The 112726-nt window shown below is 71.8% G+C and carries 98 protein-coding genes, 14 tRNA genes, 1 other RNA gene and 1 riboswitch (2 of these 114 only partly in view); of the genes, 50 read left to right on the forward strand and 63 right to left on the reverse strand.

Annotated elements, in window-relative coordinates:
• The 3 genes from ACIGA3_RS18145 to ACIGA3_RS18155 form a co-directional block, all read right to left on the reverse strand.
• Nucleotides 1-367, reverse strand: the 5' portion of a protein-coding gene (locus ACIGA3_RS18145) for an SCO family protein (RefSeq protein ID WP_399716384.1). It extends 296 nt beyond the left edge of the window; 367 of the gene's 663 nt are visible here — the first part of the coding sequence; its start codon is at nucleotides 365-367; the stop codon falls past the left edge of the window.
• A 90-nt stretch (nucleotides 368-457) separates the two neighbouring features.
• The gene (locus tag ACIGA3_RS18150; RefSeq protein ID WP_399716387.1) at nucleotides 458-1213 is read right to left on the reverse strand and encodes a YcnI family protein; all 756 of its coding nucleotides are present in this window, start codon (nucleotides 1211-1213) and stop codon (nucleotides 458-460) included.
• A gap of 130 nt (nucleotides 1214-1343) precedes the next feature.
• The gene (locus ACIGA3_RS18155) at nucleotides 1344-2213 is read right to left on the reverse strand and encodes a hypothetical protein (protein ID WP_399716390.1); all 870 of its coding nucleotides are present in this window, start codon (nucleotides 2211-2213) and stop codon (nucleotides 1344-1346) included.
• Between the two features lie 222 nt (nucleotides 2214-2435).
• On the opposite strand from ACIGA3_RS18155, the gene ACIGA3_RS18160 reads away from it, so the two are divergent.
• Nucleotides 2436-2885, forward strand: coding sequence for an ATP-binding protein (locus tag ACIGA3_RS18160; RefSeq protein ID WP_399716392.1), 450 nt, complete (start codon nucleotides 2436-2438; stop codon nucleotides 2883-2885).
• 57 nt (nucleotides 2886-2942) lie between these two features.
• Here the strand turns inward: ACIGA3_RS18160 and ACIGA3_RS18165 are convergent, their stop codons facing one another.
• Together ACIGA3_RS18165 and ACIGA3_RS18170 are read right to left on the reverse strand one after the other, a co-directional pair.
• Nucleotides 2943-4415, reverse strand: coding sequence for an aminopeptidase P family protein (locus tag ACIGA3_RS18165; protein WP_399716395.1), 1473 nt, complete (start codon nucleotides 4413-4415; stop codon nucleotides 2943-2945).
• A 133-nt stretch (nucleotides 4416-4548) separates the two neighbouring features.
• Nucleotides 4549-5925 (reverse strand): PP2C family protein-serine/threonine phosphatase, encoded by a 1377-nt coding sequence (locus tag ACIGA3_RS18170; protein ID WP_399716398.1) that lies wholly within the window; start codon nucleotides 5923-5925, stop codon nucleotides 4549-4551.
• Between the two features lie 605 nt (nucleotides 5926-6530).
• On the opposite strand from ACIGA3_RS18170, the gene ACIGA3_RS18175 reads away from it, so the two are divergent.
• Nucleotides 6531-7196 carry a bifunctional DNA primase/polymerase gene (locus ACIGA3_RS18175; RefSeq protein ID WP_399716401.1) on the forward strand — a complete coding sequence of 222 codons (666 nt, stop codon included), beginning with the start codon at nucleotides 6531-6533 and terminating at the stop codon, nucleotides 7194-7196.
• A 55-nt stretch (nucleotides 7197-7251) separates the two neighbouring features.
• Nucleotides 7252-7830, forward strand: coding sequence for a hypothetical protein (locus ACIGA3_RS18180; RefSeq protein ID WP_399716403.1), 579 nt, complete (start codon nucleotides 7252-7254; stop codon nucleotides 7828-7830).
• Between the two features lie 206 nt (nucleotides 7831-8036).
• On the opposite strand, the gene ACIGA3_RS18185 is transcribed toward ACIGA3_RS18180, so the two are convergent.
• From ACIGA3_RS18185 to ACIGA3_RS18195, 3 genes are all read right to left on the reverse strand, one after another.
• Complete coding sequence (locus ACIGA3_RS18185; protein ID WP_399716405.1) at nucleotides 8037-9008, reverse strand: DUF5926 family protein; 972 nt, start codon at nucleotides 9006-9008, stop codon at nucleotides 8037-8039.
• Nucleotides 9009-9146: 138 nt separating this feature from the next.
• Nucleotides 9147-9788, reverse strand: a complete 642-nt coding sequence (locus tag ACIGA3_RS18190; RefSeq protein WP_399716408.1) for an ATP-binding protein — start codon at nucleotides 9786-9788, stop codon at nucleotides 9147-9149.
• Between the two features lie 57 nt (nucleotides 9789-9845).
• Nucleotides 9846-10664 (reverse strand): glycerophosphodiester phosphodiesterase, encoded by an 819-nt coding sequence (locus tag ACIGA3_RS18195; RefSeq protein WP_399716409.1) that lies wholly within the window; start codon nucleotides 10662-10664, stop codon nucleotides 9846-9848.
• A gap of 403 nt (nucleotides 10665-11067) precedes the next feature.
• Between ACIGA3_RS18195 and ACIGA3_RS18200 the strand changes: the two genes are divergently transcribed.
• Nucleotides 11068-12501 carry a S1C family serine protease gene (locus ACIGA3_RS18200; RefSeq protein ID WP_399716412.1) on the forward strand — a complete coding sequence of 478 codons (1434 nt, stop codon included), beginning with the start codon at nucleotides 11068-11070 and terminating at the stop codon, nucleotides 12499-12501.
• Between the two features lie 70 nt (nucleotides 12502-12571).
• Nucleotides 12572-12658 (forward strand) — tRNA-Ser (locus ACIGA3_RS18205).
• A 60-nt stretch (nucleotides 12659-12718) separates the two neighbouring features.
• Here the strand turns inward: ACIGA3_RS18205 and ACIGA3_RS18210 are convergent.
• Nucleotides 12719-13105, reverse strand: coding sequence for a VOC family protein (locus ACIGA3_RS18210; protein WP_399716678.1), 387 nt, complete (start codon nucleotides 13103-13105; stop codon nucleotides 12719-12721).
• A gap of 124 nt (nucleotides 13106-13229) precedes the next feature.
• Between ACIGA3_RS18210 and ACIGA3_RS18215 the strand changes: the two genes are divergently transcribed.
• Nucleotides 13230-14126, forward strand: a complete 897-nt coding sequence (locus ACIGA3_RS18215; RefSeq protein WP_399716414.1) for a LysR family transcriptional regulator — start codon at nucleotides 13230-13232, stop codon at nucleotides 14124-14126.
• Nucleotides 14127-14216: 90 nt separating this feature from the next.
• Here the strand turns inward: ACIGA3_RS18215 and ACIGA3_RS18220 are convergent, their stop codons facing one another.
• Nucleotides 14217-15077 (reverse strand): bifunctional DNA primase/polymerase, encoded by an 861-nt coding sequence (locus tag ACIGA3_RS18220; RefSeq protein ID WP_399716416.1) that lies wholly within the window; start codon nucleotides 15075-15077, stop codon nucleotides 14217-14219.
• 572 nt (nucleotides 15078-15649) lie between these two features.
• Between ACIGA3_RS18220 and ACIGA3_RS18225 the strand changes: the two genes are divergently transcribed.
• Both ACIGA3_RS18225 and ACIGA3_RS18230 read left to right on the forward strand, forming a co-directional pair.
• Nucleotides 15650-16240 (forward strand): SigE family RNA polymerase sigma factor, encoded by a 591-nt coding sequence (locus tag ACIGA3_RS18225; protein ID WP_399716419.1) that lies wholly within the window; start codon nucleotides 15650-15652, stop codon nucleotides 16238-16240.
• A 129-nt stretch (nucleotides 16241-16369) separates the two neighbouring features.
• On the forward strand, nucleotides 16370-18025 hold the full coding sequence (locus ACIGA3_RS18230; RefSeq protein ID WP_399716421.1) for a long-chain fatty acid--CoA ligase: 1656 nt from the start codon (nucleotides 16370-16372) through the stop codon (nucleotides 18023-18025).
• 41 nt (nucleotides 18026-18066) lie between these two features.
• On the opposite strand, the gene ACIGA3_RS18235 is transcribed toward ACIGA3_RS18230, so the two are convergent.
• Both ACIGA3_RS18235 and ACIGA3_RS18240 read right to left on the reverse strand, forming a co-directional pair.
• The gene (locus ACIGA3_RS18235; RefSeq protein ID WP_399716424.1) at nucleotides 18067-22398 is read right to left on the reverse strand and encodes a PAS domain-containing protein; all 4332 of its coding nucleotides are present in this window, start codon (nucleotides 22396-22398) and stop codon (nucleotides 18067-18069) included.
• Between the two features lie 324 nt (nucleotides 22399-22722).
• Entirely contained in the window at nucleotides 22723-23199 is a 477-nt protein-coding gene (locus ACIGA3_RS18240) for an SSI family serine proteinase inhibitor (protein WP_399716426.1), read from the reverse strand.
• Between the two features lie 199 nt (nucleotides 23200-23398).
• On the opposite strand from ACIGA3_RS18240, the gene ACIGA3_RS18245 reads away from it, so the two are divergent.
• Together ACIGA3_RS18245 and ACIGA3_RS18250 are read left to right on the forward strand one after the other, a co-directional pair.
• A tRNA-Ser gene (locus ACIGA3_RS18245) sits at nucleotides 23399-23489 on the forward strand.
• Nucleotides 23490-23704: 215 nt separating this feature from the next.
• A tRNA-Arg gene (locus tag ACIGA3_RS18250) sits at nucleotides 23705-23777 on the forward strand.
• 57 nt (nucleotides 23778-23834) lie between these two features.
• Here ACIGA3_RS18250 and ACIGA3_RS18255 read toward each other — a convergent pair.
• A complete protein-coding gene (locus ACIGA3_RS18255) occupies nucleotides 23835-25085 on the reverse strand; it encodes a helix-turn-helix domain-containing protein (protein WP_399716429.1) in 1251 nt (416 codons plus the stop codon).
• Between the two features lie 150 nt (nucleotides 25086-25235).
• Between ACIGA3_RS18255 and ACIGA3_RS18260 the strand changes: the two genes are divergently transcribed.
• Nucleotides 25236-25637, forward strand: coding sequence for an ATP-binding protein (locus ACIGA3_RS18260; protein ID WP_399716431.1), 402 nt, complete (start codon nucleotides 25236-25238; stop codon nucleotides 25635-25637).
• A gap of 200 nt (nucleotides 25638-25837) precedes the next feature.
• On the opposite strand, the gene ACIGA3_RS18265 is transcribed toward ACIGA3_RS18260, so the two are convergent.
• Together ACIGA3_RS18265 and ACIGA3_RS18270 are read right to left on the reverse strand one after the other, a co-directional pair.
• Entirely contained in the window at nucleotides 25838-26134 is a 297-nt protein-coding gene (locus ACIGA3_RS18265) for a hypothetical protein (RefSeq protein ID WP_399716434.1), read from the reverse strand.
• Between the two features lie 690 nt (nucleotides 26135-26824).
• On the reverse strand, nucleotides 26825-27307 hold the full coding sequence (locus ACIGA3_RS18270; protein ID WP_399716437.1) for a MarR family transcriptional regulator: 483 nt from the start codon (nucleotides 27305-27307) through the stop codon (nucleotides 26825-26827).
• 78 nt (nucleotides 27308-27385) lie between these two features.
• Between ACIGA3_RS18270 and ACIGA3_RS18275 the strand changes: the two genes are divergently transcribed.
• The 9 genes from ACIGA3_RS18275 to ACIGA3_RS18315 all read left to right on the forward strand — a co-directional run bounded on the left by ACIGA3_RS18275 (nucleotide 27386) and on the right by ACIGA3_RS18315 (nucleotide 38120).
• Complete coding sequence (locus tag ACIGA3_RS18275; RefSeq protein ID WP_399716440.1) at nucleotides 27386-27736, forward strand: HGxxPAAW family protein; 351 nt, start codon at nucleotides 27386-27388, stop codon at nucleotides 27734-27736.
• A gap of 66 nt (nucleotides 27737-27802) precedes the next feature.
• Complete coding sequence (locus ACIGA3_RS18280; RefSeq protein ID WP_399716443.1) at nucleotides 27803-28801, forward strand: Bro-N domain-containing protein; 999 nt, start codon at nucleotides 27803-27805, stop codon at nucleotides 28799-28801.
• A 123-nt stretch (nucleotides 28802-28924) separates the two neighbouring features.
• Nucleotides 28925-29797, forward strand: a complete 873-nt coding sequence (locus ACIGA3_RS18285; RefSeq protein ID WP_399716446.1) for a DUF2797 domain-containing protein — start codon at nucleotides 28925-28927, stop codon at nucleotides 29795-29797.
• A gap of 72 nt (nucleotides 29798-29869) precedes the next feature.
• Nucleotides 29870-30610 carry a response regulator transcription factor gene (locus ACIGA3_RS18290; RefSeq protein WP_389003445.1) on the forward strand — a complete coding sequence of 247 codons (741 nt, stop codon included), beginning with the start codon at nucleotides 29870-29872 and terminating at the stop codon, nucleotides 30608-30610.
• Nucleotides 30607-32217, forward strand: coding sequence for an ATP-binding protein (locus ACIGA3_RS18295; RefSeq protein ID WP_399716449.1), 1611 nt, complete (start codon nucleotides 30607-30609; stop codon nucleotides 32215-32217). Before ACIGA3_RS18290 ends, ACIGA3_RS18295 begins: the two co-directional genes overlap by 4 nt.
• Nucleotides 32218-32231: 14 nt before the next feature.
• Complete coding sequence (locus tag ACIGA3_RS18300; protein ID WP_399716452.1) at nucleotides 32232-33548, forward strand: glycosyltransferase; 1317 nt, start codon at nucleotides 32232-32234, stop codon at nucleotides 33546-33548.
• On the forward strand, nucleotides 33545-35746 hold the full coding sequence (locus ACIGA3_RS18305) for an ArnT family glycosyltransferase (RefSeq protein ID WP_399716455.1): 2202 nt from the start codon (nucleotides 33545-33547) through the stop codon (nucleotides 35744-35746). The genes ACIGA3_RS18300 and ACIGA3_RS18305 overlap by 4 nt, the downstream gene beginning before the upstream one ends.
• A gap of 55 nt (nucleotides 35747-35801) precedes the next feature.
• Nucleotides 35802-37250, forward strand: coding sequence for an MFS transporter (locus tag ACIGA3_RS18310; protein WP_399716458.1), 1449 nt, complete (start codon nucleotides 35802-35804; stop codon nucleotides 37248-37250).
• Between the two features lie 90 nt (nucleotides 37251-37340).
• Complete coding sequence (locus tag ACIGA3_RS18315; protein ID WP_399716680.1) at nucleotides 37341-38120, forward strand: TetR/AcrR family transcriptional regulator; 780 nt, start codon at nucleotides 37341-37343, stop codon at nucleotides 38118-38120.
• A 35-nt stretch (nucleotides 38121-38155) separates the two neighbouring features.
• On the opposite strand, the gene ACIGA3_RS18320 is transcribed toward ACIGA3_RS18315, so the two are convergent.
• From ACIGA3_RS18320 to ACIGA3_RS18335, 4 genes are all read right to left on the reverse strand, one after another.
• Nucleotides 38156-38626, reverse strand: coding sequence for a PPOX class F420-dependent oxidoreductase (locus ACIGA3_RS18320; RefSeq protein ID WP_399716461.1), 471 nt, complete (start codon nucleotides 38624-38626; stop codon nucleotides 38156-38158).
• A 43-nt stretch (nucleotides 38627-38669) separates the two neighbouring features.
• Complete coding sequence (locus ACIGA3_RS18325; protein WP_399716464.1) at nucleotides 38670-39491, reverse strand: YceI family protein; 822 nt, start codon at nucleotides 39489-39491, stop codon at nucleotides 38670-38672.
• Between the two features lie 91 nt (nucleotides 39492-39582).
• Complete coding sequence (locus tag ACIGA3_RS18330) at nucleotides 39583-42105, reverse strand: MFS transporter (RefSeq protein WP_399716467.1); 2523 nt, start codon at nucleotides 42103-42105, stop codon at nucleotides 39583-39585.
• A 13-nt stretch (nucleotides 42106-42118) separates the two neighbouring features.
• Nucleotides 42119-42610, reverse strand: a complete 492-nt coding sequence (locus ACIGA3_RS18335; RefSeq protein WP_399716470.1) for a MarR family winged helix-turn-helix transcriptional regulator — start codon at nucleotides 42608-42610, stop codon at nucleotides 42119-42121.
• A 205-nt stretch (nucleotides 42611-42815) separates the two neighbouring features.
• Here ACIGA3_RS18335 and ACIGA3_RS18340 point away from each other — a divergent pair, with 205 nt between their 5' ends.
• Entirely contained in the window at nucleotides 42816-43010 is a 195-nt protein-coding gene (locus ACIGA3_RS18340; RefSeq protein WP_161150299.1) for a hypothetical protein, read from the forward strand.
• A 155-nt stretch (nucleotides 43011-43165) separates the two neighbouring features.
• Here ACIGA3_RS18340 and ACIGA3_RS18345 read toward each other — a convergent pair whose 3' ends face one another.
• From ACIGA3_RS18345 to ACIGA3_RS18380, 8 genes are all read right to left on the reverse strand, one after another.
• Nucleotides 43166-44125 carry an RNA polymerase sigma factor SigF gene (locus ACIGA3_RS18345; RefSeq protein WP_399716473.1) on the reverse strand — a complete coding sequence of 320 codons (960 nt, stop codon included), beginning with the start codon at nucleotides 44123-44125 and terminating at the stop codon, nucleotides 43166-43168.
• Nucleotides 44126-44436: 311 nt separating this feature from the next.
• Complete coding sequence (locus ACIGA3_RS18350) at nucleotides 44437-45288, reverse strand: RNA polymerase sigma factor SigF (RefSeq protein WP_202494712.1); 852 nt, start codon at nucleotides 45286-45288, stop codon at nucleotides 44437-44439.
• Between the two features lie 184 nt (nucleotides 45289-45472).
• The gene (locus ACIGA3_RS18355) at nucleotides 45473-45766 is read right to left on the reverse strand and encodes a Dabb family protein (protein ID WP_399716476.1); all 294 of its coding nucleotides are present in this window, start codon (nucleotides 45764-45766) and stop codon (nucleotides 45473-45475) included.
• Nucleotides 45767-45795: 29 nt separating this feature from the next.
• Nucleotides 45796-45975 carry a hypothetical protein gene (locus tag ACIGA3_RS18360; RefSeq protein ID WP_399716479.1) on the reverse strand — a complete coding sequence of 60 codons (180 nt, stop codon included), beginning with the start codon at nucleotides 45973-45975 and terminating at the stop codon, nucleotides 45796-45798.
• Between the two features lie 160 nt (nucleotides 45976-46135).
• Nucleotides 46136-46223, reverse strand: a tRNA-Ser gene (locus ACIGA3_RS18365).
• A 69-nt stretch (nucleotides 46224-46292) separates the two neighbouring features.
• Nucleotides 46293-46724: a tRNA adenosine(34) deaminase TadA gene (gene tadA / locus ACIGA3_RS18370; RefSeq protein WP_399716683.1), complete on the reverse strand. Its 432-nt coding sequence runs from the start codon at nucleotides 46722-46724 to the stop codon at nucleotides 46293-46295.
• A gap of 59 nt (nucleotides 46725-46783) precedes the next feature.
• Nucleotides 46784-47320 carry a hypothetical protein gene (locus tag ACIGA3_RS18375; protein ID WP_399716685.1) on the reverse strand — a complete coding sequence of 179 codons (537 nt, stop codon included), beginning with the start codon at nucleotides 47318-47320 and terminating at the stop codon, nucleotides 46784-46786.
• A 353-nt stretch (nucleotides 47321-47673) separates the two neighbouring features.
• On the reverse strand, nucleotides 47674-47898 hold the full coding sequence (locus ACIGA3_RS18380) for a hypothetical protein (RefSeq protein ID WP_399716482.1): 225 nt from the start codon (nucleotides 47896-47898) through the stop codon (nucleotides 47674-47676).
• A gap of 96 nt (nucleotides 47899-47994) precedes the next feature.
• On the opposite strand from ACIGA3_RS18380, the gene upp reads away from it, so the two are divergent.
• Complete coding sequence (gene upp, locus ACIGA3_RS18385) at nucleotides 47995-48630, forward strand: uracil phosphoribosyltransferase (RefSeq protein ID WP_399716485.1); 636 nt, start codon at nucleotides 47995-47997, stop codon at nucleotides 48628-48630.
• A gap of 39 nt (nucleotides 48631-48669) precedes the next feature.
• Here the strand turns inward: upp and ACIGA3_RS18390 are convergent, their stop codons facing one another.
• Both ACIGA3_RS18390 and ACIGA3_RS18395 read right to left on the reverse strand, forming a co-directional pair.
• Nucleotides 48670-49311 carry a LytR C-terminal domain-containing protein gene (locus tag ACIGA3_RS18390; RefSeq protein WP_399716487.1) on the reverse strand — a complete coding sequence of 214 codons (642 nt, stop codon included), beginning with the start codon at nucleotides 49309-49311 and terminating at the stop codon, nucleotides 48670-48672.
• Nucleotides 49312-49443: 132 nt separating this feature from the next.
• Nucleotides 49444-49740, reverse strand: coding sequence for a type II toxin-antitoxin system VapB family antitoxin (locus tag ACIGA3_RS18395; protein ID WP_003986294.1), 297 nt, complete (start codon nucleotides 49738-49740; stop codon nucleotides 49444-49446).
• A 131-nt stretch (nucleotides 49741-49871) separates the two neighbouring features.
• Between ACIGA3_RS18395 and ACIGA3_RS18400 the strand changes: the two genes are divergently transcribed.
• Nucleotides 49872-51434 (forward strand): helicase HerA-like domain-containing protein, encoded by a 1563-nt coding sequence (locus ACIGA3_RS18400; RefSeq protein ID WP_399716491.1) that lies wholly within the window; start codon nucleotides 49872-49874, stop codon nucleotides 51432-51434.
• Nucleotides 51435-51452: 18 nt separating this feature from the next.
• On the opposite strand, the gene ACIGA3_RS18405 is transcribed toward ACIGA3_RS18400, so the two are convergent.
• The 5 genes from ACIGA3_RS18405 to ACIGA3_RS18425 form a co-directional block, all read right to left on the reverse strand.
• A complete protein-coding gene (locus tag ACIGA3_RS18405; RefSeq protein ID WP_399716495.1) occupies nucleotides 51453-51578 on the reverse strand; it encodes a hypothetical protein in 126 nt (41 codons plus the stop codon).
• A 54-nt stretch (nucleotides 51579-51632) separates the two neighbouring features.
• Nucleotides 51633-51956 (reverse strand): hypothetical protein, encoded by a 324-nt coding sequence (locus tag ACIGA3_RS18410; protein WP_399716498.1) that lies wholly within the window; start codon nucleotides 51954-51956, stop codon nucleotides 51633-51635.
• 120 nt (nucleotides 51957-52076) lie between these two features.
• Entirely contained in the window at nucleotides 52077-52817 is a 741-nt protein-coding gene (locus ACIGA3_RS18415; protein ID WP_399716501.1) for an HdeD family acid-resistance protein, read from the reverse strand.
• A 56-nt stretch (nucleotides 52818-52873) separates the two neighbouring features.
• Nucleotides 52874-53473 (reverse strand): HhH-GPD-type base excision DNA repair protein, encoded by a 600-nt coding sequence (locus ACIGA3_RS18420; RefSeq protein ID WP_399716504.1) that lies wholly within the window; start codon nucleotides 53471-53473, stop codon nucleotides 52874-52876.
• Nucleotides 53474-53497: 24 nt separating this feature from the next.
• Nucleotides 53498-54220 carry a siderophore-interacting protein gene (locus ACIGA3_RS18425; protein WP_399716507.1) on the reverse strand — a complete coding sequence of 241 codons (723 nt, stop codon included), beginning with the start codon at nucleotides 54218-54220 and terminating at the stop codon, nucleotides 53498-53500.
• 83 nt (nucleotides 54221-54303) lie between these two features.
• On the opposite strand from ACIGA3_RS18425, the gene ACIGA3_RS18430 reads away from it, so the two are divergent.
• From ACIGA3_RS18430 to ACIGA3_RS18445, 4 genes are all read left to right on the forward strand, one after another.
• Nucleotides 54304-56451: a penicillin acylase family protein gene (locus ACIGA3_RS18430; protein ID WP_399716510.1), complete on the forward strand. Its 2148-nt coding sequence runs from the start codon at nucleotides 54304-54306 to the stop codon at nucleotides 56449-56451.
• A complete protein-coding gene (locus tag ACIGA3_RS18435; protein WP_399716513.1) occupies nucleotides 56444-57064 on the forward strand; it encodes a GNAT family N-acetyltransferase in 621 nt (206 codons plus the stop codon). The genes ACIGA3_RS18430 and ACIGA3_RS18435 overlap by 8 nt, the downstream gene beginning before the upstream one ends.
• Nucleotides 57065-57182: 118 nt before the next feature.
• On the forward strand, nucleotides 57183-58862 hold the full coding sequence (locus ACIGA3_RS18440) for a copper resistance protein CopC (RefSeq protein WP_399716688.1): 1680 nt from the start codon (nucleotides 57183-57185) through the stop codon (nucleotides 58860-58862).
• A 5-nt stretch (nucleotides 58863-58867) separates the two neighbouring features.
• Complete coding sequence (locus ACIGA3_RS18445) at nucleotides 58868-59461, forward strand: poly-gamma-glutamate hydrolase family protein (RefSeq protein ID WP_399716516.1); 594 nt, start codon at nucleotides 58868-58870, stop codon at nucleotides 59459-59461.
• Nucleotides 59462-59561: 100 nt separating this feature from the next.
• Here ACIGA3_RS18445 and ACIGA3_RS18450 read toward each other — a convergent pair whose 3' ends face one another.
• The 5 genes from ACIGA3_RS18450 to ACIGA3_RS18470 form a co-directional block, all read right to left on the reverse strand.
• The gene (locus ACIGA3_RS18450; protein ID WP_399716519.1) at nucleotides 59562-60236 is read right to left on the reverse strand and encodes a hypothetical protein; all 675 of its coding nucleotides are present in this window, start codon (nucleotides 60234-60236) and stop codon (nucleotides 59562-59564) included.
• Between the two features lie 24 nt (nucleotides 60237-60260).
• On the reverse strand, nucleotides 60261-60437 hold the full coding sequence (locus ACIGA3_RS18455; RefSeq protein WP_399716522.1) for a hypothetical protein: 177 nt from the start codon (nucleotides 60435-60437) through the stop codon (nucleotides 60261-60263).
• A gap of 205 nt (nucleotides 60438-60642) precedes the next feature.
• Nucleotides 60643-61467: a hypothetical protein gene (locus ACIGA3_RS18460; RefSeq protein ID WP_399716525.1), complete on the reverse strand. Its 825-nt coding sequence runs from the start codon at nucleotides 61465-61467 to the stop codon at nucleotides 60643-60645.
• A gap of 285 nt (nucleotides 61468-61752) precedes the next feature.
• Nucleotides 61753-64338 (reverse strand): DUF262 domain-containing protein, encoded by a 2586-nt coding sequence (locus tag ACIGA3_RS18465; protein ID WP_399716528.1) that lies wholly within the window; start codon nucleotides 64336-64338, stop codon nucleotides 61753-61755.
• Nucleotides 64339-64627: 289 nt separating this feature from the next.
• Nucleotides 64628-64715, reverse strand: a tRNA-Ser gene (locus ACIGA3_RS18470).
• 118 nt (nucleotides 64716-64833) lie between these two features.
• On the opposite strand from ACIGA3_RS18470, the gene ffs reads away from it, so the two are divergent.
• The 6 genes from ffs (at nucleotide 64834) to ACIGA3_RS18500 (ending at nucleotide 73578) form a co-directional block, all read left to right on the forward strand.
• Nucleotides 64834-64930, forward strand: an RNA gene (gene ffs, locus ACIGA3_RS18475) — signal recognition particle sRNA small type.
• A gap of 102 nt (nucleotides 64931-65032) precedes the next feature.
• On the forward strand, nucleotides 65033-67261 hold the full coding sequence (locus ACIGA3_RS18480) for a DNA polymerase III subunit gamma and tau (protein ID WP_399716531.1): 2229 nt from the start codon (nucleotides 65033-65035) through the stop codon (nucleotides 67259-67261).
• Nucleotides 67262-67440: 179 nt separating this feature from the next.
• Nucleotides 67441-68718, forward strand: a complete 1278-nt coding sequence (gene purD / locus ACIGA3_RS18485; protein WP_399716534.1) for a phosphoribosylamine--glycine ligase — start codon at nucleotides 67441-67443, stop codon at nucleotides 68716-68718.
• Between the two features lie 276 nt (nucleotides 68719-68994).
• Nucleotides 68995-70779, forward strand: coding sequence for a hypothetical protein (locus tag ACIGA3_RS18490; protein WP_399716537.1), 1785 nt, complete (start codon nucleotides 68995-68997; stop codon nucleotides 70777-70779).
• A 323-nt stretch (nucleotides 70780-71102) separates the two neighbouring features.
• Nucleotides 71103-72608 (forward strand): N,N-dimethylformamidase beta subunit family domain-containing protein, encoded by a 1506-nt coding sequence (locus ACIGA3_RS18495; RefSeq protein WP_399716539.1) that lies wholly within the window; start codon nucleotides 71103-71105, stop codon nucleotides 72606-72608.
• A 70-nt stretch (nucleotides 72609-72678) separates the two neighbouring features.
• Nucleotides 72679-73578 carry a phosphoribosylaminoimidazolesuccinocarboxamide synthase gene (locus ACIGA3_RS18500; protein ID WP_399716541.1) on the forward strand — a complete coding sequence of 300 codons (900 nt, stop codon included), beginning with the start codon at nucleotides 72679-72681 and terminating at the stop codon, nucleotides 73576-73578.
• A 40-nt stretch (nucleotides 73579-73618) separates the two neighbouring features.
• Here ACIGA3_RS18500 and ACIGA3_RS18505 read toward each other — a convergent pair.
• The 8 genes from ACIGA3_RS18505 to ACIGA3_RS18540 form a co-directional block, all read right to left on the reverse strand.
• Nucleotides 73619-73694, reverse strand: a tRNA-Gly gene (locus ACIGA3_RS18505).
• Between the two features lie 23 nt (nucleotides 73695-73717).
• Entirely contained in the window at nucleotides 73718-74332 is a 615-nt protein-coding gene (locus ACIGA3_RS18510) for a response regulator (protein WP_399716544.1), read from the reverse strand.
• Nucleotides 74329-75561 carry a sensor histidine kinase gene (locus tag ACIGA3_RS18515; RefSeq protein ID WP_399716547.1) on the reverse strand — a complete coding sequence of 411 codons (1233 nt, stop codon included), beginning with the start codon at nucleotides 75559-75561 and terminating at the stop codon, nucleotides 74329-74331. Before ACIGA3_RS18515 ends, ACIGA3_RS18510 begins: the two co-directional genes overlap by 4 nt.
• A gap of 17 nt (nucleotides 75562-75578) precedes the next feature.
• On the reverse strand, nucleotides 75579-76367 hold the full coding sequence (locus tag ACIGA3_RS18520) for an ABC transporter permease (protein ID WP_399716550.1): 789 nt from the start codon (nucleotides 76365-76367) through the stop codon (nucleotides 75579-75581).
• The gene (locus ACIGA3_RS18525; protein ID WP_399716553.1) at nucleotides 76364-77302 is read right to left on the reverse strand and encodes an ABC transporter ATP-binding protein; all 939 of its coding nucleotides are present in this window, start codon (nucleotides 77300-77302) and stop codon (nucleotides 76364-76366) included. The genes ACIGA3_RS18520 and ACIGA3_RS18525 overlap by 4 nt, the downstream gene beginning before the upstream one ends.
• Before the next feature lie 124 nt (nucleotides 77303-77426).
• Nucleotides 77427-77499, reverse strand: a tRNA-Gly gene (locus ACIGA3_RS18530).
• Between the two features lie 79 nt (nucleotides 77500-77578).
• A tRNA-Gly gene (locus tag ACIGA3_RS18535) sits at nucleotides 77579-77650 on the reverse strand.
• Nucleotides 77651-77806: 156 nt separating this feature from the next.
• A complete protein-coding gene (locus ACIGA3_RS18540) occupies nucleotides 77807-78124 on the reverse strand; it encodes an Lsr2 family protein (RefSeq protein WP_161148899.1) in 318 nt (105 codons plus the stop codon).
• Between the two features lie 319 nt (nucleotides 78125-78443).
• Between ACIGA3_RS18540 and purS the strand changes: the two genes are divergently transcribed.
• The 7 genes from purS to purM all read left to right on the forward strand — a co-directional run bounded on the left by purS (nucleotide 78444) and on the right by purM (nucleotide 85810).
• Nucleotides 78444-78707 (forward strand): phosphoribosylformylglycinamidine synthase subunit PurS, encoded by a 264-nt coding sequence (purS, locus tag ACIGA3_RS18545; protein ID WP_389003334.1) that lies wholly within the window; start codon nucleotides 78444-78446, stop codon nucleotides 78705-78707.
• Entirely contained in the window at nucleotides 78704-79384 is a 681-nt protein-coding gene (gene purQ, locus ACIGA3_RS18550; RefSeq protein ID WP_399716557.1) for a phosphoribosylformylglycinamidine synthase subunit PurQ, read from the forward strand. The genes purS and purQ overlap by 4 nt, the downstream gene beginning before the upstream one ends.
• Nucleotides 79381-81639, forward strand: a complete 2259-nt coding sequence (gene purL / locus ACIGA3_RS18555; RefSeq protein WP_399716560.1) for a phosphoribosylformylglycinamidine synthase subunit PurL — start codon at nucleotides 79381-79383, stop codon at nucleotides 81637-81639. Before purQ ends, purL begins: the two co-directional genes overlap by 4 nt.
• 59 nt (nucleotides 81640-81698) lie before the next feature.
• On the forward strand, nucleotides 81699-82454 hold the full coding sequence (locus tag ACIGA3_RS18560) for a sterol carrier family protein (protein WP_399716563.1): 756 nt from the start codon (nucleotides 81699-81701) through the stop codon (nucleotides 82452-82454).
• Nucleotides 82455-82512: 58 nt separating this feature from the next.
• A complete protein-coding gene (locus ACIGA3_RS18565; protein ID WP_399716566.1) occupies nucleotides 82513-82953 on the forward strand; it encodes an META domain-containing protein in 441 nt (146 codons plus the stop codon).
• Between the two features lie 213 nt (nucleotides 82954-83166).
• Nucleotides 83167-84696 carry an amidophosphoribosyltransferase gene (gene purF / locus ACIGA3_RS18570; RefSeq protein WP_399716569.1) on the forward strand — a complete coding sequence of 510 codons (1530 nt, stop codon included), beginning with the start codon at nucleotides 83167-83169 and terminating at the stop codon, nucleotides 84694-84696.
• Between the two features lie 43 nt (nucleotides 84697-84739).
• Nucleotides 84740-85810, forward strand: a complete 1071-nt coding sequence (gene purM / locus ACIGA3_RS18575; protein ID WP_399716571.1) for a phosphoribosylformylglycinamidine cyclo-ligase — start codon at nucleotides 84740-84742, stop codon at nucleotides 85808-85810.
• An 84-nt stretch (nucleotides 85811-85894) separates the two neighbouring features.
• Here the strand turns inward: purM and ACIGA3_RS18580 are convergent, their stop codons facing one another.
• Both ACIGA3_RS18580 and ACIGA3_RS18585 read right to left on the reverse strand, forming a co-directional pair.
• Entirely contained in the window at nucleotides 85895-86143 is a 249-nt protein-coding gene (locus ACIGA3_RS18580; RefSeq protein ID WP_399716574.1) for a DUF3073 domain-containing protein, read from the reverse strand.
• A 356-nt stretch (nucleotides 86144-86499) separates the two neighbouring features.
• Nucleotides 86500-87594, reverse strand: coding sequence for a Leu/Phe/Val dehydrogenase (locus ACIGA3_RS18585; RefSeq protein ID WP_399716577.1), 1095 nt, complete (start codon nucleotides 87592-87594; stop codon nucleotides 86500-86502).
• Nucleotides 87595-87842: 248 nt separating this feature from the next.
• On the opposite strand from ACIGA3_RS18585, the gene ACIGA3_RS18590 reads away from it, so the two are divergent.
• Nucleotides 87843-88685 (forward strand): hypothetical protein, encoded by an 843-nt coding sequence (locus ACIGA3_RS18590; RefSeq protein ID WP_399716580.1) that lies wholly within the window; start codon nucleotides 87843-87845, stop codon nucleotides 88683-88685.
• Nucleotides 88686-89216: 531 nt separating this feature from the next.
• Nucleotides 89217-89423, forward strand: coding sequence for a developmental transcriptional regulator BldC (gene bldC / locus ACIGA3_RS18595; RefSeq protein WP_003949541.1), 207 nt, complete (start codon nucleotides 89217-89219; stop codon nucleotides 89421-89423).
• Nucleotides 89424-89868: 445 nt separating this feature from the next.
• On the opposite strand, the gene ACIGA3_RS18600 is transcribed toward bldC, so the two are convergent.
• From ACIGA3_RS18600 to ACIGA3_RS18640, 9 genes are all read right to left on the reverse strand, one after another.
• A complete protein-coding gene (locus ACIGA3_RS18600; RefSeq protein ID WP_399716583.1) occupies nucleotides 89869-90048 on the reverse strand; it encodes a DUF6274 family protein in 180 nt (59 codons plus the stop codon).
• A 139-nt stretch (nucleotides 90049-90187) separates the two neighbouring features.
• A tRNA-Asp gene (locus ACIGA3_RS18605) sits at nucleotides 90188-90262 on the reverse strand.
• 95 nt (nucleotides 90263-90357) lie between these two features.
• Nucleotides 90358-94302, reverse strand: coding sequence for an ATP-dependent RNA helicase HrpA (hrpA, locus tag ACIGA3_RS18610; RefSeq protein ID WP_399716586.1), 3945 nt, complete (start codon nucleotides 94300-94302; stop codon nucleotides 90358-90360).
• 78 nt (nucleotides 94303-94380) lie between these two features.
• Nucleotides 94381-94722, reverse strand: coding sequence for a hypothetical protein (locus ACIGA3_RS18615; RefSeq protein ID WP_399716589.1), 342 nt, complete (start codon nucleotides 94720-94722; stop codon nucleotides 94381-94383).
• A gap of 147 nt (nucleotides 94723-94869) precedes the next feature.
• Nucleotides 94870-94943 (reverse strand) — tRNA-Phe (locus ACIGA3_RS18620).
• Nucleotides 94944-94967: 24 nt separating this feature from the next.
• A tRNA-Asp gene (locus ACIGA3_RS18625) sits at nucleotides 94968-95042 on the reverse strand.
• Nucleotides 95043-95260: 218 nt separating this feature from the next.
• A tRNA-Glu gene (locus ACIGA3_RS18630) sits at nucleotides 95261-95336 on the reverse strand.
• A 121-nt stretch (nucleotides 95337-95457) separates the two neighbouring features.
• Nucleotides 95458-96960, reverse strand: a complete 1503-nt coding sequence (locus ACIGA3_RS18635) for a metallophosphoesterase (RefSeq protein ID WP_399716592.1) — start codon at nucleotides 96958-96960, stop codon at nucleotides 95458-95460.
• A gap of 13 nt (nucleotides 96961-96973) precedes the next feature.
• Nucleotides 96974-97324, reverse strand: a complete 351-nt coding sequence (locus ACIGA3_RS18640; protein WP_399716595.1) for a metallopeptidase family protein — start codon at nucleotides 97322-97324, stop codon at nucleotides 96974-96976.
• Between the two features lie 147 nt (nucleotides 97325-97471).
• On the opposite strand from ACIGA3_RS18640, the gene ACIGA3_RS18645 reads away from it, so the two are divergent.
• The 4 genes from ACIGA3_RS18645 to ACIGA3_RS18660 all read left to right on the forward strand — a co-directional run bounded on the left by ACIGA3_RS18645 (nucleotide 97472) and on the right by ACIGA3_RS18660 (nucleotide 102114).
• Nucleotides 97472-97984, forward strand: a complete 513-nt coding sequence (locus tag ACIGA3_RS18645; RefSeq protein ID WP_399716597.1) for a hypothetical protein — start codon at nucleotides 97472-97474, stop codon at nucleotides 97982-97984.
• Nucleotides 97985-98211: 227 nt separating this feature from the next.
• The gene (locus ACIGA3_RS18650) at nucleotides 98212-100362 is read left to right on the forward strand and encodes a DEAD/DEAH box helicase (RefSeq protein ID WP_399716600.1); all 2151 of its coding nucleotides are present in this window, start codon (nucleotides 98212-98214) and stop codon (nucleotides 100360-100362) included.
• 120 nt (nucleotides 100363-100482) lie between these two features.
• A complete protein-coding gene (locus ACIGA3_RS18655) occupies nucleotides 100483-101964 on the forward strand; it encodes an amino acid permease (protein WP_399716602.1) in 1482 nt (493 codons plus the stop codon).
• Between the two features lie 77 nt (nucleotides 101965-102041).
• A tRNA-Lys gene (locus tag ACIGA3_RS18660) sits at nucleotides 102042-102114 on the forward strand.
• Between the two features lie 55 nt (nucleotides 102115-102169).
• On the opposite strand, the gene ACIGA3_RS18665 is transcribed toward ACIGA3_RS18660, so the two are convergent.
• Both ACIGA3_RS18665 and ACIGA3_RS18670 read right to left on the reverse strand, forming a co-directional pair.
• Nucleotides 102170-104473, reverse strand: a complete 2304-nt coding sequence (locus ACIGA3_RS18665; RefSeq protein ID WP_399716605.1) for a peptidoglycan recognition protein — start codon at nucleotides 104471-104473, stop codon at nucleotides 102170-102172.
• Between the two features lie 172 nt (nucleotides 104474-104645).
• Complete coding sequence (locus tag ACIGA3_RS18670) at nucleotides 104646-105290, reverse strand: SCO4225 family membrane protein (protein ID WP_399716607.1); 645 nt, start codon at nucleotides 105288-105290, stop codon at nucleotides 104646-104648.
• Nucleotides 105291-105456: 166 nt separating this feature from the next.
• Between ACIGA3_RS18670 and ACIGA3_RS18675 the strand changes: the two genes are divergently transcribed.
• From ACIGA3_RS18675 to ACIGA3_RS18690, 4 genes are all read left to right on the forward strand, one after another.
• Entirely contained in the window at nucleotides 105457-106590 is a 1134-nt protein-coding gene (locus tag ACIGA3_RS18675) for a dihydrofolate reductase family protein (RefSeq protein WP_399716610.1), read from the forward strand.
• 65 nt (nucleotides 106591-106655) lie between these two features.
• Nucleotides 106656-106729: transfer RNA gene (locus ACIGA3_RS18680), tRNA-Met, on the forward strand.
• Nucleotides 106730-106989: 260 nt separating this feature from the next.
• Nucleotides 106990-107158, forward strand: a riboswitch (cyclic di-AMP (ydaO/yuaA leader).
• A gap of 7 nt (nucleotides 107159-107165) precedes the next feature.
• Nucleotides 107166-108203, forward strand: coding sequence for a M23 family metallopeptidase (locus ACIGA3_RS18685; protein WP_399716613.1), 1038 nt, complete (start codon nucleotides 107166-107168; stop codon nucleotides 108201-108203).
• A 77-nt stretch (nucleotides 108204-108280) separates the two neighbouring features.
• Nucleotides 108281-109228, forward strand: a complete 948-nt coding sequence (locus ACIGA3_RS18690) for an aldo/keto reductase (protein ID WP_399716616.1) — start codon at nucleotides 108281-108283, stop codon at nucleotides 109226-109228.
• Nucleotides 109229-109317: 89 nt separating this feature from the next.
• Here ACIGA3_RS18690 and ACIGA3_RS18695 read toward each other — a convergent pair whose 3' ends face one another.
• From ACIGA3_RS18695 to lhgO, 3 genes are all read right to left on the reverse strand, one after another.
• Entirely contained in the window at nucleotides 109318-110604 is a 1287-nt protein-coding gene (locus ACIGA3_RS18695) for a PrsW family intramembrane metalloprotease (RefSeq protein WP_399716619.1), read from the reverse strand.
• A gap of 57 nt (nucleotides 110605-110661) precedes the next feature.
• The gene (gene trmB / locus ACIGA3_RS18700; protein WP_399716622.1) at nucleotides 110662-111495 is read right to left on the reverse strand and encodes a tRNA (guanosine(46)-N7)-methyltransferase TrmB; all 834 of its coding nucleotides are present in this window, start codon (nucleotides 111493-111495) and stop codon (nucleotides 110662-110664) included.
• A gap of 74 nt (nucleotides 111496-111569) precedes the next feature.
• Nucleotides 111570-112726, reverse strand: partial view of an L-2-hydroxyglutarate oxidase gene (lhgO, locus tag ACIGA3_RS18705; RefSeq protein ID WP_399716691.1) — the 3' portion only. 61 nt of this gene lie beyond the right edge of the window; only the last 1157 of its 1218 coding nucleotides appear in the window; its start codon lies beyond the right edge, outside the window; it ends in the stop codon at nucleotides 111570-111572.

Below are 112726 nucleotides of genomic sequence, written 5' to 3' on the forward strand. Positions count from 1 at the left end.
TGGTGACGAACACGACGCGCAGGTCGTCCTGCTCGGCCTTGGGCAGCGCCTTCATGGCGACGGCGAGGTTGCTCATCGTCGTGGGGCACACGTCGGGGCAGTGGGTGTAGCCGAAGTAGACGAGCGTCGGGTGGCCCTTGGTCGCGGCCCGCAGGTCGTACTTCTTGCCGTGGGTGTCGGTGAGGACCAGGTCGGGCTTGACGAAGGGCTGGTCGAGGACGGTGGCGGCCTTGCCGGAGCCGGTCTCCTCGGAGACCACGGAGACGGGCGACTTGGCGTCCTCACCGCTGCCGCACGCGGACAGGGTGAAGGCGGCGGCGGCCAGCAGCGCGGCCGCGGCCAGGGTCTTCTTGCGCGGAGAAAGCATGGAGTGATGTCCCAGGGGTCGAGAACTCCCGCGCGCACCGGGGCCGTACCGGGCGGGCACGGCCCAGGTGCGCGCGGATCAGAAGAAGGGTCAGGCGGTGCGGCGGCGGCCCGCGAGGACGCCGTAGGCCACGCCCGCGACGCCGATCACGATGCCGACGATGCCCAGCACACGGGCGGTGGTGTCGGTGCCGTCGGAGTTGGCGGCGGCGGCCGTCTCCTCGTGGGCGTCGTCCTTGTCGCCGCCCTTGGCATCGTCGTCGTCACCGGCGGCGGCCGCCGTGCCGTGGTGGTCGTCGGTCGCGGCGGACAGCGCCAGCGTCGGGGCCGGGTTCTCCGGCTCCTCCTGGCCCTTCTGCGGCACCTCGATCCAGCGGACGACCTCCTTGTCGGAGTACGTCTGGATCGCCTTGAAGACGAGCTGGTCGGTGTCCTCGGGCAGCGCGCCGAGCGAGAGCGGGAACTTCTGGAAGTAGCCGGGCTGGATGCCCTTGCCGTCCGCGGTCCAGGTGACCTTGGTGACGGCCTCGCCGATCTTCTCGCCGTGCATGGTCAGCGGCTTGTCCAGCTTGGACTTGGTCACCTTCACGCTCCAGCCCGGCACCGGCTGCGGCATGACGGAGGCCAGCGGGTGGTCGGCGGGGAGGTTGACCTCGACCTTGGTGGTGGAGGCGTCGTCGCGCTCGTTGGGCACCTTGAAGTCCACGACGGCGTAGCCGCCCTTGGCCGCGACACCCTCGGGCTGCACGCCGACGTGCGCGAAGGCGGGGACCGAGACGGCGAGGACGGTGGCGCCCGCGACGGCGACGGCGGCGGTGACACGGGAGGCGGTACGGGAGATCTGCATGCTGGGGAAACTCCGCTCTTGAGCGAGATCCGGTGCTGAGCCCGGTGACGATGAGGAGTGCGCGCACACGCGCGCGTGCCGCACGACAGCGGCCTCTCCCCTCCTCGTACGTACGGGAGCGGTGGTCGCGTCAGGCGGCGAGACGGAACGCGTCGGCGGGCGGGCCGCGCCGGATCACCGAGTGCTGGAGTGCCGCGGCCTGCGGGGCCGGTGCCTCGTCCCGGCCGGTACGGCGCACACGCGGGACGGGCCCGGTAGCGGGCAGCAGCCCGGCGTACAGGGCGCGGGTCAGCGCGAGCGCGGCGCGCAGGGAGCGGACGAGCGCGCCCTCCGCGACCCCGTGCGTCGACAGCTCGATCAGCCGCAGCACGGCCAGGTCGCCCCGGCGCAGCAGCCAGCCCACGGCGAGGGCCGCGAGGAGGTGGCCGAGAAGCATCGGCAGCGAGGGCAGCCAGGTGGCCGGGGAACCGGCCATGTCGTAGGCGTGCCCAGCGGCCGGTGCCTGGTCCGTGAAGCGGCCCGAGGCGTCGATGAGGCGCGCGTCGAGCAGCAGGCGGTAGGCGTGGCCGGGGGTGAGGGTGGCCGGGCCGGACCCGCACAGCAGCTGCGCGGCCCGCTGGACCATCTCGTCGCTCGCCGCACCGGAGTGCGCGGCGCCCATCGAGCCCATGGACCCCATGGACCCCATGGCGCCCATCGGGGTACCGCCGCCCGTCGCCGCAGTGTGCTGGCCGAGGCCGAACAGCGTGTGCAGGGCCAGCTGGCCGAGGGCGAGGAGCGCGGCGATGGCGGGCACCGAGCGGGCGCGGCCGGCGAGCGGCGCCATGACCAGCAGGGAGCCCAGGAACCCGGCGCCGAGCGTCCACAGCGGGACGTTCACGCAGGAGGCCACGGTGTGCCCGGCGGCGGCCAGCACGACACAGACCGCGGCGAAGACCGCGGCCCGCAGAAGCCGGACACGGGGTCCGGGTCGCGCCGTGCGCGGGTGAGGGGCACTCATGGCGGGGCTCATCATCGCACTGCGCCCGCCGCACCCCCGAGGCAGGGCCGCCGGATCGCGCCACCGCCGGGACGCGCGCTGCCGCACCGGCCGTACGTCATACCCCGATTCGTCCCGGCGCACATCGACCATATGGGCGGCATCACGTCATCGGAGGGCTTACGGGCGCTCACGCGCGGCAATAGGTAACGGTATGTCGAGCCGCGGCCAGGAGGCTGGAGCATGAGCATCTGGTGGTCACTCCATCTGCGCCGCGATGCCGCGAGCGTCCCGCTCGCCCGGCGACTGCTGATCGGCACCATGGAGACGGCCGGTGTCGACCCCGAGGTCTCCTACGACATCTCCGTTGCCCTGACCGAGGCGTGTGCCAACGCGGTGGAGCACGGCGGCACCGCGCGCGGGGAGCGCTCGGAGGCGTACCGGGTGACCGCCTATCTGGACGGTGAGAAGTGCCGCATCGAGGTGGCCGACTCCGGCCCCGGTGTCGCGCCCGCCCCGGCCCTGGGCATCCGGATGGCCCGCGTGGACGCCGAGGACGGCCGGGGCCTGTGTCTGATCCGGGAGCTGGCCGACCACGTCCACATCGGCGCCCGGCCGGGCCGCACCGGCACCGTGGTCAGCTTCGACAAGATCCTGAAGTGGAAGAAGGACCCCTCGCTGCTCACGGCCTGAGCCGGCGGACAGCAATGGCCGGGCACCCGCTGGGGATGCCCGGCCATCGGTGTGTCGTCAGCCCTTGAGCGACGCCATCCACGCCTCGACCTCGTCGGAGCGGCGCGGCAGGCCCGCCGAGAGGTTCCGGTTGCCGTCGGTGGTGACGAGGATGTCGTCCTCGATCCGGACGCCGATGCCCCGGTACTCCTCGGGCACGGTCAGGTCGTCGGCCTGGAAGTACAGGCCGGGCTCGACGGTGAGGACCATGCCGGGCTCCAGGGTGCCGTCGACGTAGCTCTCGGTGCGGGCGGCCGCGCAGTCGTGGACGTCCATGCCGAGCATGTGGCCGGTGCCGTGCAGGGTCCAGCGGCGCTGGAGGCCCAGCTCCAGGACGCGCTCGGCCGGGCCCTCGACCAGGCCCCACTCCACCAGCTTCTCGGCGAGCACGCGCTGGGAGGCGTCGTGGAAGTCGCGGAACCCGGCGCCGGGCTTCACCGCCGCGATGCCGGCCTCCTGGGCCTCGTACACCGCGTCGTAGATCTTGCGCTGGATGTCGGTGTACGTGCCGTCGACCGGGAGGGTGCGGGTGACGTCGGCGGTGTAGAGGGTGTGGGTCTCCACGCCCGCGTCGAGCAGCAGCAGGTCGCCGGAGCGGACCGGGCCGTCGTTGCGCACCCAGTGCAGGGTGCAGGCGTGCGCGCCGGAGGCGCAGATCGAGCCGTAGCCGATGTCGTTGCCCTCCACGCGCGCGCGGAGGAAGAAGGTGCCCTCGATGTAGCGCTCGGAGGTGGCCTCGGCCTTGTCGAGGACCTTCACCACGTCCTCGAAGCCGCGCACGGTGGAGTCGACGGCCTTCTGCAGCTCGCCGACCTCGAACTCGTCCTTGACCAGGCGGGCCTCGGAGAGGAAGACGCGCAGCTCCTCGTCGCGCTCGGCGGTGACCTTGTCGGTCAGGGCCGCCTCGATCCCGGCGTCGTGGCCGCGCACCACGCGGGCCGGGCCGGTGGCCTCGCGCAGCGCGCCGGCCAGCTCGCGGACATCGGCGGCCGGGATGCCGTACAGCGCCTCGGACTCGGTGAGGGAGTGGCGGCGGCCGACCCACAGCTCGCCCTGGCCGGAGAGCCAGAACTCGCCGTTCTCGCGGTCGGAGCGGGGCAGCAGGTAGATGGTCGCGCGGTGGCCGCCGGCGGTGACGGGCTCCAGGACCAGGACGCCGTCCTCGCTCTGGTTGCCGGTGAGGTAGGCGTACTCGGTGGAGGCGCGGAAGGCGTACTCGGTGTCGTTCGAGCGGGTCTTCAGGTTGCCCGCGGGGATCACCAGGCGCTCGCCGGGGAAGCGGGCGGACAGCGCGGCGCGGCGGCGCGCGGTCTCGGCGGCCTGCGGGACCGGCTCCAGGTCACGCAGCTCGGTGTCGGCCCAGCCGGAGCGCATGTTCTCCGCCAGCTCGTCGGAGACACCGGGGTAGAGACCGTTCTTGCGCTGCTTGATGGGCTCCTCGGCCTCGGTGGCGGCCTCGTCGGAAACGGCCGGGTTGAGCTCGTCGGACACTGATCCTCCTCGGTACGGCGTGTGGTCTCCCCCCATGGGGCACGCGGCGCTCGCGTCCATGCCCGAGCAGGGGTGCCTCCATCATCGTACGTTCGTACCGAAACCGGACCGGTCGTGCTCATACCGGTGACGCTCAGTCGAAGCGGGCCGCCAGCAGCACCACGTCCTCGTCGCCGCGGGCGGTGTCCCCCGGCAGGAGGGTGGCGAGGACGTGGTCGGCGACGGCGCCGGGGTCGCCGCGCAGGGCCCGCGGCACGCTCGCCGCGGCCGAGTGCAGCCGGGCGAAGGCCCGGTCCATGGCCTCACCGGTACGGCGCAGCAGCCCGTCGGTGTAGAGCAGAACCGTCTCTTCGCGCTCGACGCGGAACTCCACGCTGGGCGCCTCCCAGCAGGCGAGCATGCCGAGCGGGGCGGACAGGGAGGTCTCGACGTACTCGGTGCGCCGCTCCCCGATCAGCAGCGGCGGGCTGTGCCCGGCGCCGGCCAGGGTGATCCGGCGTGCGGCGGGCTCGCAGTAGGCGAACAGGGCGGTGGCCGAGCGGGCGGGCTCGGTCAGCCGCAGCAGCAGCTCCAGGTCGGACAGGACCGCGACCGGGTCCTCGCCCTCCATCACGGCGTAGGCCCGCAGGGAGGCGCGGAGCCGGCCCATCGCGGCGACGGCGCCGGGCCCGCTGCCGGTGACCGAACCCACGGAGAGGCCGAGGGCGGCGTCGGGCAGCGGCAGCGCGTCGTACCAGTCGCCGCCGCCGCGCGGGCCGGTGCGGTGCCGGACGGCGAGCTGGACGCCGGGGAGCCGGGGGAGCCGGGAGGGCAGCAGTTCCCCGGTGAGGGTCGCCGCGTAGGCGCGGGTGCGCTCCACCTCCAGCAGCAGGGCGAGGTGTTCGGCGGCCTGGCGGAGGTAGAGGCCGATCAGATGTCGGTGGTGTTCGTCGGGTGCGGCCGGTTCGTCGTAGAGCCAGACGGCGGTGCCGAGGCGGGCGTTGTCGGTGGCCAGGGGCAGGGCGTAGCCGGCGGAGTAGCCGAGGCGGGCGGCGACCTCGCGGTGGCGGGGGTCGAGGCCGGGCTCGGCGAGGAGATCCGCGGTGCTGGTCAGCAGGGCTTCGCGCGGGACGGTCTCCAGGTGGCCGAGGTCGGCGCGGCCGAGGCCGTGGCCGACGGTGGTGCGGGGGCCGAGTCCGTCGCCGGGTTCCAGCGCGACCAGGCCGCGCCGGGCGCCCACGAGGGCGGCACCGGCGCGCAGGAGTTCCTCAAGTGCGGCTTGCAGGACGGATGTTCCGCACATCCGCTCGGTCAGCTCATGGAGGGTGGTGAGGTCGGAGACCCAGCCGGCCAGCCGGTCCTGGAGCAGGCTGCCGGGGGCGTCCGGGGCGGCGGCGGGGGGTGGGGTGCCTGCCGGGGCGTCCGGTGCGGGACCGGCTTCCTGGGCGGGGGGTGCGGGCGCGACAGTGTGGGTCGGAGTGGGAACCGTGGGATCGATTCCGGCCACTTTCGGAGGGTGAGGGGCGTTCATGGTGTCCGGCTCTCGGACCGGTGCGTCTTACTGAAAAGCATCGCAAACCCCCATGTGATTCTGCGCCGCTAGCAGTGTCTCCACATGTACACGCACTCGTGAGGGGATGTCCAGCATTGTCCTGCGGGGATTCCTGGTGTTGGTGGGGCCGGAGGGGGATTGCGCGGAACCCCTTGCCTTACTGGCAAGTTGGCTTGAAACTGCCTCAGGTGGAGCTTCATTGCGGTCGACTGGCCCTGCTCGACGGAGCGTCACCACGGCCGTGCTGGGTACGTACTCGAGAGAAGACCAGGGGTGGCCGGAGGCCGCCCGGAACCTGGCGAAGGACTCGGACGTCATAACCATCGACGGCCGAGCCCCATCCTCCCGTGGCGGAGGCGGAGAGAAACACGCGCGACGGCAAAACGCCAGACTTCGCCACCCCCGTGCCGTGTCCGTGCTCCTGAAGAACCGCACGTCGGACGCGGCGGATGCTCCACCCCTGGGGGTTCCCCTCGCGGTACGCGGGGGCGTGATGCGCCAACAGGTACGCACAGTGAAGTGATCCACACATGTTGTGATGTCCACGGTGTTGCCAGCGGTGCAACGGAAAGGAACGAGCGCACATGCGCGAGATCCTCGGAAGGCGACGCGGACTGCCGCCCCGGCGGGGCGACGACGGCCCGGAGCTGATCGACGCGGCCTCGACCTTCGCGGCGACGTGGCGGTGGCCCGTACTGCCGGGCGCGGCCCCCGACCCGCAGGGCCCGGCGGGCTGCTCCTGCCCCGATCCCGGATGCACGGTGCCCGGCGCCCACCCCGGTGACCCCGATCTGCTCGCGGCCACGACCGACGCCCGCATGGTGCGCTGGTGGTGGACCAGCCGGCCGGACGCGCCGATCGTCCTCGCCACCGGTGGCCAGGCGCCCTGCGCGGTCAGCCTGCCCGCCGCCGCCGGGGCCCGCGCGCTCGCGCTGCTCGACCGGCGCGGCATGCGGCTCGGACCGGTCGTCGCCGCGCCGCACCGCTGGGCGATCCTTGTGAAGCCCTACTCCATGGAGCAGTTGGGCGAACTGCTGTACGCCAAGGACTTCGTCCCCGGCTCGCTCCGCTTCCACGGCGAGGGCGGCTACCTCGCCCTCCCGCCCTCCACGACCGGCCAGGGCGAGGTCCGCTGGGAGCGCGCCCCGCTGCCCGGCTCCGCCTCCCCGTGGGTGCCCGATGTGGAGGCCGTGTTGGACGCGGTGGTCGAAACCCTCACTCGTACGGGTGTGAGCGCGCCCGAGTTGTAGGGGTGTCGGGGGCAAGCGGGGCCGGACGGCCGTGTGCGCTCGTTATCTTCCGGCCATGCTGCGAAATCACCGGTCCCGCGTGGACGGGCCGGTAGCCGGACCGCTCCGCACCTCCGTACTGGCGGCCCTCGTGGCGGCCGCGTTGCTGCTGCCGCTGACCGTGGCGTCGGCCGGACCGGTGGACGGGGCGGACCGGGCGGCCGCGGAGGGGCGTGCGCCCGCGCGGGCCGGGGTTTCGCGCGTGCCGTCGGCTTCGACGTCGGTTTCGGTGGACCCTTCCCCGGCCCGGATCACCACCGCCCGCTGCGGACCCGAACTCGCCTCGCCGGACGGGCTGGAGGCGCAGACCTGTGTGCTGACGCGGGGCGGTGACACCTGGGCGCGGGTGTACTACCGCAACACCACGGGCGAGGCCGTGGACGCGGACCTGAGTCTGCTGGGGCCGGACGGCCGGGCCGTGCGCACGACGTGCGCCACCGGGGCGGACGACGCTCCCGCCACCTGTGAGACACCCCGTGAGCGCACGCGGGGCACGGTGGCCGCCTACACGGCCGTCTCCGAGTTCGCGGGCGGAGCCGAAGGCCCGCTACTGCTCCGCTCGGGCAGCAACTCCGTTGCTTTGAACGGTAGTTGAGGATCAGCTACGGCTGACGCCACAGGGTGCGGGCATGGAAAGGCCCGGTTGCTGGCGACGGGGGATGCACCAGCAACCGGGCTACTCGAACGGTAACAAGAGATCTGCGGTTCGCAAATTCGGTCCGGCCCATTCGGACACCGATTCGCTTGTCACGCCGAGGAGTTGTGACAGGAGTCACCCGTTCCGCACGGCTTCGGCCGGGGTCAGCTGAGGGTGACCTGCCGGTTGGTGAGACCGCCACGCGCCCGGCGCTCCTCCGGGGTGAGCGGCTCGGTCACCGCGAGGGCCGCGGCCAGCCGCTCGGCGAACTCCGCCGCCGGCTTCTCGATCTCCTCGGCGCCGACCCCGCTCGGCAGGTCCCACACCGGCACGGTCAGACCGTGCGCGCGGAAGGAGCCGACCAGCCGGGTGCCCTCGCCCAGGCTGGAACCGCCCGCCGCGTGCAGCCGGGCCAGCGCGTCCAGCAGGTGCTCCTCCTCGTGCGGCATGACCCAGCGCAGGTGGTTCTTCTCCGGGGTCTCGCACCAGTACGCGGCGTCCACGCCCGACAGCTTCACCGTGGGGATCGCGGCGGAGTTGGCCCGCTCCAGGGAGGCGGCCACCTCCGGCGTGGCGTTCTCCGTGTCCGGCACCCAGAACTCGAAGCCGCTGTGCACGACCGGTTCGAAGGCACCGTCGGCGTCCAGCAGGTCCTGGAGGCGGGGCGCGTCGGAGGGGGCCCGGCGGCCCTCCACCGGGGTGCCCGGCTCGGCGACCAGGGCACGCTGGAGCGTGTCGGCGAGGTCGCGGCTGATGTCGCCGGAGGCGGTGTCGTTCTGCAGGCCCAGCAGCACCGAGCCGTCGTCGCGGCGCAGCGCGGGCCAGGCCATCGGCAGCACGGTGGCCAGCGTGACCGAGGGGACGTCCTCGGGCAGGCCGCCCTTCAGGGTCAGCTCGACGGTGGCGGCCGGGACCAGCTCGCGCAGCGCCACCCAGTCGCACTCGCTCGGCAGGCCCTCGAACGGGCGCTGCACCAGCTCGGTCACCGCGTGCGCGGCCGCCCGGCCGTGGCACGCCTTGTAGCGGCGGCCGCTGCCGCAGGGGCACGCCTCGCGGGCGCCGACGACCGGAACCTCGCCCTCGGCCCCGTGCGGCTGCGGGCGCTGGCCCTTGGTCTGGGGTCGCTTCTTGGCCATCGTGGCTGTCTCCCGGTTACGGCTGGTCTCGTACGGGCGGGAGCCTAGCCGTTCGGGCCACGAGCGACGGGAACCTGTGGACAACGGGGGCGGGGGCCGTACGCGTCTGTGGACAACCCCCCTTTCCGCCGCGCCTGTTCAGCCCAGGCCCTCGAAGGCGTCCGTGAAGCCGAGTTCGGCCAGCGCGGCGACCGGCGGGGCGGCGGTGACGCGCGTAGCGAAAGATTCGCGCGGGCCGCCGGCATCGGGATCGTGCACGTCCGCGTGGACCACCACCCAGACCGTCACCTCGCCCGGCACCTCGTCCCGAACGCCCCAGTCGTCGGCGAGCGCGTCGATGATGCTCAGGCCCCGGCCGCCGTGCGCGGTGACCGAGGGGGTGGCCGGAGCCGGGCGGGTCGGGCCGCCGCCGTCCGTCACCTCCACGATGAGCCGTCCGCGCGGGTCGACGCGCCAGGCCGCGCGCACCGCGCCGTCCCCGGCCCGGGCCCCGCCCAGCGGGCGCCCGTGGGTGCACGCGTTGCTCAGCAGCTCCGACAGAATCAGTACGGCGTCGTCCACGACCGGTTCCGGGACCCCGCCGCCGCGCAGTTGCGCACGCATCCGGTGTCTCGCGTTCCCCACGCCCGCAGGGCCATGAGGTACGGCCATGCTCGACGACGCGGGCACTTCCTGTGCCACCACCAACGCCACCCCCGAGACCTCCTTCGCCCCACGCCACGGTGTGGATGCCCCATTGGCCTGAACCGGAAACCGGCCAGTCTCGTTCCGGCGACGCATTCGCAACGCCCGCGCGGGGAGCGAACGCGCCGGAGCACTCCCCGAGGGCGCTAGACGTCAGCGGCCGAGGCGGCTCAGCACCTCGCGCGGGCGGTTGGTGATGATGGCGTCGACACCGAGTTCGACACAGAGGTCCACGTCCGCGGGCTCGTTCACGGTCCACACGTGCACCTGGTGACCGGCCTCCTTGAGCCGCCGTACGTACGCGGGATGGCTGCGGGCGATCCGGACCGAGGGGCCCGCGATCGTGACGCCCTCGGGCAGCCGGCCGTCGCGCAGCCGGGGCGTGACGAACTGGGCGAGGAGCACCAGGGGCAGGGTCGGTGCGGCGGCGTGCACCCGGTGCAGGGAGCGGGCGGAGAAGCTCATCACGCGGACCGGGGAGGCTTCGGGGGAGGCGGGGGCGTGCAGCCCGTACCGGCGCAGCAGGGCGAGCAGCCGTTCCTCGACCTGGCCGGCCCAGCGGGTGGGGTGCTTGGTCTCGATGGCCAGCTCAACCCGGCGCCCCGCGTCGGCGACCAGTTGGAGCAGGCGTTCCAGGGTGAGCACCGAGGTCTCCTCGCGGTCCTCGGGCCGGTGCTCCCAGTCGGGCTCCTCGTCCCGGCCGGCGCGGCCCTTCCAGGAGCCGAAGTCGAGGGCCGAGAGGTCGGACAGCTCCAGCGCGGAGACGGCGCCGCGGCCGTTGGAGGTGCGGTTCACACGGCGGTCGTGGACGCAGACCAGATGCCCGTCGGCGGTGAGCCGTACGTCGCACTCCAGGGCGTCCGCGCCGTCCTCGATGGCCTTGCGGTAGGCGGCGAGGGTGTGTTCGGGCGCGTCCTCGGAGGCTCCACGGTGGGCGACGACCTGGATGGTGTGGTGTGGTGCGTGGGTCACCGCGTCATGGTGCCACCGACGTGGGGTTGTGCGGGGCGCGCGAGCGGGCATGCGCCAGGGAGGAGCGCGCCATCGGGCGGGCTTCCGCGCATACTTATCTCACTTTTGCCTGAGAAGTCTTATATAAAGAGTGCCCACGATCCCACAGGGACCGCTTACGGTGCCCTGACGGCCCGTGGGAAAAGCTGAGTGCGTACAACAGGAACACACACGGGACCATGCGCGGCCCTGTCGCGCCGGTCCGCGCGTCTCGGGCGACGGGCGTGCACGCGGCCACGGGCATGACCGACCATGGACCGACGCGACCCGTATACGACGCGACGCGACCGGTGGCGACCGAGCATGATCGGGTGCGACCGAGCGCGACCGACGACATCAGCCGTGGATCGAGGAGAGAAGAGCTGTGAGCACCGAGAACGAGGGCAACGCGGTACCCCCGGCCCCGTCCGCACCTCCTGTGCCGGTGGCATCTCCCGCTGCTTCCCCGCAGGGCGGCATGCCCGGCGCGGGCGCGACGGCTCAGCTTCCGCCGGTGCCCCCCGGCCCGCCGGAGCAGCATCCGTACGGACCCGGCGCCACCCAGTCCTACGGCGCCCCCGAGGGCGCCTGGCCGCCCCCGCCGCCGCACGGTACGCCGGGCTACGGCGAGGCGGGCGCGGGCGGGGCGGGCGGCGGCTGGGGTGCCACCTACCAGCAGCCGGCGCCCAAGCCGGCCGGCGGCGGGCGCGGCGGGCTGATCGCGGCGGTGCTGGTGGCCGCGCTGGTCGCGGGCGGCCTGGGCGGCGGCCTCGGCTACACCCTGGCCAAGGACAACGACGGCCAGGGCTCCACCACCGTCACCGCCGCCGACAACGGCGCCTCGCAGGTCAAGCGGGCGCCTGGCACGATCGCGGGCGTGGCCTCCAAGGCGCTGCCCAGCACGGTGACCATCGAGGCGGAGAGCAACAGCGGCGAGGGCGGCACGGGCACCGGGTTCGTCTTCGACACCCAGGGCCACATCGTCACCAACAACCACGTGGTGGCCGAGGCGGTCGACGGCGGCAAGCTGTCGGCCACCTTCCCGGACGGCCGGAAGTACGACGCCGAGGTCGTGGGCCACGCCCAGGGCTACGACGTGGCCGTCGTCAAGCTGAAGAACGCCCCCTCCGACCTCAAGCCGCTCTCCCTGGGCAACTCCGACCAGGTCGCGGTGGGCGACGAGACGATCGCCATCGGCGCCCCCTTCGGGCTGTCCAACACGGTCACCACCGGCATCATCAGCGCCAAGAACCGCCCGGTGGCCTCCAGCGACGGCAGCTCCGGCAGCAAGGCGTCCTACATGAGCGCCCTGCAGACCGACGCGTCGATCAACCCGGGCAACTCCGGCGGCCCGCTGCTGAACGCCTCCGGCGCGGTGATCGGCATCAACTCCGCCATCCAGTCCACCAGCGGCGGCAGCTTCGGCTCCGGCCAGTCCGGCTCGATCGGCCTCGGCTTCGCCATCCCGATCAACCAGGCCAAGTACGTCGCCCAGCAGCTGATCAAGACCGGCAAGCCGGTGTACGCCAAGATCGGCGCCTCGGTCTCCCTGGAGGACTCCACCGACGGCGCGAAGATCACGGACCAGGGCACGGGCGGCGCCGCCGCGGTCGAGCCGAGCGGCCCCGCCGCGAAGGCCGGCCTCAAGCCCGGTGACGTCATCATCAAGCTGGACAACTCGGTGATCGACAGCGGTCCCACCCTGATCGGCGAGATCTGGACCCACAAGCCCGGCGACAAGGTCAAGGTCACCTACACCCGCGGCGGCGACCAGCACACCGTCGACCTGACCCTCGGCTCCCGCGTCGGCGACAGCTGACGGGTCCCTCCCCCGCCCCGCCCCCGCTCCCGGTACGCTGTACCCGCTCCGCCCCAGGTGGGCGAAGCGGGGAGGTGTGCCCGAGCGGCCTAAGGGAACGGTCTTGAAAACCGTCGTGGCAGCGATGTCACCGTGGGTTCAAATCCCACCGCCTCCGCAGAGGTAGGAGACAGAAGGGGCGCCCCGGCAACGGGGCGCCCCTTCTGCGTGCCCGGTGCTACGCCCCCGCGTCCTCCGGGTACCACCGCAGCTCGATCCTGTTGGTGTCCGGGTCCTGGATGTAGATCGACGTGGCCTCGCCGCGCGCGCCGGAGCGTTGGACCGGGCCCTCCAGGACGGTGAAGCGGCCGGAGGCGATGATCTCGGTCCAGTCGAGGGGGTCCACGACCAGGCAGAAGTGGTCGACGTTGGACTCGGAACGCGGGCCCGCGACGATGTCGATGATCGTGTCCGGGGTGATGCGGACGGAGGGGAACGGGGCCTTGCCCGCTCGCCATTCGTCGACGTTCTCCGGGTGCAGGCCGAGGAGATTCGTGTAGAAGCCGAGGGAGCGTTCGACGTCCGCGACGTTGAGGACCAGGTGGTCGAATGCCTTGACGCGCAGCTCGGGCACTTTTTCCTCCGGAGGGGTGGGAGTGGAGACGCTTCTACGATCCGCCGGTACCGGGTCCCCATCAAGCGCTGATCGGCTTACGGTCGTTGAGCCTGATTCAACGCTGGGGGAGCGCATGCTGGAGCGGATCGAGATCGAGTCCTTCCTGACGCTCGCGGAGGAGCTGCACTTCGGGCGGACCGCCGAGCGGCTGGGCGTCACGACCGGGCGGGTCAGCCAGGTGATCCGGAAGCTGGAGCGGCGGATCGGGGGCCCGCTGTTCGAGCGGAACAGCAGGAGTGTCCGGCTCACGGCGGTCGGGCAGCGGCTCGCCGACGACCTCGCTCCCCTGGTCGACGGCATGGCGGACGCCCTCCGCCGGGCCGCCGACGCCAGCCGCGGGATCACCGGAGAGCTGCGCGTCGCCTTCCTGGGGGAGTGGACCGCGCCCGCGCTGCTGAAGGCGGTCGGGCTGTTCCGCGAGCGGCACCCCGAGTGCCGGGTCGTCGTACGGGAGGCGCAGCTGTCCGACTCGCGCGCGGGTCTGCTCGACGGCTCGGTGGACGTGCTGATCGCCTCGTACCCGTTCGACGGGATGGCCTGCGGGGCTCCCCTGCTCGTGGAAGGGCGGGTGCTCGCCGTCCCGGCCGGGCATCCGCTCGCGGGCGAGGAGTCCGTGTCGCTCGAAGTGCTCGCGGACCACCCCGTCGTGCAGTACCCGGCGGTCACCTCCGCCGCCTTCAAACGGGACCGCACCCCCGACCGCACCCCCTCGGGCCGCCCGATACCGAAGGGCCCCGCCGGAACCTCGTTCTCCGAGATGCTGACCCTGGTCGCCCTGGGCCTCGGCGTGCTCCCGGTGGGCGAGCACTCACGCCGCTACTACCCCCGCCCGGACATCGCGTACGTGCCCCTGCGCGACGCTCCGCCCATCCGGCGGGGACCTGTGTGGCGGGCGGGGAACACGACGGCGCGCGTGCGGGAGTTCGTGCGAGCCGCGGGGGACGTGGCACGGGCCGGGGCCCCGGACTAGGGCCTCTCTTCCATTCCTGTTCATTCCTGGCCGGCGGTGGCTTCTTGCGCTTCGCGGCCCCGGCAAGATCCGGAAGACGGGCTCTGGACACTAAGCCCCGTCCCCCGCCCTCCGCGCCGCCGAGGCCAGCGTGGCGCGGGCCTCGGGCTCCGGGAGGCCGGTCTCCAGGGCCGCGTCGAGGAGATGCGGGGTCAGGGTGGGACCCATGCCCTGTTCGTACGCCCGGCAAGCCGCCCAGAAGAGGCGGGCGTTGCGTTCGCCCTCGTGCGCGATGCGGACGAAGTGGACCAGGGCCGCGCCCCCGGCGGCGGAGGGCGCTCGTGCCGGGCGGGGCGGCGGGGGCAGGAGCAGGTCCAGCAGGGCCGATGGGCAGGGCGCCGGGCCGAGCCGGGCCGTGCCCGGCGCCGTCGTGTACGTGCCGCGGGTGCCGCGCGAGCCGGGGCCGACCAGGTAGCCCCCGGCGCCCCGGATGTCGATGCCGGGGGCCAGTCGGCTCGCCGAGTTGGGGACGGCCACGTCCGGCGGGCCGGTCAGCCACAGGTGGCGGCCGCCGCTCGGGGTGAGGACGACGACCGTCTCCGGGATCGTGAACCCGTGCCGCACGGCCAGGGCGCGCAGCGCGGCCGGGGAGTCCGTGCCGGGCTTGGTGTCCAGGTCGACGCCGATCAGCTGGTGCGGGGGCAGGCCGCAGGCGATGCCGTAGCCGGTGGCCCAGGGCGCGGCGGCGAACAGCGCGCGCACGCGGGCGGGGTCCGCGGAGGCGTCGTGCACACCGTGCCCGAAGCGGCCGCACTCACCGTGGCAGGGCGGATGCGCGGGGTCGGCCCGGTGCGGGGAGCGCAGGGCCGGGAGCTTTCTCCGGGACAGGGGGATGACGGCCAGTCCGCGCTCGGCGGCCGACAGCGCGTGCGCGAGGGCCGGCGTTCTGGCCTGCCGGTCGGAGGTGGCCATACCTCCATGGTCGTACACGCGTTCGAGTAAGGGAAGGGGGCGTGGATGTCCGATCCGAGGAGAAGGGGGAAGAAAAGTAGCGATGGGGGTTTATCGACTTGTCATCACGCTTGCGTGGTAATTGGGGCCTCTGGAGAGATTGGGGCGGAGTGCGGCGGGCAGTACTCGGGTGCGACGTCGTACAAGCGAGTCGGGATGGTCGGCCAACTGACCTGACTCAAGCCGTAGTTGGTTCTGGAGGAAGAGATGGCAAGCAGTCACCGCGGACCTCTCCGGTGAGCCGGGGGCGGGGTCCCTGGGGAGGGGCTCCGCCGGGGTGTGCTTCGGGGTCATGACATCGGCGCGGCCGGCACTTCGGTGCCGCCGCGCCGATGTCGTACGCCCGCCCGGGTCCATGCCGTACGTGTGCCTGCACCCGGTCCGGGAACCCCTCCGGGAGAACCCCCAGGCCGGGTGGAGGTCCACTCCACCTTCAGGAGGTCCGGCGAACCCCACCCCTACAACCTGAGGCGGACCCGGCTTCGGGACCTCCGGCCGATCCCCGGCGCCGCGCCCGCTCCTAGCGTGGAGTCATGACCGCACCCGTCTGCACCAGCGCCTCGGCCGCCGCCGCACCAGCGCGGCAGACTCTTCCCCACCCCCGGCTCGCGCCGACCGGCACCTCGTTGTACCCCTCCTTCGCCTCCTACGTCCGCGCCCGCCACCCCGCCCTGCTGCGCACCGCCCGCTCGCTGACCGCCAACCCGAGCGACGCCGAGGACCTGCTCCAGACCGCGCTCGCCAAGACGTACGTCGCCTGGGAGCGCATCGAGGACCACCGGGCGCTCGACGGCTATGTGCGCCGCGCGCTGCTCAACACCCGTACCTCGCAGTGGCGCAGACGCCGGGTGGAGGAGTACGTCTGCGACGAGCTGCCCGAGCCCGAGCCGCGTTCCGGCGCCGACGACCCGGCCGAGCGGCAGGCGCTGCGCGACGCGATGTGGCGGGCGGTCCTGCGCCTGCCCGCACGCCAGCGGGCCATGGTCGTCCTGCGCTACTACGAGGACCTCAGCGAGGCCCGGACCGCCGAGCTGCTCGGTGTCTCCGTCGGCACCGTGAAGTCCGCCGTCTCCCGCGCCCTCGGCAAGCTCCGCGAGGACCCCGAGCTGGGCCTGGCCCGCTGAGCGGCGGCTGAGAGACATGGGACACGGCGCTGAGTTTCGGTCCCCCTAGTGACATACCGCGCGGTATGTGCGCAGAATCAGCGCGACTCTACTTCCGTACAGGCAACGCTGCCGGGGAGGACGCCCGCCGTGCTGAGCACCATGCAGGACGTACCGCTGCTGATCTCGAGGATTCTTACCCACGGCTCCACCGTGCACGGATCGTCGCGGATCACCACCTGGACCGGCGAGGCCGAGCCGCACCGGCGGACCTTCGCCGAGATCGGCAGCCGCTCGGCGCAGCTCGCGCACGCCCTGCGGGACGAGCTCGGGGTGCGGGACGACGACCGGATCGCCACTCTCATGTGGAACAACTCCGAGCACGTCGAGGCGTACTTCGCCATCCCGTCCATGGGCGCCGTGCTGCACACCCTCAACCTGCGGCTGCCCGCCGAGCAGCTGGCGTGGATCGTCAACCACGCCGCCGACCGTGTGATCATCGTCAACGGCTCGCTGATCCCGCTCCTCGCGCCCCTGCTGTCCCAGCTGCCCACCGTGGAGCACATCGTGGTGGCCGGCCCCGGCGACCGCGCCCCGCTCGCGGCGGGTACCGCGCGCGTGCACGAGTACGAGGAGCTGCTCGCCGGCCGCCCGGAGCACTACGACTGGCCCGAGCTGGACGAACGCCGGGCCGCCGCCATGTGCTACACCTCCGGCACCACCGGTGACCCCAAGGGCGTGGTGTACAGCCACCGTTCGGTCTATCTGCACTCCATGCAGGTCAACATGACCCAGTCGATGGGCCTGACCGACCAGGACACCTCGCTGGTGGTCGTCCCGCAGTTCCACGTCAACGCGTGGGGCCTGCCGGACGCCGCGTTCATGACCGGCGTCAACCTGCTCATGCCGGACCGCTTCCTCCAGCCGGTGCCGCTCGCCGAGATGATCGAGGCCGAGCGTCCGACGCACGCGGCCGCCGTCCCCACCATCTGGCAGGGCCTGCTCGCCGAACTCGGCGTCCACCCCAGGGACGTCTCCTCCCTCACCCAGGTCACCATCGGCGGCGCGGCCTGCCCGCCCTCCCTGATGGAGGCGTTCGACGCACTCGGCATGCGCGTCTGCCACGCCTGGGGCATGACCGAGACCTCCCCGCTCGGCACGGTCGCCCGGCCGCCCGCCCACGCGGTCGGCACCGAGAAGGAGTTCGCCTACCGGCTCACCCAGGGCCGCTTCCCCACCTCCGTCGAGGCCCGCCTCACCGGCCCCGGCGGCGAACGCCTCCCCTGGGACGGCGAGTCGGCCGGCGAGCTGGAGGTGCGCGGCCCCTGGATCGCGGGCTCCTACTACAACGGCCCCGACGCCGAACCCCTGCGCCCCGACGACAAGTTCAGCGTGGACGGCTGGCTGAAGACCGGCGACGTCGGCACCATCTCCCCCGACGGCTACCTCACCCTCACCGACCGCGCCAAGGACGTCATCAAGTCCGGCGGCGAGTGGATCTCCTCGGTCGCGCTGGAGAACGCCCTGATGGCCCACCCGGACGTCGCCGAGGCCGCCGTGGTCGCCGTGCCGGACGAGAAGTGGGACGAGCGGCCGCTCGCCACCGTCGTGCTGAAGGAGGGCGCGGAGGTCGGCTTCGAGGCGCTGCGCGTCTTCCTCGCCGAGGAGTGCGGGATCGCCCGCTGGCAGCTCCCCGAGCGCTGGACGATCGTCGAGACGGTCCCGAAGACCAGCGTCGGCAAGTTCGACAAGAAGGTGCTGCGCAGGCGGTACGCGGACGGCGAGCTGGACGTCACCCGGCTCTGAACGGGCAGGCGGCCGGGATCCCATCGGGCCCCGGCCGTCCGTCAGTTGGTGCCGATCCGCGCCAGCAGGTCCACGATCCGGCTCTGCACCTCGTCGCTGGTGGAGCGCTCCGCGAGGAACAGCACCGTCTCGCCCGACGCCAGCTTCGGCAGGTCCGCCTGGTCGACCGCGGCCGTGTAGACGACCAGCGGGGTCCGGTCGAGCTGCCCGTTGGCGCGCAGCCAGTCCACGATCCCGGCCTGGCGGCGCTTGGTCTGCATCAGGTCCATCACCACGAGGTTCGGCCGGAACTGCCCCGCCAGCGTCACCGCGTCGTTGTCGCTCGCGGCCCGCGCCACCTGCATCCCGCGCCGCTCCAGCGTGGCGGTCAGCGCCAGCGCGATCTCCGCGTGCTCCTCGATCAGCAGCACCCGCGGCGGATGCTGCTCGCTGTCACGCGGCGCCAGCGCCTTCAGCAGCACGGCCGGATCGGCGCCGTACGCCGCCTCGCGGCTCGCCTGGCCGAGCCCGGCCGTCACCAGCACCGGCACCTCGGCGGCGACGGCCGCCTGACGCAGCGACTGGAGCGCGGTCCGGGTGATCGGGCCGGTCAGCGGGTCCACGAACAGCGCGGCGGGGAACGCCGCGATCTGCGCGTCGACCTCCTCGCGCGAGTGCACGACGACCGGCCGGTAGCCGCGGCTGCTCAGCGCCTCCGACGTCGTCACGTCCGGCGCGGGCCACACCAGCAGCCGGCGCGGGTTGTCCAGCGGCTCCGGGGGCAGCTCGTCGTCCATCGGCTGCGGGCGCGGGGTGTCCGCGACCTCCACGGCACCGCCCGGCCCGTCCAGCGGCTCGGGCCCCTCGGCGGCGTTCGCGTCCGGAGCCCCTATGGCGTACGACCGTCCGGCGCCCTCGGTGGCCGGGGCCCGGCGCGGCTGCGCGGGCGTCGGCGCGGCCTCGGGGTGCGGACGGGCGCCCGCCTCGGGCTGCGCCTCCGGGCGCGCGGGCGGGGTGCCCAGCTTGCGGCGCCGTCCGCTGCCGTTGGTGGCGTGCGGCGGCGGGGTCGCGGTCGGCTGCTGCACCTGCGCGGCCTGCCGCACGAACGGCACGCCCTGCCCCAGCGTGCGCACACTGATCGCGCGCCCCTGGGTGGAGCCCGAGTCGGCGGTACCCGGCGCCTCGGCGGGCAACGGCTGTGCGGCACGCGGCTGTTGCTGCGGCGTGAACTGCGGCGGCAGCGCGGCGCCGGGCAGGCCCGCGCCCGCCGTGTCGTCGTCCTCGTCGTCGGGCCACGGCTGCGGTACCGGCGCCGCCGGAGCGGCAGCAGCCGGGGCGGGAGCCGCCGCAGCGGGCGCGGCTTCGGCGGGCAGTGGCTGCGCTGGTACGGCCGCCTCGGGCGCGGTCGCCTGCGCGGGTACGGGCAGCGGCTGGCCGGGAGCGGCCTGCGCGGGGATGCCCGCACCGGGCGCGCCCTGCGCCGGAATCCCCGGCTCGGCCTGCGCGGGCTGGGCCACGGCCCGGCGGCGCCTGCCGGTGGGCGCGGTGGTGGGATGCGGCTGCGGAGGCGTGTGGTCCTCGGACTGGTCCACGGGCACGGCGTCGTGCCGCCCGTCGTCGCCCGGAACGCCGTCGGCGGGGGGCTGGGGCTGCGGGGGTACGGGGGCGGACTGGGCCGGGGCGGGAGCCGTCGGCATACCCGGGGCGGGGGCCGGGCCCGCGGCGGGAACCATGCCCGGAGCCGAACCCGTACCCATGGCGGTACCCGGCGCGGGAGCGGGAACCGCACCCGGAACCGGGACCATGCCCGTACCCGGCGCACCGGCCGGACCGGCGCCCGGCGCCGAGGCGGGAGCCGCACCCTGAGCCGGAACCATGCCCGCACCCTGAGGAACCGCACCCTGGGCCGGGACCGGAGCGGAACCCACGGCCATCCCCGGAGCAGCCCCCGTACCCGCGGCCGTACCCGCACCCGGCGCCATACCCAGCGCCGGAGCCCCCGGAATCGGACCGACGCGCACACCGGGCGCCTCGGGCTCCGGTGTCCGGTCGGCCTCGGCCGGCGGCAGGGCGAAGACCGTACGCGTGCCGGTGTCCTGCGCGGCGGCACGCTCGGCGGCGGCGGCCAGCGCGCGGCGGCGCCGGCCGGTCGGGTGGGCGTCCTCGGACGGGTCGTCCTCCGCGCCCGGAGCCGGCTGGCCTCCGGCGGCGGGCAGCGCGGGCGGCAGCGCGGCCCGCGGTTCGCCGGAGTCGTGCCAGGCACTGTTCCCGGCGGGAACCGGTACGCCCTGCGGCGGCACCGCGCCGCCAAGTCCCGTGTTGGAAGCGGCGGTTCCGGCCGCGTGCTCCGCCGCCGTCAGCACGGCGCCCTCGGCGGCCGTCCCGTCGCCGGAGGCGTCCGCGATCTCGGCGGGGCGCCCGCGCCGCCGTCCGGTGCCGCTGGAACCCGGCTCCGCGCTCTCGATCGCGGCCGGCGCCAGTTCCTCGGCCGCCGGGGCGCCCCGCCGACGGCGCCGGCCGGTGGGCGCGGGAGCACCCGGTGCGTCGGCCGCGTCCGCGCCCGCCACCTCGCTCTCCAGGAACGCGTCGGTCGACGACCGCCGCGCCCGCCGCCGGCCGCCCTGCTCGCCCACGAGGGCGACCTCTGCGCCGGTCGACACGGCCTCGCGCGGGTCCGGGACGCGCGCGGCGACCGTACCGGCGCCGCCGCCCAGCGGCACTTCGAGGACATAGGCACGCCCACTCATGCCCGGCACCTCATGTGTCTGGAGCACACCTCCGTGTGCCCGGACGATGCCGCGCACGATCGGCTCGTGCACCGGGTCGCCGCCGGTGTACGGCCCGCGCACCTCGATCCGCGCGACCTCGCCGCGCTGGGCGGCCGCGACCACGACGGTGTTGTCCAGGTAACCGGCCGCCGACACGGGCGCGTTGCCGGTGGCGTCCACGCCCGCGACGTCCGCCACGAGGTGGGCGAGCGCGGTGGCGAGCCGCTGCGGGTCGACCTCGGCCTCGATGGGCGGCGCGTGCACGGCGAACTGCACGCGTCCCGGCCCGATCAGCTCCACGGCCCCGTCGACACCGGCCGCGACGACCGCGTCCAGCATCACCTTGGTCCGGCTGATGTCCTCCGTGCCGGAGTCCAGCCGCTGGAAGCCGAGGACGTTGTCGATGAGGGCGGTGATGCGGGCGTACCCGGCCGAGAGGTGGTGCAGCACCTGGTTGGCCTCGGGCCACAGCTGGCCCGCGTCGTCGGCGGCGAGGGCGGCCAGTTCGCGGCGCAGCTCGTCCAGCGGGCCGCGCAGGGAGGTGGCGAGGAGGGTGAGGAGCTGTTCGTGGCGGCCGGCGAGGGCCTCGTACCGGTCCTTCTCGCGTTCGCCGAGGGCGGCGTACCGCTCCTCGCCCGCGGCCAGTTCCTCCTGGAGCTTCTCGCGCAGCCCGGTCAGCTCGGCGGCATCGCGCTCGGTCAGCTCCTCCACTTCGGTGGCGTGCTTCTGGCGCAGCTCGGTCAGGTCGGCGGCGTGCTCCTCGGCGAGCCGCTCCAGCTCCTCGGCGTGCGCCTTCTCCAGCGCCTCCTTCTCGTCGGCGAGCATCTGGTAGGGACGCCGGTCGGTGAAGGTCATGACGGCGCCGACGAGCTGGTCGCCGTCGCGCACCGGGGCGGTGGTCAGGTCGACGGAGACCTCGGCACCGCTCTTGGACCACAGCACCTGCCCGCGCACCCGGTGCTTGCGCCCGGAGCGCAGGGTGTCGGCGAGCGGGGACTCGTCGTACGGGAAGGGGGAGCCGTCGGCGCGGGAGTGCGTGACGAGGGTGTGCAGCTCCTTGCCGCCCAGTTCACCGGCGCGGTAGCCGAGGATCTGCGCGGCGGCGGGGTTGACGAGTACGACCCGGCCGTCGGTGTCCGTGCCGACGACGCCCTCGGAGGCGGCGCGCAGGATCATCTCGGTCTGCCGCTGCGAACGGGCCAGCTCCGCCTCGGTGTCCACGGTCCCGGACAGGTCCCGCACGACGAGCATCAGCAGCTCGTCACCGGTGTAGGCCGAACCGTCGTACGCCTGCTGGGGGTTCTCCAGGTTCGCGCTGGTGACCTCGACCGGGAACTCGGTCCGGTCCGTGCGCCGCGCGACCATCCGCGTCGGCTTCGTCCGGCCGTGCGGGTCCATGTGGTCGGGGCGGCGCATCGAGCCGGGGATGAGCTTGGAGTCGAACTGCGGCAGCAGATCGAGCAGGCCCCGCCCCACGAGCGCCGTACCGGGTGCCTCGAACGCCTCCAGGGCGATGGTGTTGGCGTTGACGACCGTGCCGTTGGCGTTGACCAGGAGCAACGCGTCGGGCAGGGCGTCGAGTATGGCTGCGAGGCGAGCAGCGCCTCGGGATGGCCTGCTGCTCACGAGACGCTTCCTCCCTGTTACCGCACCTTGCCGACCGCTCGGGCCATCTTGCCAATCCGCCCGCGGGGTGTCACGCGAGGGAGTCTAAGGGCTCCGCTCGCGCACACGGCGCCGGATGGGAGGGAGGTACCACGACGAAGTGACGCCGAACATATGCCCGCATCCCACCACGGGTCGCCTTCAACGGCCCCCGACTTGCCGCTGACGTGCACTCCGGCCCGCTGTCGATCCCTCTGCCCGGCCCACGGTGCCGGTACGACCCGACCGCGCAACGACTCCGTGAGACCTTCGCGGGACCTTTACGGGGATTTCTTACGGGGATCTCTACGAACCCATGCTCGGAAGGAAGGGCACGAGCCGGTCCCAGCGGGCGATCTCGCAGCCGTTGCGGCGGCTGAAGTCGGCGTCCACGGGGCGGCCGGCCCAGTAGCCGGTGACGTGGGCGGTGGCGGGGCCGCCGTCGATCATGGTGCAGATGCTGTTTGGGGGGACCGGGGCGAAGGTGCCCTGGCCCCAGCGGGTGTTCTCGTCGAGGGCGCGGCAGGCGGCTGCGGGTTCGGGGTGATCGCCGGCGTCGGGATGGCAGAAGAGCTGCCGTACGCCGTCCCGTCCGGCCCCGGCGCCGTGTACGACGAGGGTGAGGTGATCGCCGGTGCGGTCCTCGGGGAGCGGGGGCGCGGGCATGGCGGGGGTCGTGTGGGCCAGGGTGGCGGCAGGGGCCGCGTCGGCCGGGGCGGCGGCGAGGGCGCAGAGGAGGGAGACGGCGAGGGACGCGATGCCGCGCCGCGGGAGAGCACTCATACCCACCCCAACGCGCACTCTCGCCGGACGTTGCGCCCACCTGCGAGACCGCCCGTGGACCTTGCTCGCGCCTCGCCGGGAGAAGCCCTTTGCCCTGCGGGCATCCCGCCTAGTACCGTGGGGGGCGATTGGTGACACCGCGCTTACCTGTGTCATCATCTGCACGCACCAATCGCGCGCTCGCGGGAGTGGTTGTGCTGGAGGCGTCGCCTAGTCCGGTCTATGGCGCCGCACTGCTAATGCGGTTTGGGTTTTAAAGCCCATCGAGGGTTCAAATCCCTCCGCCTCCGCCCCTGATCCGAAGCCCCGGTCCACATGGACCGGGGCTTCGGCGTTCCCGGGGTGGCTTCCGCCCCCCTGTGTTCGATCTAGGTTTCGACGTTTCCGCAGGTCAGGCAGGGTGCGGGGAACGGATTTCACATGGCGGCGGCAGTCATGTAATGTTCTTCCTGTCGCCGGGACAGGCCGAAAGGCCAGGGAAACGGAGACAAAAACAAAAGAACAAGCACTCGTAGCTTAACGGATAGAGCATCTGACTACGGATCAGAAGGTTGCAGGTTCGAATCCTGCCGAGTGCACAGTGAAGAGGCCCCGGAGAAATCCGGGGCTTCTTGCGTTTGGCTCAGTCGTCGGGGTCAGGCGAGCAGCAGATGGCCGTAGTCGGTCAGCACCTCGCGCGCCTCGGGTACGTCCTCGTATTCCTTCAGCCGGTGTAGCACGGCGCGGGCCCGCGTCGCCGTGCGCTCCGAGGACAGGTCTCCCGATGTGTCGATGACTTTCCGGGCTTCTTCGGCGGCCTGCTCGGGTTCGTTGGCGTCGGCCAGTGCCATCGCCAGCCACGACCGGTACAGCGCTACTTCCCTGGCATGAGTGGCGTCGTAGCGTCCCAGCACGTCCTGGAGGAGCGGCACCGCGCGCAGGGGCCGCCGCAGCTCGGTGAACACCCGCGCGTCCATGATCTCCAGCTCTTCGTGGCTGACCCAGTATGCCCACGACGGCGCCGGCGGACCGTCCGTGGTGTTCATGGCCGCGTGCGCTTTGCCGAGTGCGCGGAGGGCCGGCTGAGCTTCCTCGGCGAGGGTGTGCGCCCACGCCAAGCGGTCGAGGAACAGGGCGCGCGTCACGGCCGGTGCGTCCGGTCCGGCTTCCGCCACGGCCGCCTGCGTCAGCTGCAGGCCCTCGCGCTCCCGGCCGTTGTTCGACAAGTGGTAGCCGAGACTGCCCGCGAGCTGTGCCACGAGCACTCCATCCCCGGCTTGCCGCGCCGCAGAGATACCGAGCCGGTACACCCGTTCCGCCTCCGTGCCACGCCCTGCGTCCGAGGCGATCCACCCGGCGATCTGCCCCAGCTCCCCGATCTGCGTCAGCAGGCCGTGGCCGGTGTTCTCGGAGTGCTCGGACTCGCGGTACAGCCGGACGGCCGCCCGCAGTTCGCGGAAGGCGGGAGCGATCAGGTCGCCGCCGGTCAGCACGTCGTCGGCGAGCCGGAGGCCGTGCACGCGAGCCGTCAGGCCCTCCACGGTAGTGGCGCCGATCCGCCGCCCGCAGGGGGCCGCCAAGGGCTCCAGGGCATCTCCATTGCGCATCAGGTCCGCCAGGGTGGCCGCGACCCCTGGAAGGGCGGCCAGGGTGTCGCCCCGAGCGTAGGCGGCAGCCTGTTCCAGTTCCCACAGCGGCACCCCGAAGACGGCGGCCAGGAACGGCAGCCAGGTGTCCGGGACACGGGCGCCACGCTCCCACCGGGAGACCTCGTTGCGGGTGATGGACTGCGTCCCCGACGCGACGCACAGCGCCGCGGCCAACTGCGGCTGAGAGCGGCCGGAGTGCCGCCGCAGCCTGGCGAGATAGGCGCCGAACTCCCGGCGTCGCTGGGTGGTGTTGCTCATGCAGCCCCCTTCCGAACTCAGTGTGGCCCCTCCCTGGCCCCCTGGTTGGCTCCTCCGCCCGATCACGCTCCCCGGTTACCTGAACGCACAGCGCTCCGGCGACCGCGCGAACGGCCCCGGAGCTTGGCCGATCTGAGGAAGCAGACCGACATGCCGCAACCTACGACGCGGGCTCGGGAGACTGGGCACCCCGGCTACAGCGAGACCCTGCCACGCAGGCGCGAGAGTGCAGCCGTCGCGCGGCGCCTGGTACGCGTCGCACTCGCCGCATGGGGCTTGACCGACTTGACTGAGGACGGCGCGCTGATCGTCTCGGAGTTGGTGGCCAACGCCGTGCGGCATGCCCGGCGGGAGTCCATCCGCGTAGTGGTGGAACGCATCACCCCCGGCACGGTCCGGGTGGCCGTCGCGGACTTCTCCCGTGCGCTGCCCGAGCCGTGCACACCGAAGTCCGACGACGAGGACGGTCGGGGCCTGGCCCTGATCGCGGCGCTTTCAACGAACTGGGTCGATGGCGTACGGAACGGAAGCGCTCCACGCACGTCCCCATAAACCTGCAGCCGGGAACGGCACCCCTTGCCCCCGCTGACAACCACCGACAGCCAAGTTGCAGTTCGCAGCGTTAATCGTCAACAAGCCCGCAGGTCAGAGAGCCGGCCCCGCACTTCTTCGGCTACTGAGCGCACCCAGCGGTGCTTGACTCGCCCATTCAGACTCCGCCGCCCGCGCGATACAGCGCACCAGGGAGAGGATCAACGGCGCAACGGTTGGCGCTGAGCCTGTCCGATCAACCCGATGGCGAGCAGCATCACACCAGCGCCGGACATCGTCACCGCGAAGTGGATGTCTGGCCTCCTTATCAGCAAGCCGCCAACCAGCTGAGTGACAAGTGCGGCAGTCATGGTGAGCTGCGCCCAACCGAAGAGAGCCGGGCGGAGGATCCGGCTTCGCAACCACGGCGGCAGCCAGCCCCAACCAAGGGTGGCGATTGCCCCGCAGGTGGCGAGTAGTGCCATCGAGCCGAGCAGCGCGGCAACGTACGAGCTCATGATTGACCCTCCGGCTCCGGAGCGGAATCTTGGCACACCCTCTGCTCACTGCCTACCCGGCCGGGCATAGCTGATGGTCTCAGCCACAACCCTCCCCGGAGCCGGCCAAGCGTGCCCTTGGCGTGCCCGGAGGGACAGAGCGCGAGGGGGAACAGCGGGGAGTCAGAGGCAGAGGCCGAGAAAGCTCAGGTCACCCGACTTCCAGCTCAAGCCGCATCCGCATACGCGATCTTCCAAACTGGCGCTCCAGTCCCGGCTGCTTGACGCTTGGCTGAGTCTTTGAGTTGACCCTCTCCGCACCGTGCCCGCCCTCCAGGACAAACTCAAGCGCGCCTTCTGGTCCATAGACCGGATGCTCGGCGGACAGCAACCACCGCCTTGATCCCAGCGCTTCTACGCGCGCCATCCAATCGGCATCGGTGTATGCACCGGGGTACCGATCGCGATCCTCGGCGCGGCGGCCACACTCGGGACTCATGGATCGTTGGATGAGGTGTTGATCGCGGGAGGGCCCGGGCGCAGCGCCAGGGACCGTCTTCGGGTTGACGGCCTTGGGGGAGCGCTACAGGCAGCGCCGTGATGGGGCGCTCGTGCAGCGGCGGATCAGTGGGCGGACGGGGCGTGTTGATGTTGATGCAGCAGAGGGGGCTGCCGGGATGGTTGCCTGGCGGGTCGACGCGCTTTGACGCGTCAGTGCCCCTCCTCCGCCGACAGTTCCGCTCTCGACTCGTGTGCCAACGCCGTCGCTCGGGTGAACCAGTCCGTGATGGTGGCCAGTTCGGCCGGGGTGTAGTCCGCGAACAACGTCATCAGGCGTTCGTAATGGGCGCCGTACGCCGCCTCCACGCGGGACACCGCCGCCGGGACCGCCGCCACGCGGACCCGGCGGCGGTCCGTCGGGTCGGGGCGGCGGGTTACGTAGCCGGCGCGCTCCAGACGGTTCAAGATTCCGGTCACCGCGCCCGTCGTCACCTGGACGCGGGACGCGAGGTCGCCTGCCGTGAGGAGGTCGGGGCCGGCCTGGAGGACGAAGCCGAAGCAGGTGAGGTCGGTGACGGTCAGGCCCAGTCGCCGGGCCATCTCCTGCTGGCCGATCAGGTGCGCGGCGATGAGGTTGTCCATCGCGGTCAGCGCCTGTGCCGGGCTCGCGTCCGGGCGGGGCGTGCCGTCCATCTTCCTTGGTTCCTTAGTTCGTGAGATATTAGAGAGGTAAATTTCTTAGAGTGTGAGAGACCTGTAGGAGGCCGTTCCATGAGTCTGTACGACGAGGGTCACACGATCGCCGGGTGGACCGGGTGCGCCATCGCCACCATCGGCAGTGGTGTCGTGGGCGCGGGGGTGTGCACGGTGTCCGTTCCGGCTCTCGTGGGTGGAGCGGTGATCGTGGCGGCGAGCGTGCTGGTCACCTGGGTGCTGCACCTCGCCGGCTGGGGCAAGCCTCCGGGTGTGCGGCCGCGTGCGGAATGGCGGCTCCGGGTGCGGGACACGCAGGCCCGCGGCGGGCATTTTGGGTGCGTGGGCTGCGCGCTGGCGGGGCGTCGTCCCGCCTCCGTACCCGTGGTGACCCGTGCCGAATCGATACCTCTGTCTCCGATCGAGTGAACCCGCCCTGCACGGCGCGTAGTTGCTGGTCAGCCTCCCTAGCTTCCGTGGTGGAGGTGATGCTCGATGTACGAGCACAACGACACGACCAGGCTGCCCGAGCGAGGCGCGATCGACGTCGACGACTTCGTGTTCGCGGCCACCGGAGCCCATGTGCGCAGGCTGACCACTCCGGACGGCGAGCACTGGTTCCCGGCCGTGGACTTGGCGACGAGGCTGGGGTACGTGAACACGCGGCAGGCTCTGCTGCACCATGTCCCGACGGATGGCCACCAGACGCTCGAAGAGTTGGCGCGAAGCGTCTACGGGACAACCACTTCGCGCAGAATCGCAGGTCACGGGCTCAAGAAGTCGATGCGGATGGTGAATCTCCGGTCCCTGATCGCCCTCGTGAACGGATGCACCAAGCGTGAGAGCGCCCCGTTCAAAGCCTGGGTCGCCGAGGTGATCGCCACCATCCAGCAGCGCGGCGCCTACAGTCTCGACCCCGCTCCACTCCAAACCACTCCGGGCACCTCCTACGTGATGCCCGCACAGGTCGCCGACGCCATCGTCCGCCTGGAGGAGCGAAACCTTCGGGCCGACGAGGCGCTCGCCGCTGCCCAGGCCGAGTACCTCGCGCAGATGCGGCAGGCCAACGAGGAGCGCGCCCGCGTCAGCGAGCACTTGGCACGGCAGACCGAACAGCTGGGCACCCTCACCCACCGAGTAACCGGCGTCCAAGACGTCCTCGCCCGCATCGCCGATGCCCTGGACCAGATCGTCGACCGCATGCGCCCCGCCCCACCCCCCGAGCCGCAGCGCGCACCCCTCACCCCCCAGCACCTCCTCGCCACCTGGCGGGACCGCAATCTCGTCGTCGCCGAGGACGTGCACGCGGTTGCCGCCCACCTCGCCCCCGCCCTGGTCCACGGCCCCGTCGCCTGCCGACTGGAGGAGGTCGCCGCACGAACCGGCCTCACCCTGGACCGCGTCCACGACTGCGTGCGCATGCTGATCAAGCGGGGCTGCGTACGGCAGACCGGCAGCGCGGCGGACGGGGTACCCGTCTACACGCTCCCGTAGCCCCCCCCGCAGCACAGAGCCCGAAGTCGCACTCAGAGGATGCGGCTTCGGGCTCTTCACGTACCGTACCGGCCCCCGCCGCCGGACGGGCGATGTCGGCGGCATCTCCTACCCTCACGAGTGATGGCAGCACAGAAGTGGACGTGTACGGGACTGCGCTGGTCCCCGGAGGGCCCCGCCCTGGTCTGGTCGGGCGGGCGGCGCAGCGCGCTGACGTGGGGAAAGCGGGTCGCTTTCGGCGTCCTCGATGACAAGGCCCGGCAGTGCGTGGGGGCGCGGGGGCACGCGTGCCCGACAAGAACGGCCGTGCCGGCGCGGAGTACCGGCGCCCGCTGCGAGGAGTGCGCCCGGCTGGACCGCGCGCACTCCGTGGCTGCCGACACGATCGCCGACGACCCCCGCCCGTACCGCGTCTACCTCGCCTGGTTCGGCCCCGGCCTGGTCAAGGTCGGCATCACCGGCGCCGAGCGCGGCTCCGCCCGGCTGCTGGAGCAGGGCGCTGTCTGTTTCAGCTGGCTCGGCACCGGCCCGCTGATGGCCGCCCGTCGCACCGAGGAACTGCTGCGGGCCGCGCTCGGCGTCCCGGACCGGATTCCGTACGCCGAGAAGCGGACCGTACGGGCCGCCCTCCCGGCCGATCCCCAGGAGCGGGCGGCAGAGGTGCTGGACCTGCACGCACGGGCCGTCTCCCTCGGTAACTGGCCCGAGTCCCTCGTCCCCGCGCCCTGCCAAGTGACGGATCATATGGGCGACTTCGGGCTCCCGCACGCCGAGCCCGCCACCGGCTCGGTGGTCGAGCTGGTGGCCGGAGGACGGATCGCGGGGGAACTCGTCGCCGCCGCCGGACCCGATCTGCACCTGGCCGTCGAAGGGCGGGGGGTACTGGTGCTCGACACCCGATTGCTCCCCGGCTGGGAGCTGACCCCGGCTCAGGCGGAAGCCGAAATCACCTTCCCCATCAAGGAGTTCGGAGCACGGCAGGACGGCCTTTTCTGACCCCGCCCGTTTCTCAGCCAAATCACAGACTCCCGAAAGTCTCCTCTCAGAGGCCGCGGACAAGGTCTCACCATGACCACGACCTCGCCCCAGGGGCGCACCGAACTGCTGAGGCCGGACGGGAGCCCCGTCCGCGTGCTGGTGGTGGACGACGAGCTGTCGATCACCGAACTGCTGAGCATGGCGCTGCGCTACGAGGGCTGGCGGATAAGGAGCGCGGGGGACGGGCAGGGCGCGCTGCGCGCGGCCCGTGAGTTCCGGCCCGACGTGGTGGTCCTGGACATGATGCTGCCGGACATGGACGGGCTGACCGTGCTGAGCCGGCTGCGCCGCGAACTGCCCGACGTACCCGTGCTGTTCCTGACCGCCAAGGACGCGGTGGAGGACCGTATCGCCGGGCTCACGGCCGGCGGGGACGACTACGTCACCAAGCCGTTCAGCCTGGAGGAGGTCGTGGCCCGGCTGCGCGGGCTGATCCGGCGCTCCGGCGCCACCGACCGGCGCCCGGACTCCGTGCTGGTCGTGGGCGACCTCAGCCTGGACGAGGACAGTCACGAGGTCTGGCGGGGCGAGGAGTCCATCCACCTGACCGCCACCGAGTTCGAGCTGCTCCGCTTCCTCATGCGCAACCCGCGCCGGGTGCTGAGCAAGGCGCAGATACTGGACCGGGTCTGGTCGTACGACTTCGGCGGGCAGGCGAACGTCGTGGAGCTGTACATCTCCTATCTGCGGCGGAAGATCGACGCGGGCCGCGAGCCGATGATCCACACCCGGCGGGGAGCGGGTTACCTGATCAAGCCCGCCGTGTCGTGAACACACGGCGTCCCCCCGGTCGCCCAGGCCGGGTCGGGAAGCCGCGCACCCTGCGGGCCCGGCTCGTCGTCGCGTCCGTGGCGCTGATCGCCGTGGTGTGCGCGGTGATCGGCACGGTGACCACGCTGGCCCTGCACGCGCATCTCTACGAGCAGTTGGACGGCAAGGTCACCGAGGTCGCCCGGCGTGCCGTCGGCCACCCGCGCCTGCTCCCCGGGCTGCCCGGCCTGGACACCGGTGCGACGACGGCCATCGACACCGCGACCCCCGCCGAGAAGGTCGCCGCGCTGCTCACCAAGGGCCCCGCCCAGAAGCGGACCGTCGCCGCGTACGTGCGCGACGGCGCGATCGTCTCCGCCGCCGTGTCCGAGGAGCAGAACGACGGGCGCGGCGTCTTCACCCCGATGCGCGCCACCCGGCTGACCGACGCCCAGTCCGACGCCCTCGCCGGTGTGCCGCAGGACGACGGCGCCCACACCGTGCGTCTGCCGGGCCTCGGCGACTACCTCGTCCGGTACGCGGAGAGCCGTGACAGCGCCGACCGCTACTACGTCGCCCTTCCCACCGCCGACATGGACGGCGTCGTCGACACCCTGGTGCTGGTCGAGGTCTGTGTCACCGTCGCCGGGCTGATCGCGGCGTCACTGGCCGGGACGGTCATCGTCGGCGTCGCCACCCGCCCCCTGCGCCGGGTCGCCCGCACCGCCACCCGGGTCTCCGAACTCCCCCTGCACTCCGGCGAGGTGAACCTCAGCGAGCGCGTTCCGGAGTCCGAGTGCGACCCGCACACCGAGGTCGGCCGGGTCGGCGCCGCGCTCAACCGCATGCTCGACCACGTCAACGGCGCCCTGCACGCCCGCCAGGAGAGCGAGACACGGGTCCGGCGCTTCGTCGCCGACGCCAGCCATGAACTGCGCACCCCGCTCGCCTCGATACGGGGCTACGCCGAGCTGACCCGGCGCGGCAGGGAGCAGGTCGGCCCGGACACCCGGCACGCGCTGGGCCGGATCGAGTCCGAGGCGGGCCGGATGACGCTGCTGGTGGAGGACCTGCTGCTGCTGGCCCGGCTGGACGCGGGCCGCCCGCTCCAGCTCGCCCGCACCGACCTGGTCCCGCTGGTCGTGGACAGCGTCAGCGACGCCCGCGCGGCCGGCCTGGACCACACCTGGCGGCTCGACCTGCCCGACGAACCGGCGCCGGTGACCGCCGACGCGGCCCGGCTCCAGCAGATCCTGGTCAACCTGCTGGGCAACGCCCGCAGCCACACCCCGCCGGGCACCACGGTGACCGCGCGGGTACGGCGGCAGGGCGACCGGATGTGCGTACAGGTCGAGGACGACGGTCCGGGCATCCCGGCCGCGCTGCTGCCGCACGTCTTCGAGCGGTTCGCGCGCGGCGACTCCGCCCGTACCCGCGCCACCGGCTCCACCGGGCTCGGCCTCGCCATCGTGCGGGCCGTCGTCACCGCGCACGGCGGCACCGTGGCCGTGGAGAGCGCACCGGGCCGGACCGTGTTCACCGTACGGCTGCCCGCGGCCGGGCCGGAGACGGCGCCGCACTCACAGCCGGGCCACAGCGTCACCACACGGGCACGACAGGGGAGTTGAGAAGAGTCGGTCCCATGCGAACCGACTCTTCTCCCGGCACCCTCCCGGCACGGGAGCACCTCCCGGTCACGGCCGCCGGCACCCCGGTGCTGGACGTGGTGGTCCCCGTCTACAACGAGGAGAAGGACCTGCGCCGGTGCGTGCTCAGACTGCGGGAGCACCTGGCACGCACCTTCCCCTACGCCTTCCGGGTCACGATCGCCGACAACGCCTCCACCGACGGCACCCCGCTCATCGCGGCCGAACTGGCCGCCCGGTACCCGGACGTGGCCAACTTCCGGCTGGAGCGCAAGGGCCGGGGACGCGCCCTGCGCACGGTGTGGTCCGCCTCCGACGCGCCGGTCCTCGCGTACATGGACGTCGACCTCTCCACCGACCTCAACGCCCTGCTCCCGCTGGTCGCCCCGCTGATCTCGGGCCACTCCGACCTGGCGATCGGCTCCCGGCTCAGCCGGACCTCCCGGGTGGTGCGCGGGCCGAAGCGGGAGTTCATCAGCCGGGCCTACAACCTGATCCTGCGCGGCTCGCTCCAGGCCCGGTTCTCCGACGCCCAGTGCGGCTTCAAGGCGATCCGGCGCGAGGTGGCCCAGGTGCTGCTGCCGCTGGTGGAGGACACCGGCTGGTTCTTCGACACCGAGATGCTGGTGCTGGCCGAGCGGGCGGGGCTGCGCATCCACGAGGTGCCGGTCGACTGGGTCGACGACCCGGACTCCACCGTGCGCATCGTGCGCACCGCGACCGACGACCTGAAGGGCGTATGGCGGGTGGGCCGGGCGCTGACCACCGGTTCGCTGCCGCTGGACCGGCTGGCACGGCCGTTCGGCGACGACCCGCGCGACCGCGAGATCACCGACGTACCGAAGGGGCTGGCCCGCCAGCTCGTCGGGTTCTGCGTGGTCGGCGGGCTCTCGACCCTGTTCTACCTGCTGCTCTACAGCGGTTTCCGGCAGTTCGGCGGTTCGCAGGCGGCCAACGCGCTCGCCCTGCTGCTCTCCGCGCTCGCCAACACGGCCGCCAACCGGCGCCTCACCTTCGGGGTGCGCGGCCGGGGCGGCGCGGTACGGCACCAGGCGCAGGGCCTGGTCGTCTTCGCCATCGGCCTCGCCCTGACCAGCGGTTCCCTGGCCGCCCTCAACGCGGCCACCACCAGCCCCGCGCACACCACCGAGATCGCGGTCCTCGTCGTCGCCAACCTCGCGGCGACCGTCCTGCGCTTCCTCCTCTTCCGCGCCTGGGTCTTCCCGGACCGCCCGGGCCCCGCGCCCGTACCCGGCCCGACCACTCCCGCCCACGCCGAACCCACCACCATCTCTACGGGGGACCCCCGATGACCACCCAGTACGACCAGCCCCCGCAGGTTGCCGAGACGCCACCCGCGCCGGAAACCCCGCTCGCGCACCGCCTCTGGCGCGGCCGCCCCGAGGACCCGGGCTGGGCCCGCCCCGCGTTCTGGGCGCTGCTCGCCGCCACCCTCGTGCTGTACCTCTACGACCTGAGCGCCTCCGGCTTCGCCAACTCCTTCTACTCGGCGGCCGTGCAGGCGGGCAGCACCTCCTGGAAAGCCTTCTTCTTCGGCTCGCTGGACGGCGGCAACGCCATCACCGTCGACAAGCCCTCGGCGTTCCTGTGGCCCATGGAGCTGTCGGTCCGGATCTTCGGCCTGAACTCCTGGGCGGTCCTGGTCCCCGAGGTCCTCATGGGCGTCGGCTCGGTGGCGGTCGTGTACGCGGCCGTACGGCGCCGGTTCAGCGCGGTGGCCGGACTGGTCGCGGGCGCGGTGCTGGCGCTGACCCCGGTGGCGGCGATGATGTTCCGGTTCAACAACCCGGACGCGATGCTGGCCCTGCTGATGGCACTGGCCTGCTACTTCACCGTCCGCGCGGTCGAGGACGGCCGCACCCGCTGGCTTCTCTGGGCGGGCGTCGCCATCGGCTTCGCCTTCCTCGCCAAGACCCTCCAGGCGTTCCTGATCCTGCCTCCGCTGGCGATCGTCTACGCGGTCTGCGCGCCGGTGCGGTTCGGCAGGCGGCTGGTCCAGCTCGGTCTGGCCACGCTCGCGCTGGTGGTGTCCGGCGGCTGGTGGGTCGCGGTGGTCGAGCTGTGGCCGGCCTCCTCCCGTCCGTACATCGGCGGCTCGCAGCACAACAGCTTCCTGGAGCTGACCTTCGGCTACAACGGCCTCGGCCGGATCAACGGTGACGAGACCGGCAGCGTCGGCGGCGGAGGCGGAGGTATGGGCGGCGGCGGCCGCTGGGGCTCGACCGGCTGGGACCGGATGTTCGGCGCCGAGGTCGGCGGCCAGGTCTCCTGGCTGCTCCCGGCCGCGCTGATCCTGCTGGTCGCGGGCCTGTGGGCCACCCGCAAGCTGGGCCGCACCTCGGTCACCCGCGCCTCGTTCCTGGTCTGGGGCGGCGCGCTGCTGATCAGCATGGTGGTCTTCAGCTACATGGCGGGCATCTTCCACCAGTACTACACGATCGCCCTCGCCCCGTACCTCGCCGCCGTCGTCGGCATGGGCGCCGGACTGCTGTGGGAGCGTCGCAAGGAGACGTGGGCCGGCTGGGCACTCGCGGCCGCCTCGGTGGCCTCGGCCGCCTGGGGGTACGTCCTGCTGGGCCGCACCTCCGACTATCTGCCCTGGCTGAAGTGGCTGGTGCTGGTCGGCGGTCTGCTGGCGGCGCTCGGCCTGCTCTTCCTCGGCCGCGCGCCCCGGAACCTGGCGCTCGGCGCGGCCGCGCTGGGCCTGGGCGCGGCGCTCGCCGGACCGACGGCGTACACCTTGAGCACGGTGAACTCCGCGCACACCGGCTCGATCCCGACGGCCGGACCTGCCGGGGCCAGCATGATGGGCTTCGGCGGCCGTCCGGGCGGCCGGGGTGAGGGCATGCGCGGAGGCTTCCCCGGCGGGATGCCGGGCGGGCAGAACCAGCGGGGCCAGGGGCAGACGCCGCCGGGCGGGGCGGGCGGCCAGGGCTTCCCCGGTGGGGGCTTCCCCGGCCAGGGCGGTCAGGGCAACGGCCAGAGCAAGGGCCAGGGCCGGCAGAACGGCGGCGGCTTCCCCGGCGGTCAGGGCTTTCCCGGCGGCACCGGCGAGACCGGCCGCATGGGCGGCGCCGGAGGCGCGGGCGGTCTGCTCAACGGCGCCAACGTCTCCGCCAAGGCCAAGAAGCTGCTCCTGGCGGACGCCGACTCCTACACCTGGGTCGCCGCCTCCACCGGCTCGCAGAACGCGGCAAGCTACCAACTCGCCACCAACAAGGCGGTGATGGCGATCGGCGGCTTCAACGGCACCGACCCCTCCCCGACCCTCGCCCAGTTCAAGCAGTACGTCGCCAAGGGGCAGATCCACTACTACATCGCCGGCGGTGGCATGGGCGGCGGCATGGGCCGCACCGGCGAAGGCCGCGATGGCATGGGCGGCGGCAGCGGCACGGCCTCCTCCATCAGCACCTGGGTGGAAGCCAACTTCAAGAAGGTGACGGTCGGTTCGGCCACCTTCTACGACCTGACCCAGCAGCAGACCGGCTGACCGGAAGCACCCTCGGCCGATAATGCTGTACACCGTATAGTGAAACCGCTATACGGTGTACAGCATGTCCGCTCCCGACGTCTCGGCACCACCGCTCCCGAAGGCCCCCCAGGGCCACCCCCGCCGCTGGCTGATCCTCGGCGTGATCTGCCTCGCCCAGCTCACCGTGCTGCTCGACAACACCGTGCTGAACGTGGCGATCCCCTCGCTCACCCACCGGCTGCACGCCGCCACCTCCGACATCCAGTGGATGATCAACGCGTACTCCCTGGTCCAGTCCGGCCTGCTGCTCACCGCGGGCAGCGCCGCCGACCGGTACGGCCGCAAGAAGATGCTGATCGCGGGCCTCGCCGTGTTCGGCCTCGGCTCGCTGGCGGCCGGACTCTCCACCACCACAGGTCAGTTGATCGCCGCCCGAGCGGGCATGGGCATCGGCGGCGCCCTGCTGCTGACCACCACGCTCGCGGTCGCCATGCAGATCTTCGCGCCCGAGGAGCAGCCGAAGGCGATCGGCATCTGGGCCGCGGTCAACTCGCTCGGCTTCGCGGCCGGCCCGCTGATCGGCGGCTTCGTGCTGGACCACTTCTGGTGGGGCGCGATCTTCCTGATCAACCTCCCGGTGGCCGCCCTCGGCCTGGTCGCCGTGGTGGCGCTCGTACCGGAGTCCAAGGCCACGCGAGCCGTCGGCTCCTCGGGCCTGCCTGCCCGCCCGGACCTGCTGGGCGCGCTGCTCTCCACGATCGGCATGACCGCCCTCGTCTTCGCGGTCATCTCCGGCCCGCACCACGGCTGGACCTCGGCCCGTGTGCTGGGCTCGGCGGCCGTGGCGGCGGTCGTGCTGGCCCTCTTCGCGTACTGGGAGAGCCGGGTCGAGGAGCCGATGCTCGACCTCCAGTTCTTCCGGGACCGCAGGTTCACCGGCGCGGTCGCGGGAGCGGTGCTCATCACCTTCGGGATGGGCGGCGCGCTGTTCCTGCTCACCCAGCACCTCCAACTCGTCCTCGGATACGGCCCGCTGGAGGCGGGAGCGCGCACCGCACCACTGGCGCTCACCGTGGTCCTGCTCAACTTCAGCGGGATCTCCTCGAAGTGGGCGGCCCGGCTGGGCACCCCGGTGGCCATCGCGCTGGGCATGGCACTGATGGCGGCCGGCCTGGTCTCCATCGCCGAACTGGCCTCCACCGGGTACGCCGGGACGCTGCTCGGTCTTGTGCTGATCGGCGCCGGGTGCGCGCTCGCCAACCCGGCCATGGCGCACGCCATCATGAGCGCCATCCCGCCGGAGAAGGCCGGGGTCGGCGCCGGGATCAACGGCACGCTCGCCGAGTTCGGCAACGGCCTCGGGGTGGCCGTGCTCGGCGCGGTCCTCAGCTCCTTCCTGGCCTCCGGCCGCACCCTGTCGGCCGGGCTCAGCGCCGGACAGCTGGTCGGCTCCGTCGCCGTACTGGCCGGTGGCCTGGTCGCGGCGGGGCTGCTCAAGCGGGCGCAGCGCGATGCCGCCTGAGCCGGGGTGGTTGAGCGGCTCGGACCTGGCAAGGTGTGCGGTGAGTGACGTGCTGCGGAGGGATGCGCCGATGGTGAGGGAAGCCCGGTGGTGAAGGAAGACCGCCCCAAGGAAGACCGCCCCAAGGAAGACCGCCCAACCCGCGGCAGCGTATGGCTGACCGGCAAGGAGCGGCGCGGCCGGGGCGGCCAGCCCTCGGGCCTGGACCGGGCCCGGATCACCGCCGTGTCCGTGGCGCTGCTGGACGCCGAGGGCCTGGACCGGTTCTCCATGCGCCGCCTGGCCGGCGAACTGAACGTGACCGCGATGTCCCTGTACTGGTACGTCGACACCAAGGACGACCTGCTCGAACTCGCCCTGGACGCCGCCTTCGGCGAGCTGCCGCTGCCCGACCCCGAGGACGAGTCGGCCGACTGGCGCGAGCAGCTGCGCACCCTGGCGACCGACTACCGGGCGATGATGGTCCGCCACCCCTGGCTGTCCCCGATCGCGGGCCGGTTCCTCAACATCGGCCCCAACTCCCTGGCGTTCTCAAGGGTGGTGCAGCAGGTGGTGGGCCGGGCCGGGCTGCCCGCGCACGGGGTGACGGGCGCGATCTCGGCCGTCTTCCAGTTCGTGTACGGCTACGGCACGATCGAGGGCCACTTCCACGCCCGGATCGCGGACACCGGGCTGAGCGCCGACGAGTACTTCCGGCAGTCCCTCACCGTCGCCTCCGAGGTGGCCGGGACCTCCGAGGTGCTGAAGGAGTCCTACGCGCTGATGGCCGCGCGCGGCGGTGACACGGTCGAGGAGATGCTCGACCGGGACTTCGCCTTCGCGCTGGACCTGCTGATCGCGGGCATCGAAGCGATGGTGGCCCGCGGCTGACCCCTGACGGGTCGGCCACGGGCCACCACACGTTCCTACGAGTCGGACGCCGGCCGCGCCGGAAACCCGCCCGTCGCCACCGGCCCCCACCGCTCCGGCGTGACCCGGATGATGGACTTGCCCTGTTCGGCCATGGCCGTGCGGTACTCGTCCCAGTCCGGGTGCTCACCGGCGATGTTCCGGTAGTACTCGACCAGCGGCTCGACGGAGTCCGGGGTGTCGAGCACCTCGGCGGTGCCGTCGATCTGGACCCAGGGGCCGTTCCACTCGTCGCTCAGCACGATCAGGCTGACCCGCTCGTCCCTCTTGGCGTTCCGCGTCTTGGCCCGCTCCGGATAGGTGGAGGCCACGATCCGGCCGGAGTCGTCCACCCCGCAGGTCAGCGGCGAGCCCTGTGGCCCGCCGTCGGAACGCCGGGTGAGCAGGATGGCGCGATGGCGGGGTCGTACGAAGTCCAGCAGTTCCGGCAGGGTCACTTTGGTGTTCGTAGCGATGTTGGGTGCCATGCGCCGAGCCTAGGACCCTCCCCGCCGGATCAGGGCGCCTGTGTCAGAGCGCGGGCAGCGCGTCGCCCTGGACCGCCTGGATGTCCAGCTCGATCCGCAGGGTGGTGCCGATGGCGGCGATACCGGCCTGGAGGACCTGGTTGTAGTTCATGGCGAAGTCGTCCCGGTGCAGCTCGGCCGTCGCGCGGAACGCGGCCCGCGTGCCGCCCCAGGGGTCGGCGCCGGTGCCGAGGTAGGCGAGGTCCAGGTCGACCGGGCGGACGATCCCGCGCATCGACAGCTCGCCGCGCACGGTCCAGCGGTCGGGTCCGGCCTGCGTCAGCCCGGCCGAGCGGTAGGTCAGCTCGGGGTACTTCTCCACGTCGAGGAAGTCGGCCGAGCGCAGGTGGGTGTCCCGCATCCCGTTGCCCGTGTCGATGGACGCGGCCCGGATGACCGCCTCCACGCGGGACTTGGTGATGTCGTCGGGCGCGATCTCGATGCTCCCGCCGAACTCGGTGAACCGGCCGCGCACGCTGGAGATGCCCAGGTGCTGCGCGACCGCGCCGACCGAGGAGTGCACGGGGTCGATGGTCCACGGGCCGGGCGGCGGCAGCTCGGTGCCGCCCTGCCGGGCCAGCGTGACCGCGCCGACCTCGGCCCGGCCGCTCGCGGTGACCAGCGCGCTGGAGGCGACGGGCGCGTACCCGACGGCGGTCACGATCACCGTGTACGCCCCCGGAGCCAGCACGGTGTCGTCGCGCACCGCGCCCTCGGTGTCCGCCTCGGCCCGCAGCACCTGCGTACCGGTCATGTCGGCCACCGTGACCACCGCGTGCGAGACGGCCCAGCCGTCACGGGTGCGGATTCTCGCGGTCAGTGCCATGGCGTTCTTCTCCCTACGCGGTTCGCGCGCGTCGATCAGGGGACCGGCCCGTGGCCCGCGTTCTCGGCGGGCCACGGGCCGGTCGGGTGAACTACTCGCCGGGGTGGGCGAGTTCGATGTCGTGGCCGTCCGTGCCGGTACCGGCGACGGTCAGCGCGGTGGCCACCGGCGGGTAACCCGTGGCGATCACGGTGTACTCGCCGCCGTCCAGGTCGGTGAAGGCGTACGCGCCGTCCGCACCGGTGGTGGCGGTGCCGGCCACGTTGCCCGCCTGGTCGACCAGCGTCACGCGGGCGTCGGCCAGCGGCCCGTGCGGGGCCCGGACGACACCGCTGAGCAGCGCGCCGGTGTCCAGGTCGACCTCCACGCGGGTGACCCCGGTGGTGGCGACCTCCACGGGCAGCGCACGCGGCCGGTAGCCGCTCGCGTTGACCGCGATCGTCACGGTGCCGGGCACCAGCTCGGTGAACCCGAACTCGCCCTGCTCGCCGGTCTGCGCGGCGGCCAGCAGATCACCGCGCACATCGGTGACGACGACCATCGCGTCCTTCACCGGCAGTGCGCTCCCGGCCGCCCGGACCACACCGGTCAGCCCGCTGGTGCCGCTGAGCAGGATGTCGTACGACAGCGGCTCCTCGCCCACCACGACGGTGGACGCCTGCGGCTGGAAGCCGTCGGCGGAGGCGATCAGCACGTACGAGCCGGTGCCCGGCGCGGCGAGCGCGTAGGAGCCGTCGGCCTGGGCGACCGCGCGGCCCAGCTGGCGTCCGGCCAGCGAGATCAGCGTGACCGCGGCCTGCGGGACCGGGGCGCTCTCGGCGCCGCGCACGAAGCCGTGCACCGGGGTGCCGCCGGCCGGACCGGACTCGGCGGCCGAGGCGACGGCCGTCATCTGCGGGGCGGCCGCGGTGGCCGTGCCGTCGGCCGAGGGGGCGCCCTCGGTGGTGGCGAAGGCCATGGCCGGGACCTGCTGGGCCTCGGCGACCGCGGGGGCGGCGGCCGGGTCGGTGACGGGGGCCGCGACCTCGGAGGACTGCGCGAGCGCGCCCTTCGTCTTCAGCGGGACCTCCTTGATGAACAGGGTGATCAGGAAGGCGACGGCGGCGAGGCAGCCCGCGATGAGGAAGACATCGCCGATGCCGTGGCCGTAGGCGCTCTCCAGCAGGTTCCGGATGGGTGCCGGGAGGCTGTCCATGTCCGGGATGGTGTCGGTCGAGCCGGACTTGGCCATCGCGGCCTGGTACTTCGGGCTCAGCTCGCCGATGCCGTCCGTGACGTAGTGCGTGATCCGGTGGGCCATCACCGCGCCGAGCGCCGAGACGCCCACCGCGCCGCCGAGGGAGCGGAAGAAGGTGACCGTGGAGCTGGCCGAGCCGAGGTCGGAGGGCGCCACCTGGTTCTGCGTGGCGAGCACCAGGTTCTGCATCATCATGCCGATGCCGAGACCCAGCAGGGCCATGAAGATGGCCATCTTCCAGTAGTCCGTGTCGTACCGGATGCCGCCCAGCAGGAGCAGTCCGGCGGTGACCAGGACGCCACCGCTGACCAGCCACGCCTTCCAGCGGCCGGTGCGGGTGATGAACTGACCCGAGACGGTCGAGGAGATGAACAGACCACCGATCATCGGGATGGTCAGGATGCCGGACATCGTCGGCGACTTGTCGCGGGCCAGCTGGAAGTACTGGCTGAAGAACACGGTGCCGCTGAACATGGCCACGCCGACGAACAGCGAGGCGAGCGACGCCAGCGTGATGGTGCGGTTCTTGAACAGGCGCAGCGGGATGATCGGCTCGCTCGCCTTGGCCTCGACGAGCACGAAGAGCGCGCCGAGCACGATCGAACCGGCGACCATCGCGTAGGTCTGCCAGGACACCCAGTCGTACTTGTCACCGGCGAAGGTGACCCAGACCAGCAGCAGCGAGACGGCGGCCGAGATCAGGGCGGCGCCGCCCCAGTCGACCTTGACCTCGCGCTTGACCACGGGCAGGTGCAGCGTCTTCTGCAGCACGATCAGCGCGATGACCGCGAAGGGCACACCGACGTAGAAGCACCAGCGCCAGCCCAGCCACGAGGTGTCGGTGATGACACCGCCGAGCAGCGGGCCGCCGACGGTGGCGACGGCGAAGGTCGCGCCGAGGTAGCCGGAGTAACGGCCGCGCTCGCGCGGGGAGATCATCGCCGCCATGACGATCTGCGCCAGGGCGGACAGACCGCCGACGCCGATGCCCTGCACCACACGGCAGGCGATCAGCATGCCGGGGTTCTGCGACAGACCGGCCGCCATCGAGCCGACGACGTAGATGACCAGGGCTATCTGGACGAGCGCCTTCTTGCTGTACAGGTCGGCGAGCTTGCCCCACAGGGGGGTGGCCGCCGTCATCGACAGCAGGGCCGCGGTGACGACCCAGGTGTAGGCGGACTGGCCGCCGCCGAGGTCGCCGATGATGTGCGGAAGGGCGTTGGAGACGATCGTGGACGACAGGATCGCCACGAACATGCCGAGCAGCAGCCCGGAAAGCGCCTCCATGATCTGCCGGTGGGTCATCGGGGCCTGCTCGGCCCCGCCCCCGTGCTTGGCATGAGCCCGCACACCGGATGGTGTGGTCGTTGCCATGAGCTTCCTTTACTTACGTGATCGCGGGTGTACGGGTTTCCTCGGACACGGGGGCGGCCGGTCTCGGCACGCCGGTGCGGCAGTCGCCGAACGACGCGCGCAGCCGGGTCATCAGCTGGATGAGCTGGGCGACCTCGTCGTCGGTCCAGTCGCTCAGCCGCTCGGCCAGCAGCCGGCTGGTGCGCAGCGACAGCTCCACGAGCTGGTCGTGGCCCGCGGGCGTCAGGCGCAGGATGCGCGAGCGTTTGTCCGCCGGGTCCGGCGACCGCTCGATCCAGCCGCGCGCGGCTGCGTGGGCGACATGCCTGCTGGTGACCGACATGTCGACGGCGAGCAGCTCGGCGAGCTTGCTCATGCGCATCTCCTCGTGACGGCCGAGCAGGGTCAGCACGGCGGCCGAACCGGCCGGGCAGTCGGGCGGGAGTATCCGCCCGATGTCGCGCTTCACGGCGCCGACGGCACTGAGCTGACGGGCCAGCTCCTCGAACTGCGCCTGCTCGGCCATCACACCTCCCGTATTCGTTGCTTTGGGCAACCATAGGGATGCTTGGTTGCTGTAGGCAAATAAATCGATGGGCGGCGGCGCAAAAACTTGGCAAAGGCAAGTATTGCGATCGTAAACGTGCAGGTGGGCGCGGGTGACCTGCCCGCCTCTGTCCCCATGGCCCCGCACTTGGGGTGGGCACCCGGATTCGCTAGTGTCTCGGCCCATGGCTAACACCCAGGGCCCCCAGGGCAATTACGACCCCGCAGGCAGCACTCAGATGTTCCGCGCGTTCGTCGACGAGACTCCCCCGGTTCGCCAGCAGGAGGCCGCTTCCTCCGGTCCCCGCGTCGGCCTGATCATCGGCGTCATCGTGGCCGTGGCCGTCGTCGCCGCTGTCGCCTGGCTCGCGCTGAAGTGACCCCCGGCTCCTTCCCGGAGCCCCATCCGGCGGGCGGTACCTGAACACGCTCGCCGCCTACGGGAGCCGTACGGCCCCCACGAAGCCCCGCGGCCCGCGTCCGCGCCGGAGCGCGTGACACGGGCCGGGCGGGCCTGCCGCTCGTCGGTCGTTCGTCAGTCCGAGACGAGACCCTCCCGCAGCTGGGACAGCGTGCGGGTGAGCAGCCGCGAGACGTGCATCTGCGAGATGCCGACCTCCTCGCCGATCTGCGACTGGGTCATGTTGGCGAAGAAGCGCAGCATGATGATCCGGCGCTCGCGCGGCGGCAGCTTGGCCAGCAGCGGCTTCAGCGACTCCCGGTACTCCACGCCCTCCAGCGCCGTGTCCTCGTAGCCGAGGCGGTCGGCCAGCGAGCCCTCGCCGCCGTCGTCCTCGGGGGCCGGGGAGTCCAGCGAGGAGGCGGTGTAGGCGTTGCCCACCGCCAGTCCGTCGACCACGTCCTCCTCGGAGACACCGAGCGCGACCGCCAGCTCCGGCACGGTCGGGGAGCGGTCGAGACGCTGGGACAGCTCGTCGCTGGCCTTGGTCAGCGCCAGGCGCAGCTCCTGGAGCCGGCGCGGCACCCGCACCGACCACGAGGTGTCGCGGAAGAAGCGCTTGATCTCGCCCACGACCGTCGGCATCGCGAACGTCGGGAACTCCACGCCCCGTTCGCAGTCGAAGCGGTCGATCGCCTTGATCAGCCCGATGGTGCCGACCTGGACGATGTCCTCCATCGGCTCGTTGCGCGAGCGGAAGCGAGCCGCCGCGTACCGCACGAGCGGGAGGTTCAGCTCGATCAGGGTGTCCCGGACGTAGCCCCGCTCGGGGCTGTCCTCACCGAGCGCGGCGAGCCGCAGGAACAGGGAGCGGGACAGTGTGCGGGTGTCGATGTCCCCCGAGGGCACCGGCAGCTGCGCTGCTTCCGCCGCGGGCGGTGCCGCGTCGGGCGCCGGTGCCGGGGCGGCGGGGGCGGGCGCGGCGTCGAGGGCCTCGGCGCCCTCGAATCCGTCGAGGACGTCGAGAGCGTCGAGCTTCTGCGGCGCTGCCACGGTCTTCGTGAGCACCTTCGAGCTGCCCTGTTCTGCGGACATGCCACCCCCTTTGGGTCGCGGGACGGTCGGCGCGCTGTCCTGATCGGACAGTGCGGCCTTCACCTGAATACCGGAGCCGAAGCCTCGGCAAACGCGCTTCCCGCAGAATGTCACATGTCGGCAACGCGCTGTAGTGACATGTCGACACGTGAGACGCCAAGAACCCCTGGCAGAACGGGGTCTGACGGTCTTTCGGCGCACAATTGCCGACACCGACCGCGCAGCGTGATTCGCTCCTGACGGTGATCATTCGATCCCGCATGCGAACGGCGTCTACCTGCTCTTTTCCGTTCCGTGCTCCCGTGCGCCGGTCATGCCTCGATCCGGTTGGCCGACCGCAGCCGCTGGAAGCTCCGGGCGAGCAGCCGGGACACATGCATCTGGGAGACACCGAGCTCGGCGCTGATCTGCGACTGGGTCAGGTTGCTGTAGTAGCGGAGCAGCAGGATGCGCTGCTCGCGCTCCGGGAGCTGGACGAGCAGGTGCCGGACCAGGTCGCGGTGTTCCACGCCGTCCAGCGCCGGGTCCTCGTAGCCGATCCGGTCCAGCAGTCCGGGCAGCCCGTCGCCCTCCTGCGCGGCCTCCAGGGAGGTGGCGTGGTACGAGCGTCCGGCCTCGATGCAGGACAGCACCTCCTCCTCGCTGATCCGCAGCCGCTCGGCGATCTCGGCGGTGGACGGCGATCTGCCGAGCGCGGTGGTCAGGTCCTCGGTGGCCCCGTTCACCTGCACCCACAGCTCGTGCAGCCGGCGCGGTACGTGCACGGTGCGGACGTTGTCCCGGAAGTACCGCTTGATCTCGCCGACCACGGTCGGCATGGCGAAGGTCGGGAACTGCACGCCCCGGTCGGGGTCGAAGCGGTCGATGGCGTTGATCAGCCCGATGGTGCCGACCTGGACCACGTCCTCCATCGGCTCGTTGCGGGAGCGGAAGCGGGCGGCGGCGTAGCGCACCAGCGGGAGGTTGGCCTCGATGAGCGCCCCACGCACGCGGTTGTGCTCCGGCGTGCCCGGCGTCAGGTTCTTCAGCTCGCCGAAGAGCACCTGGGTCAGGGCGCGGGTGTCGGCACCCCGGCGCTTCTCGGGAGGGGGTGTGGCGGAGGGCTCTGGGAGGGTCGCGGGCGCCTCCGCCTGGGGCGGCGCAGTACTGGCCGACACGGTCAACGCCACCTCTTCATCGGTCAATCATCCGTCAAAAGCGGTCATAGCATCACAAGACATGTGCACTGTGTGCAAGCACCGCATAACGCCGTGTTGGGCCTCAAACGACGCCAATGGATGGATCGGCACACCCGAAAAGCCCCCCGCCGTGGTGGCGGAGGGCTCGCTGTCCGGAGTGCGCTCCGGCTCAGAACTCGTAGTCGGCGATCACCCACGTGGCGAACTCCCGCCACAGGGCGACGCCCGCCTGATGGGCGGGGTGGTCCAGATAGCGCTGGAGGGCGCCGGTGTCCTCGACGGAGGAGTTGATGGCGAAGTCGTAGGCGATGGGGCGGTCGGTGACGTTCCAGCCGCACTCCCAGGAGCGCAGCTCCGCGATCTGGCCGCCGAGGGCGCGGAACGCCTCCACGCCCGCCTCGACGCGCGGATCGTCGCGCTCGACACCCTCGTCGAGCTTGAACAGGACCAGGTGCCGGATCATGCGACGTACCTCTTGCTCTTTCGGCCGGGTCAGTTCTTCGCGCCGTCCACGACCCAGGTCATGAAGTCCCCGATGGCCCCGGCGGCGTCCGATATGCCCTCGAAGGCTATCTGGACGTAGTCGGCCGCCTTGGCCGGGTCGGTGATGATCGCGTACATGGCGAAGACCACGAGCGCGAACACGACGATCTTCTTGGCGTTCACCGCCACCGCGGCCTCCCCTGTCTCTCTGACCCCACTGACCTGCCTGCGGCGGTGAGTGTAACCGTCACGGGCCTTGCTGCACCCAACAGGACGCACACGATTGTCAATTGGGGGCCGGAGCGGGGACGCACGAAGGGCCCCGTCCGAAGACGGGGCCCTTCTCAAGCGGTAGCGGAGGGATTTGAACCCTCGGTGACGGGTTACGCCACACTCGCTTTCGAGGCGAGCTCCTTCGGCCGCTCGGACACGCTACCGAGGGAGACCTTACAGCAAGGTGCCCCACCGGCAGAAATCGATGGGCCCGGGCCCTCTGAGCAGCCGTTTCAGCGGCCCCGGAAGAACTCCGTCAGCGGCCGGGCGCACTCCTCGGCGAGCACGCCCTCCACGACCTCCGGCCGATGGTTGAGCCGCCGGTCGCGTACGACGTCCCAGAGCGAGCCGGCCGCGCCCGCCTTGTCGTCACGGGCGCCGTAGACGACCCGTTCGACGCGGGACTGGACCAGCGCGCCCGCGCACATCGTGCACGGCTCCAGCGTCACCACGAGCGTGCAGCCGGTCAGCCGCCACTCGCCGAGCACGGCTGCGGCCCGGCGCAGCGCCAGCACCTCCGCGTGAGCGGTCGGATCGCCGGTGGCCTCGCGTTCGTTGTGCCCGGCGCCCAGCACGGTGGTGCCGTCCGGGCCGAGCACGACGGCGCCCACCGGGACGTCACCGCCGAGCGCGGCCCGCCCGGCCTCGGCCAGGGCGAGCCGCATCGCGGGATGCCAGGGGTCGCGTACCGGGTCCACGGTTCCTCGGGTCTCGTGCGGAGCGGTCAGCGGACGGTCTCCAGTACCTCCGAGGCGCCCAGCACCTCGGCGATCGTGCCCAGGGCGTCGTCGGCGTCCAGGGCACGCAGCTCCTTCTCGCCGATCCCGAGATCGCCGAGGATCTCGCGGTCGCCGACCGGGCTGTGCGGGACGGCGTCGGCGTCCGGGGACTCCTCGCCGTCGTCGTCCTCCTCGGACTCGCCGTCCTCGGTGCCGTCGAGGTCCAGGGCGTCCAGGTCGGGCCCGTCGTCGGCGCCGGGTTCGCGGCCCAGCAGCTCATCGGTGAGGAGCAGCTCCCCGTAGGCGCTGCGGGCGGCGGCTGCCGCGTCGGAGACATAGATACGGGGGTCCTCCTCCCCGTCCACCCGGACGACCCCGAACCAGGAGTCCTCCTGCTCGATCAGGACGAGCACCGTGTCCTCCTCCGGCGACGCCTCGCGGGCGAGGTCGGCCAGATCGGACAGGGTCTCCACATCGTCGAGCTCCGTGTCGCTCGCTTTCCACCCGTCTTCGGTGCGCGCGAGCAGTGCGGCGAAGTACACCGTGACTCTCCCACTGGTCATAGGTGTGCCGGTTGGGGGTCCCCCCGGCGGAGGTCCGGGCGGGAGGGAGCTGGTGCGCTCCGGGGTCCGCCCACTGGGAATCGTGGCAGAAACAAGTCGCTCGAGGGGCGTCTTCGGCTCCCCGTGTCCGGCTGTTTCGATCGTCCGTCGTCAGACGGCCGACCGTGGGTCCGTAAAGGGCTCACCAGCACACCCGTTGCCGCCACCTGCGGATCGTACGCGGCTGCGCCGGCGCCCACGCACGCCCGTCTCCGCGGCCGCGGGACGGGCGCCGATCATCCTCGCCGGGAGTTTCCCCGGTGCTTGCTGACAGGACCGTACGACGGCGGGGGCTACCAGCGGAACGTTCGCATGCGCATGGCGTGGCGCAGCCGGGCCGCCTTGGCGCGGCGCGGCTGGACCCGGTCGCGCAGCTGCCGGGCCTCGGCCAGATCGCGGAGGAACTGGGCCCGCCTGCGCCTGCGTTCGGCGTCCGTCTCGGGCCTCGGGGGCCTGAAGGGCCCGATCTCCCCGGTCGTCGCCGGGCCGGTCTTCGGCAGGTCTGGCAGGTCAGGCACGGTTTCACCACCCGGGTCGGTCTCCACCGCATTCCCCCGGACGGGCGGTTTGATGCCGACACGAGGCACGGGGCGGGCACGGTTACTGTTGAAGACATGCGTCTCCACGTCGTCGACCACCCTCTGGTCGCTCACAAGCTCACCACGCTGCGCGACCAGCGCACCGACTCCGCGACCTTCCGTCGTCTCGCCGACGAGCTGGTCACCCTGCTCGCCTACGAGGCCACGCGGGACGTGCGCACCGAGGTCGTCGACATCCAGACCCCGGTCGCGCGGACCACCGGCGTCAAGCTCGCCCGCCCGCGCCCGCTGGTGGTGCCGATCCTGCGCGCCGGCCTCGGCATGCTGGACGGCATGGTCCGGCTGCTGCCGACCGCCGAGGTGGGCTTCCTGGGCATGATCCGCAACGAGGAGACGCTCCAGGCGGAGACCTACGCCTCGCGGATGCCGGAGGACCTCTCCGGGCGCCAGGTGTACGTCCTGGACCCGATGCTGGCCACGGGCGGCACGCTGGTCGCGGCCATCCGCGAGCTGATCGGGCGCGGCGCCGACGACGTGACCGCCGTGGTCCTGCTGGCCTCCCCCGAGGGCGTGGAGGTCATGGAGCGCGAGCTGGCGGGCACCCCGGTCACCGTGGTCACGGCCGCGGTGGACGAGCGTCTGAACGAGCAGGGCTACATCGTCCCGGGCCTCGGCGACGCGGGCGACCGCCTGTACGGCTGCGCCGAATAACGGTGGTGAGCGGGGCCGCCCCGGCCGGGCGGCCCCGGTTCAGCAGGTCTTCTTCTTGGCCGTGGTGACCGCGGCCACCTGCTCGGGCGCGGTCAGCTTGGTCACCGCGCTGTCGGCCGCGGGCCGCTGGGCGAGGGTCTTGAACCTGTCCCCGATGACCAGGTCCAGCGCGGTGCCCTTGCGGGCGGCGTCGGTGCGGCGCTCGGCGTCGGTCAGCTGGGTGCTCAGCACCGGCAGCGTGGTGTCGAGGGCGCCGGCGGGACCGATGAGCATCCCGGTGCCCTTGACCTTCTTGTCGAACTGCTTGTCCGCGTTGCCCACGTCGCCGATCTTGAAGCCGCGCTTCTTCAGCTCGTCCGCCGTCTGCTTGGCGAGACCGGAGCGCGTGGTGGCGTTGTAGACGTTCACGGTGATCGTGCCGGGCTTGGGCAGGGCCTTGACCGGTGCGGCGGAGGCGACCTTGGCGGAGCAGTCCGCCGCGTGGCCGGACACCGAGCCGTCGCCGCCGGTGAAGACGTCGATGAGCTGCAGCGTGCCCCAGCCGGCGACGCCCAGCGCGGCCACGGAGGCCACGACGGCGGCGACGAGCCTGCCGCGTCGCCGGGGCGGGCGCATCCGAGGGTAGGTGTCCCCTGTGATCCGGTATTTGCCGCCCATGCCGGGGGGAGTCAGCATGCTCATGAGCGCAGCGTAGTGCGCCGAGGCCGCGATGCCTATTAGATGATCAGTCCATCCGGCGTAGCGGAACCCGAAAGGGGTAACAAGCGGGCCGTACGGGTCAGTCGGGCTTGCCCGAAGAGCGCGGCGGGCCGGTCAGCCCAGTTCGAGGACGCGGGCGTGCAGCACCTGGCGCTGCTGGAGCGCGGCGCGGACCGCGCGGTGCAGCCCGTCCTCCAGATAGAGGTCGCCCTGCCACTTCACGACATGGGCGAAGAGGTCGCCGTAGAACGTGGAGTCCTCGGCGAGCAGCGTCTCCAGGTCGAGCTGCTGCTTGGTGGTCACGAGCTGATCGAGGCGGACCGGGCGCGGCGCGACATCCGCCCACTGCCGGGTGCTCTCCCGGCCGTGGTCGGGGTACGGCCGGCCGTTTCCGATGCGCTTGAAGATCACACGGAAAGCCTACCGGCCCAGACGTTCCGGGCGCAGCCATGGCGGCGGAGTGCGACGCTGAAAAAGACACGGCAAAGCGGGCATTACGGGGACTACCGGCAGTGGTGGTCACCGGGACGAGGGGCCTTGAGATGAGCGACAGCGCGACCACGCCCGCCGCCGGCGGCTCCGGCCCGGCGCAACTGCCCGCCCCGGCCCGGGAGATCGCCGCCGGGTACGCCTTCACCGGCCCCGCGCTGGACCTCGGCGCGCTGCTGTGGGACGGGGTGTGCCACCCGGACGCACAGGTGCGGGTGCCGCTGCCGATGCTCAACCGGCACGGGCTGGTCGCGGGCGCCACCGGCACCGGCAAGACCAAGACGCTCCAGCTGATCGCGGAACAACTCTCCGCGCAGGGCGTCCCGGTGTTCCTCGCGGACGTCAAGGGCGACCTGTCCGGCATCGCGCGGCCGGGCCAGGGCGGGGACCGGGTGAGCACGCGGGCCGCCGAGACCGGGCAGCGCTGGTCGGCGCAAGGGTTCCCGGTGGAGTTCCTGGCGCTCGGCGGGATCGGCCACGGCATCCCGGTACGGGCCACGGTGACCAGCTTCGGGCCGGTGCTGCTGTCCAAGGTGCTGGGCCTGAACCGCACTCAGGAGCAGTCCCTCGGCCTGATCTTCCACTACGCCGACACCAAGGGCCTGGAGCTGATCGACCTCAAGGACCTGCGCGCGGTCGTCGCCTTCCTCACCTCCGACGAGGGCAGGCCCGAACTGAAGGGCATCGGCGGGCTGTCCACCGCCACGGCCGGGGTGATCCTGCGCTCGCTGACCGCGTTCGAGGCGCAGGGCATGACGGACTTCTTCGGCGAGCCCGAGTTCGACACCGCCGGCCTCCTGCGTCTCGCGCCGGACGGGCGGGGCCTGGTCTCCGTACTGGAGCTGCCCGCGGTGCAGGACAAGCCGCAGCTGTTCTCCACGTTCCTGATGTGGCTGCTGGCCGACCTCTTCCACGACCTGCCCGAGGTGGGGGACGTGGACAAGCCGAAGCTGGTGTTCTTCTTCGACGAGGCGCATCTGCTCTTCCACGACGCCTCGGCCGCGTTCCTGGACGCCATCACGCAGACCGTGCGGCTGATCCGGTCCAAGGGGGTCGGCGTCTTCTTCGTCACCCAGACCCCGAAGGACGTGCCCTCCGACGTCCTCGGCCAGCTCGGCAACCGTGTCCAGCACGCCCTGCGCGCCTTCACCCCGGACGACCAGAAGGCGCTGAAGGCGACTGTGAAGACCTTCCCCGACTCCCCGTACGACCTGGAGGAACTCCTCACCGGCCTCGGCACCGGCGAGGCCGTGATCACCGTGCTCAGCGAGAACGGCGCCCCCACCCCGGTCGCCGCCACCCGGCTGCGCGCGCCGGAGTCCCTGATGGGCCCGGTGGACGCGGGCGAGCTGGACCGCGCGGTACGGGAGTCCCCGCTCCACGAACGTTATGCACAGGCTGTGGACCGCGAGTCGGCGTACGAGAGGCTGGCGGGGGCCCAGACCCCTGCCGAGGCCCCCAAGGCCAAGCGGGAGAAGACGCCGGCCGAAGATCCCTCGCTGGTGGAACAGGTCGTCGGCAGCGGCATGTTCAGGTCGCTGGCCCGCTCGATCGGCAGCCAGCTCGGCCGGGAGATCACCCGGTCCCTGTTCGGCACGGCCCGGCGGAGGCGGTAGCCCGCCCCCGCCAGGGCATCAGCGGCGCTTCTCCTTCGGCGGCCGCTGCTGCTGGGCTGCTTCACTGTCCGGCCGGTGCGGCGCGTTGCGCCTGGCCTCCGCGCGCAACAGGGCGCGCAGGACCGCGTAAGGGTCGATGGGCATGGCTGTGGTCCTCCTGTGTCGAGCTGACAGAGCTGCGCCGACTGCTCGGCTCCGTCAGCAGCGCAGGACGACCGTGCGCAGGAGGGGTGCGGTGTACGGCGGCCGCGTCCGCTTCGTGCCCGGTGCCGTGCCGGGCGGGCCGGGCGCGGGGTCGGGCGGGGGAGCGGTGCGGTCGGGGGTGTCGGCGCGATGCCGGGCGCTCGCGCCGGGGCGGGCCGGGGTGGCGGGCAGGTCGTGCTCGCACTCCTGGACCGTGCTCGGCCCCCCTCCTGCCTGAGCCGGCGCCACATGGCCGCCGGGCACCGACAGGGCGAGCAGCAGCACGAGGACCCGGAACCAGAGGCGAACGCGCGAGGCGCGAGGACGTGCGGTGCTCACGCAGGTCATCTCCCCACCGGAACCCCCCGCTCCGCCTCCGGCCGCCCAGATCCGCTCGCTCGGCGTACGGGAGCGGCGGGAGGTTGACGAACGGAGGGAGCGGGGGGCGAGGGTGGGGAGTCAGACCGTCTGCGGAATCTCCTTGGCCCGGCTCTTGATCCGGATGGAGGTGATGATCTCGACGATGCCGACGACGATCAGCCACCAGCCGCCGACCAGGGTCAGCACGGCCACCGACTCGAAGGGGGAGTCGATCAGGACGATGCCGGCGATGAAGGTGACGACGCCGAGGAAGATGTGCCAGCCGCGGGCGGGCATGTTCTTGTCGGAGATGGCGGCCATGGTCTGGGTGACGCCCCGGATCAGCCAGCCGATGCCGATCCACAGGGCGAGCAGCAGGATCGACTGCATCGGCCCCCGGAAGCAGAGCAGCCCCAGCAGGATCGACAGACCGCCGCTGAGGAAGGCCAGCACCCGCAGCGAGGTCTTCCTGTGCGTGCCGAAGGCGGAGACGAGCTGGAAGATGCCGCTGACCAGGAGGTAGAGGCCGAACAGCACGCCTACCGCGACCAGCGTGGCCCCCGGCCAGACCAGCACCAGGATGCCGAGGATCAGTGACGCGATGCCGGTGAGCAGGACGACCTGCCAGGCCGCCTGGGACAGCGCGTGCAGCGGGCCCTCGAACGGCTCCTCGGGCTCGTGATGCGCCCGCTCGGCGCGCTCACGGTCCTTCTCCAGGCGGTGCGCGTCGGGGCCGGGGGCGGTACCGGGGGCGGTGCCGGGCGGCTGGGCCCGGCCCGCGCCGGTGTTCGGGTCGTACGGGCCGCCCTGCGTGGGGCCGCCGATGGGAGGCTCGGTCATGTTCCATGCTTGGACCGAACGGGGACATTCCGCCACTCGGGGGCACCCGACCGGTGCTACCCCTTCTTCGGCTGGGCCTTGGCAGCCTTGGCCGCCGCCTTCATCTCCTGCTTGTGCGCCCGCACCTTGACCAGCGACTCCGGGCCGGTGATGTCGGCGACGGAGCGGTACGACTTCGCCTCGCCGTACGCCCCGGCCGCCTCCCGCCACCCCTCGGGTGTGACCCCGAGCTGCTTGCCGAGCAGGGCGAGGAAGATCTGCGCCTTCTGCTTGCCGAAGCCGGGCAGCGCCTCCAGCCGCTTCAACAGCTCGGCGCCGCTGCCGGCGTCCCGCCAGACCGCCTCGGCGTCACCGTCGTAGTGCTCGACCAGGTACTGGCACAGGGTCTGCACCCGCTTGGCCATCGAGCCCGGATAGCGGTGCACGGCCGGCTTCTCGGAGAGCAGCGCGGCGAACTCCTCCGGGTCGCGGGTCGCGATGTCGTGCGCGTCCAGGTCGTCGGTGCCCATGCGGCGCGCGATGGTCTCCGGGCCCTTGAACGCCCATTCCATCGGGATCTGCTGGTCCAGCAGCATCCCGGTGAGCGCGGCGAGCGGGCTGCGGCCGAGCAGCGCGTCGGCCTCGGGGTCCTGGGCGAGGTGCAGGGTGACGTCCATGCGTCCATGATCCCGCGCGGGGAGTCAGTCCGCCCGCCAGTACCCCAGCGCGTGCACGCGCTGCTTGGGCACGTTCAGCTCCTTGCGGACGTACGAGCCGAGGGCGCGGGTTGTCGCGGTGTCGCAGGCGATCCACACGTACGGGTGCTCGGTGCCGGACAGGATCTCGGGCAGCTCGGCGCGGACCCGCTCGACCAGGTGCCTGCCCGCCTCCTGGCGCGGTACCTCGCGGATCTCGTGCCGCTCCGGGGCGGCGCCGGAGGGGAGCCCGTCGAGAGTGCCCTCGAACCAGACGGTCGCCGGGGCCGAACCCAGCTCCCTCAGCAGGGAGTTGATCGCGGGCAGCGAGGCGGTGTCACCGACCACCAGGACGTGCGAGGGGTCGGGGTCGGGGCGCTGGAAGCCGGTGCCCTGCACGGTCGCCTCGACGGTGTCGCCCTCCTTCGCCGCGCGGGCCCAGTCAGAGGCGCACCCCTCGTGCAGGGCGAACTCCAGGGCGAAGGTGCCGGTCTCGGGATCGGGGTCGACGAGCGTGTACGCGCGCTGGTGGGGGCGGCCGTCGTCGGAGAACCACAGGCGGACCCACATGGTGGGGTGCACCCCGGTCGCCGCGAGCAGTCCGCCGTCGGTCATCCGCAGCCGCCGGTAGTGCGGGGTGATGTCCTCGGTGCCGGTCACCGTGAACGTGAAGTCCTTCGCCCGCAGCAGCTTGAGTACCGCTCCCTCCCAGCCCCGACCCTGACCCATCGTGTCTCCGCCCCTCGCGTACGATTCCTCCACCTGGCTGTGAAGTTAGGCAAGGCTAACCTAAAACGGAAGGGTGCTCCAGGGTGACCACCGAGACCTACCGCGACGCCTGGGGCATCCCCCATCTGCGCGCCACCAGTGCCCGTGAACTCGCCCGCGCCCAGGGCCGGGTGACCGCGGTCGACCGCGCCTGGCAGCTGGAGGTGGAACGGCACCGCGCCCAGGGCACCTCGGCGTCCTTCCTCGGCGCCTCCGCCCTCCCCTGGGACGTGTTCGCCCGCCGCGCCCGCCTCGACGACACCGCGAGACGCTGCTTCGCCGCGCTGGAGAGACGGGACCCGGAGACGGCGGACTGGGTCCGCGCCTACGTCGACGGCGTCAACGCGGGCCTGCCCGAAGGGGCCGCGCGCACACCGGAGTTCGCGCGGGTGGGTCTGGCTCCCGGCCGCTGGGAGCCCTGGACTCCCCTCGGTGTCTGGCTCGGCACGCACATCCTGTTCGCCGGCTTCCCGGCCAAGCTGTGGCGCGAGGAGGCGGTACGGCACCTGGGTCCGGAGGCGGTCGGCCTGTTCGCCACGGACGGCCCCGGCACCGCCGGAAGCAACGGCTGGCTCCTCTCCGGCGCCCGCACCACCACCGGGCTGCCCCTGCTCGCCGGTGACCCGCACCGCTTCCTGGAGGAGCCCGGCGTCTACCAGCAGATCCGCCTCTCCTGCCCCGAGTTCGACGTCGTCGGCCTCGCCGTCCCCGGCGTCCCCGGCATCGCCCACTTCGCCCACGCCGGCACCGTCGCCTGGGCCATCACCAACGCCATGGCCGACTACCAGGACCTCTACCGCGAACACCTCCGGCGAACCGGCGCGGGCGTCGAGTCCCTTTCCTCAGAGGGAACTTGGCACCGGGCTGCTCGCCACGTGGAGGTGGTGGAGGTCGCGGGGGAGGGGTCGGTGGAGGTCGAGATCATCGAGACGGAACGGGGGCCTGTGATCGCGGGGGGCCCGGAGGGGCTGGGAGGACTGGAAGGGGTGGTGAAGGCGCGGGAATCGTCCGCCGAGGCGGAACCCCCCGCCACGGCCGTCGCCCTCCGCTACCCACCCCGCGTGACGGAAGACCTCGGCTTCAGCGCCCTGCTCCCCCTCCTGCGGGCCCGCACCGTCGCCGACGTGGACCGAGCCCTGGACGCCTGGACCGAGCCGGTGAACGTCGTACAGGCCGCCGACACCGAAGGCGCCGTACTCCACAGGATCGCCGGCCGAGTCCCCGTACGCCCCCGTGCCAACAGCCTCCGCCTGGTCCCCGCCTGGGAAAAGGGCCACGAATGGCAGGGCTGGCACACACCCCCGTACGCCACCCTGGAGAACGGCATGGCCGTGATGGCGAACCAGCGCGGCCCCGCCACCCCCCTCGGCGTCGAGTTCGCCCCACCCCACCGGGCCAACCGCATCCGCACCCTCCTGGAGCAGCGCCCCACCTGGTCCGCCACCGACCTCCCCGCCATCCACACCGACACCCACCTGGCCTCCGCCACCCCCCTCCTGGACCACCTCGCCACCCTCGACGCCCTCACCCCCGAAGCGGCCCGCCTCCGCGAGCGCCTGCTGTCCTGGAACCGCCACATGGACGCCGCCAGCACCGACGCGGCGGTGTACGCGGCCCTGCGCACCGCGGTCGTACGCCGCCTCGCCGCCCACCCGGCCTTCGCCGCCCTCACCGAACCCCCCGCCTACCCCGAGGTCCTCCTCCCCTGGATGTCCCTCACGGCCCGCATCGGCTTCGCGCTGGAACACCTGCTGAAGGCAGAGGAGTTGTACGGGATCGACCGCCGCGAGACCGTACGCGCGGCCCTGGAGGAGACGGCGGCCGCACCCCCCGCCGGCCCCTGGGCCGACAGCCACCGCGTGGCCCCCTGGCGGGCTCTCCCCGAAGACCCGTACACGGAACCGGGCTTGGCCGGCGACCACGACTGCGTGAACTGCACCACCGCCGTCCCCGGCATCACCGACCTGGCCGCCCGAGGCCCCGCCGCCCGCTACGTCTGGGACCTGGACGACCGCGAGAACAGCCGCTGGATCGTCCCCTTCGGCGCGGACGGCGTACCCGGAAACTCCCACCACCGAGACCAACTCCCCTTGTGGCTCAAGGGAGATCTGGCCCAGGTGGTCACCGACTGGACCCGACTCACCCTCGAACACACCGAGACCACCGACATTCCCGAGGAAGCACATGTCTGAGACCGCGACCCGACTCCCGCCCCACGAGAAGCACATCCCCGGCTACGGCACCGTCCGCATCCGCCCCCTGGACCCGGAGACGGACACCCCGGTGATCCACACCTGGGTCAGCGAGGACCGCGCCGTCTTCTGGGGCATGACCGGCCTGACCGAAGCCCAAGTCGCCGAGATCTACACCCACATGACCACCCTCGACACCCACCACGCCCACCTCGTCACCAAGGACGGCGCACCGGCCGCCCTCCTCCAGACGTACGACCCCGCCGCCGACCGTGTGGGCGAGTGCTACGAGGTCCGCCCCGGAGACATGGGTGTCCACCTCCTCCTCGCCCCCGCCGCCCCCGACGGCCACCGCCCCGGCTGGACCTCGGCCCTGCTGACCGCGATGGCGGAGTACGTCCTGCTGGTCCTGGGGCGGAGCCGGGTCGTGGTCGACCCGGACGTCCGCAACACCAAGGCCATCGCCCGCTTCGAACGCCAGGGCTTCGCCCCCGGCCCCGAGGTCGTCCTCCCCGAGATCGACCTGCCGGACGTGTACCTGCCCGAGAAGCGCGCCCGTCTCGCCTTCCTCACCCGCGAGACCGCGTTCCCGGAGGCCACCGGTACGGTTTGAGCGCGCCGCCGCGAACATCCGTACAGGCGGGGGACAGGGCGGGGTCCGATGACGGAGGCTGGGCGACGTGCGCGACCGTGAACGAGCTCTCAAGCGCGTGCTGTTGGCCACCGTGAGCATGCTCCTGCTCGTCCTCGGCACCGCGTCCCCCGCCTCCGCGCACGCGGCCCTGCGCGCGACCGACCCGGAGGACGGAACGATCCTCCAGCGGGCCCCGCGCACGCTGACCCTGACGTACACCGAGTCGGTGGGCCTGCTCACCGACTCGTTCCGCGTCTACGACCCCGAGAACCACCGGCTGCGCACCGGCCCGGCCGACCACGCCCCCGGCCGCTCCGACACGGTCCGTGTGCCGCTCCCGAAGCGGATGGCCAAGGGCACGTACGTGGTGGCGTGGCGCGTGGTGTCCGCCGACAGCCACCCCGTCTCCGGCGCGCTGACCTTCTCGGTGGGCGAGCGCACGGTGACGACGGCCACCACCCCCGGCGAGACCGAGAACCGGACCACCACCAGCCTCTACAACATCGCCCGTTACCTCGCGTACCTCGCCGTCGCCCTCCTGCTGGGCGCGACCGCGTTCCTCGCGTACTGCCGGCCGCCCCGCCGCGCCCCGCTGCGCCCGCTGTTCCGCGTCGGCGCCGCCGCCCTGCTCGGCTCGACGCTCGCCCTGCTCCTGCTGCGGGGCCCGTACGAGGAGGGCACCGCCCCGACCCTCGCCTCCCTCGGCCGCACCCTGACCACCCGGCCCGGTGAACTGCTGCTCGCCCGGCTGACGTTGCTGCTGGTGGCGGCCATCGGCGCGCTGTGCCTGCGCCGCTGGGGCGGAGCCGTACCGCGTCCGGCCGCCCTGACCGCCGGGACGACCCTGGCCGTGGCCCTCGCCCTGACCTGGTCGGCGGCCGAACACGCCTCGGCCGGCATCCAGGTCCCGCTGGCCATCGCCTCCACCACCCTCCACCTGCTGGCGACGGCGGCATGGCTGGGCGGCCTGGCGGCCCTGCTGCTGACCCTGCGCGCGGCTTCCGTCGTCCCGCCGCGGGTGGTGACCCGCTTCTCCCGCCTGGCGCTGGCCTCGGTGATCGTCCTGGTGCTGACGGGCGTCTACCAGTCCTGGCGCGGCCTCGGCAGCTGGCAGGCGCTCACGGACACGACGTACGGCCGCGTGCTGCTGGCGAAGCTGGCGGCGGTGGTGCTGCTGCTGGCGGCGGCGGCGTGGTCGCGCCGCTGGACGGCCCGCCTGGCGGCGGTCCCGGCGGCGAAGGTCCTGGAGCCCGCGGGCGGCCCGGCACTCCCCGTACCCGCGGTGCCCGACACCGGCCTCCCCTTCCGCCACCTGCGCCGCTCGGTACTGGCGGAGGCGGCCGTGGGTGTGGTGGTCCTGGTCCTGACGACCCTGCTGACCAGCACCCTGCCGGGCCGGGCGGCCGAGGAGGCGGCCACGGCGGAGACGGGCATCCCGGCGGCCTCGGTCACGACGGTCCCGTTCACGGTGGGCGCCGGCGGCCACGGCAAGGTGCAGATCACCTTCGATCCCGGCCGGGTGGGCCCGAACTCCGTCCAGGCGGTGGTCTACGGCGCGAACGGCGCCCTGGCGGCCGTCCCCGAACTCCGCATCACCATGACCCTCCCGGCCCAGCGTCTGGGCCCGCTGGACACCGAGGTCGCCGACCGCGGGGGCTACTGGGCCACGAACTCCTTCGACCTCCCGATCCCCGGCACCTGGACGATGAAGGTGACGGTACGGGTGTCGGACCTCGACCAGGTGACGGTCTCCCGCACGGTACGGGTGGCACGCTGAGCCGGATGCGGACCGAGCATGTGCGGATCGAGGGCGTGGACTTCCTGACCACGCTGACCCTGGGCGCCCCCGTCGGCCTGCTGGCCCTGCACGGCGGCGTCGAGGGCGGCACGGCGGAACTGGCGACGGAGGTGGCGACCCGCACGGGAGCGACGTTGCTGACCTTCACCCAGCCGACGGGCCCCCCGACCCACATCCCGTCCACTCGGATGTCACCCTGCGCCCCCCTGACCACCTTCCTCTCCCACACCACCCTGACCATCTCCCTCCACGGCCACAACCGCCGAGCCACCCCGCGCACGATCTACGCGGGCGGCTCGAACCGCCCGGCGGCCCGCGTCCTGGCCGCCGCCCTCTCCGACTCGGCCCCAGCCTTCTCTACGATCACGACCCTGTCCGACATCCCCCATCCCCTACGGGGCCTCCACCCCGACAACCCGGTGAATCTGACCAGGGACGGCGGGGTCCAACTCGAACTCCCGGTCCTGGCCCGCACGACCCACCCTGCGCCGACCGACCCGGAGGTCCCGCCGGAGCCGGTCGTGGAGGGGATCGAGGCGGGCGTGCGGGCGCTGATGGAACGGGGAGCCGGCCGGTGATCCCCCGGAACGCCCTGATCAGCCCTGACGGTGGCAACCCCGACGATCCCGCTCACGGCCGGAGCCCTCTGGACCGACTGCGCCCCACCCGCACCCGCATCTACCTACGCGCCCACGACGAACCGGGCATCAGCTCGTAAGCCTTGGCAAGGATCTTCTCGTCGAGGGCCCACACGAGTGCACGCAGCTCCCGAGCGCTCTTCTTCGGCAGGGCATGCAGCACGACCTCGAGGTGCTCCCGGAAGCCGAAGCTGTAACACCCGCACTCAGAAACGCCGCAATACTCCTCGAACGCGCCCTCAAGTTCCCGTAACGGCCCATGAGCCAGCGCCTTCCAGTGCCAGAAAGCCACTTCCGTGTCCTCACCCCAGCACCGCTCCCACTCCAGCCGGCGCAGAGCGGCCGTACAAGAGCCGGAGAGTCGATCAATGAGCGGAAACCGTCGCCTGTAGCGCCGGCCCGCCCGCTCGCCCCGCAGGGCCGAAGGGCGCCTACGCGGCATTGCCCCTTTGCTTGTCAGCCATACGCCGCAAGCTACAACGCGACCCGCCTCCGGGCCCACCGCATTTCGGCTACAGCCGACGCAGCCCAAGAAGACCTGCGGCTTGGCGCTCACCGTCAGAGCGATCCCGTAGCTGCCGGGAGACTCGGCGCAGATCGCTGGGAACTTCGCATCCTTGTTCATCGACTTGATCTGGTAGCCGGCCTTCTCCCAGGCCCCGCTGGACAAGCCCCAGCGGATTTTCCATCGTCGTTTCTCCCCTTCGGCCACCACGCAGGCTCGATTGCGCGTGCGGCTCTACTCCTCGGCTCGGAGGACCACGTCAGCAGCGCGCGCGTACCCTCGCGGATCGTCCACTGCCACCCGCAATATCTGTGCTTGTACGCGGACGACGACGTCGGTGTCGGAGGATGCGGCGGGGGCGCCTCCCAGCTCCAGGTCGTCACGTATCCAGTCCGGGGACCCCAGGGCCATGACCGGATGATTGACGTACAAGTCGATTCCCGCGATCTGCACGGATCCCGCCCACCCTTCGACTTCGTGCCCGTTGAGGTGCGGGCGGAGGTCAGGAGACTCGAACTCCTCAGAGGGAGCCCCCAGCTGGCTTCCAACTAGGTACGGACGGTCTGTGTTGGGCGACCGTCTGCTTTATGTCGTTGCGCTGGATATGCGAGATGTTCTAGCCCAATGCGATTGTGGACGTGATGTACCCGATGCCGGCGCCTGTGATCCACTCGGCCGCCCTGTTGTCCAGTTTCCATGGGGATTGCAGCAGCAGGGTGCGCAGAGAACCGCGGTCTTGTATGGAGGGCGGTTCGGAGCTCAGCTTCTTACGCCACTCACCGCTCGGACCCCAGTGAGGGTCCTCGACGCTGTCGAGGACGGTGACGAAACGCTCGACGAGCTCGGGCCATGCGGGGTGCGCCCACCACCTAGAGCAGGCGAGTGCGCCGTGGCATGCGGTGCGGAGCAGGCCAAAACGGACGCCTTTTTCCTCCATCTGTCCAGCGAATGCGCCGAGCTGGCGGTCAGCGTGGTCCTCGTACTCTTCGAGGTCTTCCTTGGACCGCGCCAGTTCGCCGAGCGTCATCCCAGTGGGGAGTTTGCGCTGGGGATTCGTGAACCATCGGAAGAGACGACCGGCGAGAACGTCTACGTGGTCCACGTCGACTACTGCCAGTGCACTGCTGTCCGCCGAGACGATCCCGAATTCGGTGGTCCAACCCGTCAGGCGTCGGCGTACGGAATCGGTGGTGTAGCTGTTGATCCGCATCATGTCGCCGTCCGACAAGCGTCCTTCGGCGTGCCAGTTCTCGACGCAGCTGTTGCGCCAGGCGCTGTTGGTGAGGCCGATGGCCACCAGATTCAGCAACGTAGCCAGGTCGTTGGGCTCCGCGCCGGCTTTGGTGCGGAGCGTCTCCTCGAAGACTTCCTCGGTCATCATGGCCTGCGCTTCTTCGATCATGCGCTGCACTTCGGGGGACATGCCGTCCTCGTTACTCATCTCGCGCAGCCTCTCGCATCTGTCTGGGTTCGTCGCTTGAGCGTAAGCAAGAGCACTGACAGCGCAGGGCTGTTCGCCGTCGCGCAGCCGATCTGGATGGCCTCGTAGATCATCTGGCGGAGCTCGGCGAGTGTCACTTCTCCCGGAGCTCCTCGTCGATGACGCGGCACCTGTTGTCTGCGTAAGCGGTGTGTCTGATCCTTCAGGAAGGGGCATGCCGCCGAGGCAGGGAGCACAGCGAATGAGCCGCGCTCCCTGCCGGCTCACCGGAGCTGATGGAATGCATCAGGTCAACTCCCTCCCCTCCCAACAATCCCGGAACCAGGCCAGCGTCGCGAACAGGCGCTCTCTGGTTCCGTCGTCTTCCAGCACAGATAGGCGGAAGCTGGGCCGCAGCTCCAGCTTGCCCTCCGGGAGCGAGACGCCCTTCATCCCGTTCAGCCGGTTCAGCAGCTCGGCGCGCAGAGCGCGGTCTGCGAAGGGCTCCCGGTTCGCCAGATGGAGGAACACGACCTCCGCCGTGCCACCGCGTCCACTGCCGGGGTAGAGCGTCAGCGGCCAGATGCCCCGGCCCGGGGCCCCGGCCTGTCCCAGCATGAGGAATGCACTGGTCATGACCTCGCCGGCGCCATATCCGATCCACCCACCGAGCTTTTCCCAATGGGCGAGGACCTCTTGGATGGCGGAGACGGTCGCGGCTGTGTCGTCCACCGCGAGTTGGCGAATGAACCGCGCGGCTCTGGTCTCTTCTCCCTGCTGCTCAGGATGGGGCTGCGGATTTGTCTCCGCAGCTTGGCCCTCGGCACTGTTAAGGAGCAGGGCGAGATCGTTCATGCTGAGGCGCTGCGCTGGATCAGCTGCTCCCGTGGTCGTGAAGTGGATACCGTCGGAGCCCAGCCGGGCACGCACGTCGCCGCCGTCCGATCCGGTCCAACGGAAACCATCTGCGATCTTCCCATCAGCGTTCAGCACCCGGTAGGCGTTGGCCACGCCATTGGTGCTGGCCAGGTGGACGCCCACGGCCTGCGCCCCCGAGCCGATGAACGCGGCAAGGTCTCCGTAGGACGTCCAGGTGCCGTGTGGAAGCGCGGCTAGTACCTGATGGGCGAGGCGCCAGTCCCGGCTGCGCTCGGCGCGTCCAACACCGCTCAGAGGGGCGGGCCACATGCGGATGGCCCGGTCGGCGAGGTCGCCGGCCCGAGCCAGGATCTCCTTGGCGCCCCAGCGTTCGGTGGCGGCGATGCGCCGGTTCATCTCCAGGTGGCTGCCTTCGAGCAGCCCTTGCTTGCGCTCGAAGGGGTGGTTAGACAGTTCTGAGTTCACGCCGGTCAGCGTCAGGTTGCCGAGTGTGTGCTGCAGCCGGGAATGTAGGTCTTCCGCGCTCTCGCCCTGCGTGGTCTCGTCGTCCAGCATGCGCATCCACTCGTGGCCGGGCGACTGTGGCATTACGTGCTCGATGGTCAGCTGCGCCGATGTGAAGTCGACCGGCTCGGGGTGGTCGTAGCTCTCCTCCATCCGCTGGAGCACCAGCCGACGCTGGTTCGGCCGTCCGTACTGGTAGAACGGCGCGGTACGAATCTTCTCGCGCAGCTCCTCGTCATCGGGCCAGAAGCGGTTCTCAGCGGAGAGGAGTTGGTGCAGCCCGTCGGCCACGCCGATGTTCTGCGGAAGCTGTGCCGGCACGGACTGGAAGATCCTGTTGAGGTTGTTTGTCGGCACCCTGCAGATCGTCCGCCGCACCAGAAAGCTCTCGATGTACGACATGGCGCGGGCTGCCTCGGCGGCGTTGACATCTCCCCGATCCTGCCCATCGAGTACCAGCATGAGCGCGGGATAGGTCACCACGGCCTGCCAGTCGTGCAACCGCTTCAGATGGCCGCGGACCAGAGGGTCCGGCTCCTCCTCCGGGCGGATCATCTTCCGGAAGTGGGCACTGCGGCGGTGCAGCTCCTTGATGTACGCCTCGATATCCGCCTCAGTCTGCGCCTCGCTCACCGCTTGGCGCTCGAAGAGCTGTTGCTGAGCGGTGTACAGGTCCTGACGACGGACCCGGTCGTCTCCGTCGAGGACCAACTGCAGCCACATGAGCTGTTCGAGCTCGTCGTTGCTCAGGCTGCTCTGCAGCGGCAGCCAGTGAGTCTCGTACACCTGCTCGCCACGGGTCGGTAGGCGCATGAACAAGTAGTTGCGCAGCAGGTCGGCCTGGCTGAGCTTCAGGCCGGTGTTGTTGAGGGACTCGAAGATGCGGTGCACATTGTCGCCACGCTCCGCGGTTACGGTGACCAGCGTGAGTCGAGACGTGATGGCCTGCTCGAAACGCAGCACATCCTGCGGGCCTGCAAGGTCGTCCGTCTCCACGAGTTCCACAAGCTTGCGACGGAAGAAGCGGTAGGCCCCGGCGACCCTGTCTCCCGATGCTTGCTCCGACTGCACACCGTGCACGTGCGCGGCATACTGCGGCCGGTCTGCCTGGGTCGGCAGCAGGCGAAAACGGTCTCCGCCCTTTTTGCGCTTGTTGATGAGGTATTCCTCGTCGATGCGCTCCGACTCTTCCGGCTGTGTGTCGGCGATGTGGTCACGGATGGCGGCGAGCGCGAGGGAGAGAGTGGTCAGCCGCTGCTGACCGTCGACGACGAGCCAGCGCGGGAACGTTGCCTCGTTCTGAGGTGAGGGCGCAAGCACGACAGAGCCGAGGAAGTGCGTGCTCGCTGTCGCATCCGTATCGACCAGCTCGGCCTGGTCCAGGATGTCGCCCCACAGCTGTGCGAGCTGCTTCTCCGTCCAGGAGTACGTCCGCTGGTAGAGCGGGACCTGGAACTGCTGGGCTCGCCCCTGCACCAGGTCGGCGAAGTGTGATTCCTCAGCCCGCATGTTGGTGTCCGTCCTCCGCCGTCTCGGCCCGTTTTAACCCCGGGAAGTGACGATATGGCTGTGCACTGACAAGCGCGTCGTTTTCGCTGAGCCCGCCCCTGCGGGCAGTCACGTCCACGGAAGTGACTGATCCTTCTCGGCGCTGGTCCCTCGGCCAAGCCGCACGGCGCTCGGAGGATCGGCGACGGCTGGGGGCGCGAGGTAAATGTAACCAAAACCGCAACCACTAACGTCGAAGGGCCCCACTGCAAGCAGTGGGGCCCTTCGACGTTAGTGCCCGGTGAGGCACTGGCGGAGGATACGAGATTCGAACTCGTGAGGGGTTGCCCCCAACACGCTTTCCAAGCGTGCGCCCTAGGCCACTAGGCGAATCCTCCGCGGCAAACATTACATGACCGCGGGGAGTGCTCGCGAACCTCGTTCCCGGCCTCGGGCGGGCGCTCTTCACGGGTTCGAGCGGGGTACCTCGCAGAGGTCCGGATCAGGTACTCTTTCCGCAGCCCCCCACGCGGTGCTATCTGACTGAACTCCCCCAGGGCCGGAAGGCAGCAAGGGTAGGTCGGCTCTGGCAGGTGCGTGGGGGGCCCTTGTGTTTCCGGGGTCGGAGGCGGGGTCCCGCCTGTGACCTGCGGCGGGCTCGGGCCCGCTTCCGCCGTGCGGCCGGTTGTCGGTGCTCCCCTATAACCTCGTATGCGTGTCGTCTCTCGCGTTGTACCGCCGCTACCGCCCCGAGACCTTTGCCGAGGTCATCGGGCAGGAGCACGTAACCGACCCGCTGCAGCAGGCGCTGCGGAACAACCGGGTCAATCACGCGTACCTGTTCAGTGGTCCGCGCGGCTGCGGCAAGACGACCAGTGCCCGCATCCTGGCCCGCTGTCTGAACTGTGAGCAGGGTCCCACCCCCACCCCCTGCGGCGAGTGCCAGTCGTGCCAGGACCTCGCGCGCAACGGGCCCGGTTCCATCGACGTCATCGAGATCGACGCCGCCTCCCACGGTGGCGTGGACGACGCCCGTGAGCTGCGCGAGAAGGCGTTCTTCGGGCCCGCGGGCAGCCGGTACAAGATCTACATCATCGACGAGGCCCACATGGTCACGTCGGCCGGCTTCAACGCGCTGCTGAAGGTCGTCGAGGAGCCCCCGGAGCACCTCAAGTTCATCTTCGCCACCACCGAGCCCGAGAAGGTCATCGGGACCATCCGGTCGCGTACGCACCACTACCCCTTCCGGCTCGTCCCGCCCGGCACCCTCAGGGAGTACCTGGGCGAGGTGTGCCAGAAGGAGGACATCCCGGTCGCGGAGGGCGTACTGCCGCTGGTCGTGCGCGCGGGCCAGGGCTCCGTGCGTGACTCCATGTCCGTCATGGACCAGCTCCTCGCCGGTGCCGGCGAGGACGGTGTGACGTACCCCATGGCCACCTCCCTCCTCGGCTACACCGACGGCTCCCTCCTCGACTCCGTCGTCGAGGCGTTCGCCACCGGTGACGGAGCCGCGGCCTTCGAGGTCGTGGACCATGTCATCGAGGGCGGCAACGACCCCCGCAGGTTCGTCGCCGACCTGCTGGAGCGGCTGCGCGACCTGGTGATCCTCGCCGCCGTGCCCGACGCCGCCGACAAGGGCCTCATCGACGCCCCCGCCGACGTCATCGAGCGCATGCAGGCCCAGGCCGAGATCTTCGGCGCCGCCGAGCTGAGCCGCGCCGCCGACCTCGTCAACGAGGGCCTCACCGAGATGCGCGGCGCCAACTCGCCCCGCCTCCAGCTGGAACTCATCTGCGCGCGCGTGCTGCTCCCCGCCGCCTACGGCGACGAGCGCTCCCTCATGGCCCGCCTCGACCGCGTCGAGCGCGGTGTGAACTTCTCCGCCGGCGCCGCCGCCCCCGCCATGCAGTACGTCCCCGGCCCCGAGGCCCACCCCGGCGCGGCCCCTGCGGCCTCCCCCGTCGCGCCCGCCGCTCCGGCCATGGGTGACGCACCCGCCGTACCGCCCGGTGGTGGCCCCGCCGCCGCCCGCGCGGCCGTACGGAACCCCGGTGGCCCGCCCAGCGCGGGTACGGCTCCCGCCGCCGAGCCCCCGGCCCCCCAGCCCCCGGCCCCCCAGCCCCCCACTCCGGCCCCGGAAACCACCCCCGCCGCCCCCGGCGCCTGGCCCACCGCGACCCCCGCCGGTGCCGGCCGGCGTTCCGGCGCGTGGCCCACGGCCACCCCGGCGGGCGGTCAGCAGCAGCCCCAGGCCCCGCAGGCTCCCCAGGCCCCGCCGAGCCGCCCCCAGGCCCCGAGTCAGAGCCAGCCCCAGCCCCAGGCCCCCGCTCCGGCGGCCCCCGCCCCCTCCGGCGGTCTCGACCCCCGCATGCTCTGGCCGAACATCCTGGAGGCCGTCAAGAACCGCCGCCGCTTCACCTGGATCCTGCTGAGCCAGAACGCCCAGGTGACCGGCTTCGACGGCACCACCCTCCAGCTCGGCTTCGCCAGTGCGGGCGCCCGGGACAACTTCTCCGCCAGCGGCAGCGAGGACGTGCTGCGCCAGGCGCTGGCCGAGCAGTTCAACGTGCAGTGGAAGATCGAGGCGGTCATCGACCCCTCCGGCGGCGGCTCCGCACCCCCGCCCCCCGGCGGCACCCCGGGCTTCGGCGGAGGCGGTGGCACCGCGAGCGCCGGTGGCAGCGGCGGCTACGGCGCTCCCGCGTCCCCCCGCCCCGCCGCCGCCCAGCCGAGCGCCCCCTCCCAGGGCGGCGGCTCCCGGCCCCAGGCCCAGGCGGCTCCCGCCTCCAGACCCCCGGCCCCCGAACCGCCCCCCGTCTCCCCCGAGGACGACATCCCCGCGGACGACGACCCCGACCTCGACGAGTCCGCCCTCTCCGGCCGCGACCTGATCGTCCGCGAACTGGGCGCCACCGTGGTGGAGGAGTTCTCCCACGACCAGTGAGGTCGCCTTCGGCGGGTGAGCGGCCTGGGAATCGTCGGGTCGAGGTTCGTGGGCGAGCTGCCTGTTCGTCGTGGCTTGTCGCGCAGTTCCCCGCGCCCGCCCAGCGCGAGCGCCCCTCGTAGAAACCTCCAACTTCCCCACCCCCCGGTCTTCGGCGACCCAGCCGATAGGCTGACCCCGTGAAGGTCCTCGTCATCGGCGGCGGCGCCCGCGAACACGCCCTGTGCCGCTCTCTGTCCCTCGACCCCGACGTCACCGAACTGCACTGCGCCCCCGGCAACGCGGGCATCGCCGAGGTGGCCCAGCAGCACCAGGTGGACGCGCTCGACGGCAAGGCCGTCGCCGCGCTCGCCGGGGAACTGGAGGCCGGCCTCGTCGTCATCGGCCCGGAGGCCCCGCTGGTCGCCGGGGTGGCCGATGCCGTGCGGGAGGCGGGCTTCCCGGTGTTCGGGCCGTCCCGTGAGGCCGCCGTGCTGGAGGGGTCCAAGGCGTTCGCCAAGGACGTCATGGCCGCGGCCGGGGTGCCCACCGCGCGCTCGTACGTCTGCACCACCGCCGAGGAGGTCGCCGAGGCGCTCGCCGCCTTCGGGGCCCCGTACGTCGTCAAGGACGACGGGCTGGCCGCGGGCAAGGGCGTCGTCGTCACCTCCGACGCCGAGGAGGCCAAGGCGCACGCCGCCGGGTGCGAACGGGTCGTGATCGAGGAGTTCCTCGACGGCCCCGAGGTCTCGCTCTTCGCCGTGACCGACGGCGTGACCGTCGTACCGCTCCAGCCCGCGCAGGACTTCAAGCGCGCGCTGGACGGCGACGAGGGCCCCAACACCGGTGGCATGGGCGCGTACTCCCCGCTGCCGTGGGCCGACCCCGAGCTGGTGGACGACGTGCTGCGCACCGTGCTCCAGCCGACCGTGGACGAGCTGCGCAGGCGCGGTACGCCCTTCTCCGGGCTGCTGTACGCGGGGCTCGCCATGACCTCGCGCGGGGTGCGGGTCATCGAGTTCAACGCCCGCTTCGGCGACCCCGAGACCCAGGTCGTGCTGGCCCGCCTGAAGACCCCGCTGGCCTCTCTCCTGCTGGCCTCCGCCAATGGCACCCTCGCCGACCTGGAGCCGCTGCGCTGGAGCGAGGACGCGGCCGTCACCGTGGTCGTCGCCTCGCACAACTACCCCGGCACCCCGCGCACCGGTGACCCGATCACCGGCCTGGACGAGGTGGCCGCCGAGGACGCCCCGCACGCCTACGTCCTGCACGCCGGGACCAGGCGGGACGGCGAGGAGACCGTCAGCGCGGGCGGCCGCGTGCTGTCCGTCACGGCCACCGGCGAGGACCTGGCCGAGGCCCGCGAGCGCGCGTACCGCGCGGTGGCCCGTCTCCGTCTCGACGGCTCGCACCACCGCACGGACATCGCGGCGAAGGCGGCCGAGACGAGTCAGGCGGCGGCCCCCGCACAGGCGTGACGGCCTCCAGATCCACCCCTGCTCCACCCCAGGCCCCGGACCCCGAAATCCGGGGCCTGACCTTTGCCGTCCGTCACCCAGCTCTGACCAAGGCCATTCCATCGAGTGAGCAATGCGCCATCCGGCTGACGGGGGCCGGGGCCCCAACTATGGTGCGGCGCAAGCGGTCCGGCACTTGGCCCACCGGCATTGCGATGTCAGTGACGGGTGCCACAGTGGGGGAGTGGGCACCGCAAGGACAGCACGCGAACGGCACGGAGGGGGTGAGCGTCGCGCATGAGCGGAACCGGTGGGGAGTTGGGCGCGCGGGCCGCGCGTTCACGCGCGCTGGCCGTGCTGCGGGTGCGCAGCCGGGCGCTGGCCGTGGCGCTGCTGCCCGCGGCGGCTGAGGTGATCCTGCTGACCGGTGGCGCCACCGGCCAGTTCACCGGCAGCGGCTGGGACGCGGCCCGCTGGGCGGTGGGCGTCTTCGCGGTGCTGGTGCTGCTGGCGACCGCGGGCATCGCCCTGGTGGTGGCCCGCGCGCGTCCCGCCGCGAGTCCCACGGTCCCGGTGTCCGAGCGCTCCGCCCCCGACCTGTACCGGATGGTGCGCGACCTGGCCGACCGGCTCGACGTGCCCGCGCCCTCCGCGATAGCGCTCACCCCGGACTGCGACAGCTGGCTGGAGGACCGTACGCACCCGGCCCACGCCCCGCCCGTGACGCGCGCGCAGGGCGAGCCGGCGATCCCCGGCACCCGTGCCGAGCGGCGGCCCGCCGTCCCGGCGCCGGTGCTCGTCATCGGGTCGCCGTTCCTGTGGTGGATGCGGGTCGCCGAGCTGCGCGCGGTGCTCGCCCCGGTCGTCGCCGGTACGGGCCCGTCCGCGCAGCCGGACATAGCCGCCGCCCGCCGCTTCGTGCGCGGTCTCGACGCCGCGGTGGCCGTAGCCGACGCGCCGGGCCGGAGCCCGCTGACCCGAGGCGTGTACGCGGCCCTCGGCCGGGTGGCCCGGCTGCTGCTGCGCGGCTGCCGTGAGCACGCCGCGCTGATGGAGCGCGGGGTGGCCACGGCAGCCGCCGAGCGCGCCCAGGCCGTGGACTACGGCCCCCGGATCGCCGCCCAGGAGCAGGTCGGGCTGGCGTACGCGGGCTGGGACCGGCTGCTGACCAAGGTGGCGCTGCCCGCCTGGCGGATGGGCCGCTGGCCCTCCCGGCTGGACGTGGGCGTGGCCGCCGCGCTGACCGAGCTGTCCCGGCGCGACCGGCTGGCCGACGGCTTCGCCGCCCGCCTCGGGGAGCGCCCCGCCTGCGATCTGCTGGAGGAGCCCGGCGCGGTGGATGAGGCGGTGTCCCTGCTCACCGCCCGCCTCTTCCACGGCGGCCCCGCCGAGTCCGGTCCCCGCTGGGCGCCGGTGGACTGGCAGGCGTACCCGGAGGAGGTCGTGGACCGCACCTGGCGCGCGGAGGCGGCCCGGCTGCACCAGGTGCTGGACTCCCTGGGCGTCAGCCCCAGCCTGGACCCGGCCACCCCCGATCCCGGCGGCCCCACCCTGGCCCGCGTCCTGGACCACCTCACCGAGCCCGCCGCCGGCGACGCTCCCCTGGTCCCGGCGCCCGCCGCGCCCCTCGACAACGCAGACGACGCGGACAGCGCGGAGCCGGACCCGGAGGCCGACCCCGACCCCGCCACCGAGCGCAGCGCGCTCCTCGCGGCCGGGCTCAGCGCCGCGCTGGCCCGTGAGGAGAGCGTGGCCCCGCAGGGCGCGCGGGCGCAGGGCCCGGACAGCGCGCTGTGGGAGGACGGCGACCTGCCGCTGTTCCCGCTCCAGCCCCCGCGCACCGGACGGGAGCTGCTCGCCGCGCACATCACCGCGATGATCTGCTGCGCGGCCGTCGACACCGCCGGCGCCGCCCCCGGGCTGGACTGGCTGGACGGCCCCACCCTGCTGCTGGACGGCGAGCGCGCCACCGACCTCGCCCCGAAGGTGCTCAGCCTGATCGAGGAGGGCGATCCGGGCCCGCTGCGCGCCTGGCTGGCCGAGTCCGGGATACGGCCGGAGAAGCCGGTCCGGTTGAGCTGAGCCCCGACCCCACGAGCCCCGACCCCACGAGCCCCGACCCCACGAGTCGCCACCGGGCACCAGGAGTCCCGGCGGTTCCCCGGTGTAACGGAGCAGCGCCTTCCACTTCAGGCCAATTCACAACGAACAGTGACCGGAGTCGTGCGTTATGTGATGTGCTGGGACCGACACGCACATGGCACGGGCATACGACACACGCCCGCACGGCCGAGCGTCCGGCGCACCGAAGCACACCCGAGACGGCAGGCGACGGCACCGGGGTCCGGTCCTGGCACCACAGACAACGCCATAAAGGCAACGGGGGCACGAGGGAGGGGGCGTCCATGACCTCGGATCACATCCGCCGCTGGGAGTCGGGAGCGCTCGCGCACGCCGTCACCGATCCCTTCGGCCAGGGCCCGGTGCCCTGGCTGCGCGGCAGTGAGACCTACTTCGACAGCGGCCAGGTGGTCCCCTGGTACGTCGACACCACGCAGCCGGCCACCACCCGGCCCGGCCGTCCCGGAGGGCCGCGCGTCCCGGCCCCGCGCTCGGCCGGTCCCGGCCCGCGCTCGGCCGACGACGTGGGCCGCCAGATCAAGGGGTTCGCGTCCACCGGCGCGGTGGCGCCCGGCGAGGCGATCGACTTCCACATCACGGTCGACCCGCCGCAGGAGTTCAGCGTCGACATCTACCGGATCGGCCACTACGCCGGTCACGGCGCCGCCAAGATCACCACCAGCCCCCGGCTCTCCGGCATCGTCCAGACCGCGCCGCTGGCCGCCGACCGCACGGTCTCCTGCCACCACTGGTGGCTGTCCTGGCGCCTCCAGGTACCCGCCGAGTGGCGCGTCGGGGCGTACGTCGCCGTCCTCACCACCGCCGACGGCTACCGCTCCCACGTGCCCTTCACGGTCCGCGACGACGAGCCCGCCGACCTCCTCCTGCTGCTCCCGGACATCACCTGGCAGGCGTACAACCTGTACCCGGAGGACGGCCGCACCGGTGCCAGCCTCTACCACGCCTGGGACGAGAAGGGCTCCCTGCTCGGCGAGGCCGACGCCGCCACCACCGTCTCTTTCGACCGCCCCTACGCCGGTGCGGGCCTGCCCCTGCACGTGGGCCACGCCTACGACTTCATCCGCTGGGCCGAGCGCTACGGCTACGACCTCGCCTACGCCGACGCCCGCGATCTGCACGCCGGCCGCGTGGACCCCTCCCGGTACCGGGGCCTGGTCTTCCCCGGCCATGACGAGTACTGGTCGGTGCCGATGCGACGGGCGGTGGAGGAGGCCCGCGACCGGGGCACCTCGCTGGTCTTCCTGTCGGCCAACACCATGTACTGGCAGGTGGAGTTGTCGGCCTCCGCGTCCGGGGTGCCGGACCGGCTGCTGACCTGCCGCAAGCGCAAGGGCCCCGGGAAGCCGGTGCTGTGGCGGGAGATCGACCGCCCCGAGCAGCAGCTGATCGGCATCCAGTACGCGGGCCGGGTCCCCGAGCCGCATCCGCTGATCGTCCGCAACGCCGGGCACTGGCTGTGGGACGCGACCGGTGCCCGCGAGGGCGACGAGATCGCGGGCCTGGTCGCGGGCGAGGCCGACCGGTACTTCCCGCGCACCGCCCTGCCCGAGCACGAGGAGCGGGTGCTGCTCGCGCACTCCCCGTACACCGACGGCGAGGGCGCCCGGCGCCATCAGGAGACCTCGCTGTACCGCGCCCCGTCCGGCGCCTGGGTGTTCGCCTCCGGCACCTTCGCCTGGTCCCCGGCGCTGGACCGGCCCGGCCATGTGGACGCCCGTGTCCAGCGGGCCACCGCCAATCTGCTGGACCGTATCTGCAAACGGGACTGACCCTGCCACCAGCCCGGTCACCGGCATACGGGAGAATCGAGGCAGTTGGACAGAACCACGGGGAGGAACCGTGTCCGGATTCGTAGAAAAGCCCGAGCCGATCCAGGTTCCGGGTCTGGTGCACCTGCACACCGGCAAGGTGCGCGAGCTGTACCGCGACGAGGCGGGCGACCTCGTGATGGTCGCCAGCGACCGCATCTCCGCGTACGACTGGGTGCTGCCCACCGAGATCCCCGACAAGGGCCGGGTGCTGACCCAGCTGTCGCTGTGGTGGTTCGACCAGCTCCGCGACCTGGCGCCCAACCACGTCATCAGCACCGAGCTGCCGAAGGGCGCCCCGGCCGACTGGGCGGGCCGCACCCTGGTCTGCAAGTCGCTGGAGATGGTCCCGGTGGAGTGCGTGGCCCGCGGCTATCTGACCGGCTCGGGCCTCGCGGAGTACCGGGAGTCCCGTACGGTCTGCGGGCTCGCGCTGCCCGAGGGGCTGGTCGACGGCTCGGAGCTGCCGGGCCCGATCTTCACCCCGGCCACCAAGGCCGAGGTCGGCGAGCACGACGAGAACGTGTCCTACGAGGAGGTGGCCCGCCAGGTCGGCGCCGAGACCGCCGCCCAGCTCCGCCAGGCCACCCTCGCGGTGTACGCCCGCGCCCGTGACATCGCCCGCGACCGGGGGATCGTGCTGGCGGACACCAAGTTCGAGTTCGGCTTCGAGGGCGACACCCTGGTCCTCGCCGACGAGGTCCTCACCCCGGACTCGTCCCGCTTCTGGCCGGCCGAGACCTGGCAGCCGGGCCGCGCCCAGCCGTCGTACGACAAGCAGTTCGTGCGGGACTGGCTGACCGGCCCCGAGTCCGGCTGGGACCGCGCGAGCGAGCAGCCCCCGCCCCCGCTGCCGGAGCACGTGGTGGAGGCGACGCGCGCCAAGTACATCGAGGCGTACGAGAGGCTCACCGGCACCCGCTGGTCCTGATACGCGAGAAGCCCCCGGTCGAGAACCGGGGGCTTCTTCATGGAGCGGACGACGAGGCTCGAACTCGCGACCTCAACCTTGGCAAGGTTGCGCTCTACCAACTGAGCTACGTCCGCAGTGCGCCGTGGCGCGGGGCCAACTATACCCAACCCCGGTCCCGTGCGAGACGCACCGCGGTGTGCCGGTTCTCCGCGCCCAGCTTGGTGACGGCCGAGGACAGATAGTTCCGTACCGTCCCCGGCGACAGCGCGGCCTGCTCGGCGATCTCCGTGACCGGTGCCCCGTCGGCCGCCAGTTCCAGCACCTCGGCCTCCCGCGCGGTCAGCGGGGAGTCGCCGGCGGAGATCGCGTCGGCGGCCAACTCGGGGTCGACGTACCGGCTTCCGGCGTGCACGGTCCGGATGATCTCGGCGAGCCGCTCGGCGCTGACCGTCTTCGGGACGAACCCCCGCACACCTGCGGCGAGGGCCCGCTTCAGATGGCCCGGCCGCCCGTGTCCGGTCACGATCAGCACCTGGCAGCCGGGCAGTTCGGCCCGCAGGGATGTGGCCACGCTCACACCGCCGGCGCCCGGCATCTGGAGATCCAGCACCGCCACGTCGGGGGTGTGGGCCCGGGCCATCGCCAGCGCCTCGGGCCCGCTCGCCGCCTCCGCGACGACGAGCAGATCGTCCTCCAGCGAGAGCAGGGCGGCCGGCGCGCCCCGGATCAGATGCTCGTCGTCGGCGAGCAGCAGCCGCACCGGCCCGCTCATGAGGTCACCGGGCCCAGCGGCACCCGCGCCTGAAGCCGGAACCGCCCCTCGCCCACCGGCCCCGCCGTCAGCGTGCCGTCGACGGCGGCCAGCCGCTCCCGCAGCCCGACCAGACCGGAGCCGCCGCCCCCGAACGGTTCGCCGGCGCCGTCGTTCTCCACCGTCAGCACCACATGCCCCTTCCGTGTCACCAGTTCCACCGCGCACCGCCGCGCGTCCCCGTGCCGGAGCACATTGGTGGCCGCCTCGCGCACCACCCACGCCAGCGCGGACTGCACCGGCACCGGCAGCGCCGCGTCCTCGGCGGTCACCTCGCACTCGATCCCCGCGGCACCCAACACACCCTTCGCGCCAGCGAGTTCGGCCGTGAGGTCGGCCTCCCGGTAGCCGCGTACGACCTCCCGCACCTCGCGCTGCGACTCCTGGGCGATGCGCTGGACCTCGATCATCTGCTCCACCGCCTCGGGCCGGCCGCGCCGGGCGAGCTGGACGGCCAGCTCGCTCTTCAGGGAGATCACCGAGAGGTTCCGGCCCAGCACGTCGTGCAGATCCCGCCCGAACCGCAGCCGTTCCTCCGCGACGGCGAGCCGGGCCTCCACCTCCCGTGCCCGCTCGGCCTCCCAGAGCACCGACAGGGTCCAGGCGCCGCTGCGACCGGCGCCCAGCGCGAGCAGGGCACCGAACGCCACCGTCAGCGCGGCGCCCAGCACCCCGGCGCCGTCGTCCGGCCGGGCCAGCCCGAGCGCGGCGACCAGCACCACGGCGAGCGCCCCGGCCCGCCGCAGATAGACCGGCATGGGCACCAGCAGCGCGTACGGCTGCCCGAACGCCATCAGCACCGCGCCCATGGCGAGCCGCCCCGTCCAGCTCTCGATGCCGTCCAGCGCGGTCAGCGCCACGATCAGCGCGAGGGCGGCACCGAGCAGCGCCGCCGGTGCCCCCAGCGCCCGGCCGGGCAGCGTGGCCCGGCCGAGGTAGTGGTCGAGCGCGGGCCGGGTGAGCCGGTCGGCCGCCGCGCACTGCGCCGCGCCCACCGTGAGCAGCAGCGCGCCGAGTGCGAGCGGCACCGGCCGGTGGCGCAGCCCGCCGATCAGGGGCATCAGCAGCCAGCTCAGCGAGAGCAGCCACGGCGCCAGATGCCACATGCCGAGGGTGGTCAGCTCGACCCGCTCCGCCTTGCTCCGCGCCCGCCAGTGCCGCTCGCGCATCCCCCGTATCCGGCCCAGCATCCTGTCTCCCCCCGGTGTCAGCGGCGCGGTTCCCAGCGGAACCAGCGCTTCGCGGCGAACAGTGCCACGGCCGCCCAGGCCAGCGCGGCCGCCGTGGCGCCCAGTGCCTCGTACGCGCTCAGGTGGCCGGTCCAGCCGCCGCGGACCAGGCGGATCGCCGGGGAGAGCGGGAGGAACTCGCAGATACGGGCGAGCCGGTCGGGCATGGCCTCGGTCGGGAACATGATGCCGGAGCCGAGCATCGAGACGAACACCACCGGCAGCGCGGTCACCTGGGCGCTCTCCGCGCTGCGGGTGAAGGACGCGGTCAGCGCGGCCAGGGCGGCGCTGGTGACCAGCCCGGCCAGCAGCCCCAGGAGCGCCAGGTGCGGTGCCTGCGGCGGGCCGAGACGCAGCAGTGCCGTGCAGCCCGCGCAGAGCAGCAGCGCCTGGGCGAGGCCGAGGCCCAGGGCGGGCAGCGCGGTGCCGGTGAGGATCTCGGGGTCGGAGAGTTCGCCGGTGCGCAGCCGCTTGAGCACGAGTTCCTCGCGGCGGGCGACATAGGCGTTGACCAGGGAGGCGTAGACGGCGAAGAGGAAGGTGAAGCCGACGGCGGCCGGGAGCATGACCGTGCCGACGCTCAGCCCGAGCTTCTCCAGCTCCAGCCGGCCGATGGCCTGCCGCGCGGTGAAGGGCAGGGTGAGCGGCACGATCAGCGACGTGAACACCACGCCCTTGTTGCGGCCGAGCAGGGTGAGTTCGGCGCGGGCCGGCGCGCCCAGCCGCCGGGTCGCTCCGCTTCCGATGGACAGTGCCGTGCCGCTCATGCCGCCACCTCCCGCTCCCCGGCGATCCCGAGGAACGCCTCCTCCAGCGATGCCGATCGCATGTCCAGACCGTGCAGTGCGACCCCGGCCCGCTCCGCCCAGGCGAGCACGCCGATGGCCGAGCGCTGGAGTTCGCGGGTGCTGAGCCGGACGACGCGCCCGCTGATCTCGTGGGCGCAGACGCCGAGTTCGGCCAGTGGGGGCAGGTCGCCGGGGAACCAGCCCTCGGGCAGCCGGAAGGAGATGCTGGCCGGGCGGTCCGCGGTCACCTCGGCCGGGGTCCCGGAGGCGGCGATACGGCCCTCGTGCAGGATCGCCAGCCGGTCGGCCAGGTCCTCCGCCTCCTCCAGGTAGTGCGTGGTGAGCAGCACGGTCGTGCCCGAGTCGCGCAGCGAGCGCACCAACTCCCAGGTGTCCCGGCGGCCTTCGGCGTCCAGCCCGGTCGTCGGCTCGTCCAGGAACAGCACTTCGGGGTCGCCGAGCAGGGCGAGCGCCAGGTCGAGCCGCCGCCGCTCCCCGCCGGACAACTGCTTGATCCGTACGCCGGTCCGCCCGGTGAGGCCGACCCGGTCCAGCGCCTCCGCCCCGGGCCGGGCGCCGCTGGTGCAGCCCGCCCACATGCGGACGGTCTCGGCGACGGTCAGGTCGGAGGGGAAGCCGCCCTCCTGGAGCATGACGCCGGTGCGCGGGCGTACGGCGGCCCGCTCGGCGTAGGGGTCGTGGCCGAGCACCTTCACCCGGCCCCCGGCGGGAGCCGCGAGGCCCTCCAGCAGTTCGACGGTGGAGGTCTTGCCCGCGCCGTTGGTGCCGAGCAGGGCGAAGATCTCGGCGCGGGCCACGGAGAAGGTGATGCCGCGCACGGCCTCGAATCCGGAGCCGTAGACCCGCCGCAGTCCGGTGACCTCGATCACGGGGTCGTGTGGGGTGCTGTCCATGACTCCAGCGTCCCGGCGGTCCGGCCGGGTCGGCAGTGCGCGGTGTCATCACCCGGCATGACAAATGTCAGAAGAAGAAGGGCATGAAGAAGGCCCCGGTCCGAAGACCGGGGCCTTTTCTCTGAGCGGACGACGAGGCTCGAACTCGCGACCTCAACCTTGGCAAGGTTGCGCTCTACCAACTGAGCTACGTCCGCACTGCTCCCGACCGGCTCCCACCGATCGGTGCGAGCACCAGCCTACCTGATCCAAAAGGACGGTCATGACCGGTGCCAGAGCGGGTGACAGGAATCGCACACTGCGCCTCCCCCCTGGAAGGGGGGTGTTCTACTACTGAACTACACCCGCACGCTCCGTGGGTTTCGGCCTTTCGGCCTCGCCCCTCGGCGTGTCCCAGACATTAGCCGATCAGCAGGGGGGTTGCGCAAGTCGGTTCCCCCCGAGGACAGGTGAACGAGTCTCAGGGCCCGGTGTCCGGGACCCTGAGGGGTCGCCCGTACGGGCTCAGCGGGCCGCGCTGAACGCCTCGTAGACCTTCTTCGGGATGCGGCCGCGGGCGGGCACGTCCATCTTGTTCGCCTGGGCCCAGGCGCGGATGGCGGACGGGTCGGGGGCGACCTCGGTCTGCTTGTACGCCTTGCCGGACCGGGCGCGCTTGCGGCCGGCCTCCACGTAGGGCGCGAGCGCCTTGCGCAGTTTCTTGGCGTTGGTTTCGTTCAGGTCGATCTCGTACGACTTGCCGTCGAGTCCGAAGGCGATCGTTTCCGCCGCTTCCGAGCCGTCGATGTCGTCGAAGAGCGTGACCACGACCTTTTGCGCCACGGATATCGGTCCCTTCGTGCGGCACGTCGATACGGTTCACCGGCTTCACCGGCAATGACGTGCCGAGTATCGGCTATTGCCAATTCATTTGTACAGTGCCCGGCAATGAAATGGGAAGCCCTACTGAATACGTCCGCGTGTCCCGACTCAATAGGCATCACGGGCGGACCGCAGAACTTTCCCAGAAATTTTCATCATGGCAGGTGTTCGACACCCGATCGTGATGCGGGTCACGTAGAAACCTCCAACTCTACTCGCGTAGAAATTTTGTACGGGTAGTCTGAAGGAACCTGCTCAGCACCACACATCGGGAGCGCCAGTGGCACGCGTCGTAGTCGACGTCATGCTCAAGCCGGAGATCCTCGACCCCCAGGGCCAGGCGGTCCAGCGTGCGCTGCCGCGCCTGGGTTTCGCGGGGATCTCGGACGTCCGCCAGGGAAAGCGATTCGAGCTGGAAGTAGAGGGGCCGGTCGACGAGGCCGCGCTCACCCGCATCCGTGATCTGGCGGAATCCTTCCTCGCCAACACCGTGATCGAAGACTTCACCGTGAAGGTGGAGGAAGTAGCGGGGGCCGCCGAGTGACCGCTCGTATTGGTGTCGTCACATTTCCGGGAAGCCTCGACGACCGTGACACCCGGCGCGCGATCAGTCTCGCGGGCGCCGAGCCGGTGGCTCTCTGGCACAAGGACAAGGACCTGAAGCAGGTCGACGCCGTGGTGCTGCCCGGCGGTTTCTCCTACGGCGACTATCTGCGCGCCGGGGCGATCTCCCGCTTCTCGCCGGTGATGGAGTCCGTCATCGAGCAGGCCAAGGCCGGCCTTCCGGTCCTCGGTATCTGCAACGGCTTCCAGATCCTCACCGAGGCGCATCTGCTGCCCGGCGGGATGCTCGGCAACGACCACCTCCACTTCATCTGCCGCGACCAGACGCTGCGGGTGGAGAACGCGGAGACCTCCTGGACCGGCGACTACCGCCAGGGCCAGGAGATCCACATCCCGCTGAAGAACATGGACGGCCGGTACGTCGCCGACGAGTACACGCTCGACAAGCTGGAGGCGGAGGGCCGGGTGGTCTTCCGCTACCTCGGCATGAACCCCAACGGCTCGCTGCGCGACATCGCCGGCATCACCAACGAGGCCGGGAACGTCGTCGGCCTCATGCCGCACCCCGAGCACGCCGTCGAGCCGCTGATCGGAACCGGTCGCACCGACGGCCTCCCGTTCTTCACCTCGATCCTCAAGAAGCTGGTCAACGTATGAGCCGGACGCCTCTGGACACGGTCGACAACGCGGCCGCGACCCCCGACGTCGAGCTTCCCTGGGCCGAACTCGGCCTCAAGAAGGACGAGTACGAGCGCGTGGTCGAGATCCTCGGCCGCCGCCCGACCGGCGCCGAACTCGCCATGTACTCGGTCATGTGGTCCGAGCACTGCTCGTACAAGTCCTCCAAGGTCCACCTGCGCCAGTTCGGCGAGAAGGCGCCCCACTCGGACGCCATGCTCGTCGGCATCGGTGAGAACGCCGGTGTGGTGGACGTCGGCCAGGGCTACGCGGTCACCTTCAAGGTGGAGTCGCACAACCACCCCTCCTACGTCGAGCCCTACCAGGGCGCGGCCACGGGCGTCGGCGGCATCGTGCGCGACATCATCGCCATGGGTGCCCGCCCGGTCGCGGTCGTGGACCCGCTGCGCTTCGGCGCCGCCGACCACCCCGACACCAAGCGGGTGCTGCCCGGCGTGGTCGCGGGCATCGGCGGCTACGGCAACTGCCTGGGCCTGCCCAACATCGGCGGCGAGGTCGTCTTCGACGCCTGCTACCAGGGCAACCCGCTGGTCAACGCCGGTGCCATCGGCGTGATGCGGCACGAGGACATCCACCTGGCCAAGGCGTCCGGCACGGGCAACAAGGTCATCCTCTACGGCGCCCGGACCGGCGGCGACGGCATCGGCGGCGCCTCGATCCTGGCGAGTGAGACCTTCGACGACGCGAAGCCGTCGAAGCGTCCCGCCGTCCAGGTCGGCGACCCCTTCCAGGAGAAGCTCCTCATCGAGTGCACCCTGGAAGCCTTCAAGGAGAAGCTCGTCGTCGGCATCCAGGACCTCGGCGCGGCCGGGCTGTCCTGCGCCACCAGCGAGCTGGCCTCCAACGGCTCCGGCGGCATGCGCGTCACCCTGGACGACGTACCGCTGCGCGACTCCACGCTCTCGCCCGAGGAGATCCTCATGAGCGAGTCGCAGGAACGCATGTGCGCGGTGGTCGAGCCGGAGAAGGTCGACCGCTTCCTGGAGATCTGCGAGAAGTGGGACGTCATCGCCACCGTCATCGGTGAGGTCACCGACGGCGACCGGCTGGAGATCTACTGGCACGGGGAGAAGATCGTCGATGTCGACCCGCGCACCGTCGCCCACGACGGCCCGGTCTACGAGCGCCCCTACGCCCGCCCCGACTGGCAGGACGCCCTCCAGGCCGACGACGCGAACAAGCTGCCCCGCCCGGCCACGCCCGGGGAACTGCGCGAGCAGGTCCTGAAGCTGGTCGCGTCGCCCAACCAGGCGTCGAAGAAGTGGATCACCTCGCAGTACGACCACTTCGTGCAGGGCAACACCGTCCTCGCCCAGCCCGAGGACTCCGGCATGATCCGCGTGGACGAGGAGACCGGCCTCGGCGTCGCCATCGCCACCGACGGCAACGGCCGCTACGCCAAGCTCGACCCGTACACGGGCGCGCAGCTGGCGCTGGCCGAGGCGTACCGGAACGTGGCGACCACCGGCGCCAAGCCCCTGGCGGTCTCCGACTGCCTGAACTTCGGTTCGCCCGAGGACCCGGCCGTGATGTGGCAGTTCGCGGAGGCCGTGCGCGGTCTGGCGGACGGCTGCCTCCAGCTCGGCACCCCGGTGACCGGCGGCAACGTCTCGCTGTACAACCAGACCGGCGAGGCCGCCATCCACCCGACCCCGGTCGTCGCGGTCCTCGGCGTCATCGACGACGTGGCCCGGCGCACCCCGGTCGCCTTCCAGGAGGAGGGCCAGCTCCTCTACCTGCTGGGCGACACCTCCGAGGAGTTCGGCGGCTCGGCCTGGTCCCAGGTCGTCCACGACCACCTCGGCGGGCTGCCCCCGAAGGTCGACCTGGAGCGGGAGCGGCTGCTGGCCGACATCCTGATCTCCGCCTCCCGCGACGGCATGATCGACTCCGCGCACGACCTGTCCGACGGCGGTCTGATCCAGGCCGTGGTCGAGTCGGCGCTGCTCGGGGAGAAGGGCGCGCGGCTGATCGTCCCGGACGGTCTGGACGCGTTCACCTTCCTCCTGTCGGAGTCGGCGGGCCGCGCGCTCGTCGCCGTGCCGCGCTCGGAGGAGCTGCGCTTCACCGACATGTGCGGCGCGCGGGGCCTTCCGGCCACCCGGATCGGTGTCGTGGACGGCGACTCCGTGGAGATCCAGGGCGAGTTCGCCCTGCCTCTGGCGGAGCTGCGCGAGGCGCACGAGAACACGATCCCGGCGCTGCTGGCGTGACGACCGCGGACGGCTCCCGACCCTCTCGGGCGGGGGCCGTCCCGGCATAGGGTCGCCCCATGCCACCGGCGAAGAAGCGTGCCCGCAAGTACGACCCCATCCGGACCCGTGCCGCCGTGCTCGCGCAGCTCGGCGCGGTACGGGAGGCCGTGGAGGGCCTCGCCCCCGATCAACTCGCCCTGCCCACGCGCCGGGAGGGGATGACCGTGGGGGAACTGGCCGCGCACGTCACCGCGTCCGTCGCCGCTGTCCGGCAGGCGCTGGAGCGGCCGGCCCAGCTGAAGCAGACGCTCCCGCTCGCGGAGTGGCCGCTGCGCGGGCCCGTCGCCTTCACCCCCGTCCCCGCCGATCTCGCCGCCGCCGAGGCCGAGCTGCGCGCCCTGCTGGCCGACCACCCCGGCAGCCCGCTGGTGGACACCGGCGCGGGGGTGCTGCCGCTGAACGAGTACCTGGTCACCCGGGCTGTCGAGCTGGTCCTCGGCGCCGACGACCTGACCGACGCGGTGCCCGGACTCGATGTGCCCCAGGACCGGCACGCCCTCGCCGCCGCGACCCGGCTGCTCGCCGACGCCCTCGCGGCCAAGGCACCCGGTGGCTCCACCGAGGTGCGGGTGCCGCCGTACGCGGTGGTGCAGTGCGTGGAGGGACCGAGACACACACGGGGGACCCCGCCCAACGTGGTCGAGACCGGCCCGCTCACCTGGGTGCGCCTCGCCACCGGCCGCCTGACCTGGGCGGACGCCGTCGCGCGGGCCGAGGTGAGCGCGAGCGGGGAGCGCGCCGACCTCTCCGGTCTGCTGCCACTCGGCGGATAGCGGGGAACCCCGGCCGCACCGCGCACGTCGAACCGGCATGGACCGGCACACGCAGCGCATGACACTGACCGTGGCCGCCGCGCTCGTACCGCTCGCGGTGGCCTGCGGAAACGACACCTCCGACCCCGGCAGCGGCTCGGTCGCCCCACCCCCGCGCCTCACCGGCACCGACTGGCGGGTGGACAGCGTCACCGAGGGCGGCACCACGCACCGCGCCCCCGCGGCCGCCCGTATCCGCATCGACGACGACGGCCGGGCGACCGGCAACCTCGGCTGCAACACGTTCTCCGCGCCCACCACCATCGATGACGGCCGGATCGACTTCGGCACCCTGCGCGTCACGCGGATGGCGTGCGACGAACCCCGGATGACCTTCGAACGCGCCCTGACCCGCGCCCTCAACTCCGGCGCCCTGACGGCGCGTACCGACGACGGGGCGCTCACCCTCACCACGGAGAAGGGAGGACGCGTCCAGCTCACGCCGAGCGAGTCCCGATGAAGGGCGAGATGGTGTGCGACACCTCACTCACGAAAGGTCCCCACGGGCCCCAGGAGCGCTCACCTGAGCCCCGACCACCCGTGGTCCGACGCACAGTCGACTCTCTGACCTGCGAAAACGCAGAATCCACCAAAGTGATCGCGAGTCCAGGTTCGGCGGGGGCCACATATCCCCAATTCGGCCCAGCGGTCCGCCTCGCCTACACTCGGAAACGTGCCACGTGGTGACGGTCGACTCAATCACGATCTGCTTCCCGGCGAAAAAGGCCCCCAGGACGCTTGCGGCGTCTTCGGTGTCTGGGCGCCTGGCGAAGAGGTCGCAAAGCTCGCGTACTTCGGGCTCTACGCCCTCCAGCACCGGGGCCAGGAATCCGCGGGAATCGCGGTCAGCAACGGCTCCCAGATCCTCGTCTTCAAGGACATGGGCCTGGTCTCCCAGGTCTTCGACGAAACCTCGCTCGGTTCGCTCCAGGGTCATATCGCGGTCGGACACGCCCGCTACTCGACCACCGGCGCCTCCGTGTGGGAGAACGCCCAGCCGACGTTCCGCGCCACCGCGCACGGTTCGATCGCGCTCGGCCACAACGGCAACCTGGTCAACACCGCCCAGCTGGCGGAGATGGTCGCTGACCTGCCCAAGGACACCAACGGCCGCTCCACCCGCGTCGCGGCCACCAACGACACCGACCTGCTGACGGCGCTGCTCGCCGCCCAGGTCGACGAGGACGGCAAGCCGCTGACCATCGAGGAGGCCGCGCACGCGGTGCTCCCGAAGGTCCAGGGCGCGTTCTCGCTCGTCTTCATGGACGAGCACACCCTCTACGCCGCCCGCGACCCGCAGGGCATCCGCCCGCTGGTCCTCGGCCGGCTGGAGCGCGGCTGGGTGGTCGCCTCCGAGTCCGCGGCGCTCGACATCTGCGGCGCGTCCTACGTCCGCGAGATCGAGCCGGGCGAGTTCATCGCCATCGACGAGAACGGCCTGCGCAGCTCCCGATTCGCGGAAGCGAAGCCCAAGGGCTGTGTCTTCGAGTATGTGTACCTGGCCCGCCCGGACACCGACATCGCCGGCCGGAACGTCTACCTGTCCCGGGTGGAGATGGGGCGCCGCCTGGCCAAGGAGGCGCCCGCCGAGGCCGACCTGGTCATAGCGACCCCGGAGTCCGGCACCCCGGCCGCGATCGGCTACGCCGAGGCGTCCGGCATCCCCTTCGGCAACGGCCTGGTGAAGAACGCCTACGTCGGCCGGACCTTCATCCAGCCCTCGCAGACGATCCGCCAGCTCGGCATCCGGCTGAAGCTGAACCCGCTCAAGGAAGTCATCAAGGGCAAGCGCCTGGTCGTCGTGGACGACTCCATCGTGCGCGGCAACACCCAGCGGGCCCTGGTCCGCATGCTGCGCGAGGCCGGCGCCGCCGAGGTCCACATCCGGATCTCCTCGCCGCCGGTGAAGTGGCCCTGCTTCTTCGGCATCGACTTCGCCACCCGCGCCGAGCTGATCGCCAACGGCATGACGATCGAGGAGATCGGCACCAGCCTGGGCGCCGACTCGCTCGCCTACATCTCCCTCGACGGCATGATCGAGGCGACCACCATCGCCAAGCCGGACCTGTGCCGCGCCTGCTTCGACGGTGAGTACCCGATGGAGCTGCCCGACCCGGAGCTGCTCGGCAAGCAGCTGCTGGAGACCGAGCTGGCGGCCGGAACCGCCGCCACCGCCGCGGCCGACGCCATCCGGCGTCCCTGAGCTGCGCCGTCCGAGCCGTACGACAGGAAAGTTCTCTCAAGTCATGTCCTCTGAGACCACGGGTGCCAGCTACGCGAGCGCGGGCGTCGACATCGAGGCGGGCGACCGCGCCGTCGAGCTGATGAAGGAGTGGGTGAAGAAGACGCGCCGCCCCGAGGTCCTCGGCGGCATCGGCGGCTTCGCCGGCCTCTTCGACGCCTCCGCCCTCAAGCGCTACGAGCGCCCGCTGCTCGCCTCCGCCACGGACGGCGTCGGCACGAAGGTCGACATCGCGCGCCGCCTCGGCGTGTACGACACCATCGGGCACGACCTGGTCGCCATGGTCATGGACGACATCGTGGTGTGCGGCGCCGAGCCGCTGTTCATGACCGACTACATCTGTGTCGGCAAGGTCCACCCCGAGCGGGTCGCCGCGATCGTCAAGGGCATCGCGGAGGGCTGTGTGCTCGCCGGGTGCGCCCTGGTGGGCGGCGAGACCGCCGAGCACCCCGGACTGCTCGGCCCGGACGACTTCGACGTGGCCGGCGCCGGCACCGGCGTGGTGGAGGCCGACCGGCTGCTGGGCCCCGACCGCATCCGCTCGGGCGACGTGGTGATCGCCATGGCGTCCTCCGGGCTTCACTCCAACGGGTACTCCCTGGTCCGTCACGTCCTGCTGGAGCGGGCCGGGCTGAAGCTGGAGACCGAGGTCGCGGAGCTGGGCCGCACGCTCGGCGAGGAGCTGCTGGAGCCCACCAAGATCTACTCGCTGGACTGCCTGGCGCTGACCCGCACCACCGAGGTGCACGCCTTCTCGCACATCACCGGCGGCGGCCTCGCGGCCAACCTGGCCCGGGTGATCCCGGACGGGCTGTACGCCACCGTGGACCGCTCCACCTGGACGCCGGGCCCGGTCTTCGACCTGGTCGGCCGGAGCGGCGACGTGGCGCGGCTGGAGCTGGAGAAGACCCTGAACATGGGCGTCGGCATGATGGCCGTCGTACCGGCCGAGTCGGCCGAGGCGGCGCTGACCACGCTGGCGGACCGGGGCGTCGAAGCCTGGGTGGCCGGCACGATCGCCGAGCGCGGCGAGCAGGAGAGCGCCGCCGGACTCGTCGGCGACTACGCGGTCTAGCGGCTGCCGCCGGCCGGCTCCGGACAGCACAGAAGCCGGTCAGTGGCAGTGCCACCGACCGGTCTTCCGCTGTTCAGTGCAAGGTCAAGCGCCGCGACGGTGCTGTGAGGGACCCTCGTCCTCGTCCTCGTCGTCCTCATAGAGGTCGGCGTAACGGGAGTAGAGGTCTTCCTCGTCGTCCTCATCGTCCTCGAACGGCTCGCTGTTCGGCGGCTGGCTCGAAGTCGATGCGCCCAGTTCATTGGCCAGACGCGACAGATCAGTCCCACCGCTGTTGTACTTCAGCTGGCGGGCGACCTTCGTCTGCTTGGCCTTGGCCCGGCCGCGCCCCATGGCTCGACCCCCTCGGTGACGGGGCTCAACGGCCCCAGAGTCTGACACGCGTTCATGATCCGGAACGGGCTCCCCGTAGAGAGGCCGGTCCGTAGGGCTTCCACGGTACCTGAGCCCGCGCCCATACGGTACGTCGCCCGCAGCACGCGCGTGTGCACAGGACCCACGAGGTGCCCTGTCCTCGCTGGTCAATGGCGATTTTAACCACTTATCGGGGTACGACCCGCCGACGGAAGTGACAGTTCTCTCCAAGTTGCCCCCGGCGGGTACCGCTCGCCCGTGCGGACGCCCACCCGGACACGGACCGCGCGCACTGCCGGGTCCATGTCCGGGCGCCTGCTTCCTCGGCGTGTCGGTCAGCGTGCCGTGCGGGCTTCGGCCATCCGCTGCTCGGCGATCCGGTCGGCCGCCGCGGCGGGCGGAACCCCGTCCGCCTTCGCACGTGCGAAGATCGCCAGCGTGGTGTCGAAGATCTTCGCGGCCTTCGCCCGGCACCGCTCGAAGTCGAAGCCGTGCAGCTCGTCGGCGACCTGGATCACCCCGCCCGCGTTCACCACGTAGTCCGGCGCGTAGAGGATGCCCCGGTCCTGGAGGTCCTTCTCCACACCGGGGTGGGCCAGCTGGTTGTTGGCCGCGCCGCACACCACGGAGGCGGTGAGCACCGGCACCGTGTGGTCGTCCAGCGCCCCGCCCAGCGCGCAGGGGGCGTAGATGTCGAGCCCCTCGAGACGGATCAGCGCCTCGGTGTCCGCGACCCGGCGCACGGCGGGGTGGGCCTCGACGATCCGGTCCACGGCCTCGGTGCGGACGTCGGTCACCACCACCCGGGCACCCTCCGCCAGCAGATGCCCGACCAGATGCCGGCCGACCTTGCCGACGCCCGCGATGCCGACCACGCGGTCGCGCAGCGAGGGGTCGCCCCACAGGTGCTGGGCCGAGGCGCGCATGCCCTGGTAGACGCCGAACGCGGTGAGCACCGAGGAGTCGCCCGCGCCGCCCTGCTCCGGCGAGCGCCCGGTGGTCCAGCGGCACTCGCGGGCCACCACGTCCATGTCGGCGACATAGGTGCCGACGTCGCACGCGGTGACATAGCGGCCGCCGAGCGAGGCGACCATGCGGCCGTAGGCGAGCAGCAGCTCCTCCGTGCGGTCCCGCTCCGGGTCACCGATGATCACGGCCTTGCCGCCGCCGTGGTCGAGACCGGCCATGGCGTTCTTGTACGACATCCCGCGCGCGAGCTGGAGGGCGTCGGCCACGGCCTCGGCCTCGCTCGGGTACGGGTGGAAGCGCGTGCCGCCGAGCGCGGGGCCCAGCGCGGTGGAGTGGATGGCGATGACGGCCTTCAGGCCGGTGGCGCGGTCCTGGCAGAGCACGACCTGCTCATGGCCGCCCTGGTCCGAGCGGAACAGGGTGTGCAGGACATCTGCGGTGACGCCGGTTACCTCGGTCACTGTGGTGACTCCTGTGTAAGAAGCGGCGGGCGGGGCCGGAGCCCCTGGGGGTGCCCCCACACTTTTGGTGGCGGGGGAGGGTGGCGGGGTGCTGCCACGCGGCTGTTGGGCCGCAAGGCTGAGCGTAGAGCCTGCGCCCGGCCCAGGACCGGCACCCGCCGAGGATCACCCGCAGGTGCGACGCGCGGGTGGGGCCGTGGCACGATTTGCAGTGGTTTCGAGGCGATCGGGATGGGGAGGGAGCAGGCGTGCCCAAGGTGTCCTCCGTGGTCGTCCCCTATGCCGCCTACCTGCGCGTGTACGAGCCGCTGGCCGCCTTCCCGGAGCCGGAGCGCGACCACTGGACCCGCTATGCCCGCCGTCCGGACCGCCCCACCTACCAGGACGAGCTGCGCCGCTCGCTGGCCGATCTGCTGCCCACCCCGCCGGTGCCGGTCCCGGTGCACGAGAGCGCCGACGCGTTCGTGCTGGAGCGGGACGGCGTGGTGTGCGTCTGCCCCTGGCGGACCCGGCTGCGAGGCTGGCAGGCGCTGGCCGGTCTGGGCGAGGAACTGCCCGCCCCGGTGCTGGACGCGGTCCTCCCGCCCCTGGTGCGCGACCAGGCCGCCCAGGACTACGAGCGCTGGCTCGAGCGCAACCCCGAGGCCCGCCCCTGGATTCGCGGCGCGACCTGGCAGATCCCGCTGAACTGGTTCGTGCTGGTCGCCGACGAGGAGCGCAGGTTCGAGCCGCGCAGCGGCGAGACCCCGGCGATGCTGCGCTACCGCACGCCGATGGTGCAGGCCCGGCGCCGGGTGGCGCGGTCGCTGCGCACGCTGCGGGACACGGTCGAGGAGAGCCCGCTGATCGACGGCGTGCTGGACGTCGGCCGCTGGCTGGAGGAGTTCCACCCGCGCTCGGTGGTCGAGCTGGACTACGGCGGCCTGGTGCACGCGGTGCCGGCCGGGACGCTTCAGGAGGACCACTCCGCGGCGGACGTGGCCGAGGGCATCGACGCGCTGCGCCGGGGTGACGGAAGCGCCGCGAGCCGGGCCTACGGGCGGCTGGCGGCCCGCTGGCGGTCGGTGCGGGACCTGCGCTCGGCGAACTGAGCCCTGCCGGAGTGACGCACATCACGGTCGAAATGGCCTCGAACAGCGTACGGTCTACGGAACTTGGGCCGTTTGACGGGGCGTTGGCCTCGAACCGGGCTTTTGCCTCATTGGGTGATGGACGGCACTTACACGGCCCTTGCGTCTCTTGCCACTCCTCGTGCCAAAATAGGACAAGGAGTCCGGGGAGGACTCTGTCTGCCCATCTGTGCTCCACTATGGGCGGATTCTCCGCATTGCACGCTTTGGTGGGTCTTGTGGCTCCCGATCGCCATGTGACTGATCGTCACGTCGGCGTGACTGTCCGCTATGGCATGGTCCATCGGCTTCCGTCGTGGATGAACACCTGGGAGGGCAATTCCATCGGTTTGGCCGACGCGGCTGGACAGATGGTGTAGTTGTAGTGCCGAGGACAAGCCGTTCGTCCTATAACCGACTCGACTCGCGTCCGCCATTTCGGGCAACGCGGGTCAAGGTGCAGAATTTAGAGGAAAGAACCGAGAAGGTTCGGTTCTCCCGAGGAGGCCGCTCATGACCGCTCGCACCCCTGATGCCGAGCCGCTGCTGACCCCGGCTGAGGTCGCCACCATGTTCCGTGTCGACCCCAAAACGGTCACGCGGTGGGCGAAGGCCGGCAAGCTCACGTCGATCCGCACGCTCGGCGGGCACCGCCGCTACCGCGAGGCGGAGGTCCGCGCTCTGCTCGCGGGCATCCCGCAGCAGCGCAGCGAGGCCTGAACAACCGAATAACCGGGCAAAGCGACCGGCCCCCCAACCGGCCGAAGCGCCCAAGCACTAGCTCCACATGACGCGGGACCTGCCCCAACAGGCCCCATGCACGCGCCGGACGAACTCTGACGGCGTGTGGCACCGAGTGCGTCGTCGATCGCGCTGGACTCCGCCGGGTCCAGCGCGATCTTTTTTGTGCGCTCCCGGGCGTCCGCCGGCCCCCGCGTGAGCGGCCTTGTCGGAGTCTGGGGAGGGCTGCGGGAGGTCCCGCGCGCCGCCTCGCGTGCCGACCCCGCGCTTCCCTCGCGAGCCCCGCGGGGCACCTCGGGGGAGGGTGCAATTGCACATATTAAATTGATCTGTTGTAGGGCAGTGGTAAGAACCCGGGTTTCAAAAACTCATGCCGTGACTCCCGTCACACGCCGAGGTCCTTGTTGTCCCGCCCACAGGTGCGCTATTGGCGCTCGTCCGTCCCACCGTCCCCCGCAGGAACGGGTGTTGGGGCCGCGTCCATGGCCAGCCGCAGCAGGCGGTGGCAGACCGGGCAGTGGCGGGTGCGGTGCCGGTAGGGCGAGGCGGCCGACAGGTGCGCCCTCAGGAGCGCCCGTGTCTCGTGCCGGACCGATTCCGCCATACGCCACCTCCGCAGGCCGCACAGGGGGAAGCGGGGCCTGTCTTCTGGGTACCGGCGGGACGTGGCCCCGTCAAGGGCGCCGGCGGGCGCCCGGAGACGAGGAAAGGGCCCCCGGATTCCGGGGGCCCTTCTCTTTCTGCGGTCCTGACGGGATTTGAACCCGCGGCCTCCACCTTGACAGGGTGGCGAGCACTCCAAGCTGCTCCACAGGACCATCTGGTGCCGCGCTTCGCTTCCGCGTTGCGCTGCGAGATGGACTGTACAGGAGTCCGGGGGTGCGGGTCGAACTCACCCAGCGCGGCCGCTCCGCTACGGTGCGGCGGCGTCGATCGCCTTCACGATCCGCTTGTCGGAGACCGGGTACGCCGTGCCCAGGGCGTGGGCGAAGTAGCTGACCCGCAGCTCCTCCAGCATCCAGCGGATGTCCAGCACCCGCCGGGGCACCGGGCGCCCCTGGGGCAGCTGCTCCAGCAGCCAGGCGTACTCGTCCCGCATCTCGTGCACCTTCTGCATGCGGGTGGTGTCCCGCTGGACGTTCGTCGGCATCTGCTGCAGGCGCCGGTCGGCGGCCACCAGGTAGCGCATCAGGTGCGGCAGCCGCGCGATGCCCGCCCAGGTCACGAAGCCGGGCTTCACCAGCGCGGCCAACTGCTGCCGTACGTCCGTCAGATTGGCCAGCAGCGTCGGACTGGTGACCGCCTTCAGCCGCCGCTCGCACGCCTGCCAGGCGGCCAGCACCTGCTGCACCTGGCCCACCGCGCGCACGGTGGTGTCCACGATGTCGGCCCGCACCTTGTCGTAGAGCTTCCGGTACGACTCCTCGTCCCACACCGGGCCGCCGAAGTCCGCGATCAGCTTGTCGGCCGCCGCCATCGCGCAGTCGTCGAACAGCGCCTGCACCGAACCGTGCGGATTGGCGGAGAGCGCGAGCTTCTGCGCGTTCGTCAGCTTCTCGGACGCGAACTTCGCCGGGTTCACCGGGATGTTGCGCAGGATCAGCCGGCGCACGCCCTTCCACATCGCCTCGGCCTGCTCCTCCTCGGTGTCGAAGAGGCGGACCGAGACCGTGTCGCCGTCGTCCACCAGCGCCGGGTACGCCTTCACCGGCTGCCCGGCCCGGCGGGTCTCGAAGACCCGGCTGAGGGTGCCGATGCTCCAGTCGGTCAGGCCCGAGCGCTCCAGGGAGGGCCCGCCCTGCCGGGACGCGGTGGCGGCGGCCGCCTGCGAGATGGCCTGGCGGGCCTTCGGCCGCAGCTGGAGCTTGAGCGCCTCCAGGTCCTTGTCCTCGGCCAGGTTGCGGCGCCGCTCGTCCACGATCCGGAAGGTGACCTTCAGATGGTCGGGCACCTTGGACCAGTCGAAGTCCTCGGCCTCGAAGGGCACGCCCACCATGCGCTTCAGCTCGCGCGCCATGGTCGTGGCCAGCGGCTCCTGGAGGGGGACCGCCCGCTGAAGGAACTTCTTGGCGTAGTTCGGCGCCGGGACGTAGTTGCGGCGGATCGGCTTGGGCAGGGAGCGGATCAGCTCGGTGACGACGTCCTCGCGCAGACCGGGGATCTGCCACTCGAAGCCCTCGTCGGTGACCTGGTTCAGCACCTGGAGCGGGATGTGCACGGTCACACCGTCGGCGTCCGCGCCGGGCTCGAACTGGTAGGTCACCCGGAACTTCAGCTCGCCCTGGCGCCAGCTGTCGGGGTAGTCGGCCTTGGTGACCGCCTCCGCCGACTCCCGGATGAGCATCTCCCGCTCGAAGTCCAGGTATTCGGGCTGCTCGTGCCGCTTGTGCTTCCACCAGGAGTCGAAGTGGGCGCCGGAGACGACGTGTTCGGGCACCCGCTGGTCGTAGAAGTCGAACAGCGTCTCGTCGTCCACGACGATGTCCCGGCGCCGCGCCCGGTGCTCCAGCTCCTCGACCTCGCTGAGCAGCTTGCGGTTGTCGGCGAAGAACTTGTGGTGGGTGCGCCAGTCGCCCTCGACCAGGGCGTTGCGGATGAACAGCTCGCGGGAGATCCCGGGGTCGATCCGGCCGTAGTTCACCTTGCGCTGGGCGACGATCGGGACGCCGTACAGCGTCACCTTCTCGTACGCCATCACGGCCGCCTGGTCCTTCTCCCAGTGCGGTTCGCTGTACGTGCGCTTCAGCAGGTGCTCCGCGAGCGGCTCGACCCACTCGGGCTCGATCTTCGCGTTGACGCGGGCCCAGAGCCGGGAGGTCTCCACCAGCTCGGCCGACATCAGGAACTTCGGCTGCTTCTTGAACAGCGAGGAGCCGGGGAACACCGCGAACTTGGCGCTGCGGGCGCCCAGGTACTCGTTCTTGTTGCCGTCCTTCACGTCCTTCATCCCGACGTGGGAGAGCAGGCCCGCGAGGAGGGAGACATGGACGCGGTCGGCGGGGGCGTCCTCCTCGTTGAGGTGGATGTCCATCTGCTTGGCGACCGTGCGCAGCTGGAGGTAGATGTCCTGCCACTCGCGCACCCGCAGGAAGTTCAGGTACTCCTGCTTGCACATCCGGCGGAACGAGGAGGAGCCGCGCTCCTTCTGCTGCTCGCGCAGGTACCGCCAGAGGTTGAGGTAGGCGAGGAAGTCGCTGGTCTCGTCGCGGAAGCGGGCGTGCTGCTGGTCGGCCTGGGTCTGCTTGTCGGCCGGGCGCTCGCGCGGGTCCTGGATGGAGAGCGCGGCGGCGATGACCATGACCTCGCGGACACAGCCGTTCTTGGCGGCCTCCAGCACCATGCGGGCGAGGCGCGGGTCGACGGGCAGCTGAGCCAGCTTGCGGCCGGTGTCGGTGAGCCGCCTGCGGGGGTCCTTCTGCGCGGGATCGAGGGCGTTGAGCTCCTGGAGGAGCTGGACGCCGTCGCGGATGTTGCGGTGGTCCGGCGGGTCGATGAAGGGGAACTTCTCGATCTCGCCGAGGCCGGCCGCGGTCATCTGCAGGATGACGGAGGCGAGGTTGGTACGCAGGATCTCGGCGTCGGTGAACTCCGGCCGGGCGAGGAAGTCGTCCTCGCTGTACAGCCGGATACAGATGCCGTCGGAGGTACGGCCGCAGCGGCCCTTGCGCTGGTTGGCGCTGGCCTGCGAGACCGGTTCGATGGGCAGCCGCTGGACCTTGGTGCGGTGGCTGTAACGGCTGATCCGGGCGAAGCCGGGGTCGATGACGTACTTGATGCCGGGCACGGTCAGCGAGGTCTCGGCGACGTTGGTCGCCAGCACGATCCGGCGCCCGGAGTGCTGCTGGAAGACCCGGTGCTGCTCGGCGTGCGAGAGGCGGGCGTACAGCGGCAGCACCTCGGTCGAGCGGAACTTCTTCTTCTCCAGCGCGTCCGCGGTGTCCCGGATCTCCCGCTCGCCGGAGAGGAAGACGAGGACGTCGCCGGGGCCCTCGGCCATCAGTTCCTCGACCGCGTCGGTGATCGCGGTGATCTGGTCCCGGTCGGCGTCGGTGGAGTCCTCCTCCAGCAGCGGCCGGTAGCGGACCTCCACCGGGTACGTCCGTCCGCTGACCTCGATGATCGGGGCGTCGCCGAAGTGCCGGGAGAACCGCTCGGGGTCGATGGTCGCCGAGGTGATGACGACCTTCAGGTCCGGCCGCTTGGGCAGCAGCTGGGCGAGATAGCCGAGCAGGAAGTCGATGTTGAGGGACCGCTCGTGGGCCTCGTCGATGATGATCGTGTCGTAGGCGCGCAGCTCGCGGTCGTTCTGGATCTCCGCGAGCAGGATGCCGTCCGTCATCAGCTTGATGAAGGTGGCGTCCGGGTTCACCTGGTCGGTGAAGCGGACCTTCCAGCCGACGGTCTCGCCGAGCGGGGTGTGCAGCTCGTCGGCGACGCGCTCCGCGACGGTCCGGGCGGCGATTCGGCGGGGCTGGGTGTGCCCGATCATCCCGCGCAGGCCCCGGCCCAGCTCCACACAGATCTTGGGGATCTGGGTGGTCTTCCCGGAACCGGTCTCACCGGCCACGATGACGACCTGATGATCGCGGATGGCGGCCGCGATCTCGTCCTTCTTCTGGCTGACCGGAAGCTGCTGGGGATAGCTGACCGAGGGCACCCGGGAGCGCCGCTCGGTCATCCGGGACGCGGCCTTGTCGACCTCGCCCTCCAGCTCGGCCAGGACGGCGGCACGCGCCTCCGGCTTACGGATCTTGCGTGCGCCTTCGAGCCTGCGCCCGAGCCGGTGCGCGTCACGCAGCGACAGCTCGGTCAGACGGGAGGCGAGAGACCCCAAGGCGGGGGCGGGATGCGTAGACATACGCGATCCAGGATCTCACCTCGGGGAAATACCGCGCGAATGAATTGACGCGGAGGTGCTGGACCTCGGTGCCGCGCGTCAGCAGGAGTTCCGGCCGAGCCGGAAGCCCGACTTGTAGCCGTTCTTGAATCCCTGCTGGTAGTCGCGGTTCGGGTCCTTCAGCGAGAGGCCCTTGCCGGAGCGGTGGTCGCCGTCGCGGTGATGGCAGTGGCGGCCGTCGCGGTACCCGGACCTGAAGCCGTCCCGGAACCCCTTCTTGTAGTCCCCGGGAGAGGCGGGCGCCGTGGTCGTCGTGCTGACGTGGGCCTGAGCGGGCGCCGCGGAAGCTGCCTGCTGGAAGCCGATCGGAGCGAGGACGACGCCGGCGGCCATGAAGACCGAACACAGGGCAGCCGTCCGTTTTCTGTTCGTGGCGGGCATGGAACGCCCCCTTGAGTGATTTCCCCACGAATGGATGCTTTTCACTCTAGTCCCGCGCCATCCGCCTGCAACCGCGCTCCGTGGAGCCCGGGAACGCAAAAACCCCCTCCAGAAACTGGAAGGGGTTCGGCCCGAACCGGGCGGTTGTGGCTGGGGCCGGGGTCGAACCGGCGACCTATCGCTTTTCAGGCGATCGCTCGTACCAACTGAGCTACCCAGCCACGAGGTTTCACGTGAAACCTCAGCGGTCCTGACGGGATTTGAACCCGCGGCCTCCACCTTGACAGGGTGGCGAGCACTCCAAACTGCTCCACAGGACCAGGCGCTGTACGACAGTGTCGCACAAGGTTGCGGGTCCTCCCAACGCGTTTCCCACCGGTGGTGAGGTGCGCATCTGTTGGGCTGACGTCGCTCGAGAAGCGTATCAGAGCAGGGCCGGTGCTCCGTACCGAGCTTTTCGGGGGCGGCCGGTGCCCGGACATGGGGAAACGCGAAGGCCCGCCCTGAATCAGGGCGGGCCTTCGCGACAAGTCTATTGTGGTGCCCCCAACGGGATTCGAACCCGTGCTACCGCCTTGAAAGGGCGGCGTCCTAGGCCGCTAGACGATGAGGGCTATCGGCCCGCCTGGGCGCTTTGCAGCGCGTCGGGGACGTGTGAAGCATAGGGGATCGCGAGCGGTATGGGCAAAACCCTTCGCCGCCGAGGCGGCGCGAGGGGCGGCGCCGAGTGGGGGTTCAGTGCTTCACCAGATGCCGGCTGACCTCCGCCGTGGTCCGCCCGAGCCCGCCCAGCTTGATCGCGTCCCATGCCTGGAGCTGCCGGGTGTCCCGGTCCAGGTAGAGCACCGACGCCTCGATCGGGGCCGGGTACTGGCCCTCCACCGCGCGCAGTCCGCTGCCGCCGGTCGAGCCCTCGCGGCGCAGCCGGGTGCCCAGCGGAAGGATCTTCGTCCCCTGGGTGTGCAGATGGCCGCAGAGCGCCAGCGGCACGGTGCCGTCGGTCCCGGCGGCGGCCACCGGCTCGTGCGCCACCGCGATGTCCACCGGGGTGCCCTTCGCCTTCTGGTCCCGCAGCGCCGAGGCGAGCCGCGCGCCCGCGAGCCGTTCGGCCGCGTCACCGCCGGTCGCCTGGGAGCGGTCGGGGGTGAACTGGGGGTCGCCGGTGCCCGCGAAGCGCACCCCGGCGATCGTCTCGGCCCGGCCCTCGTCCAGCACGTGCGCGTTCTTGATGCCCTCCAGGTAGCGCTGGGTGGCGCGCGAGTCGTGGTTGCCCCGGACCCACACATAGGGCACGCCCAGGTCCTTCACCGGATCGAGGAAGCCGTTCTCCGCCGAGGTGCCGTGGTCCATGGTGTCGCCGGAGTCGACGATCACATCCACCTTGTACTGGTCCACCAGCGAGCCGATGATCTTCCACGCGGCCGGGTTCAGGTGGATGTCGGAGACGTGCAGGACCCGGATCGTGGAGGGGTCGGGCTGGTAGGCGGGGAGTGTGGAGGCGACGTCGTACAGCTTGGTCACGTTGGTCACCAGGCGGGCCAGCTCCTGCTGGTAGACGTCGAAGTCGGTGACGATGCTGCGGGCGTTGCCCACGACGGACGGTGCCGAGGAGAGCAGCCCGGAGAACTTCGGTTCCAACACCGACTTCGGGTTCCACGTGGCGTACGCCGACACCCCCGAGGCCGCGAGCAGCGCCAGCGCGAGGCCGCCGGCCGCCAGGGCGGGGCGCGGGCGGCGGTAGACGGCGAGGCCGAGCGCGGTCGCGCCGGTGACGACGGCCACGCACGAGCGCACCGCGAGGTCGAGCGTGCCCCGCTCGACGTCACGGGCCACCTCGTCCTGGAGCCCGGACAGCCGCTCGGGATGGTCGACCAGCGCCTGGGCGCGCGCCGGGTCGAGCTGGTCCACGTCGACGTCCAGCCGGACGGGCGCGACGTGGCTGTCCAGGGTCAGCGCGCCGAGCGGGGAGACATTGATCTTGGTGCCGCCGCTGAGGGAGGGCCGCAGGGCCATCGTGGTGTCCATCGGGCCCACGGGGGCCCGGACGTTGCCGACGATCAGCAGGCCCAGCCACGCCCCGACGAGCACGACACCCGTCAGGCCGAACGCCCTGAGCACGCGGCCACTCCCCGATCGGCGCGGCAGCTGCCACCACTTCCGGTCGCGGGGCGGGTCCGGGACGGCAGCGGCGGGGACTCGGGGCATTGGAGCCGTATGCCCGTACGAACGCCGGAACATGCGGGGCGCCGGCTCAGCCCCAGCCCAGTTCGTGCAGACGGGCGTCCTCGATGCCGAAGTGGTGGGCGACCTCGTGGACGACGGTGACGGCCACCTCGTGGACCACCTCCTCGGCGGTCTCGCAGTACCGCAGGGTGGGGCCCATGTAGACGCTGATGCGGTCCGGGAGGACCCCGGCGTACCACTCGCCGCGCTCGGTGAGCGGGGTGCCCTCGTACAGGCCGAGCAGTTCGGGGTCGTCGGCGGAGGGTTCGTCCTCCACGAAGACGGCCACGTTGTCCATGACCCGCGTCAGTTCCGGCGGGATCCGGTCCAGGGCCTCGCTCACCAGCTCTTCGAACCTGTCGCGTGTCATCTCCAGCACACGGCCATTGTCGGGGACCCGCGCCCGCCGCGGGAGGTGTACGCGCGACACGCCGCGCACCGGCGGGCTCGGAAGGCGGCGTGTCCTCTTGCGGGCGGTGGGAGTTGGGCAGTGCGTTTCCGTTCCCCCGCTCGGGAGGTGGCTGTCGTGCGCCGCTTGTACGTACCCGTCCGTCTGGTCGTCGCGGTGCTGGCCGTGGCCGCCGCCTCCGGCTGTGTGCGCGTCGGCGACGACGCGGGCCCCGCCCGTACCCCGCACTCCGCCGCCCAGCGGGAGGGTGCGGACTCCGGGGGCGGGCCGGTCTCCGGGGGTGGCGGGGCCGGGGCGGGCGGTGAGGACGAGCGCGACGGCAAGCGCGGGCACGGGGGCAAGAAGAAGCACGGCGAGCCGGGGGCGCCCTCGGCCGGCGCGAGCAAGCCGGGCGAGGATTCGGCGGTGCCGTCGAAGCCGGGGCAGACGGTGCGGCCCGGTGAACCGGTGCCGACCGGGGAGCCGACGCCGCCTCCGGTGTCCTCCGCGCCGCCCGAGCCGCCCGCCTCGACCCCGCCGCCGGTGGAGACCGAGGCGCCGTCGGCCGAACCGTCCTCCTCGGCCCATGAGGAGCCCGCTCCGCAGCTGGGCGCGCGGGTTCCGGTGTCCGCCGTGGGGGTCGCGGTGTGAGTCCTGCGGGCCGCCGGAACCACGTCTGACGAGCTGGTTTGCCTTCAGGGGTGGGGGGTGCGTATGGTGGTAGATCGTTTGATCCCATTTGCCCGGCGCCATCGCAGAGCGCGCCGTGTGGCGCGTACTCTCCTTTGCCGTGACGGACCGCATTGAGGCGGTTGTGTTGAGCGAATCACGGAGTTGACGGGCGCGTGCCGAGAGACTCCGGAAGGTTTCGCATTCGCATGTCCGTTTCCAGTTCTGACCAGTTCGTCGTGCCCGAGAGCCCCGAGAACGAGGCCGCTCTCGTCGACGAGACGAACGAGGTCATCGCTGTCGTCGAGGCCGACGAGGCCATCGACACCCCTGACACCACCCCCGAGCTCACCTTCGCCGACCTCGGTCTGCCCGAGGGCATCGTGCGCAAGCTCGCGCAGAACGGTGTCACCACCCCGTTCCCGATCCAGGCCGCGACCATCCCGGACGCCATGGCCGGCAAGGACATCCTCGGCCGTGGCCGCACCGGCTCCGGCAAGACCCTCTCCTTCGGTCTGCCCACCCTGGCCACGCTGGCCGGCGGCCGCACCGAGAAGAAGCGCCCGCGCGCCATCATCATGACGCCGACCCGCGAGCTGGCGATGCAGGTCGCCGACGCCCTTCAGCCGTACGGTGACGTGCTCGGCCTGAAGATGAAGGTCGTCTGCGGCGGCACCTCGATGGGCAACCAGATCTACGCCCTCGAGCGCGGCGTCGACGTCCTCGTCGCCACCCCGGGCCGTCTGCGCGACATCATCAACCGCGGCGCCTGCTCCCTGGAGGACGTCCAGATCGCGGTCCTCGACGAGGCCGACCAGATGTCCGACCTGGGCTTCCTGCCCGAGGTCACCGAGCTCCTCGACCAGGTTCCGGCCGGCGGCCAGCGCATGCTGTTCTCGGCCACCATGGAGAACGAGATCTCCACGCTGGTCAAGCGCTACCTGACCAACCCGGTCACGCACGAGGTCGACAGCGCCCAGGGCAACGTCACGACCATGTCGCACCACATCCTCATCGTGAAGCCCAAGGACAAGGCGCCGGTCACCGCCGCGATCGCCTCCCGCAAGGGCCGCACGATCATCTTCGTCCGCACCCAGCTGGGCGCCGACCGCATCGCCGAGCAGCTGCGCGAGTCGGGCGTGAAGGCCGACGCGCTGCACGGCGGCATGACGCAGGGCGCGCGTACGCGGACGCTGGCCGACTTCAAGGACGGCTACGTCAACGCGCTCGTCGCCACCGACGTCGCCGCGCGCGGTATCCACGTCGACGGCATCGACCTGGTCCTGAACGTCGACCCGGCGGGCGACCACAAGGACTACCTGCACCGTTCCGGCCGTACCGCCCGCGCGGGCCGCTCCGGCACGGTCGTCTCGCTGTCCCTGCCGCACCAGCGCCGTCAGATCTTCCGGCTGATGGAGGACGCGGGCGTCGACGCCGCGCGCCACATCATCCAGGGGGCCGGTGCCTTCGAGCCCGAGGTCGCCGAGATCACCGGCGCCCGTTCCATGACCGAGGTGCAGGCCGAGTCCGCGGGCAACGCCGCGCAGCAGGCCGAGCGTGAGGTCGCCCAGCTGGTCAAGGAGCTGGAGCGCGCCCAGCGCCGCGCCGGTGAGCTGCGCGAGGACGCCGACCGCCTGGTGGCGCGGGTCGCCCGCGAGCGTGGCGAGGACCCCGAGGCCGCCGTGGCCGAGGCGCAGGCGTCGGCCGAGCAGGCCGTGGCCGAGGCGGCCGCCGAGGCGGAGCGTCCGGCGGCCCGCGTGACCGAGCGCGACGAGCGTCCGGCGGGCCGGGAGCGCCGCTCCTTCGACCGCGACCGTGGCGAGCGCCGTGACGACCGTGGCGGTCGTGGCTTCGAGCGTCGTGACGACCGCGGTGGCCGCTCCTTCGAGCGCCGCGACGACCGCGGTGGTTTCCGCCGTGACGACCGTGGTGGCGAGCGCCGTGACGACCGTGGCGGTCGTGGCTTCGAGCGTCGTGACGACCGCGGTGGCCGTCCCTTCGAGCGCCGCGACGACCGTGGTGGCCGCTCCTTCGAGCGCCGCGACGACCGTGGTGGCGAGCGCGGTGGCGAGCGCCGTCCGTTCAACCAGGACCGTGGCGACCGTGGTGGCGAGCGCCGTGACGACCGTGGTGGCCGCTCCTTCGAGCGCCGTGACGACCGCGGTGGTTTCCGCCGTGACGACCGTGGTGGCCACCGGGGCAGCGACCGCCCCTTCAACCGCGAGCGCCGCGACGACCGTCCGGGCTTCCGCGCCGGCGGCCACGAGCGCCCCTCCACCAGCCGCCGTGACGACCACCGCGGCAACGGCTCCTCCTTCGGCCGCCGCGAGGACAAGCCCCGCTGGAAGCACAACGGCTGACACCAAGTGAGCTGACGAAGGGCCCGTACGGCGTTGTCCGTACGGGCCCTTCGCGTGCCCGGCGCTTTTCGGCCGCCGAGTGGCGCATGTCACGTCTGCGCCCAGGGAATTGCTGGGGTCATGACAGACGACACGAAAGCGAGCGCCGGGCCGGTCCTGTCCGACGAGGAGCGGCTCGCCCAGCTCGGCTACACCCAGGTCCTGGCCCGCCGGATGTCGGCGTTCTCCAACTACGCGGTCTCCTTCACGATCATCTCGGTGCTGTCCGGCTGCCTCACGCTGTACCTCTTCGGCATGGTCACCGGCGGCCCCGCCGTGATCACCTGGGGCTGGGTGGTGGTCGGCCTGATGACGCTCCTCGTCGGCCTGTCGATGGCCGAGATCTGCTCCGCCTATCCCACCTCGGCGGGCCTGTACTTCTGGGCGCACCGGCTCGCGCCCCCGCGCTCGGCGGCGGCCTGGGCGTGGTTCACGGGGTGGTTCAACGTGCTGGGCCAGGTGGCCGTGACGGCGGGCATCGACTTCGGCGCGGCGTCCTTCCTCGGCGCCTGGCTGAACCTCCAGTTCGGCTTCCGGGTGACGCCCGGCCGTACGGTCCTGCTCTTCGCGGCGATCCTGCTGCTGCACGGCCTGCTGAACACCTTCGGCGTGCGCATCGTCGCCCTGCTGAACAGCGTGAGCGTGTGGTGGCACGTGGGCGGTGTCGCGGTCATCGTCGGCGCGCTCGCCCTCCTGCCCGACCACCACCAGTCGGCGTCCTTCGTGTTCACGAAGTTCGTCAACGAGACCGGCTGGGGCAGTGGCTTCTACGTCGTCCTGCTCGGCCTGCTCATGGCGCAGTACACCTTCACCGGTTACGACGCCTCCGCCCATATGACCGAGGAGACCCACGACGCGGCGACCGCCGGCCCCAAGGGCATCGTCCGCTCCATCTGGACCTCCTGGATCGCGGGCTTCGTCCTGCTGCTGGGCTTCACCTTCGCCATCCAGTCGTACGACGGCGCGCTGAACTCCCCGACCGGCGCGCCCCCGGCCCAGATCCTCCTGGACGCGCTCGGCGCCACGACCGGCAAGCTGCTCCTGCTGGTGGTGATCGGCGCCCAGCTCTTCTGCGGGATGGCCTCCGTGACGGCCAACAGCCGCATGATCTACGCCTTCTCGCGCGACGGCGCACTGCCCTTCTCCCGCGTCTGGCACACGGTCAGCCCGCGCACCCGGACCCCGGTCGCGGCGGTCTGGCTGGCCGCCCTCGGCGCGCTCGCCCTGGGCCTGCCGTACCTCATCAACTCCACGGCGTACGCGGCCGTGACGTCGATCGCGGTGATCGGCCTCTACATCGCCTACGTCATCCCGACCCTGCTGCGCGTCCGCAAGGGCACCGCCTTCGAACGCGGGCCGTGGCATCTGGGCCGCTGGTCGCTCCCGATCGGCGTGGTCTCGGTCGCCTGGGTCGCCCTGATCACGGTCCTCTTCATGCTCCCCCAGGTCTCCCCGGTCACCTGGGAGACCTTCAACTACGCCCCGGTCGCCGTCCTCGTCGTCCTCGGCTCCGCCGCCACCTGGTGGCTCGCCTCCGCCCGCCACTGGTTCCTCCGCGACTGACCGACGCGGCCGTGTCCCCGATACCCGATCGGAGACACGGCCACCGCCAGCTATGCTCGGACAGGCAACACCGCCCCGGGCCCTTAGCTCAATTGGCAGAGCAGTGGACTTTTAATCCATTGGTTGTGGGTTCGAGTCCCACAGGGCCTACGAGAACGCCCCCAGCTCAGAGACGTATTGAGCTGGGGGCGCTGTCGTTTCGGGCCTACTTCAGGTACGCGATCCCGTCCGTCGTGATCGCCGGGCGTCCTGCCGTTGCCCGGACGACGATCTTCAGGGTGTGCTTGGCGCTGGTGGGCCAGGTCTTGGTCCAGAGGGCGTTGCGGTAGGCCGTGGTGGGGGACTTGAGGTCGGCGGTGGTGAGCTTCTTGCCGTCGACGTAGATGTCCACCTGGCCGGAGGCCGAGGACCGGGAGACCACCCAGGCGACGGAACGGCCCGTGAAGGTCCAGGTCAGGGAGGCGTTCTTGGTGCTGCTGCCGAGGGACTTGCCGCCCAGGTAGCTGGCGGAGGACTTGGTGGTCCAGGTGCCGGTCCTCGCGGCCGAGGTCTCCTGGAGGATCACCGGGGTCCCCGAGACGGAGGCAGTGGCGGAGTTGCCGACCGCGTCGTACGCCCGCAGCGTCCAGGCCGTCGCCGCACCGGACTTGGCGGTGTGCGCCGCGCTGGTCACCGTCGGGCCGTAGGTCTTCGCCAGCGGCGCGGTGAGCCGGGTCTCCTTCAGGGAGACGTTGTCGGCGGCCTTCCAGCCGAGGGTGAGCGGGACGGCGGTGGTGTTGACCGTGCCGGTCCGCAGGGACAGGTTCGGCTTGGTGGTGAAGGAGGGGGCGGTGGTGTCGGCGACGACCGTCCGGGTGAGGCTGGTCGCGGTACGGCCGGACTGGTGCACCGCCTTGACCTGCACCTTGTGGGTGCCCGCCGCCAGGGTCAGCTTCGCGGAGGTGGCCGAACCCGCGACGGTCGCGGCCGTCTTGCCGTCCACCAGGACCTGGAACGACGAGATCAGCGAGGCCGGGGTCGTGGCGGACCAGCTCACCGTGAGCGGGCCGTTGGTGTACGGGGTCGTACCGACCACGCCCGTGCCGGTGACCGTGCCGAGGGTGAGGCCGGTGACGGGGCCCGCGGCCAGGGTGCGGACGGTGTCGAGCGCGTTGTAGAAGGCGTCACCGGGGCACAGGGTGTTGTAGCCGTCGCGGTGGCCGTGGATCGCGGGGAGGCGCATCTCCTCGCCCGGCTGCCAGGTCTTCCCGGCCAGGTTCTGCCCGCTGAGCGCGGTGGTGAGGGTGACGGTCGAGTCCGGCTGGACCCCGTACTGGCCCAGCTTCCACGCGGCGAGACGGGCGACCGAGGCCATCGCCGCCATCGGGGGCGGCGCGTCGATGTACGTGCCGAGGACCGCGATGCCGGTGGTCTGCGAGTTGAAGCCGTACGCGTGCGCGCCGACCACCGGGAGGTCGACACCGCCCTTACGGCCCTCGTAGATCGTCCCGCACTTGTCGACGACGAAGTTGTAGCCGATGTCCTTCCAGCCCAGTCCCGTCACGTCGTACGTGTAGACCGCGTTGATGATCGACGGCGCCTCGCCGCAGGTGTAGTCGTTGGTCGAGGCGGTGTGGTGGATCACCACCGCCTTGATCTTCCCGTCGATGTACGCCGGCGCCTCCGGGCTGATGGATTCGTCCGCGTGCCAGCCCGAGCGGGGGGTGATCGGCGGCCGGGGAACCGTGGAGGGCGGCGCGGTGGGGACGGCGGCGGAGGGAGAGGGCGAGGAGGAGGCCGAGGGCGACGCCGACTCGGTGGGTCCGGTGCTCTCGGAGGCCGAGGGCGACTCGGCCGGCGGCTCCGAGGACTCCTCCGGGGACGACTCGACGGCCGAGGGCTCGGCGGTGGTCTCCTCCGGCGGCGCGGGCTCGGTCGTGGTGACGTCGGTCGGCTCCGGCGTCTCGGTCGGGGTGTCGGTGGCGACCGGCTCCCCGGTGTCGTCGGGACCGTCCGCGACGTAGGCGGCGGGCTCGGCGTCGCCGCCGCCCGTGCTCTTGCCGCCCGACGTGATCATGTCGAGGCGGAGCCCCGCGGGCAGCTTCGACGTGGTCCTGCCGTTGATCCGCGCCTCGACACCGTCGGAGAGCCCGACCCACGCGGGCTCGGTGCCGCCCCGCGACGCGCTCTGCTCGCCCGCGCCCCGGTCGCTGTCCAGCAGCAGCCAGTTGGACCACTTCCCGGACCCCACGGCCCGCGACCGTACCTCCACCTTGCCGGCCAGCTTGGCGGAAGGTTTCTCCCAGCTGATCCCCAGCATGCTGAACGGCTCGGCGTCCCGCCGGGCGAGCGTCGCGGCCGCCCCGTCCCCCCGGACGTCCAGCGCGGCCGACCGCACCCGGTCCCGTACCGGGTCGGCGGCGGCCTTCCCGTCATGCCCAAAGCCGCCGCCCACCCCCTGTACGGCCAACGTCCCGCACACGGCCGCCGCGACGACGACCGTGCCCGTCCCCCACCAACGCGCTCTCATACCGGTTCGGATGCCTTCCCCTACGGAGTCTGATGTCAGGAGCCTTCACGATTTCGCCAACTCCAGGGGGAATTGGTGAAGAAGGCGCCGGAACAGGCACCGTATCTGATGCGGGCATGCCATCCGGTGCCCTATACAGCGTTTTTTCTGAGGCGATACCCCGCCGTGGGTTTCAGCCCCGCACGGAGCGGGCGAGCCGACCGAGCAGCACGGCGTTGAAGAGGCCGGCCAGGACGGTGCCGACGGTGAAGACCAGTGAGCTCAGCCAGGTGGAGGAGGCGTCCTCCAGGGGCGCGGACGCCATGAGGGCGACGATGCTGAGCGGTGCCGTGGTGATGAGCGGCCAGATGCCGGCGAAACCGGGGTCCGGCGACACGTACACGGCATACAGGAAGGACCCCACCGCCGCCGCGACCACGGCGAGGTATCCACGCGAGAGCCAGTTGTCCACCGCGGGTACCAGCAGGGCCCGCACCCGATTCGCAGAGGGCGCCTCCCCGGTTCTCGCCGCGGATCTCGTGGCGAGGGCGCCGAGCACGGCTGCGTTCCCGAGGGCACCCAGCAGGAGCCAGCAGATCGAGAAGCCGGTGGCCAGCACCTCCACCGCCACGCTGCCTTCGGTGCCCGGTCCGAAGGGAAAGGCCATGGCCAGCAGGGACAGGGGAGCCGTGAGCACCAGGGGGCTCATGGCGAGCGCGCTCTCCGGGAAGACCAGCATGGCCAGGACGGAGGCGGCGAGAACCACGAGATAGCTCCGCGCGAGCCAGTTGCCGGTGGCGAGCGACAGGAGACGGCGTGGGCGGATGGCGTGCGGCATGGGGCTTCCTTCGGGTCGGTCCGGTTCGGTGAGCTCCACAGTGGCCCGAGGGGCGCGCCCGGGGATGAGTAGCCGTACTCATCCCCGGCCTGGGGAGCGTGCGCACCGGTACCGAGTACAAAGGGGTGCACGCCCGTAGAGCCAAGAGTCCGGAGAGAGCGCGTCGATGCCCTACCCCCATGTCCTGCTGTCCGCCGCCGTCTCCCTCGACGGGTACCTGGACGACACCGGGCCCGAGCGGCTGCTGCTGTCCAGCCCCGCCGACTTCGACCGGGTGGACGAGGTGCGGGCGTCGGTGGACGCGATCCTCGTGGGGGCCGGGACGATCCGGGCCGACAACCCCCGGCTCCTGGTCAACTCGGCCGAGCGACGGGCCGGACGGGTGGCGGAGGGGCGGGCCGAGTACCCGCTGAAGGTGACCGTGACCGGCTCCGGTGATCTCGACCCGAGTGCCAATTTCTGGCACTTCGGCGGGGAGAAGCTCGTCTACACGACCGACGCGGGGGCGAAGCGGGCCGCGGGCCTCCTCGGGGACACCGCCGACGTGGTCCCGCTCGGCACCGGCCTCGACTGGCGGGCGCTGCTGGCGCATCTGCACGACGTGCGCGGAGTGCGGCGGCTGATGGTCGAGGGCGGCGGCACCGTGCACACCCAGCTCCTCCAGCAGGGCCTCGCCGACGAACTCCAACTGGTCCTCGCCCCGCTCTTCGTCGGCGACCCGGCCGCCCCCCGCCTCTTCGGCCCCGGCGCCTACCAGGGCGGCCGGCTGCGGCTGACCGGCAGTCGCCGGATCGAGGACGTCGTCCTGATGCGGTACGAGCCCACCGCCCCCGGCACCGGTCCGCTGGACACCGCCGCCGACCGGCACTGGCTGCGCACCGCCTGTGAGCTGGCAGCGCTCTGCCCGCCCTCGGACACGGCCTTCAGCGTGGGCGCGGTCATCGTCGCGGCGGACGGCACCGAGCTGGCGCGCGGACACTCCCGCGAGGACGGCGACCCGGTGGTCCACGCCGAGGAGGCCGCGCTCGCCAAGCTGGACCCGGCCGACCCGCGCCTGCCCGGCGCCACCGTCTACAGCAGCCTGGAGCCCTGCGCCCACCGCGCCTCCCGGCCCGTCCCCTGCGCCGGGCTGATCCTGGCGGCCGGGGTGCGCCGGGTGGTCACCGCCTGGCGTGAGCCGGACACCTTCGTCACCGCGGCCGACGGCGCCGGAGTGCTCGGCGCCGGGGGCGTGGAGGTGGTGACGGTGCCCGAGTACGCCGCTCTCGCACAGCTGCCGAACGCTCACCTTCCGCACTGAGGCCCACGTCACGGCAGCGTGTGTGCGTCGGACCCCGCGGATGACGTATGCTTGAGACACAACGACGCGGGGTGGAGCAGCTCGGTAGCTCGCTGGGCTCATAACCCAGAGGTCGCAGGTTCAAATCCTGTCCCCGCTACTGAAACTCAGGGCCGGAATCCAGTAAAACGGATTCCGGCCCTGAGTGTTTTCCGGGGCGGATGGCGTTTTTGAGTCACCAGCAAAACTCCTGTGACTCCTGAAGCGTGGTCAACTCGCCCTGTTCACGCCGTTCCTGACCGGTACGCACCCCTCCAGAACGTCAAACGATCAAGCCGAACGGGCTTGGAATCCAGTGCGCGTGTCTATTAACGTTCGATAACGCAGCGCGGTCGTTACAGCCGTCAGCAGAGACGGCGCCGTGCGCACACGCCGAATCCCGCGAGGGAACCGGGGACCCACCAACTTGGGGTGAATCGCGCCCGATCCGCCGTGCACCGCTCTCGGAGCACGCCGGGTTTACGCGCGTAGGAGACCTTCCTGCTCCGAACCCGTCAGCTAACCCGGTAGGCGGAGGAGGAGAGGAGTGCGCCCGCGTGGCGTCCAACCGGCCTGCCCCACAAGCCCCGTTCGCGCCGGACGCGAGTGAACCCTTCGCCTACGGCGCCCCCCGTGCCGAAGACGGCGCGTGGGAGGAGTGGAACCCCACCGAGGAGTCCGTTTCCCTCGGTCCTGCCGTACGCGGCCGCCACCGGGTGGCCAAGCAGCGCGGCGGCGGACTCGCCCGCAGCTCCACCGTCCTCGGCGTCGGCGTCATCGCCGCCGTCGGCGCGGGCGGCATGGCCAGCGCCAACACCGGCAAGCCGCCCGTGTCCATCGCCCTGCCCGACCTGCCCTCCGTGGACTCCCTGATCGACGGGCACCACACGGACGCGCCCGCCGCCTCCCTCACCGGCGTCGCCACCGCCACGGCCACCGCCGCCAGTGACGACTCCGCCTCCGACGCGGGCGAGGCGCTGCGCAGCCGGATCATGGCCCAGGCCGAGCGGCAGCAGAGCAAGGCCGACAGCCGCGCCACCGCCGCCGCCGTCGCCAAGGCCGACCAGCAGGCCGCCGACGCCGCCGCCAAGGCCGCGAAGGAAGCCGCCACGAAGGCCGCCGAGGCCAAGGAGAAGGCGGAGGCCGACGCCGAGCAGAAGGCCGAGGCGGCCCGCCTGGCCACGCTGGCCAAGCAGTACACGCTGCCGACCTCCTCGTACACGATCACCTCGACCTTCGGGCAGGCCGGGGCGCTGTGGTCCTCCGGGTACCACACCGGTCTCGACTTCGCCGCGCCCACCGGCACGCTGATCAAGGCGATCCACAGCGGCACGATCACCGAGGCCGGCTGGGCCGGGGCGTACGGCTACCGCACGATCCTCACCCTCGACGACGGCACCGAGCTCTGGTTCTGCCACCAGTCCTCGATCAACGTCAGCACCGGTCAGAAGGTCTCCACCGGCGAGGTCATCGGCCGCGTCGGCGCCACCGGCAACGTCACCGGCGCGCACCTCCACCTGGAGGTCCACCCCGGCGGCCAGCCCACCGGCATCGACCCCGGCGCCTGGCTGCGCGGCAAGGGCCTCACCCCCTGAGGTACCCGGCCGGAGTTTGACCGGGTCCTTGCCCGGAACCGGAATGGGCGGGACCCGAGTGATCGTTGAGAAGAGACATGACTGCTTCTCTGCGCAAACTCGGCTCCTCCTCCCTCGAGGTCTTCCCGCTCGCCCTCGGCGGCAACGTCTTCGGCTGGACCGCCGACCGGGACACGTCCTTCGCCGTCCTCGACGCCTACCTCGCCGCGGGCGGCAACTTCATCGACACCGCCGACGCCTACTCGGCCTGGGTCGAGGGCAACAAGGGCGGCGAGTCCGAGACGCTCATCGGTGAGTGGATGCGGGCGCGCGGTGCCCGCGACCGGGTCGTCATCGCCACCAAGGTCAGCCAGCACCCCGACTACAAGGGCCTGGGCGCCGCCAACATCAAGGCCGCCGCCGACGCCTCCCTGCGCCGCCTGGGCACCGACCACATCGACCTCTACTACACCCACTTCGACCAGCCCGAGGTGCCGGTCGAGGAGATCATCGGCGCGCTGGACGAGCTGGTGCGGGCGGGCAAGGTCCGCTACATCGGCGCCTCCAACATCAGCGCCGAGCGGCTGAAGGAGTCCCTGGACTTCTCCGACCGTGCGGGCCTGGCCCGCTATGTCGCCCTCCAGCCCCACTACAACCTGGTCTCCCGCGACACCTACGAGGGCCCGCTCCAGGACGTCGCCGCCCGCGAGGGCCTGTCGGCCGTCCCGTACTTCGCGCTCGCCTCCGGCTTCCTCACCGGCAAGTACCGGCCCGGTACGACGGTCGACAGCGCCCGCGCCGGCTCGGCCGCCAAGCACCTCGACTCCGAGCGCGGCCAGAAGGTCCTGGCGGCGCTGGACGAGGTCGCCGCCGCCCACGACACCGCCGTCGCCACCGTCGCCCTCGCCTGGCTCGCCGCCCAGCCCACGGTCGCCGCCCCCATCGCCTCGGCCCGCACGGTCGACCAGCTCCCGGCCCTCGTGGACGTGGCCGAGCTGACGCTGACTCAGGCGGAGCTGGACCGGTTGACGGAGGCGTCGGCCTGAGGCTGGACGGGGTGCGCCCCTCGGGTGGGCACTCGCCGCCGGGATGCCTTACCGGCCCCCGCCCCTGAAGCGCTACCGTCCCCGACTCCCTACGTGCGGTACGGGTTGTAGCCCGCGTACGGCGGGGCCGGGTGGCCGTACCGCTGCCAGTACGGGACCGGGGACGGCGGCGGGGCCGTGACGCGGGCCGCGTACTCCAGGGCCGGGCGGGAGGAGTGCCGGCGCTGCCACAGCGCGGCCAGCAGTTCGCGTTCCCGTGCGGCGAACTCGGTGCCGACGCGGCCGGCGCGGGCGCGGTGGCGCAGGAGGGCCAGTTCGGTGGCGTCGCTCTCGTAGCGGACCACGGCGCGCGCGGCCGGGCGTCCGCCGAAGCAGCGGCGGGCGTGGTCGCGGGCCAGGCGGCGGGCGCGCAGCGAGCCGAGGGCGAAGGGTTCGGCGGGGCCGAGCCACCCGGCGTAGACGTAGACGGGCAGTTCCTCGCGGGCCACGCGCAGTTCGCGCTGCCGGGACCGGATCAGCAGCCAGGCCAGCAGGCCGAAGGCGGGGGCCATGAAACCGCCGTAGACGACGAGGAAGCCGAACTGGCCGAAGGCGGCCGAGCCGTTCCACAGGGCGTGCATGCCCATGGCGAGGAGCAGCCCGCCCACCGGGAAGAGCACCCGCAGCACCGGCCGCCGGCGTCGGCCGGGCAGCGCGGCCAGGCCGAAGCCGATGCCGGTGAGCACGGTGAACAGGGGATGCGCGAACGGCGACATCACCCCGCGTACGAAGAACGTCGCGGCCGTCACGGAGACGATGCCCGAGGTGCCGATGGACTGGTCGGTGCCGAAGGCGTTGCCCAGATAGAGGATGTTCTCGGTGAACGCGAACCCGGTCGCGGTCACCCCGGCTATCGCGGCGCCGCCGACCAGCCCGGTGAAGTCCCGTCTGCGGAACACGAACACCAGCAGTACGGCGGCCGCCTTCGCGGACTCCTCCACCACCGGCGCTATCACCGTCGCGGCGAGCGTGTCGGCGCCCGACGGGTCCGCGGTGGCGGTGGCGATCCAGTGGGTGGCGAAGCTGTTGGCGACGATGGCGATCAGCGCCGCCGCGCAGGCGCCCCACGCGAACGCGAACACCAGGTTCCGCCAGGGCCCGGGCCGTACCCGGTCCAGCCAGCGGAACGCGGCTACCAGCCAGGGCACCGGCACCACGGCCAGCCCCAGCCCGACGAGGAAGCCCTCCGTACCGGTCTGCCGGCGCACCAGCGCCAGGATCACCAGCCCGGACAGCGCCAGCAGCGCGATCAGCGCCCCGTGACGCACCCACTCCCGCCGCCACCAGGGCGGCCGGGGGCCGTCGGTGTGGGGCGGGTACGCGGAACTGATGGCCACAGCATCGACCCTAACGGTGACCGGGCCGGACGGCCTCGGGCTTTACGGCCCGCGGAGCTACGGGTTCGCGTGCGGTACGCGGCGGAACAGCAGGTCGTTCACCACATGCCCCTTGTCCAGCCCCTGGCCCTCGAACCGGGTCAGCGGCCGGAACCCGGGGCGCGGTGCGAAGCCGCCGTCCGCGCGGGTGTTCTCGAAGTCCGGATGCGCGTCGAGCACCTCCAGCATCTGCTCGGCGTACGGCTCCCAGTCCGTCGCGCAGTGCACGATCGCGCCGGGCGCCAGCCGGGTCGCAGCCAGGCTCAGGAACTCGGGCTGGATCAGCCGCCGCTTGTGGTGCCGCTTCTTCGGCCAGGGGTCGGGGAAGTAGACGCGGAGCCCGTCGAGGGAGTCGGGGGTGAGCATCTCCCGCAGCAGGATGATCGCGTCGCCGTTGCCGACGCGGACGTTGGACAGGCCGCCCTGCTCGGCGAGGTTCAGCAGATTGCCCTGGCCGGGGGTGTGCACGTCGACGGCGAGGATGTTGGTGTCCGGGGCGGCCGCCGCCATCTGCGCGGTGGCCTCGCCCATGCCGAAGCCGATCTCCAGCACGACCGGGTTCGCGTTGCCGAACAGCTCCGCGAGGTCGATGACCCGCTGCCCGTCGATGTCCAGCCCCCACTGGGCCCACAGCCGGGCCAGCGCGTCGGCCTGACCGGTGGTGACCCGGCTGCGCCGGGGCTGGAAGCTGCGGATGCGCCGCTCGAAGTGCGATCCGGCCGGGTCGGGCCGAGGACCGTCCGGGAACCGGGGCTCGCCCTTGCTCCGGGAGGTCCGGGCGGACGGTCCGGGCGCCGAGGTAGGCGGCGCGGCTTCGGCGGTGGCTTCGGGGGTGTTCACGGAGTCAGACACAGTGGCTCCGATTTTAGGCGCTCCGAGGAGCGGGCCCCTGTCGGCGGCGGGGGTGCGGTCGGTCACGGGGCCCCTCACAGCGCCCCCAGCATGTCCAGCGTGCGGCGGCTCACCTCCCGGCCGATCGGGAGGGACGCCGTGGCCGCCGGGGACGGCGCGTTCAGCACGTGCACCGCGCGCGGGCCCTCGCGGATGAGGAAGTCGTCGACCAGCGTCCCGTCCCGCGTCACCGCCTGCGCCCGCACCCCGGCCGGCGCCCGCACCAGGTCCCGCTCCTCCACACCGGGCACCAGACGGCGCACCGCGTCCAGGAACGCCGCCTTGGACACCGACCGGCGCAGCTCGCCCGCGCCGTACCGCCAGTGCCTGCGGGCCAGGGCCCACGCGCCGGGCCAGCTCGCCGTGCCCGCCAGCTCGCGCGGGCGGACCACGCCCCAGCCGTACCCCTCGCGGGCCAGCGCCGGGACCGCGTTGGGGCCGACGTGCACGCCCCCGTCGAGGCCCTTGGTCAGATGGACGCCGAGGAAGGGGAACGCCGGGTCGGGCACCGGATAGACCAGGCCGCGCACCAGCTCCGGCCGGGCCAGCTCGTAGTACTCACCCCGGAACGGCACGATCCGCACGCCCGGCTCGTCGCCGGTGAGGAGGGCCAGCTCGTCGCAGTACAGCCCCGCGCAGTTCACCAGGACGCGGGCGCGGACCACCTGGCCGGCCGAGGTCAGCACCGCCACGCCCCGCTCGGGGCGCCTTTCCACCCGGACGACCCGCGAGCCGTACCGGATCTCGGCGCCGGAGGCGCGGGCCAGCTGGCGGGCGACGGCCGTGAAGTCGCAGACGCCGGTCGTGCCGACGTGGATCGCGGCCAGGCCGCGCACCTCCGGCTCGTACTCGGCGATCTGGGCGCCGCCCAGCTCGCGGACCGGGATGCCGTTCTCCCGGCCGCGCTGCACCAGGGCGTGCAGCCGGGGCAGCTCGGCGCGGTCGGTGGCGACGATCAGCTTGCCGGTGACGGAGTGGTCGATGCCGTACTCCGCGCAGAACTTGATCATCTCGGCGGCCCCGCGCACCGCGTACCGGGCCTTGAGCGAGCCCGGCCGGTAGTAGATGCCGCTGTGGACCACTCCGCTGTTGCGGCCCGTCTGGTGGCGGGCCGGGCCGGGCTCCTTCTCCAGCACGGTGACCCGCGTGCCGGGCGCGGCGCGCGTGAGGGCGTACGCCGTCGACAGCCCGA

The sequence above is a fragment of the Streptomyces sp. NPDC085596 genome, from assembly GCF_044541565.1.
Classification (GTDB): Bacteria; Actinomycetota; Actinomycetes; order Streptomycetales; family Streptomycetaceae; genus Streptomyces.

Bases quoted from the DNA above. Each gene is read 5' to 3' on its own strand.
- ACIGA3_RS18465 (WP_399716528.1), bottom strand. From the start codon at position 64,338: ATGCGGGCTGAGGAATCACACTTCGCCGACCTGGTGCAGGGGCGAGCC.
- ACIGA3_RS18320 (WP_399716461.1), bottom strand. From the start codon at position 38,626: ATGGCACCCAACATCGCTACGAACACCAAAGTGACCCTGCCGGAACTG.
- ACIGA3_RS18185 (WP_399716405.1), bottom strand. From the start codon at position 9,008: ATGGCCAAGAAGCGACCCCAGACCAAGGGCCAGCGCCCGCAGCCGCAC.
- ACIGA3_RS18520 (WP_399716550.1), bottom strand. From the start codon at position 76,367: ATGAGCGGCACGGCACTGTCCATCGGAAGCGGAGCGACCCGGCGGCTG.
- ACIGA3_RS18425 (WP_399716507.1), bottom strand. From the start codon at position 54,220: ATGGGTCAGGGTCGGGGCTGGGAGGGAGCGGTACTCAAGCTGCTGCGG.
- ACIGA3_RS18490 (WP_399716537.1), top strand. From the start codon at position 68,995: ATGAGCGGAACCGGTGGGGAGTTGGGCGCGCGGGCCGCGCGTTCACGC.
- ACIGA3_RS18340 (WP_161150299.1), top strand. From the start codon at position 42,816: ATGGCTAACACCCAGGGCCCCCAGGGCAATTACGACCCCGCAGGCAGC.
- ACIGA3_RS18220 (WP_399716416.1), bottom strand. From the start codon at position 15,077: ATGGCCACCTCCGACCGGCAGGCCAGAACGCCGGCCCTCGCGCACGCG.
- ACIGA3_RS18275 (WP_399716440.1), top strand. From the start codon at position 27,386: ATGAGTCTGTACGACGAGGGTCACACGATCGCCGGGTGGACCGGGTGC.
- upp (WP_399716485.1), top strand. From the start codon at position 47,995: ATGCGTCTCCACGTCGTCGACCACCCTCTGGTCGCTCACAAGCTCACC.
- ACIGA3_RS18190 (WP_399716408.1), bottom strand. From the start codon at position 9,788: ATGCGTCGCCGGAACGAGACTGGCCGGTTTCCGGTTCAGGCCAATGGG.
- ACIGA3_RS18435 (WP_399716513.1), top strand. From the start codon at position 56,444: ATGTCTGAGACCGCGACCCGACTCCCGCCCCACGAGAAGCACATCCCC.
- ACIGA3_RS18510 (WP_399716544.1), bottom strand. From the start codon at position 74,332: ATGAGCGGGCCGGTGCGGCTGCTGCTCGCCGACGACGAGCATCTGATC.
- ACIGA3_RS18440 (WP_399716688.1), top strand. From the start codon at position 57,183: ATGCTCCTGCTCGTCCTCGGCACCGCGTCCCCCGCCTCCGCGCACGCG.
- ACIGA3_RS18255 (WP_399716429.1), bottom strand. From the start codon at position 25,085: ATGAGCAACACCACCCAGCGACGCCGGGAGTTCGGCGCCTATCTCGCC.
- ACIGA3_RS18150 (WP_399716387.1), bottom strand. From the start codon at position 1,213: ATGCAGATCTCCCGTACCGCCTCCCGTGTCACCGCCGCCGTCGCCGTC.
- ACIGA3_RS18495 (WP_399716539.1), top strand. From the start codon at position 71,103: ATGACCTCGGATCACATCCGCCGCTGGGAGTCGGGAGCGCTCGCGCAC.
- ACIGA3_RS18455 (WP_399716522.1), bottom strand. From the start codon at position 60,437: ATGGCCCTGGGGTCCCCGGACTGGATACGTGACGACCTGGAGCTGGGA.
- ACIGA3_RS18650 (WP_399716600.1), top strand. From the start codon at position 98,212: ATGTCCGTTTCCAGTTCTGACCAGTTCGTCGTGCCCGAGAGCCCCGAG.
- ACIGA3_RS18305 (WP_399716455.1), top strand. From the start codon at position 33,545: ATGACCACCCAGTACGACCAGCCCCCGCAGGTTGCCGAGACGCCACCC.
- ACIGA3_RS18300 (WP_399716452.1), top strand. From the start codon at position 32,232: ATGCGAACCGACTCTTCTCCCGGCACCCTCCCGGCACGGGAGCACCTC.
- ACIGA3_RS18565 (WP_399716566.1), top strand. From the start codon at position 82,513: ATGACACTGACCGTGGCCGCCGCGCTCGTACCGCTCGCGGTGGCCTGC.
- ACIGA3_RS18225 (WP_399716419.1), top strand. From the start codon at position 15,650: ATGACCGCACCCGTCTGCACCAGCGCCTCGGCCGCCGCCGCACCAGCG.
- ACIGA3_RS18355 (WP_399716476.1), bottom strand. From the start codon at position 45,766: ATGATCCGGCACCTGGTCCTGTTCAAGCTCGACGAGGGTGTCGAGCGC.
- ACIGA3_RS18600 (WP_399716583.1), bottom strand. From the start codon at position 90,048: ATGGCGGAATCGGTCCGGCACGAGACACGGGCGCTCCTGAGGGCGCAC.
- ACIGA3_RS18330 (WP_399716467.1), bottom strand. From the start codon at position 42,105: ATGGCAACGACCACACCATCCGGTGTGCGGGCTCATGCCAAGCACGGG.
- ACIGA3_RS18580 (WP_399716574.1), bottom strand. From the start codon at position 86,143: ATGGGGCGCGGCCGGGCCAAGGCCAAGCAGACGAAGGTCGCCCGCCAG.
- ACIGA3_RS18280 (WP_399716443.1), top strand. From the start codon at position 27,803: ATGTACGAGCACAACGACACGACCAGGCTGCCCGAGCGAGGCGCGATC.
- ACIGA3_RS18515 (WP_399716547.1), bottom strand. From the start codon at position 75,561: ATGCTGGGCCGGATACGGGGGATGCGCGAGCGGCACTGGCGGGCGCGG.
- ACIGA3_RS18345 (WP_399716473.1), bottom strand. From the start codon at position 44,125: ATGTCCGCAGAACAGGGCAGCTCGAAGGTGCTCACGAAGACCGTGGCA.
- ACIGA3_RS18290 (WP_389003445.1), top strand. From the start codon at position 29,870: ATGACCACGACCTCGCCCCAGGGGCGCACCGAACTGCTGAGGCCGGAC.
- ACIGA3_RS18670 (WP_399716607.1), bottom strand. From the start codon at position 105,290: ATGCCGCACGCCATCCGCCCACGCCGTCTCCTGTCGCTCGCCACCGGC.
- ACIGA3_RS18445 (WP_399716516.1), top strand. From the start codon at position 58,868: ATGCGGACCGAGCATGTGCGGATCGAGGGCGTGGACTTCCTGACCACG.
- ACIGA3_RS18265 (WP_399716434.1), bottom strand. From the start codon at position 26,134: ATGAGCTCGTACGTTGCCGCGCTGCTCGGCTCGATGGCACTACTCGCC.
- ACIGA3_RS18460 (WP_399716525.1), bottom strand. From the start codon at position 61,467: ATGAGTAACGAGGACGGCATGTCCCCCGAAGTGCAGCGCATGATCGAA.
- ACIGA3_RS18390 (WP_399716487.1), bottom strand. From the start codon at position 49,311: ATGAGCATGCTGACTCCCCCCGGCATGGGCGGCAAATACCGGATCACA.
- ACIGA3_RS18160 (WP_399716392.1), top strand. From the start codon at position 2,436: ATGAGCATCTGGTGGTCACTCCATCTGCGCCGCGATGCCGCGAGCGTC.
- ACIGA3_RS18335 (WP_399716470.1), bottom strand. From the start codon at position 42,610: ATGGCCGAGCAGGCGCAGTTCGAGGAGCTGGCCCGTCAGCTCAGTGCC.
- ACIGA3_RS18260 (WP_399716431.1), top strand. From the start codon at position 25,236: ATGCCGCAACCTACGACGCGGGCTCGGGAGACTGGGCACCCCGGCTAC.
- ACIGA3_RS18405 (WP_399716495.1), bottom strand. From the start codon at position 51,578: ATGCCCATCGACCCTTACGCGGTCCTGCGCGCCCTGTTGCGCGCGGAG.
- ACIGA3_RS18175 (WP_399716401.1), top strand. From the start codon at position 6,531: ATGCGCGAGATCCTCGGAAGGCGACGCGGACTGCCGCCCCGGCGGGGC.
- ACIGA3_RS18400 (WP_399716491.1), top strand. From the start codon at position 49,872: ATGAGCGACAGCGCGACCACGCCCGCCGCCGGCGGCTCCGGCCCGGCG.
- ACIGA3_RS18415 (WP_399716501.1), bottom strand. From the start codon at position 52,817: ATGACCGAGCCTCCCATCGGCGGCCCCACGCAGGGCGGCCCGTACGAC.
- ACIGA3_RS18690 (WP_399716616.1), top strand. From the start codon at position 108,281: ATGACTGCTTCTCTGCGCAAACTCGGCTCCTCCTCCCTCGAGGTCTTC.
- ACIGA3_RS18665 (WP_399716605.1), bottom strand. From the start codon at position 104,473: ATGAGAGCGCGTTGGTGGGGGACGGGCACGGTCGTCGTCGCGGCGGCC.
- ACIGA3_RS18420 (WP_399716504.1), bottom strand. From the start codon at position 53,473: ATGGACGTCACCCTGCACCTCGCCCAGGACCCCGAGGCCGACGCGCTG.
- ACIGA3_RS18240 (WP_399716426.1), bottom strand. From the start codon at position 23,199: ATGAGTGCTCTCCCGCGGCGCGGCATCGCGTCCCTCGCCGTCTCCCTC.
- ACIGA3_RS18525 (WP_399716553.1), bottom strand. From the start codon at position 77,302: ATGGACAGCACCCCACACGACCCCGTGATCGAGGTCACCGGACTGCGG.
- tadA (WP_399716683.1), bottom strand. From the start codon at position 46,724: ATGCGGCTCGCCCTGGCCGAGGCCGGGCGGGCCGCGCTCGGCGGTGAC.
- purM (WP_399716571.1), top strand. From the start codon at position 84,740: ATGTCCTCTGAGACCACGGGTGCCAGCTACGCGAGCGCGGGCGTCGAC.
- ACIGA3_RS18560 (WP_399716563.1), top strand. From the start codon at position 81,699: ATGCCACCGGCGAAGAAGCGTGCCCGCAAGTACGACCCCATCCGGACC.
- ACIGA3_RS18170 (WP_399716398.1), bottom strand. From the start codon at position 5,925: ATGAACGCCCCTCACCCTCCGAAAGTGGCCGGAATCGATCCCACGGTT.
- purL (WP_399716560.1), top strand. From the start codon at position 79,381: ATGAGCCGGACGCCTCTGGACACGGTCGACAACGCGGCCGCGACCCCC.
- ACIGA3_RS18285 (WP_399716446.1), top strand. From the start codon at position 28,925: ATGGCAGCACAGAAGTGGACGTGTACGGGACTGCGCTGGTCCCCGGAG.
- ACIGA3_RS18270 (WP_399716437.1), bottom strand. From the start codon at position 27,307: ATGGACGGCACGCCCCGCCCGGACGCGAGCCCGGCACAGGCGCTGACC.
- ACIGA3_RS18615 (WP_399716589.1), bottom strand. From the start codon at position 94,722: ATGCCCGCCACGAACAGAAAACGGACGGCTGCCCTGTGTTCGGTCTTC.
- ACIGA3_RS18155 (WP_399716390.1), bottom strand. From the start codon at position 2,213: ATGAGTGCCCCTCACCCGCGCACGGCGCGACCCGGACCCCGTGTCCGG.
- ACIGA3_RS18675 (WP_399716610.1), top strand. From the start codon at position 105,457: ATGCCCTACCCCCATGTCCTGCTGTCCGCCGCCGTCTCCCTCGACGGG.
- ACIGA3_RS18215 (WP_399716414.1), top strand. From the start codon at position 13,230: ATGCTGGAGCGGATCGAGATCGAGTCCTTCCTGACGCTCGCGGAGGAG.
- ACIGA3_RS18635 (WP_399716592.1), bottom strand. From the start codon at position 96,960: ATGTTCCGGCGTTCGTACGGGCATACGGCTCCAATGCCCCGAGTCCCC.
- hrpA (WP_399716586.1), bottom strand. From the start codon at position 94,302: ATGTCTACGCATCCCGCCCCCGCCTTGGGGTCTCTCGCCTCCCGTCTG.
- ACIGA3_RS18325 (WP_399716464.1), bottom strand. From the start codon at position 39,491: ATGGCACTGACCGCGAGAATCCGCACCCGTGACGGCTGGGCCGTCTCG.
- bldC (WP_003949541.1), top strand. From the start codon at position 89,217: ATGACCGCTCGCACCCCTGATGCCGAGCCGCTGCTGACCCCGGCTGAG.
- ACIGA3_RS18180 (WP_399716403.1), top strand. From the start codon at position 7,252: ATGCTGCGAAATCACCGGTCCCGCGTGGACGGGCCGGTAGCCGGACCG.
- ACIGA3_RS18655 (WP_399716602.1), top strand. From the start codon at position 100,483: ATGACAGACGACACGAAAGCGAGCGCCGGGCCGGTCCTGTCCGACGAG.